Source organism: Tolypothrix sp. FACHB-123 (assembly GCF_014697075.1).
Classification (GTDB): domain Bacteria; phylum Cyanobacteriota; class Cyanobacteriia; order Cyanobacteriales; family Nostocaceae; genus Aulosira.
This window is the reverse complement of the sequence record NZ_JACJRE010000007.1, coordinates 1-115,343: the sequence shown is the minus strand read 5'-3', so window position 1 is coordinate 115,343 and position 115,343 is coordinate 1. Positions and strand designations below refer to the sequence as shown.

100 protein-coding genes, 1 tRNA gene and 2 pseudogenes (1 of these 103 running past the window's edge) are annotated in these 115,343 nt (G+C 41.0%); 60 read left to right on the top strand and 43 right to left on the bottom strand.

All coding sequences use genetic code 11. The annotated features are described in order from the left end of the window. Positions 1-472: the 5' portion of a bidirectional hydrogenase complex protein HoxE gene (hoxE, locus tag H6G41_RS07265; protein WP_190744988.1), read on the bottom strand. Its footprint begins 77 nt before the window's first position; the window shows 472 of its 549 coding nt (coding positions 1-472); its start codon is at positions 470-472; its stop codon lies beyond the left edge, outside the window. 411 nt (positions 473-883) lie between these two features. On the opposite strand from hoxE, the gene H6G41_RS07260 reads away from it, so the two are divergent. From H6G41_RS07260 to H6G41_RS07245, 4 genes are all read left to right on the top strand, one after another. Continuing rightward, positions 884-1,060 (top strand): hypothetical protein, encoded by a 177-nt coding sequence (locus H6G41_RS07260; protein WP_190744986.1) that lies wholly within the window; start codon positions 884-886, stop codon positions 1,058-1,060. Between the two features lie 55 nt (positions 1,061-1,115). Further along, complete coding sequence (locus H6G41_RS07255; RefSeq protein ID WP_190744984.1) at positions 1,116-1,292, top strand: hypothetical protein; 177 nt, start codon at positions 1,116-1,118, stop codon at positions 1,290-1,292. Positions 1,293-1,497: 205 nt separating this feature from the next. Continuing rightward, a complete protein-coding gene (locus H6G41_RS07250; RefSeq protein WP_190744982.1) occupies positions 1,498-1,905 on the top strand; it encodes a beta-lactamase hydrolase domain-containing protein in 408 nt (135 codons plus the stop codon). 366 nt (positions 1,906-2,271) lie between these two features. Then, a complete protein-coding gene (locus tag H6G41_RS07245) occupies positions 2,272-5,175 on the top strand; it encodes a cation-transporting P-type ATPase (RefSeq protein WP_190744980.1) in 2,904 nt (967 codons plus the stop codon). A gap of 188 nt (positions 5,176-5,363) precedes the next feature. Here H6G41_RS07245 and H6G41_RS07240 read toward each other — a convergent pair whose 3' ends face one another. Then, a complete protein-coding gene (locus H6G41_RS07240; RefSeq protein WP_190744978.1) occupies positions 5,364-5,879 on the bottom strand; it encodes a hypothetical protein in 516 nt (171 codons plus the stop codon). A gap of 541 nt (positions 5,880-6,420) precedes the next feature. Between H6G41_RS07240 and H6G41_RS07235 the strand changes: the two genes are divergently transcribed. Beyond that, positions 6,421-6,909: a hypothetical protein gene (locus tag H6G41_RS07235; protein WP_190744976.1), complete on the top strand. Its 489-nt coding sequence runs from the start codon at positions 6,421-6,423 to the stop codon at positions 6,907-6,909. Positions 6,910-7,104: 195 nt separating this feature from the next. Here H6G41_RS07235 and H6G41_RS07230 read toward each other — a convergent pair whose 3' ends face one another. Both H6G41_RS07230 and H6G41_RS07225 read right to left on the bottom strand, forming a co-directional pair. Beyond that, on the bottom strand, positions 7,105-8,178 hold the full coding sequence (locus H6G41_RS07230) for an ATP-dependent 6-phosphofructokinase (protein ID WP_190744974.1): 1,074 nt from the start codon (positions 8,176-8,178) through the stop codon (positions 7,105-7,107). Positions 8,179-8,188: 10 nt separating this feature from the next. Beyond that, on the bottom strand, positions 8,189-8,383 hold the full coding sequence (locus H6G41_RS07225) for a DUF2949 domain-containing protein (RefSeq protein WP_190744972.1): 195 nt from the start codon (positions 8,381-8,383) through the stop codon (positions 8,189-8,191). 409 nt (positions 8,384-8,792) lie between these two features. On the opposite strand from H6G41_RS07225, the gene H6G41_RS07220 reads away from it, so the two are divergent. The 12 genes from H6G41_RS07220 to H6G41_RS07165 all read left to right on the top strand — a co-directional run bounded on the left by H6G41_RS07220 (position 8,793) and on the right by H6G41_RS07165 (position 21,710). Next, the gene (locus H6G41_RS07220) at positions 8,793-9,638 is read left to right on the top strand and encodes a DUF6920 family protein (protein ID WP_190744970.1); all 846 of its coding nucleotides are present in this window, start codon (positions 8,793-8,795) and stop codon (positions 9,636-9,638) included. A gap of 688 nt (positions 9,639-10,326) precedes the next feature. After that, a complete protein-coding gene (gene hoxU / locus H6G41_RS07215; RefSeq protein ID WP_190744968.1) occupies positions 10,327-11,043 on the top strand; it encodes a bidirectional hydrogenase complex protein HoxU in 717 nt (238 codons plus the stop codon). Positions 11,044-11,198: 155 nt separating this feature from the next. After that, the gene (locus H6G41_RS07210) at positions 11,199-11,744 is read left to right on the top strand and encodes an oxidoreductase (RefSeq protein WP_190744966.1); all 546 of its coding nucleotides are present in this window, start codon (positions 11,199-11,201) and stop codon (positions 11,742-11,744) included. A gap of 115 nt (positions 11,745-11,859) precedes the next feature. Then, the gene (locus tag H6G41_RS07205) at positions 11,860-13,317 is read left to right on the top strand and encodes a Ni/Fe hydrogenase subunit alpha (RefSeq protein ID WP_190744964.1); all 1,458 of its coding nucleotides are present in this window, start codon (positions 11,860-11,862) and stop codon (positions 13,315-13,317) included. 85 nt (positions 13,318-13,402) lie between these two features. Then, positions 13,403-13,630: a hypothetical protein gene (locus tag H6G41_RS07200; RefSeq protein WP_190744963.1), complete on the top strand. Its 228-nt coding sequence runs from the start codon at positions 13,403-13,405 to the stop codon at positions 13,628-13,630. Then, positions 13,620-14,009 carry a type II toxin-antitoxin system VapC family toxin gene (locus H6G41_RS07195; RefSeq protein ID WP_190744961.1) on the top strand — a complete coding sequence of 130 codons (390 nt, stop codon included), beginning with the start codon at positions 13,620-13,622 and terminating at the stop codon, positions 14,007-14,009. The genes H6G41_RS07200 and H6G41_RS07195 overlap by 11 nt, the downstream gene beginning before the upstream one ends. A 55-nt stretch (positions 14,010-14,064) precedes the next feature. After that, a complete protein-coding gene (locus tag H6G41_RS07190) occupies positions 14,065-14,511 on the top strand; it encodes a hydrogenase maturation protease (protein WP_199316075.1) in 447 nt (148 codons plus the stop codon). 143 nt (positions 14,512-14,654) lie between these two features. Then, positions 14,655-15,527: a DUF4231 domain-containing protein gene (locus tag H6G41_RS07185; RefSeq protein ID WP_190744959.1), complete on the top strand. Its 873-nt coding sequence runs from the start codon at positions 14,655-14,657 to the stop codon at positions 15,525-15,527. Positions 15,528-15,889: 362 nt separating this feature from the next. Then, the gene (locus H6G41_RS07180) at positions 15,890-17,125 is read left to right on the top strand and encodes a calcium-binding protein (RefSeq protein WP_190744956.1); all 1,236 of its coding nucleotides are present in this window, start codon (positions 15,890-15,892) and stop codon (positions 17,123-17,125) included. A gap of 240 nt (positions 17,126-17,365) precedes the next feature. Then, positions 17,366-20,146: a bifunctional acetate--CoA ligase family protein/GNAT family N-acetyltransferase gene (locus H6G41_RS07175; protein ID WP_190744954.1), complete on the top strand. Its 2,781-nt coding sequence runs from the start codon at positions 17,366-17,368 to the stop codon at positions 20,144-20,146. 245 nt (positions 20,147-20,391) lie between these two features. Beyond that, positions 20,392-21,072 carry a Uma2 family endonuclease gene (locus H6G41_RS07170; RefSeq protein WP_190744952.1) on the top strand — a complete coding sequence of 227 codons (681 nt, stop codon included), beginning with the start codon at positions 20,392-20,394 and terminating at the stop codon, positions 21,070-21,072. Between the two features lie 74 nt (positions 21,073-21,146). Beyond that, positions 21,147-21,710, top strand: coding sequence for a Uma2 family endonuclease (locus tag H6G41_RS07165; protein WP_190744950.1), 564 nt, complete (start codon positions 21,147-21,149; stop codon positions 21,708-21,710). 18 nt (positions 21,711-21,728) lie between these two features. Here the strand turns inward: H6G41_RS07165 and mgtE are convergent, their stop codons facing one another. Beyond that, the gene (gene mgtE, locus H6G41_RS07160) at positions 21,729-23,129 is read right to left on the bottom strand and encodes a magnesium transporter (RefSeq protein WP_190744948.1); all 1,401 of its coding nucleotides are present in this window, start codon (positions 23,127-23,129) and stop codon (positions 21,729-21,731) included. Between the two features lie 658 nt (positions 23,130-23,787). On the opposite strand from mgtE, the gene H6G41_RS07155 reads away from it, so the two are divergent. Next, entirely contained in the window at positions 23,788-24,186 is a 399-nt protein-coding gene (locus H6G41_RS07155) for a hypothetical protein (protein WP_190744946.1), read from the top strand. A gap of 28 nt (positions 24,187-24,214) precedes the next feature. On the opposite strand, the pseudogene H6G41_RS36175 reads toward H6G41_RS07155, so the two are convergent. Next, positions 24,215-24,624: pseudogene (locus tag H6G41_RS36175) on the bottom strand (hypothetical protein); the annotation flags it as partial. 274 nt (positions 24,625-24,898) lie between these two features. Here H6G41_RS36175 and psb34 point away from each other — a divergent pair. Continuing rightward, positions 24,899-25,069 carry a photosystem II assembly protein Psb34 gene (psb34, locus tag H6G41_RS07145; RefSeq protein ID WP_190744944.1) on the top strand — a complete coding sequence of 57 codons (171 nt, stop codon included), beginning with the start codon at positions 24,899-24,901 and terminating at the stop codon, positions 25,067-25,069. Positions 25,070-25,131: 62 nt separating this feature from the next. Further along, positions 25,132-25,329 carry an electron transporter gene (locus H6G41_RS07140; RefSeq protein WP_190744942.1) on the top strand — a complete coding sequence of 66 codons (198 nt, stop codon included), beginning with the start codon at positions 25,132-25,134 and terminating at the stop codon, positions 25,327-25,329. 59 nt (positions 25,330-25,388) lie between these two features. On the opposite strand, the gene H6G41_RS07135 is transcribed toward H6G41_RS07140, so the two are convergent. The 4 genes from H6G41_RS07135 to H6G41_RS07120 form a co-directional block, all read right to left on the bottom strand. Beyond that, positions 25,389-26,936 (bottom strand): mercuric reductase, encoded by a 1,548-nt coding sequence (locus H6G41_RS07135; RefSeq protein ID WP_190744940.1) that lies wholly within the window; start codon positions 26,934-26,936, stop codon positions 25,389-25,391. Between the two features lie 66 nt (positions 26,937-27,002). Next, positions 27,003-27,821: a TVP38/TMEM64 family protein gene (locus H6G41_RS07130; RefSeq protein ID WP_242037828.1), complete on the bottom strand. Its 819-nt coding sequence runs from the start codon at positions 27,819-27,821 to the stop codon at positions 27,003-27,005. Further along, complete coding sequence (locus H6G41_RS07125) at positions 27,805-28,545, bottom strand: TVP38/TMEM64 family protein (RefSeq protein ID WP_190744938.1); 741 nt, start codon at positions 28,543-28,545, stop codon at positions 27,805-27,807. The genes H6G41_RS07130 and H6G41_RS07125 overlap by 17 nt, the downstream gene beginning before the upstream one ends. A gap of 189 nt (positions 28,546-28,734) precedes the next feature. Then, positions 28,735-29,445 (bottom strand): TIGR04283 family arsenosugar biosynthesis glycosyltransferase, encoded by a 711-nt coding sequence (locus H6G41_RS07120; protein WP_190744936.1) that lies wholly within the window; start codon positions 29,443-29,445, stop codon positions 28,735-28,737. 376 nt (positions 29,446-29,821) lie between these two features. Between H6G41_RS07120 and H6G41_RS36170 the strand changes: the two are divergent. The 3 genes and pseudogenes from H6G41_RS36170 to H6G41_RS07095 all read left to right on the top strand — a co-directional run. Further along, positions 29,822-29,866, top strand: a pseudogene (locus H6G41_RS36170) (hypothetical protein); the annotation flags it as partial. Between the two features lie 257 nt (positions 29,867-30,123). After that, positions 30,124-30,399 carry a DUF1778 domain-containing protein gene (locus H6G41_RS07100; protein ID WP_190744934.1) on the top strand — a complete coding sequence of 92 codons (276 nt, stop codon included), beginning with the start codon at positions 30,124-30,126 and terminating at the stop codon, positions 30,397-30,399. Between the two features lie 3 nt (positions 30,400-30,402). Next, positions 30,403-30,918, top strand: a complete 516-nt coding sequence (locus tag H6G41_RS07095) for a GNAT family N-acetyltransferase (protein WP_190744932.1) — start codon at positions 30,403-30,405, stop codon at positions 30,916-30,918. 138 nt (positions 30,919-31,056) lie between these two features. Here the strand turns inward: H6G41_RS07095 and H6G41_RS07090 are convergent, their stop codons facing one another. After that, positions 31,057-32,379: a dihydrolipoamide acetyltransferase family protein gene (locus H6G41_RS07090; RefSeq protein ID WP_190744930.1), complete on the bottom strand. Its 1,323-nt coding sequence runs from the start codon at positions 32,377-32,379 to the stop codon at positions 31,057-31,059. 462 nt (positions 32,380-32,841) lie between these two features. Between H6G41_RS07090 and H6G41_RS07085 the strand changes: the two genes are divergently transcribed. Further along, positions 32,842-33,339: a hypothetical protein gene (locus H6G41_RS07085; RefSeq protein WP_306790422.1), complete on the top strand. Its 498-nt coding sequence runs from the start codon at positions 32,842-32,844 to the stop codon at positions 33,337-33,339. A gap of 414 nt (positions 33,340-33,753) precedes the next feature. Here H6G41_RS07085 and H6G41_RS07080 read toward each other — a convergent pair whose 3' ends face one another. From H6G41_RS07080 to H6G41_RS07070, 3 genes are all read right to left on the bottom strand, one after another. After that, a complete protein-coding gene (locus H6G41_RS07080; RefSeq protein ID WP_190744926.1) occupies positions 33,754-34,206 on the bottom strand; it encodes a YlqD family protein in 453 nt (150 codons plus the stop codon). Between the two features lie 43 nt (positions 34,207-34,249). After that, positions 34,250-36,226 (bottom strand): long-chain fatty acid--CoA ligase, encoded by a 1,977-nt coding sequence (locus tag H6G41_RS07075; protein WP_190744923.1) that lies wholly within the window; start codon positions 36,224-36,226, stop codon positions 34,250-34,252. A 236-nt stretch (positions 36,227-36,462) separates the two neighbouring features. Then, positions 36,463-36,639 (bottom strand): hypothetical protein, encoded by a 177-nt coding sequence (locus tag H6G41_RS07070; protein WP_190744921.1) that lies wholly within the window; start codon positions 36,637-36,639, stop codon positions 36,463-36,465. Between the two features lie 638 nt (positions 36,640-37,277). Here H6G41_RS07070 and H6G41_RS07065 point away from each other — a divergent pair. Both H6G41_RS07065 and H6G41_RS07060 read left to right on the top strand, forming a co-directional pair. Then, the gene (locus tag H6G41_RS07065) at positions 37,278-37,466 is read left to right on the top strand and encodes a hypothetical protein (RefSeq protein WP_190744920.1); all 189 of its coding nucleotides are present in this window, start codon (positions 37,278-37,280) and stop codon (positions 37,464-37,466) included. Between the two features lie 231 nt (positions 37,467-37,697). Then, complete coding sequence (locus H6G41_RS07060) at positions 37,698-38,108, top strand: hypothetical protein (RefSeq protein ID WP_190744917.1); 411 nt, start codon at positions 37,698-37,700, stop codon at positions 38,106-38,108. 246 nt (positions 38,109-38,354) lie between these two features. Here H6G41_RS07060 and ftsH3 read toward each other — a convergent pair whose 3' ends face one another. The 6 genes from ftsH3 to H6G41_RS07030 all read right to left on the bottom strand — a co-directional run bounded on the left by ftsH3 (position 38,355) and on the right by H6G41_RS07030 (position 46,445). Then, positions 38,355-40,193: an ATP-dependent zinc metalloprotease FtsH3 gene (gene ftsH3 / locus H6G41_RS07055; protein ID WP_190744915.1), complete on the bottom strand. Its 1,839-nt coding sequence runs from the start codon at positions 40,191-40,193 to the stop codon at positions 38,355-38,357. A gap of 80 nt (positions 40,194-40,273) precedes the next feature. Continuing rightward, on the bottom strand, positions 40,274-41,095 hold the full coding sequence (locus tag H6G41_RS07050) for an aminotransferase class IV (RefSeq protein WP_308796090.1): 822 nt from the start codon (positions 41,093-41,095) through the stop codon (positions 40,274-40,276). Positions 41,096-41,211: 116 nt separating this feature from the next. After that, a complete protein-coding gene (locus tag H6G41_RS07045) occupies positions 41,212-41,997 on the bottom strand; it encodes a hypothetical protein (protein ID WP_190744913.1) in 786 nt (261 codons plus the stop codon). Positions 41,998-42,286: 289 nt separating this feature from the next. Beyond that, positions 42,287-43,507, bottom strand: a complete 1,221-nt coding sequence (locus tag H6G41_RS07040; RefSeq protein WP_190744911.1) for an acetate kinase — start codon at positions 43,505-43,507, stop codon at positions 42,287-42,289. After that, a complete protein-coding gene (locus H6G41_RS07035; RefSeq protein ID WP_190744909.1) occupies positions 43,504-44,187 on the bottom strand; it encodes an N-acetylmannosamine-6-phosphate 2-epimerase in 684 nt (227 codons plus the stop codon). The genes H6G41_RS07040 and H6G41_RS07035 overlap by 4 nt, the downstream gene beginning before the upstream one ends. A 134-nt stretch (positions 44,188-44,321) precedes the next feature. Next, positions 44,322-46,445 (bottom strand): GAF domain-containing sensor histidine kinase, encoded by a 2,124-nt coding sequence (locus H6G41_RS07030; protein WP_190744907.1) that lies wholly within the window; start codon positions 46,443-46,445, stop codon positions 44,322-44,324. Positions 46,446-46,531: 86 nt separating this feature from the next. On the opposite strand from H6G41_RS07030, the gene cobN reads away from it, so the two are divergent. Further along, positions 46,532-50,386: a cobaltochelatase subunit CobN gene (gene cobN, locus H6G41_RS07025; RefSeq protein ID WP_190744905.1), complete on the top strand. Its 3,855-nt coding sequence runs from the start codon at positions 46,532-46,534 to the stop codon at positions 50,384-50,386. A 20-nt stretch (positions 50,387-50,406) separates the two neighbouring features. Further along, the gene (locus tag H6G41_RS07020; RefSeq protein ID WP_190744903.1) at positions 50,407-51,588 is read left to right on the top strand and encodes a peptidoglycan-binding protein; all 1,182 of its coding nucleotides are present in this window, start codon (positions 50,407-50,409) and stop codon (positions 51,586-51,588) included. A gap of 126 nt (positions 51,589-51,714) precedes the next feature. On the opposite strand, the gene H6G41_RS07015 is transcribed toward H6G41_RS07020, so the two are convergent. From H6G41_RS07015 to lipA, 5 genes are all read right to left on the bottom strand, one after another. Further along, positions 51,715-52,170 (bottom strand): Fur family transcriptional regulator, encoded by a 456-nt coding sequence (locus H6G41_RS07015; RefSeq protein WP_086687924.1) that lies wholly within the window; start codon positions 52,168-52,170, stop codon positions 51,715-51,717. A gap of 24 nt (positions 52,171-52,194) precedes the next feature. Then, positions 52,195-52,386 carry a hypothetical protein gene (locus H6G41_RS07010; RefSeq protein WP_190744901.1) on the bottom strand — a complete coding sequence of 64 codons (192 nt, stop codon included), beginning with the start codon at positions 52,384-52,386 and terminating at the stop codon, positions 52,195-52,197. 257 nt (positions 52,387-52,643) lie between these two features. After that, entirely contained in the window at positions 52,644-53,894 is a 1,251-nt protein-coding gene (gene sigC / locus H6G41_RS07005; protein ID WP_190744898.1) for an RNA polymerase sigma factor SigC, read from the bottom strand. 853 nt (positions 53,895-54,747) lie between these two features. Further along, positions 54,748-55,674, bottom strand: a complete 927-nt coding sequence (locus H6G41_RS07000; protein WP_190744896.1) for an NAD(P)H-dependent glycerol-3-phosphate dehydrogenase — start codon at positions 55,672-55,674, stop codon at positions 54,748-54,750. 69 nt (positions 55,675-55,743) lie between these two features. Next, the gene (gene lipA / locus H6G41_RS06995) at positions 55,744-56,622 is read right to left on the bottom strand and encodes a lipoyl synthase (protein WP_190744894.1); all 879 of its coding nucleotides are present in this window, start codon (positions 56,620-56,622) and stop codon (positions 55,744-55,746) included. Between the two features lie 248 nt (positions 56,623-56,870). On the opposite strand from lipA, the gene H6G41_RS06990 reads away from it, so the two are divergent. Both H6G41_RS06990 and H6G41_RS06985 read left to right on the top strand, forming a co-directional pair. After that, a tRNA-Pro gene (locus tag H6G41_RS06990) sits at positions 56,871-56,944 on the top strand. Between the two features lie 897 nt (positions 56,945-57,841). Further along, on the top strand, positions 57,842-60,013 hold the full coding sequence (locus tag H6G41_RS06985; protein WP_190744892.1) for a DEAD/DEAH box helicase: 2,172 nt from the start codon (positions 57,842-57,844) through the stop codon (positions 60,011-60,013). 122 nt (positions 60,014-60,135) lie between these two features. Here the strand turns inward: H6G41_RS06985 and H6G41_RS06980 are convergent, their stop codons facing one another. From H6G41_RS06980 to H6G41_RS06970, 3 genes are all read right to left on the bottom strand, one after another. Further along, the gene (locus H6G41_RS06980) at positions 60,136-60,399 is read right to left on the bottom strand and encodes a hypothetical protein (protein ID WP_190744890.1); all 264 of its coding nucleotides are present in this window, start codon (positions 60,397-60,399) and stop codon (positions 60,136-60,138) included. A gap of 315 nt (positions 60,400-60,714) precedes the next feature. Then, a complete protein-coding gene (locus H6G41_RS06975) occupies positions 60,715-61,755 on the bottom strand; it encodes a WD40 repeat domain-containing protein (RefSeq protein ID WP_190745104.1) in 1,041 nt (346 codons plus the stop codon). A gap of 114 nt (positions 61,756-61,869) precedes the next feature. After that, positions 61,870-62,841, bottom strand: coding sequence for a GTP-binding protein (locus tag H6G41_RS06970; RefSeq protein ID WP_190744888.1), 972 nt, complete (start codon positions 62,839-62,841; stop codon positions 61,870-61,872). Positions 62,842-62,894: 53 nt separating this feature from the next. Here H6G41_RS06970 and H6G41_RS35660 point away from each other — a divergent pair, with 53 nt between their 5' ends. Further along, positions 62,895-63,020, top strand: coding sequence for a hypothetical protein (locus tag H6G41_RS35660; protein ID WP_277878046.1), 126 nt, complete (start codon positions 62,895-62,897; stop codon positions 63,018-63,020). Between the two features lie 551 nt (positions 63,021-63,571). Next, positions 63,572-63,784 (top strand): hypothetical protein, encoded by a 213-nt coding sequence (locus tag H6G41_RS06965; protein WP_190744886.1) that lies wholly within the window; start codon positions 63,572-63,574, stop codon positions 63,782-63,784. A gap of 248 nt (positions 63,785-64,032) precedes the next feature. Here H6G41_RS06965 and H6G41_RS06960 read toward each other — a convergent pair whose 3' ends face one another. The 4 genes from H6G41_RS06960 to H6G41_RS06945 form a co-directional block, all read right to left on the bottom strand. After that, positions 64,033-64,818: a peptidylprolyl isomerase gene (locus H6G41_RS06960; protein ID WP_190744884.1), complete on the bottom strand. Its 786-nt coding sequence runs from the start codon at positions 64,816-64,818 to the stop codon at positions 64,033-64,035. A 124-nt stretch (positions 64,819-64,942) separates the two neighbouring features. Then, complete coding sequence (locus tag H6G41_RS06955) at positions 64,943-66,475, bottom strand: HlyD family efflux transporter periplasmic adaptor subunit (protein WP_190744882.1); 1,533 nt, start codon at positions 66,473-66,475, stop codon at positions 64,943-64,945. Between the two features lie 361 nt (positions 66,476-66,836). Next, positions 66,837-69,851 carry a peptidase domain-containing ABC transporter gene (locus H6G41_RS06950; protein ID WP_190744880.1) on the bottom strand — a complete coding sequence of 1,005 codons (3,015 nt, stop codon included), beginning with the start codon at positions 69,849-69,851 and terminating at the stop codon, positions 66,837-66,839. 21 nt (positions 69,852-69,872) lie between these two features. Continuing rightward, the gene (locus H6G41_RS06945; protein ID WP_190744878.1) at positions 69,873-70,451 is read right to left on the bottom strand and encodes a helix-turn-helix domain-containing protein; all 579 of its coding nucleotides are present in this window, start codon (positions 70,449-70,451) and stop codon (positions 69,873-69,875) included. 761 nt (positions 70,452-71,212) lie between these two features. Between H6G41_RS06945 and H6G41_RS06940 the strand changes: the two genes are divergently transcribed. The 5 genes from H6G41_RS06940 (at position 71,213) to H6G41_RS06920 (ending at position 76,367) form a co-directional block, all read left to right on the top strand. Then, entirely contained in the window at positions 71,213-72,511 is a 1,299-nt protein-coding gene (locus tag H6G41_RS06940) for a homoserine dehydrogenase (protein ID WP_190744876.1), read from the top strand. Between the two features lie 106 nt (positions 72,512-72,617). After that, on the top strand, positions 72,618-73,586 hold the full coding sequence (locus H6G41_RS06935; protein ID WP_190744874.1) for an aldo/keto reductase: 969 nt from the start codon (positions 72,618-72,620) through the stop codon (positions 73,584-73,586). 158 nt (positions 73,587-73,744) lie between these two features. After that, positions 73,745-74,689, top strand: coding sequence for an SMP-30/gluconolactonase/LRE family protein (locus H6G41_RS06930; protein WP_308796064.1), 945 nt, complete (start codon positions 73,745-73,747; stop codon positions 74,687-74,689). A gap of 92 nt (positions 74,690-74,781) precedes the next feature. Then, positions 74,782-75,843, top strand: coding sequence for an S-methyl-5-thioribose-1-phosphate isomerase (gene mtnA, locus H6G41_RS06925; RefSeq protein WP_190744872.1), 1,062 nt, complete (start codon positions 74,782-74,784; stop codon positions 75,841-75,843). A 149-nt stretch (positions 75,844-75,992) separates the two neighbouring features. Beyond that, the gene (locus H6G41_RS06920) at positions 75,993-76,367 is read left to right on the top strand and encodes a hypothetical protein (protein ID WP_190744870.1); all 375 of its coding nucleotides are present in this window, start codon (positions 75,993-75,995) and stop codon (positions 76,365-76,367) included. A gap of 256 nt (positions 76,368-76,623) precedes the next feature. Here the strand turns inward: H6G41_RS06920 and psaK are convergent, their stop codons facing one another. From psaK to H6G41_RS06905, 3 genes are all read right to left on the bottom strand, one after another. After that, positions 76,624-76,890, bottom strand: coding sequence for a photosystem I reaction center subunit PsaK (gene psaK, locus H6G41_RS06915; RefSeq protein ID WP_190542943.1), 267 nt, complete (start codon positions 76,888-76,890; stop codon positions 76,624-76,626). A gap of 207 nt (positions 76,891-77,097) precedes the next feature. Beyond that, positions 77,098-77,673, bottom strand: coding sequence for a TMEM175 family protein (locus tag H6G41_RS06910; protein ID WP_190744868.1), 576 nt, complete (start codon positions 77,671-77,673; stop codon positions 77,098-77,100). Between the two features lie 261 nt (positions 77,674-77,934). Continuing rightward, positions 77,935-79,617: a DUF262 domain-containing protein gene (locus tag H6G41_RS06905; protein WP_190744866.1), complete on the bottom strand. Its 1,683-nt coding sequence runs from the start codon at positions 79,615-79,617 to the stop codon at positions 77,935-77,937. 311 nt (positions 79,618-79,928) lie between these two features. Between H6G41_RS06905 and H6G41_RS06900 the strand changes: the two genes are divergently transcribed. Further along, positions 79,929-80,363 carry a SufE family protein gene (locus tag H6G41_RS06900; protein ID WP_190744864.1) on the top strand — a complete coding sequence of 145 codons (435 nt, stop codon included), beginning with the start codon at positions 79,929-79,931 and terminating at the stop codon, positions 80,361-80,363. A 23-nt stretch (positions 80,364-80,386) separates the two neighbouring features. Further along, positions 80,387-81,289: an alpha/beta fold hydrolase gene (locus H6G41_RS06895; protein ID WP_190744862.1), complete on the top strand. Its 903-nt coding sequence runs from the start codon at positions 80,387-80,389 to the stop codon at positions 81,287-81,289. A 156-nt stretch (positions 81,290-81,445) separates the two neighbouring features. Here the strand turns inward: H6G41_RS06895 and H6G41_RS06890 are convergent, their stop codons facing one another. Then, a complete protein-coding gene (locus H6G41_RS06890) occupies positions 81,446-82,369 on the bottom strand; it encodes a DUF3153 domain-containing protein (protein ID WP_190744860.1) in 924 nt (307 codons plus the stop codon). Positions 82,370-82,452: 83 nt separating this feature from the next. Beyond that, the gene (locus tag H6G41_RS06885; protein ID WP_190744858.1) at positions 82,453-82,974 is read right to left on the bottom strand and encodes a tetratricopeptide repeat protein; all 522 of its coding nucleotides are present in this window, start codon (positions 82,972-82,974) and stop codon (positions 82,453-82,455) included. Positions 82,975-83,284: 310 nt separating this feature from the next. Between H6G41_RS06885 and H6G41_RS06880 the strand changes: the two genes are divergently transcribed. Then, positions 83,285-83,725 carry a hypothetical protein gene (locus tag H6G41_RS06880; protein WP_190744856.1) on the top strand — a complete coding sequence of 147 codons (441 nt, stop codon included), beginning with the start codon at positions 83,285-83,287 and terminating at the stop codon, positions 83,723-83,725. 196 nt (positions 83,726-83,921) lie between these two features. On the opposite strand, the gene recJ is transcribed toward H6G41_RS06880, so the two are convergent. The 3 genes from recJ to H6G41_RS06865 form a co-directional block, all read right to left on the bottom strand. Further along, complete coding sequence (gene recJ, locus H6G41_RS06875; protein WP_190744854.1) at positions 83,922-86,258, bottom strand: single-stranded-DNA-specific exonuclease RecJ; 2,337 nt, start codon at positions 86,256-86,258, stop codon at positions 83,922-83,924. A 134-nt stretch (positions 86,259-86,392) separates the two neighbouring features. Continuing rightward, positions 86,393-87,037 (bottom strand): GNAT family N-acetyltransferase, encoded by a 645-nt coding sequence (locus tag H6G41_RS06870; protein WP_190745101.1) that lies wholly within the window; start codon positions 87,035-87,037, stop codon positions 86,393-86,395. 92 nt (positions 87,038-87,129) lie between these two features. Beyond that, positions 87,130-87,927 (bottom strand): PD-(D/E)XK nuclease family protein, encoded by a 798-nt coding sequence (locus tag H6G41_RS06865; RefSeq protein ID WP_190744852.1) that lies wholly within the window; start codon positions 87,925-87,927, stop codon positions 87,130-87,132. A gap of 235 nt (positions 87,928-88,162) precedes the next feature. Between H6G41_RS06865 and H6G41_RS06860 the strand changes: the two genes are divergently transcribed. The 5 genes from H6G41_RS06860 (at position 88,163) to H6G41_RS06840 (ending at position 97,400) form a co-directional block, all read left to right on the top strand. Next, positions 88,163-89,794 (top strand): hypothetical protein, encoded by a 1,632-nt coding sequence (locus tag H6G41_RS06860; RefSeq protein ID WP_190744849.1) that lies wholly within the window; start codon positions 88,163-88,165, stop codon positions 89,792-89,794. Between the two features lie 372 nt (positions 89,795-90,166). Continuing rightward, a complete protein-coding gene (locus H6G41_RS06855; protein ID WP_242037826.1) occupies positions 90,167-91,822 on the top strand; it encodes a metallophosphoesterase in 1,656 nt (551 codons plus the stop codon). Positions 91,823-92,677: 855 nt separating this feature from the next. Further along, positions 92,678-93,073, top strand: coding sequence for a hypothetical protein (locus H6G41_RS06850; RefSeq protein WP_190744845.1), 396 nt, complete (start codon positions 92,678-92,680; stop codon positions 93,071-93,073). A 284-nt stretch (positions 93,074-93,357) separates the two neighbouring features. After that, positions 93,358-96,555 (top strand): DEAD/DEAH box helicase, encoded by a 3,198-nt coding sequence (locus tag H6G41_RS06845; protein ID WP_190744843.1) that lies wholly within the window; start codon positions 93,358-93,360, stop codon positions 96,553-96,555. A 5-nt stretch (positions 96,556-96,560) separates the two neighbouring features. Further along, positions 96,561-97,400 (top strand): SWIM zinc finger family protein, encoded by an 840-nt coding sequence (locus tag H6G41_RS06840; RefSeq protein ID WP_190744841.1) that lies wholly within the window; start codon positions 96,561-96,563, stop codon positions 97,398-97,400. Positions 97,401-97,601: 201 nt separating this feature from the next. On the opposite strand, the gene H6G41_RS06835 is transcribed toward H6G41_RS06840, so the two are convergent. From H6G41_RS06835 to ftsH, 3 genes are all read right to left on the bottom strand, one after another. Further along, on the bottom strand, positions 97,602-97,958 hold the full coding sequence (locus H6G41_RS06835) for a hypothetical protein (RefSeq protein WP_190744839.1): 357 nt from the start codon (positions 97,956-97,958) through the stop codon (positions 97,602-97,604). 28 nt (positions 97,959-97,986) lie between these two features. Then, positions 97,987-98,334, bottom strand: a complete 348-nt coding sequence (locus H6G41_RS06830; protein WP_190744837.1) for a hypothetical protein — start codon at positions 98,332-98,334, stop codon at positions 97,987-97,989. A 202-nt stretch (positions 98,335-98,536) separates the two neighbouring features. Beyond that, a complete protein-coding gene (gene ftsH, locus H6G41_RS06825; RefSeq protein WP_190744835.1) occupies positions 98,537-100,474 on the bottom strand; it encodes an ATP-dependent zinc metalloprotease FtsH in 1,938 nt (645 codons plus the stop codon). Positions 100,475-100,800: 326 nt separating this feature from the next. On the opposite strand from ftsH, the gene H6G41_RS06820 reads away from it, so the two are divergent. The 15 genes from H6G41_RS06820 (at position 100,801) to H6G41_RS06750 (ending at position 115,107) form a co-directional block, all read left to right on the top strand. Then, positions 100,801-100,992: a hypothetical protein gene (locus H6G41_RS06820; RefSeq protein WP_190744833.1), complete on the top strand. Its 192-nt coding sequence runs from the start codon at positions 100,801-100,803 to the stop codon at positions 100,990-100,992. A 92-nt stretch (positions 100,993-101,084) separates the two neighbouring features. After that, entirely contained in the window at positions 101,085-102,233 is a 1,149-nt protein-coding gene (locus tag H6G41_RS06815) for an AI-2E family transporter (RefSeq protein WP_190744831.1), read from the top strand. A 361-nt stretch (positions 102,234-102,594) separates the two neighbouring features. Then, a complete protein-coding gene (locus tag H6G41_RS06810) occupies positions 102,595-103,353 on the top strand; it encodes an ATP-binding cassette domain-containing protein (RefSeq protein ID WP_190744829.1) in 759 nt (252 codons plus the stop codon). Next, complete coding sequence (locus H6G41_RS06805; RefSeq protein ID WP_190744827.1) at positions 103,350-103,997, top strand: ABC transporter permease; 648 nt, start codon at positions 103,350-103,352, stop codon at positions 103,995-103,997. Before H6G41_RS06810 ends, H6G41_RS06805 begins: the two co-directional genes overlap by 4 nt. 27 nt (positions 103,998-104,024) lie before the next feature. Continuing rightward, positions 104,025-104,924, top strand: coding sequence for a glycine betaine ABC transporter substrate-binding protein (locus H6G41_RS06800; protein WP_190744825.1), 900 nt, complete (start codon positions 104,025-104,027; stop codon positions 104,922-104,924). Positions 104,925-105,401: 477 nt separating this feature from the next. Further along, positions 105,402-106,469, top strand: coding sequence for a tRNA 2-selenouridine(34) synthase MnmH (gene mnmH, locus H6G41_RS06795; RefSeq protein ID WP_190744823.1), 1,068 nt, complete (start codon positions 105,402-105,404; stop codon positions 106,467-106,469). Between the two features lie 234 nt (positions 106,470-106,703). Then, on the top strand, positions 106,704-107,369 hold the full coding sequence (nfi, locus tag H6G41_RS06790; RefSeq protein WP_190744821.1) for a deoxyribonuclease V: 666 nt from the start codon (positions 106,704-106,706) through the stop codon (positions 107,367-107,369). A 141-nt stretch (positions 107,370-107,510) separates the two neighbouring features. Further along, positions 107,511-108,134 (top strand): FHA domain-containing protein, encoded by a 624-nt coding sequence (locus tag H6G41_RS06785; RefSeq protein WP_190744819.1) that lies wholly within the window; start codon positions 107,511-107,513, stop codon positions 108,132-108,134. Positions 108,135-108,241: 107 nt separating this feature from the next. After that, the gene (locus H6G41_RS06780; protein ID WP_190744817.1) at positions 108,242-110,200 is read left to right on the top strand and encodes an FHA domain-containing protein; all 1,959 of its coding nucleotides are present in this window, start codon (positions 108,242-108,244) and stop codon (positions 110,198-110,200) included. A 43-nt stretch (positions 110,201-110,243) separates the two neighbouring features. After that, the gene (locus H6G41_RS06775) at positions 110,244-110,426 is read left to right on the top strand and encodes a hypothetical protein (protein ID WP_190744815.1); all 183 of its coding nucleotides are present in this window, start codon (positions 110,244-110,246) and stop codon (positions 110,424-110,426) included. Continuing rightward, entirely contained in the window at positions 110,416-111,306 is an 891-nt protein-coding gene (locus H6G41_RS06770; protein ID WP_190744813.1) for a CPBP family intramembrane glutamic endopeptidase, read from the top strand. Before H6G41_RS06775 ends, H6G41_RS06770 begins: the two co-directional genes overlap by 11 nt. Before the next feature lie 68 nt (positions 111,307-111,374). Beyond that, positions 111,375-112,085, top strand: a complete 711-nt coding sequence (locus H6G41_RS06765; RefSeq protein ID WP_190744811.1) for a GDSL-type esterase/lipase family protein — start codon at positions 111,375-111,377, stop codon at positions 112,083-112,085. Between the two features lie 94 nt (positions 112,086-112,179). Beyond that, entirely contained in the window at positions 112,180-112,614 is a 435-nt protein-coding gene (locus tag H6G41_RS06760) for a hypothetical protein (protein ID WP_190744809.1), read from the top strand. 328 nt (positions 112,615-112,942) lie between these two features. After that, complete coding sequence (locus H6G41_RS06755; protein ID WP_190744807.1) at positions 112,943-114,667, top strand: AarF/ABC1/UbiB kinase family protein; 1,725 nt, start codon at positions 112,943-112,945, stop codon at positions 114,665-114,667. A 65-nt stretch (positions 114,668-114,732) separates the two neighbouring features. Then, complete coding sequence (locus H6G41_RS06750; RefSeq protein ID WP_190744806.1) at positions 114,733-115,107, top strand: hypothetical protein; 375 nt, start codon at positions 114,733-114,735, stop codon at positions 115,105-115,107. Positions 115,108-115,343: the final 236 nt, after the last annotated feature.

Sequence of the window (115,343 nt, the reverse complement as noted above, 5' to 3'; positions counted from 1 at the left end):
AGACTGCGCCATCAAAAACTACTGCTGGCGCAATTCCACATGCACCTAAACACCTAGCAGTTAACAATGAAACTTGATGATCTGCTGTCGTTTCACCAGCATGAATATTTTCCGCATTTTCTAGTTCTGTCAAAATTGCTTGCGCACCTTTAACGTAACAAGCTGTACCCGTACAAACCACACAGGTATGGACGCCGCTAGGAGCAAGGGAAAATAAATGGTAGAAAGTCGCTACGCCATAAACTCGGCTGGGCGGTAATTTTAAACTATGGGCAACGTAAAATAATACATCGGTTTCTAAAAATCCAAAAAGTTCCTGCGCTTTATGCAGTACCTCAATCAATGCATCTTGCTGATACTGGTAGCGTTTGATAGTTGCATCCAGCATCTTAAAGCGTTTATCGCCGCTATTGTGTATTGCTGAAGGTGCTTTTGTTGGGTTGTGCGTTTGAGCAGCAGATGCTGAATTCATAATATGAGCCTTTATATAAGGATTTCGATATAGCTTCCGCGCACTTTAGTTTATAGGGCATTAATTTGAGGAAGTTGTGAGGATTTGGGTATAGGGCATCCCTTCTCTGCGAGACGCTACGCGTAGCTTGCTTCCCGTAGGGTACGACTTCGCTCAGGGCGAGTGGGCATTGTTTTTGTCCCCCTTCCATTCCCTAACTCTTTTTTTCCCTCACAACTTCCTCAACTTTTTCCCTTAACTTGAAATTACAAACAACATGAGGTGACTACCAAAATCCGTAAGGGATCATACATTGTTGTATTGCTGATGAGGTTGGTGAGCCTGTGCTAGCAGCAAAAATTTCCATTTCGCAGTTAGTAAAAGGTTTGCTGATTGCACAAGATTTAGTTACAGAATGTGCAGGAGCTAGTTATGAAAACCCAACATTATTCTGATTTTCAACCAAATGAAGTCCTCATCAGTTTGGTGCTACTCCTGCTCATGTTGCTGGGAGGAACTATTTGGTGGACTTGGAACAGCACAAAACCTGACTATTTTACACCGCGTACCGTTCCTTTTGAAATAGAGATATATCAGATGTTTGCTTAGGTTTTTAGTAAGTTCATTTTCTGGGAAAATTTTTAACGATTGGGGAGAGAAGTCTATGTCTACCAACAAATTCGGGCAAATTATCCAATCAATTGGTGAATTATTTCAAAAGATAATTCAATTTGTTTATAGCGCGGCTACAAGGGCTTTTAGCCCTAATGATGATGATTATCCAGCATCAGGAGTACAACCTTATGAAGGCGATCCTCCTGCCAAAGGCAAACATTATTAATTTCTTGGTGAATTGAATTAAGAATAGTGTTATGTCTTTAATATTAAGCATCATCAAATTACTCCAAAAATTAGCATAGGTAGCTAGAAACAGGGTGATGCATAGTGTGATTTTACAAGAATAAATTTCTTGATTAATTACAGTTAATAGATTGGGCATAATTTAACTTCTTTAATTCATTATTCACCACAGGGAGGAGGGAGGGATGGATACAATCAAAAAAATTAACGATGAATTGGCGATCGCAGGACAAATTGCCCCTGAAGAGTTAAAAAGCTTAGCCCAACAGGGTTATAAGTCTGTATTGAATCTGCGATCGCCTGACGAACAAGGTTTTCAAGATGGCGAGCAACTTTATACTCAGTTGCTAGGATTACATTACGCAAATCTACCCACAAGAAGCACAGAAATCAATCCGCAAATTGCCATCAAAGTCCTGCAAAAAATTGCCGAAATGCCTAAACCAGCATTAATTCATTGTGATAGTGCCGCCAGAGCGATCGCAATGGTTTTAATGTATATTTCTACTAAGCAAGGTATTGCTTTAGAAGCAGCATTTAAGCAAGCAGAAAATTTTGGGTTAATAGAAGATGTAATGAGTGTGAAATCGTGAAAAATGAAGGCAGAAAGCAGGAGGCAGAGGGCAGAAGTTTAGGAAGTTAACGTCACAATTTTTATGAAAATAAGGCGGAGGCAGAAAGCCAAATACGCTGTTTAAAAAACGATGAGCGTAAAAATTATTGATCGCGATCGCCTTTTTAAATTTAATTAAAAATATAGCCTCAATCCAACTTTTAAGAATCTATTTTTAACCAAAAATCTGCGAAAAATATTTACCCTTCTGCCTTCTGACTTGAAAATGCTTCTTAGATGAGTATCTATATAGGTAGTTCCAGATTGCATTTTCATTCATGGTGATGAAATTTTTTCATTGGGACTGCCCTCTGCCTTCTCTTAAACCCAACACCGAATTAAAATCATGACATCGTTGCATCAACCTATCTGGGCATTACCTGTTGAAGAGGTTTATGAATCACTAGATAGCGCTAGTGATGGTTTATCGGCGGATGAAGCTGAACAAAGATTTGCTCAATTCGGCGCAAATGAGTTACCAGAACCGGCGCATCGTCCCCTATGGCTGCGTTTTGCCGATCAATTAACTCATTTCATGGCTTTGTTGCTTTGGGTTGCGGGGATTTTAGCGTTTATTTCCCGCACGCCGGAACTTGGCTGGGCAATTTGGGCAGTCATCTGGATCAATGCTATCTTTAGCTTTTGGCAAGAGTTTCAAGCTGAACAGGCGCTAGCAGCTTTAAAAAAAGTCTTACCGATGCAGGTGAAAGTCTATCGGGATGGCGAACTCAAGCAAATCCCGGCGCGGGAGTTGGTGCGCGGCGATGTGATGCAATTAGAAGAAGGCGATCGCGTTTCTGCTGATGCTCGGTTGGTATCAGCAGAAAATTTATATTTGGATGTATCAGTAATGACGGGGGAGTCTCTACCCGTGGCGCGCAATCCTCACCCGGTTAGGTTGCGGGAAGCAGTACCCATTCGCGGCGGGAAAACTTTGCTACGTCCGGGGGAACAACCAATGCAAGAAAAGGTGAATCCTTCGGAAATCGCCAATTTAGTTTTAGCTGGTTCCACAGTAGCCACAGGGCGGGCTGTAGCCGTAGTTTATGCCACAGGTGCGCAAACAGAATTTGGACAGGTAGCCCATTTAACCACGGTGGTAAAGCGGGAACCCAGCACCTTGGAAGTCCAGGTAAGCCGGATTGTGCGGATTATTACCGCGATCGCTCTGACTATGGGTGTAACGGTTTTTCTCCTCAGTTATTTGCTGATTGGCATGGATGTAACTGAAAGCTTCATTTTTGCCATCGGTATCATCGTCGCTAACGTACCCGAAGGATTGTTACCTACAGTTACCCTCGCCTTAGCGTTGGGTGTAAAGCGGATGGCGCGGCGGAATGCTTTAGTGCGGCGACTTTCGGCGGTGGAAACTCTCAGCGCCACCACCGTGATTTGCACCGATAAAACGGGGACATTAACTAAAAATGAAATGACGGTGCGCTATCTGTGGCTACCTCAGGATGGTGTAACTGATACCGATCAATCCAATCCCTTAATTGAAGTCACGGGTGCAGGTTACAATCCGACAGTTGGTAAAGTTAATTTACCAGCAGATCGTGCGATCGCCTGGAAAGCAAAAATTTTACTCATCGGTTCTGCGCTGTGTTCTAACGCCCGCCTAGTGCATCTCACAGCCCCTAGTCGTTGGCAAGAAATTGGCGATCCGACGGAAGCAGCTTTGTTAGTAGCAGCCGCCAAAGCTGGACTTAATTTAGAAAATTTACAACAGCAGTTACCGCGCTTGCGAGAGATTCCCTTCGATTCTCGCCGCTTGATGATGACAGTGGTGTTAAATTGGCAAGCTGCGGAATTATGGCAAGATGAATTACCTTATCTCGCTTTTACCAAAGGTGCGCCTTTAGAAGTGTTGAAGCACTGCCATACAATTCTTCACGATGGTACAGTGCAAGAATTAACCCATGACGCTTGGGATGATGTGGTACAGGCGAATGATGATTTGGCTAGACAAGGATTTCGGGTTTTAGGCTTGGCGGCGCGTCGGGGTAGTCAAGATTTGCTGGATTTGAAGGCACAGGATTTAGAGCAAAACTTGATTTTTATTGGTTTAGTCGCCATGTTCGATCCACCCCGTCCGGAGGTAGCAGATGCGATCGCCTGCTGTCATCGTGCAGGGATTAGAGTCACAATGGTGACTGGCGATTACGGATTAACTGCGGAAGCGATCGCCCGTAATATTGGTTTAGTAAGCGATAAAGTGCGCGTTGTTACTGGGGAAGGTATGGGACATCTCTCCGACGCTCAACTGCGGCAAATTGTTAAATACCGCGCTGGCTTAGTATTTGCCCGGATGTCACCAGAACACAAACTGCGACTAGTCCAAGCTTACAAAGATGTTGGCGAAGTAGTAGCCGTCACAGGCGATGGTGTAAACGATGCCCCAGCTCTCCGTGCTGCTAATATTGGGATTGCGATGGGGCTAAATGGTACAGATGTCGCCAGAGAAGCCGCAGACATTGTACTTACCGACGACAACTTTGCTACTATTGTCGCCGCCATTGAGCAAGGGCGGACAATTTACCAAAATATCCGCAAATTCATGACTTATATCTTCGCCTCCAATGTCCCGGAAATAGTACCTTTTCTCGGCATGGTAGCCATCAAAATTCCCCCAGCATTAACGATTTTGCAGATTCTCGCCGTCGATTTAGGTACAGACATGGTACCAGCCTTAGCACTAGGCGCAGAATCTCCCGAACCTGGAGTTATGGAACGCCCACCCCGCCCCAAGCAGGAGTTCTTACTCAATATTCCCCTCTTACTCCGCGCTTACGGCTTTCTCGGTGTCATTGAAGCCATTCTTTCTATGCTGGGATTTTTCCTAGTGTGGCGAGGATATGGTTATTCCCTAGCAGATATTCAGCAAGTCACCCCAGCTATTCTGGCACATACCGCCAATCCAGAAGTAACAAACATTTATCGCCAAGCCACAACCATGACTCTAGCAACAATTGTTGCTTGTCAGGTCGGTAACTTATTTGCCTGTCGCTCCAGTTGGGGGTCAGCATTTCGCCAGTCATGGTCAAATAATCGGCTGCTGTGGTTTGGGATTACCTTTGAATGCATCGCCTTATTCGCCTTCATCGACTTTCCCCCATTCCGTTACATATTTTCTACCGCTTCCTTAGCACCTTGGCATTGGTTAATTGTCCTCGCTTGTCCGCCAATTCTTTTGGGAGCAGAAGAACTCCGCAAAGTCTGGGTGCGTCACGGCGCGAAGCGGCGAATTTAAATTTTTGATTTTTTGAATCGCAATTATACCAATTCTCCAAAATTCAGCAACAGATGTAAATTCGGGAATCCTTGTGATACCAATTTAAATAATGTTTGCGGTATATCAATATATTTTAGAGGGCATGGCATTGCCATGCCCCTACCATCTGGCTTTCTTAATTTTGAATTTTGAATTTTGAATTGTTATTACGCCCCTGTCGGTTCTGTGTAACCTTGAATATTTTCCGGTTCAAACTGACGCAACACGCGAGTAGCTTGGCGCGTTAATTCTGCCGTACCCTTAACTATAATCAAATATTTACCTGCATTCAAACGATTACGATAAGGTAAAGCATCGCCGCTACCTTCAGTTAAACCGACAGTACCACCGACAAAATAAGCTCCTAAAACACCAGCAATAGCGCCTAAAACCCCACCCAGAATGTGATTACCAAAAGCATTAAACGCCGGAAATATTTCAATTTCTGTTAAAAAATTAAACGTATACCCGGCGATAAATCCTAAAGGTATCAGCCAATAAATTAGGCGTTTTGCTCCTTTCTGCGCTTGTTTTTCTGGGTTAATTAATCCATATTCATCAGCACTTTTATAGCCACTACCCAGAATATCAATTTGGTTATTTGGTAAGCCTTCTTTTTCTAAAGCCGAATAAGCTGCTTCTGCTTGCATTCTATCTGGTAAAACTGCCACAACATAATTCATAAATCACCTCAATTTATTGCTGTATGAAAATCGATTGAGGGTTGTAGAAGTAGCATAATCAATCCTACTAATACAAATGATAGGCTTACCCAAAAGAAAACTAGATTCGATCGCATGTTAATTTCCGATTTAATTTACCCTTGGCAATCAAAAATTGCCAAGTCGCTGTTTAGGCAACTTAAAATCACCTTATTTATTGCAGAGTAAACAATATCAGCTATGGAAACCTCTGCCCAAAGGCTCAATATTTGTTACCAAGGTTTATGTTTAACAATAAATCATGGAAAATTAAACCGTAGAGGACACCGAGTACCAGAGAGAAGTCTGAATGACAGCTATCCTTAGCTTAGTTATGAAAATTTTTTTTATTTTTTAATAACCGCCTTCTCTACGAGAGGCTTCCGCCAACGCGCAGCGTCTCGCAGAGAAGACGCCAAGTACGCCAAGGATAAGAGAAAAAAATGAGAGTTTGTAAATTTTATAAATGATTTAGGACTGCTATATAATTAATAAAATTAATTAATTTGGAGTTTAATTAATTGTGTGGTTTTGGGAAGCAGATTCAATTGAATACGAAATATTTAAACAATACGAAAGAGCATTAGTAGCCATTGGCGTTAATTTTGCCTTAGAAGAAGTTCAAGATGCTCTGGAAAATTGTTCTGCTAACTTAGAAAATGCCTTCAGACGCACAATCGAATATGTCCTGTGGTTGCAGGAAAACCAAAGAGAAATCTTTCCCAATGCAATTTTAATTCGCGCCTTACAAGAACAATGGCAACCTATAGCTTGGCGTGATGAATATTTAGAAATCCCTATGCTGCAATCTCCAGGACAAAGGTGGTGGAATGCATCTGCAAAAATGTGGGGGAAAGAGTTACGAAATCGCCTAGTCGCTGATGTCTTTTATGATAACGGACAAGAATTTATTAAATTCACCAACGGCAAAGAATTAGTAGTTGAAACTGCATGGCGTTGGGAATGGGAACGAGTTCTTAAATATGCCAATAGTTCTACCAATTCTCTGTAAACGGGCACTTAATAATGGCTTCTTTCTCTTGGCGTACTTGGCGTACTTGGCGGTTCATCAAATAAATATTAACTGCATCATAGCGAATTAGTATTAATAACTAATTTATATGACTGACGCACAAAACCTCTTAAACTCTGTGTACTCTGCGTCCTCTGCGGTTTATTTTCCCATTATCCTTACATAAGCCCTAATTTATTGCGGTAAATTCCCCACATAAATCCCAAGCGATCGCGCTGTTTCTACGAGATAATTCTTAGGATCTACCAATGACGGACTTTTCGCTAAAACTGCTTCCAAAGGTAAAGCCACAACTTCGCCATTTTGCCAAGCTACCATCTCACCGGATTTCCCGCTAGCAATTAAATCTACCGCCGCTTTGCCAAAAGCACTAGCTACCAACCTATCCAAAGCCGAAGGAATCCCACCTCGTTGAATATGTCCTAACACCGCAGCGCGAATATCAATTGTTTCGTGGCTACAACTGCGCAGTTCGTCAGCAATTAACTGTCCAATTCCGCAGGAAGGTTTACTACAAGCTGCATAATTAACTGAATCATCCGGAATATGGGCACCTTCCGCGACCACTACAATAGCAAATCTACGTCCCCAGCGATCGCGTAATTCTTGTAAATGAGCACAAATATCCTTAATCGTATAGGGAATTTCCGGGATTAAAATCACATCCGCACCGCCAGCAATCCCCGAATGTAGCGCCAAATGTCCCGCAGTACGTCCCATGACTTCCACAATCATCACGCGATCGTGACTAGCCGCCGTAAATGTGAGACGATTCAGAGCATCCACTACCGTATTTACAGCCGTATCAAAACCTACAACTCGTTCCGTCAGCGCCACATCATTATCAATCGTTTTCGGAATCGCAATAAACTGCCAATTTCCGTGATGTTGCAATTGACTGAGAATCGCTAAACTGCCATCACCGCCAATCCCAATCAAAGCATCCAGCTTTAAAGCTTGATACCCCGCCATAATCTCATCCACATGAGCCAGAGTATCACCCTTATTAATACTACCGAGAATAGTTCCGCCCATACTCAACAAAGGATCGATTCCTCGCAAATCTAACCCATGCAAAGTCAAAGGAACCGTAGTTTTTTCCAGCAAACCCTTTGTAGCATAAGAAATTCCCACCACTTCCCAGCCATAAGTCAGCGTTGCATGGCTGACAACAGCACGAATCACCGCATTCAGTCCCGGACAATCACCACCACTGGTAAGAATCCCCACTCGTTTTTGTGTAGTCATAGCAAATTAGCTAAAACACTGCATTTAACCAATCAAAAATTTCATCCAACTGGCTCAAATTTACCAGCCCATATTGCCAAAGAATCATCGGTAACAAACTAGGATTATATTCAGCATGGCGTAACGCCAATTGCACACCATCAGCCGGAATTGCCAAATCTTCGTGCAAAAAACGGAGGAATTTTGCCAGTCTTTTGGTATCCATAGTAGTCACCCTGCCTTGGCTATAAAAAAGATTACGTGAAAAATCTGAGGAACTTGTGAAGACGCGATCGCGAGAATTACAGGCGATCATACCTTAAAGTTACGGAAATGCTCATTTAAAATTTTTTGGTGCTGCTAAATATAGCGTTTCTCCTTTCAATGCGATACACAATAGGTGTACAGCATTGCTCATTGCTTTATCCCGCAATGATCTGAAGTTCCTTGCTAATAGCCAAAGTCATCTAAAAATGACTAAATTTCTTGGCAATATTCTGCGTGATTAAAATCACCTATTAACAACTTTTCAGACATCCTCTTAGTAGCGAACGCACCTTATTTTTGGCATAAAATCCTCACAAGTTCCTCAAATTTAGTGCTTATGATGAAATTGGCTTTATATTGGCGGCAATATGACAATTAACTATGTTTTTCATTTAATTACAATTAATTTGCTGGCGATACTCAGCATTGGTATATTAGCTGCGATCGCTATCCGAATTAAAGCCGATCGCGAAGTTGAGCAAATTTGGCGATCGCTCCCAGATGTTTCTAGAAAAAATCGGTTTACTGCGGATCTAGTTGCAGATTTACCCGCACCTGTACAGCGTTACTTTCTTCATGCGATCGCACCGGGAACTCCATTAGCTTCTGCTGTCAGCTTAAAAATGAGCGGTAGTTTTAGAATGGCACAGGATAAACCTTGGATACCGATGCACGCCCAAGAAATCATTGCTGCGCTGAAAGGATTTGTCTGGAAACCAATTATCGGGAGGGGCTTATTCACATTTGCGGGTGCTGATTACTATGCAAACAAATCCGGGCGAATGCGCTTCTTTCTTTGGGGGTTAATTCCCATCGTCAACGCCCACAATTCAAATATTAATCGTTCTAGTATTGGGCGATTTGTTGCGGAATTAATTTGGTTACCTTCGGCTTTACTACCGCAAAATGGTGTAACCTGGCAAGCAATTGATGACAACACTATCCAAGCTAGTCTGAAAATCGATGGCGAACCTGTAACGCTGACAATGATGATAGATGCTGCGGGTAAACTATTGAAACTATCTTTGCTACGCTGGGGAGAACATACAAAAGATGGTAGCTTCGCTTACATTCCCTTTGGTGGAGAAGTCGAAGGAGAAAAAACATTTGGCGGATGGACAATTCCCTATCAAATGAGCGTCGGCTGGTGGTTTGGCACAAATCGTTACTCAGAGTTTTTCTGTGCCACAATCGAGCAGGCTGAATTTTGCTAAATTAAGTTTTTGACTTGTGAATCAAGTTTACAGTCAAATATCCGATATACCGCCCGCAGGCTGGAAGCCTGGGGCTATCCTTACAAAGCCCACCTGCGTGGGCTGAATTTTTGGAGCCTGCTTTTGCAGGCTTCCCGCAGGGAAGCCGCTCCGCGTCTATGTTCGATTAGCCGCACCCTTTTAGGGGGACGGCGAGATTGCGGAATACACCAGTTTATCCTTGGAAAACCAAGAATTTGGGCAAGCAATTTTTGCTTAATCAGTTTTTACAAGTTGTAAATTAAGTTTCTGACTCGCAAATCAAGTTTCTGACTCGCAAATCAAGTTTCTGATTCGCAAATTAAGTTTCTGACTCGCAAATTAAGTTTCTGACTCGCAAATTAAGTTTCTGACTCGCAAATTAAGTTTCTGACTCGCAAATTAAGTTTCTGAATCGTAAATTAAGTTTCTGAATCGTAAATTAAGTTTTTGAATCGCGTACTAACTTCACAACTCGTAAATCAATTTCATAACTAGCAAATCAATAGTTATAGTTCATAAATCAAGTTTTTAGGCTTTAAATATCTTATTTTGTCAAAATATCAGTAACTTTATCTTTTGTAATCTTCACAAGTTCCTCAAAGTTTTTGTTTATAACTTAAGAGGGTATTCAGAAGCTAAAGACGAGTTCAGATTAAGGTTGCAAGCCATGTCTGTCAAAACTCTCATAATTAATGACCAACTCATTAGCGCTAGGGAAGAGGAAACTATTCTGGAAGCCGCAACAGAGGCGGGTATTAACATACCTACCTTGTGTCATTTAAACGGAGTATCAGATGTTGGTGCTTGTCGTCTTTGCTTAGTAGAAATTGCTGGCACTAATAAACTTCTACCTGCTTGTGTGACTAAAGTAGCGGAAGGGATGGAAATAAGAACCGATAGCGATCGCTTGCAAAAATATCGGCGGACAATTGTGGAAATGCTATTTGCTGAGGGCAATCACGTTTGTTCTGTTTGCGTAGCTAATGACAATTGTGAATTGCAAGACTTAGCAATCGAAATGGGTATGGATCATGTACGTCTAAGTTACCATTTCCCCCACCGCAAAGTCGATGTTTCTCACGAGCGCTTTGGTGTAGATCATAACCGTTGTGTTCTCTGTACCCGTTGCATCCGTGTGTGTGACGAGATTGAAGGCGCGCATACTTGGGATATGGCGGGGAGAGGAACAAAATCCTATGTGATTACTGACTTAAATCAACCTTGGGGAACCTCAAATACTTGCACATCTTGCGGTAAATGCGTTAATGCATGTCCCACAGGTGCGCTTTTCTACCAAGGTTCAACCGTCGGTGAAATGAAACACGATCGCGAAAAACTCGATTTTCTCGTCACAGCACGAGAGAAAAAGCAATGGAATTTTTAGATAGTTGACTGTTGACTGTTGACTGTTGACTGTTGATTGTTGACTGTTGATTGTTGTACGGGCGGGTTCACAGATATCCTCACTGATTTATGAAGATCTCCCATAAACCCGCCCCTACTGACTGTTGACTGTTGACTGACAAATGAGGAATTATTATGTCTCGGTTGAAATTAGCAACGGTGTGGCTGGGCGGATGTTCTGGCTGTCACATGTCTTTTCTCGATTTAGATGAATGGTTGATTGATTTAGCACAAGAAGTAGATATAGTTTACAGTCCCTTAGCGGATATTAAAGAATATCCCCAAGGGGTAGATGTGGTATTAGTGGAAGGTGCGATCGCTAATGAAGAACATTTAGCAATGGTGCGCATGGTAAGAGAGCGATCGCGAATTTTGGTTTCCTTTGGTGACTGTGCTGTCACGGGTAATGTGACTGCTTTACGCAATCCTTTAGGTAATGCAGAATCTGTACTTCAGCGTTGTTATATTGAAGCCGCCGATATCTACGGACAAATTCCCCAAGCACCGGGAATTGTACCGCCATTATTAGATAAAGTCCAGCCAGTGCATCAAGTCGTACCTGTTGATATTTATTTACTTGGTTGTCCACCTTCAGCAATACGAATTCGCGCTGTATTAGAACCCATATTACAAGGAAAAAAACCCCAATTAGAAGGACGTGAATTTATTAAGTTTGGGTAATGGGGCATTGGGCATTGGGCATTGGGCATTGGGCATTGGTATTTCTCCTATGCTTTCCTGGCTTTTTATCCCAACTGTCCGCTTAGTTTTTAAATACAATATTCACTAAATAAATATGGCAGAAAAAATTATTATTGACCCGGTGACGCGGATTGAAGGACATGCCAAAATCTCTATTTATTTAGATGATAATGGGCAAGTTAGTGATGCGCGGTTTCATGTGACTGAATTTCGCGGATTTGAAAAGTTTTGTGAAGGTCGTCCTTTTTGGGAAATGCCAGGAATTACAGCGCGAGTATGTGGTATTTGTCCAGTTAGTCACCTTTTAGCTTCAGCCAAAGCAGGCGATCGCCTTTTATCTGTTAACATCCCTCAAGCCGCAGAAAAACTGCGTCGTCTGATGAATTTAGGGCAAATTGTTCAATCTCACGCCCTCAGTTTCTTCCACCTCAGCGCCCCAGATTTCCTCTTAGGAATGGATAGCGATCCACAAAAACGTAATATCTTTGGATTAATTGCCGCTGAACCAGAATTAGCCCGTGGTGGAATCCGCTTGCGTCAATTTGGACAAGAAATTATTGAAATATTAGGTGGTAAAAAAATTCATCCAGCTTGGGCGGTTCCTGGTGGTGTGCGGGAACCTTTATCTGAAGCAGGACGCACCCACATTCAACAGCGAATTCCGGAAGCGCGAAATACAACCATTAATGCAATAGGTTTGTTTAAAAAAATACTACAAGACTATCAAAAAGAAGCACAAACTTTCGGCAACTTTCCCAGTTTATTTATGGGGTTAGTCACACCAGAAGGTTTATGGGAAAATTACGACGGACATCTGCGATTTGTAGACAGTGCAGGTAATATTATTGCCGATAAACTTGACGCCAATGACTATCATAAATTTATTGGCGAAGCAGTGCAAGCAGATTCCTATTTAAAATCTCCTTACTATCGTCCTTTTGGTTATCCCGATCAAGATGGTCATTGTAGTTTAGATAGTGGTATATATCGTGTAGGCCCCCTAGCCCGTCTCAATGTTTGTAGCCATATTGGTACACCCCTAGCCGATGCCGAATTGCGAGAATTTAGAGATAGAGGAAAAGGCACAGTTACCTCATCGTTTTTCTATCATTACGCTAGATTAATTGAAATTTTGGCATCAATTGAACGCATTGAAATTTTGCTAGACGATCCCGATATCCTGTCAACTAGATTGCGTGCTAATGCAGGAATTAACCAACTAGAATCTGTTGGCGTCAGCGAAGCACCAAGAGGCACATTATTTCATTTTTATCAAATTGATGAAGATGGATTAATTAAGAAAGTTAATTTAATTATTGCTACAGGTCAAAATAATTTAGCGATGAATCGCACCGTCGCGCAAATTGCTAGACATTTTATTCACGGTTCAGAAATTCCTGAAGGCATGTTAAACCGTGTTGAAGCTGGAATTCGGGCTTTCGATCCTTGTTTAAGTTGTTCGACTCATGCAGTGGGACAAATGCCATTACATATTGAATTAGTAGCAGCTAATGGTACAGTTGTGGATGAAGTTTGGCGTCAGGAAAATTAAGCAAGTATATAGTGGGATAATGTAAAAGTATTGGGGTGAAAATTTCGCTGAAGCAACAGTGTAAGATGAGAGAAAGGAGAGTAGTATGAGTATCCCTATTATTGATGAAGTGGTTGAGCAATTAAAGGTAATGCCCCAGCATTTGCAATGGCAAGTGCTTGAATTTGTCAGAACATTAGCAAAAACTGAAATCAGAGGTACACCAGGAGAGCAATTACTAGGTTTTGCAGGTGCAATTCCTCCTGAAGATTTGCAGTTGATGCAAGAAGCGATTGAGCAAGATTGTGAACGGATAGATATCAATGAGTGGTAGGTATTTACTCGATACTAATATCATCATTGCTCTATTCGCAGATGAAGCCGTAGTCAAAAATTATCTTGCTCAAGCCAACGAAGTTTTTATTCCCAGTATTGTCATTGGTGAGTTGTGCTATGGTGCAAGGAAATCAGGGCGAGTAGAAGCAAATTTAGCTAAAGTTGATGAATTAGTTTCTAGCAGCACTGTACTTGGGTGCGATACCGAAACTGCTCGACAATATGGTGAAGTCAAAAATAAGTTGAGACTCAAAGGTCGTCCGTTACCAGAAAATGATATCTGGATTGCAGCAATTGCATTACAAAATGACCTAATTTTGGTGACGCGCGATGCCCATTTTCAAGAAATAGAAAGCTTGCAAGTAGTAGCATGGTAATTATCATCGCCAAGGTTTTGGTATAGCGGATTAACCGAAGTCGCTGGTAAAAATAATGAGCAATATTGTAGCTATTGGTTATGGTAACGACTTACGCAGCGATGATGGTATCGGCCAGTGTATAGCTAATCAATTAGCTCATCAATTACAGTTATCAAATGTCAAATCTTTAGCTGTACATCAACTTACCCCCGAACTAGCAGAAATATTAGCCAGTGCAGATTTAGCGATTTTTATCGATGCTTGTTTAGCTAGTGAAAGTTCCCAAGTGGAAGTGCGATCGCTTTCTCCTGACTCTTGCGGTAATATTAGCGGACATGTAGCCGATCCGCGATCGCTTTTAGCCTTAACTCAAGTTCTTTACGGTAATTGTCCCACCGCTTGGTGGGTGATTGTCCCTGGCGAAAATTTTAACCTAGGCGATCGCTTATCACCAACTGCAAAACAAGGAATTGCGATCGCCCTAGAAAAAATCGCTCAAATTATCAGCTTTCAGGCATAGTAACTTTTAAGACATTAAAATTAAAAACAATAAAAATCTTGGACAATTAAATAATCCATTGCATATACTGAGGTTATTTGAGTTAGTAAGTATCCTATCTTACTTGTGTGGTGTCCTCTAGTAATTAATTAAGTACCAAGCCAATGACATCTTCAGATATTGCAAATATCAACAATAGAGTAGCCTATTCTAATCCAGAAACTACTGCGTCCTCAACAAGTCCCAAGAACTTGTATCCCTTCAAAGTCATTGAATATTTCTTGTTAACTTGCTGTATTGGCGCGAGTGTAGTATTTCTCACTTTTCCTGGTGGTAGTCAACAAGCTGTAATTCTGGGCGTAGTAGCTTTGACTATTGCCATTTTTCTCTACCTGATCAATAAGGAAGTCATAGTAACTTCTAAACAAGCTGCCAAACAGTCTGATATCAGTAAAAAAGCTGAAATTTATACCTATCTATTGGCAAACAACAGTTCATGGTATAAAAATAACATCGCGCCAGCGAGAGAAAAAGCTTTGCAATATTGCCAAGATTTAATTGATGATTACAAACGGACGCGCAATCTCGCCAGAAATCTGTATTACTTTTTGCAAATCTCTACCGTAATTTTATCGGGCGTCACACCAATCTTAGTTTTGGTAGACAAATTAGAAACCGGACAAGCATGGTTAAAATGGCTACCAGTAATTTGTCCTGCGATCGCTTCTATCGTTGCCAGTATTGTGACATCTTTTCCTTTCCAAAAAAATTGGGTAGCAGCGAACGCAGCTGTTGAATTATTAGAAGCTGAACAGGAAAAATTTATTTTAGGAATTACTCCGCTTTATCGGACTAGTAATTCCACTGATGAAACAGAACAGTTGCAAACAGCTAACCAAGTCATCGAAAATTTTGTTGTGCAAGTGAATAACATTCACCTCCAGCAGGTACAGCAAGCCAGCGAACAATCTTCAGAGAAAAAAGAAGCTTCACCATCGAGTGAACAAAAGAAAGAAGTTGCTGAAGAGGAAAAGTAAACTAAAACCTATACCAAATTTATGAACAAAAATAGCCCCAGTTCATCGTAGAAACTGGGGTTAGTTTTTTGTAGTCCTTTCCACCTTACATACAATCAATATTTCTGAAACCCTTACTGAAGGCTAATTACTAGCTAAAAATTCCATCTAGCAGTTTGAGGCATTATTAAAGCTAATTTAGCTTTGGTCTTCACAAAATCCTCAAATTTTTCCTGTAAATTCTCAAATATGCCTGTTGAGTGGGTTCCAATCGGACTTGACTCAGAGAAATCTGTCTTTAATTAGGCAAATCAATAAAAATCATTTTTTGAATTGGTATATGTGCTGTAAGCGGGAAAATAGTCACTGCTTGGGAGTTTTTTATGGACAGCATAAATATAATTTCACCAAACCAAAAGATAGAAGGATATTCTCAAGCCCAATTGGGAGATATCTGGTGGCAAACTGTTTATGAACTGCCTGCTGATCAACATTTTGGGCGATTTGATGATAATAAAGATCTACGTGGAAAACGGGGGTCAGTTGAAAAGTCTCAAATTGCTCAACCCGATCAATCGCCTGCTTTCTTCATTGGCGGAGCCTTTGGTGATTTAATTACAGGCGTAGGAGGCATTTCTCAGATCAACCGAACAATCATACTGCCCAACAAAGGAAACACAACAGTTTTCTTCCCCATTCTTAATGCCACCGCTAACAATCTAACTAATGATATATCTACGATCAATCCAGAAGATCCTTTTTCCAATGGCAACCGTACAGTTGAACAATTAAAAGAGCAGGCTGCATTTTTTTCCAATCCCATAGCTCAGGGAGGGCTAGTATCCGATCTCTTTGCTATGGTTGACAGAAAGAAGATTAATAATCCCTTTGCGTACCGACAAGCTTCAGAAAATCCTTTTAGCTACACTCCTCCAAAAAATAATATTCTTGAGGAGGACTTGGGCTATACCGAAAATACTTATTTAGCTAACCCTGAATATGATCCTAATTTTCCTACCCTTAAAGAGCTAGGTGGCTTCGGGAAAGTCGAAATCAGTCCGGAGGTTGCTAATGGTTATTGGTTGGCGGTTAAAGTTGCTGGCGGAGATCATACTTTGAATTTTGGAGGAACTTTCACTGTAGGTGGAGAGCCATTTTTTTCATTGGATATCACCTACAATATCCTCAATCAGGTATTAGGAACTCGTAAAAATGACCACCTCCAAGGAACTCAAGGCAATGACTATATTGATGGTGGTAAGGGCAAAGATTACTTATTTGGCTTGAATGGTGAAGACCTCTTAGTTGCTGGTGATGGTAATGATGTAATTAATGGAGGTCGCGGAAATGATGAACTATGGGGTGATGCAGGCAAAGATTTATTCATCTTCAAACCTGGTTACGGAGCAGATAACATCTTTGATTTTGAGCATGGTGAGAAAATCGATATTTCTGCATTTAAAATTCAAGATTTATCGAAAATAGGAAAGACTGATATCACGCTGGAAAGTAAATTGGATACTACTCAGATCGATTTGGGGGGAGGTAATCAACTGATTTTAGTTGGAATTGCTGCTCAAGAAGTCGCCATTTCCCGAAATACCATTACTCTCATTTAGATAAGTTCTTCAATATAGCGGATTTCAATTCGCTGAGATCAAAATAAGGGTAGGGGCGCACTGTCCCTACCTATATATTTTATTTACGGAAAGTACTCTGTATAATTGGGTTTGAAGTTTGACAAAAATTACAATAAATTTCTTAACTATCCTCACAACTTCCTCAAGAATCTTTTCTAACCTCATATTGTCTCCAGAGAGTCCAAAGAGACGCTATCCAAATTAACGAGGTTTAGCGAAATGCAAAGCCCCAATATATTCAAAACAGATCCCACCTTCGACATTCTCCGTACCGAGCGCCAGCCCCTCAGTTCCATTTTTGCGCCGGCAACGGTGGCTGTAATTGGTGCTAGTGACTCGCCTGGAAGTGTAGGACGTACCTTGCTGTGGAATTTAATTAGTAATCCTTTTGGCGGTACGGTATTTCCTGTAAACCCAAAACATCACAGTGTGATGGGTATTAAGAGCTACGCCAATATTGCAGAAGTACCGGACGCAGTAGATTTGGCAATCATTGCCACACCCGCCCCGACAGTACCGAAAATTGTCCGCGAATGCGTCGCGGCGGGGGTGAAAAGTGCTGTAATCGTGTCTGCTGGATTTAAAGAAATCGGTGCCCCTGGTATTGAATTAGAGCAGCAAATCTTACATGAAGCCCGCTTAGGTAAACTCAGGATTATCGGCCCCAATTGCTTGGGCGTGATGAATCCCCATACAGGACTAAACGCCACCTTCGCCAGTACAATGGCGCGTCCTGGGAATGTCGGCTTTATTAGCCAAAGTGGTGCCCTTTGCACCTCAATTCTCGACTGGAGTTTGCGGGAAAATGTCGGCTTTAGCGCCTTTATGTCCATCGGCTCAATGTTAGATGTTGGTTGGGGCGATTTAATTTACTATCTTGGTGACGATCCCCATACCAAAAGTATTGTTATTTACATGGAATCCATCGGGGATGCGCGGTCATTTCTCTCAGCTGCCCGTGAGGTAGTCTTAACCAAGCCGATTATTGTCATCAAAGCCGGTCGCACTGAAGCCGCCGCTAAAGCTTCAGCTTCCCATACTGGCGCATTAACTGGTAGCGATGAAGTTCTCGATGCTGCCTTTAGGCGTAGTGGGGTACTGAGAGTCAGCAGAATTTCCGAACTATTTCACATGGCGGAAGTATTGGCAAAACAGCCCCGCCCCAAAGGCCCGCGTCTGACGATGATTACCAACGCTGGCGGCCCTGGCGTCCTCGCTACAGATTTTCTGATTACTACCGGAGGAGAACTGGCAGAACTAGCACCAGAGACAATTACCTCCCTCAATCAAACCTTGCCATCTTTTTGGAGCCATAACAACCCTATTGATATTTTGGGAGACGCCGATCCAGAACGCTACAGCAAAACCTTAGAGATTGTCGCCAAAGATCCAAATAGTGATGGTATCTTGCTGATTCTCACTCCTCAGGCAATGACCGATCCTACCCAAACTGCCGAACAGTTGAAATCTGCAATTGAAAAAGCACAGGTTCCTGCAAGCAAACCAATTCTAGCAACTTGGATGGGCGGTGCTGAGGTGATGGCAGGGGAAGCAATTCTCAATCGTGCGGGTATTCCTACCTTTTCCTACCCCGATTCTGCGACCCGTATATTCACTTATATGTGGCAGTCTAGCTATAACCTGCGCGGCATTTACGAAACTCCCGTATTACCAGCAGAAGAAGACGGTATCCCTAACCGGAATCTTGTAGATAAGATTATTATCACAGCCCATCAAGCCGGGCGAACTATTCTTACAGAGACCGAATCCAAGCAAATCCTGGCAGCTTACGGTATTCCCACTCTACAAGCTTGCATCGCCGCTACAGAAGACGAAGCTGTCGGTTGTGCAGATTCCCTGGGTTATCCCGTAGTCCTCAAATTATTATCGAAGACGATCACCCACAAAACCGATGTGGGTGGTGTGCAGTTAAATCTTATGGATGCGGATGCTGTACGCTGGGCGTATCGCAATATTAAAACTGCTGTTGCCGAAAAAGTAGGTTTAGAACACTTTTTAGGCGTAACAGTGCAGCCAATGATTAACCTTAATAGTGGCTACGAATTAATTATTGGTAGTAGCTTAGATCCGCAATTTGGGCCAGTATTGCTGTTTGGCGCAGGGGGACAATTAGTAGAAGTATTTAGAGATCGAGCGATCGCACTTCCTCCCCTCAATAGTACTCTGGCACGCCGGATGATGGAACAAACGCAAATTTACAAAGCCCTCAAAGGCGTAAGAGGACGCGCACCTGTAGATTTAGCAGCTTTAGAGCAGTTATTAGTGCGATTTTCCCAATTAATCGTAGAACAGCCCTGGATTAAAGAAGTTGACATCAATCCCTTATGGGCGCGATTTGAAGGTAGGGATCAAGCAGAAGACAAATCTTCCTCATTACTAGCCCTAGATGCGCGGATCGTTCTTCATCCACCGGAACTGACAGAAGAACAATTACCCAAACTAGCGATTCGCCCCTATCCCACACAATACATCACACCTTGGATAATCAAAGATGCTACACCAATTACCATCCGCCCCATCCGTCCCGAAGATGAGCCGTTAATTGTACAGTTCCATAAAACACTCTCAGAGCAAAGCGTCTATTTTCGCTACTTCCATCTGATGAAACTGAGTCAACGAATCGCCCACGAACGTATGTTGCGGCTGTGCTTCATTGACTACGATCGCGAAATGGCGTTAGTAGCCGATCGCAAAAACCCCGTAACAGGCGATCGGGAAATTCTCGCTGTGGGACGCTTGAGTCAGTTACATGGTGTCAAAGAAGCGGAATTTGCTCTTTTAGTCAGCGATCCATATCAACGTATGGGGTTAGGTACAAAAATCTTAAGTCAACTGTTGTACGTTGCTCGGAATGAACATATCAAGCGCATCACTGCTGACATTCACCCAGAAAATGTTGCCATGCAACGAGTTTGTGAAAAAGTTGGCTTTCGTCTCTATCGCAGTGCTGATTTAGTGCAAGCCGTAATTGATTTGTAATATCAAATCACGCAATTTTCCGACAATATTTTTTTGTAGGGTATAGCAATGCTATGCCCTTATTCATAATCTTTGTATTTATTATTAAATAGAAATTTTATGCGATAAAATTCTGATACCAATTTGAAAAAAGAATGCGACAGATTGTAGGGGTATGGCAATGCCATGCCCTCTAGAATATAATCACCACCAAGACGAGAGAAAGCTAAAATAAACCCATTAACCTATGATGCTGTCTAAACTTTATGGGGATTACGCAAGAATTAGATTCTACTGAAAGCATCTCCCAAGAGGTGATATTTCCCCCTGGCGATTTATATAGTGACGAGCCTCCCTTGGAAACAGAACTACATCTACGACAAATAATCCTACTTCTCAGCTGTCTAGAATGGCTGTGGCGAGACAGAAATGATTTTTACGCTGCTGGTAACTTGACTATTTACTACAGCCCCCATCAAAGCAAGTCAGAAAAATTTCGCGGCCCTGATTTTTTTGTAGTCTTGGGAACGGAACGCAAAACTCGTAAAAGTTGGGTGCTTTGGGAAGAAGATGGTAAATATCCCAATGTAATTGTGGAAATTCTTTCAGACTCAACTGCTAATACTGATAAAGGATTGAAAAAAGAACTTTATCAAAATACTTTCCGCACGCTGGATTATTTTTGGTTTGATCCATATACATTAGAATTTGCTGGATTTCATTTAGTAGATGGTGTATATCAACCTCTACAAGCAAATGAACTAGGACATTTGTGGAGTCATCAGTTAGGTTTATATCTGGGAATTGAACAGGGATTCTTGCGATTTTTTACAGCAGAAGGTCAATTAGTGCCGTCACCAGAAGAAGCAGCAGAACAGGCCAATCAAAAAGCTGCACGTTTGGCTGCAAAATTGCGGGAGTTAAATATTGACCCTGATTCAATTTAATGAATTACTAATTCAAGGAATTCAATATTTAAGATAAAGATAAAATACTGCTTTTTTTACCACCTGAATTGGCAATGGTTCAAACTCCTAGTAAACCCTTAACTCTGGAAGAATTTCTCCAGTTACCAGAAACGAAACCCGCCAGTGAATTCATCAATGGTGAGATTATCCAAAAGCCTATGCCTCAAGGAAAACATAGCACAGTTCAGGGAGATTTAGTTTCATCTGTGAACATGGTGCTAAAACCAAATCGGATCGCGCGTGCGTATCCCGAATTACGCTGCACTTTTGGCGATCGCTCTCTTGTCCCGGATGTTGCAGTTTTTACTTGGGAACGCATACCGCGTGACGAGAACGGTAAAGTAGCGAATGCGTTCTTGATAGCGCCTGATTGGACAATTGAAATCCTTTCCCCTGAGCAAAGCCAAACTAAAGTCGTCCGTAATATCCTCCATTGTCTGGCACATGGTACACAGATGGGTTGGTTGATTGATCCAGAAGAGGAACTCGTGTTTGTCTATTTTGCCGATCGCACTCTCGCTATCTTTGAACAACAAAGCGATCGCATTCCTGTTCCATCCTTTGCTGAGTCTTTTCACCTTACCATTGCTCAACTCTTCAGTTGCCTAAGTGAATAGCCTAATATTCATAACTACTCATAACTTTAAAATCACTCGCGCCAAATTAAAGTAAATCAACACCCCAAGGACATCAACGGCTGTAGTAATAAATGGCGCTGACATCAAGGCTGGATCTAAGCGCAGTAGGCGGAATAAAAACGGTAGCGCTGAACCGGAAATTGAAGCTAAGACAGAAATTGCTACTAAACTAGTGCCAACAGCGATCGCAACTTCTAATTTCCCTTGCAGAAAGTAAGCCCAGACTGTAGCAATGCTACCTAACATGATTCCTAATAATGTACCAGCGATCGCTTCTCTGCCAATTACCTGCAATGGCCCTAACAATCTAATCTCTTCGGTGTTCATCCCACGGATCACTACTGTGGAAGATTGCGCCCCAACATTACCACCAGTACCAGTCAATAAGGGAATAAAAGCTGTCAGTGTAACGACTTTGGCTAATATATCTTCCTGAGATTTAATAATTGTTCCCGTTACTGTATTGGTAATTAATAACACAAGTAACCACACAACCCGTTTACGCGCAACATCCATTAAATTCATCTGAAAATAATTATCGCCGCCTGATTGCACCCCACCACCTACGGCGTAGATATCTTCTGTAGTTTCCTGTTGTAGAATATCGATCACATCATCAACCGTAATAATACCGACGAGACGCTGTTCTCGATCTACCACAGGTACGGCTAAAAAATCATATCTTTGGATTAATCTGGCAACTTCTTCTTGATCCGTGTCGGTGTAGACAAACACCACATCACGGGTCATAATCTCACCAATTAATTCTTCGGGTTGAGATGTTACCAATTCCCGCAAAGACACAATCCCTGTTAATCTTCTGGCTGTGTCAGTGACGTAAAGATAATAAATGATTTCACTAGCCTTAGCTAGGCGGCGTATGCGCTCTAGGGCCTGATATACCGTAAAATTTTCTTTCAGGGAAATTAATTCTGGGGTCATAATTCGCCCAGCCATATCAGCCTCATAACCCAAAAGTTGGGCTGTAGCAGTGCGTTCTGCTGGACTGAGTTGTTCGAGAAGGCGATTGACGATTTTGGCGGGGAGTTCGTCAAATAGTCTGGCGCGATCGTCTGGAGACATTTTATCGACAATATCCCGGACTTCTTGGCTTCTGAGTTCTTCAATTAGCCGTTCTTGAATAGAATAATCGAGATATTCATAAACTGCGATCGCCTCATCCTTAGACAGCAAGCGAAACGCTAAAGCGTGCATTGCTTCCGGTAAGCCTTCAATCGCCTCCGCAATGTCTGGCGGTTGTACAGGTACTAAAATCGCTTTTGCGCCGGGTAAATCTCCCTGTTCTAACAGCATTTGTAGCTGAATTCGTACTAAATCTCGCAGTTCTCTGCGCGACATATCTGGGAGATTAGAGGATAAATTATTTATTTCTGTCACAAATTACACTTTCCTCAAGCAGTTTCAACAAGGTTGCTACACAATATAATTGCATTAACTTTATCTGGATAAAATTTTTACTAAAAAAATATCCAATCTTTTATATTTCCCCAATAACTCAGATAATTGCGATAAAAGCTCTCTGGAATAAGAAGATGCATTTTTTTAATAAAATTATTTAATTTTTTGCTAAAAATTTATTTGTAATCTTGATAAATAGTTTATGCATACAAATGCAATTATTTGCATTGCTCGTTGTTATGTGTAGTGGATAAAGTTTTGTACAATACGCTTCTAGTAATATTTAGTAGCTTATAAATGCTAAAAATCATTTCCGAAATTGACATTTTTAATAACTTGTGATTGCTCTATCATAAATATTGCCAGCAGGCGGAAAAGCTCTTCCTGTTAGGATTTGGGTTGTCTTCCCGTAATTAATTACACAGTAAGCAATGACAAATTATTCATTATTTTTTGGTTTTTATAGTAAGTATAATCATAAAAATTAACAAAAAAAGTACATGGAGTTTAGTTATTTTATCGGAACATTTTTTCTATGAGCATGTCGATTTAGATATGACATTCACACAATGTCCGGTTTCTCAAAATTAATTCAGAGAAGCCAAAACAGGCAGACAATTTTAGTAAGTTTAAGAATATGACTAACAGAAAGCATTGTGAAGATTACAAGCAAATCGGCAGTTACATTCCACTTGAGTTAGCTCTAGAGTTCAAAAGCATGTGTGCCAGTTTGAATATATTTCAAAGCGATGCTTTAGAGCAAATGACTCAAGATTGGATAAATAAAAAAGCTAGTTCTTGTCACTCTAACACCTCTGTAACAGCTAAACCAGAAACAATTTCCGATTTAATTCGCGCCAACCGAGCAAAACTCAGATATTGTGGGTTGAAAAATCTGCAAGCTCTTGCTAGAGGGGAGGCTTTACCGACAGCAGGCGACTTTGCTATCATCACATCAGCCTTAAACCTGCCAGAAGAAGAACGAAAAGAAATCTGGCAGAAAAATATGCAAAATTTCCAGAGATTCCGAAATTAAATTTAACTTTCAAGTTTAGTTTTCAGTTTTAAGAGAATTTAGTTAAAAACCTCAAAACTCTTTTAGTGTTATCTGTAAGAAGTTTACGCGGATAAGCATCAGCTGCTTTTTTATTAGCTTCAGCCTGAGTTGAATAAGAATGAATCATACCGTTGAACTTAGGGAACTCAAAAAAATAAATTATTCCGTTCAAGTCGTTGACGGTTGACAGTTGACTGTTAACCGTCAACTGTCAACCGTCAACAGTGAACAATAGTAATGGAATATTTTTTTACTTGGAAGTCCCTTATTCAAACATAGCTTACCGACAATAGCCGTAGTTACTTCTGAAATCATCTCCCCAGCATCACAAGCAACAATAATTGCACCGAGAATTTCATCAACGCCTTGTTTTTGGAGGATTTTCAGCAATCCTGATGCTTCACCATCAGCGATCGCTCAATTTACAATCCTCAAAATAATATTAACCTGCGATCGCCTGATCCTTAGACAAATCAGGGAAAGGCTAAAACCTGCATTGCTTCTGGTAACCCTTCAATCGCCTCAGCAATATCCGCAGGTTGTACCAGTACCTCTTGATGAATTTGTCGCCTTTACATTTATTCATAAGTAAACCTGATAGCATATCTTAGTTTTTCTTTGTCAAGTCTTCTTGCCAAATCGTAACAATTCCGTTACATTATTTTACATAAGTTAACGAGAGCAAAAAACTATGTACACCACCATTAACGAAGACGGCGTATTGAACAACTATGCAACTGAACCCCAAATCTACTATGCAGAATATCCTTCCACTGAAGAGCAACGCCGCTATAGCTTTCAGGCTGGAGTCGCCACTTTATTACTCAGCGCCTTAGTTTTACTTGCTTTCGGTGTTAGCTAATAGCTATTGCAGATATATCCACAGAATTTACCAACAACTTTGATAATTAGGAGACAAAAGAAATGTTTGCACCATTAGTAGTATTGGTACGTGAATTGATGGGTAAGGCTAAATTTAATCAGCTACGTGGTAAAGCTATTGGTATCCACGCACAAACTATCACTAATTTTTGCAATCGGTTTGGAATTGAATCTAAGCAAAGACAGAACCTAATTCGTTTAGCCAAAGATAACGGTAAAAAATTAGGGTTACTTGCTTAAATTTTCAGAATTTTCTTTTGTTTAGTTTACGCCTAGAGTAGGCAACAACCTAGTCACGATTAAGATAATTTAGTTAAAAATCCCAACAATCGTTTGGTATTCTCTGTGAGAAGTGTGCGCCGATAAGCATCAGCTGCTTTTTTAATAGCTTCAGCCTGAGTTGGATAGGGATGAATTACGCCGCTTAATTTATTCAAACCTAACTTACCGACAATAGCTGTAGTCACTTCCGAAATCATTTCCCCAGCATGACGAGCGACAATAGTTGCACCGATAATTTCATCGGAGCCTTTTCTGTGAAGGATTTTCAGGAATCCAGATTCTTCACCATCCGCGATCGCTCGATCTACACTACTAAAAGGTATTTTTATCGTCTCAAAATCAATACCTTTGGACTTAGCTTCCTCCTGTGATATTCCCACATGAGCAATTTCTGGATCAGTATAAGTTACCCAAGGCATAATTAAATTGCTGAGTTTAGAACGTCCTAAACCGAACGGAGAAAACAGCGTATTTTTAATCACAATCCTGGCTGCTGCGTCAGCTGCGTGAGTAAATTTCCAATTCATGCAGATATCACCAGCCGCATAAATTTTCGGATTTGTGGTTTGCAGATAATCGTTAACTTTTACGCCTTGGCGTTGATCGTATTCTACATTAACAGCTTCTAAATTTAAACCTTCCACATTCGGAGCGCGTCCCGCACCGACTAAAATTTCATCTACCGTTACAGAATCTCGATGTCCATTAGCAGAAAAGTAAAGTCGCTTACCTTCGGTGACAGTTACTACTTCCTCTAATTTGGCATTTAATACTAAACGAATTCCTTCTTTGATTAAAACCTTTTGCAAAATTTCCGCAGCTTCTGCATCTTCTTTATTTAAGATATGAGAACTGCGATGAAAAAGCACAACTTCACAACCCAAGCGGCGGAAAGCCTGAGCTAATTCGCAACCAATCGGCCCACCACCAATCACAGCTAACCGTTCCGGTTTTTGGATGAGGGAAAAAACCGATTCATTTGTGAGATAACCAGCCTTTTCTATTCCAGGAATTTCTGGTTTTGCAGCTCTTGCACCAGTAGCAATTACAGCTTTTTTAAACCTCAGAATTTGTCCGTCAACTTCTACAGTATTCTTACTTGTAAATCGCCCACTACCTAAAAAAACATCAACGCCTAATTTTTGAAATCGCGCCGCCGAATCATGGGGACTAATACCTGCTCTAATGCGGCGCATTCTCGCCATTACCGCAGAAAAATCAACATCAATATTTTTGGGAATATTAATTCCTAATTCCTTACCATCCCACAGTTCACCGATTACACGAGCCGAACGGATAATAGTTTTAGAAGGAACGCAACCCACATTTAAGCAATCTCCACCCATGAGATGCTTTTCAATTAACGCCACCTTTAAACCTAAACCCAATCCAGCAGCACCCGCAGCTACAACTAAACCCGCAGTTCCCGCACCAATTACTACCAAATCATAAATTTTCGCTGGTTCTGGATTCACCCAATCTTGTGGATGAACATGAGATACCAAAGTTTGGTTATACTCATCCATTGGGCGAACAGTTACTCTCTCAACTTCTAAATTAGACATTAATTTTTCCCCTCTGCGTCTCTGTTATCTGTGCATGATATTTTTTATATTTACTAAATCCTAATTTTAATTATTACTAACCTCCTCATCCAAAGCCTTCCTAGCTATGCGAGTAATATAAATAGTTACAGCTACAGTTGCAATAAAACCAATAATCCGAATCGCCCATTGTATAGTAGGATTAGTAGGTTGAGATTCAGTCCCAATTCTTGCCAAACTACCAGCTAAAGAACCGATATAAACATACATAATAGTTCCCGGAATCATTCCCACAGAACCAATAAAATAATCCCTTAAAGAAACCCCTGTAATCCCAAAAGCATAGTTTAATAAATTAAAGGGAAATATGGGCGAAAGTCTGGTTAACAGCACAATTTTCAGCCCAGCTTTACCAACAGCATGATCAATAGCCGCAAATTTTTTATTATCTGAGATTTTCCGCGAAACCCAACCTCTAGCTAAATAACGTCCTACGAGAAAAGCCGCAGTTGCGCCTAAAGTAGCACCAATAAATACATAAATCGAACCCCAAACTACACCAAAAACCACACCAGCACCTAGGGTTAAAATTGAGCCTGGTAAGAAAGCAATGGTAGCAATAATGTAAAGTGTAATAAAAGCGATCGCTCCTAGTGAACCCAGGCTATCAATCCATTGCAAAGCATCTCGTAAAATTGTTTGGGGATTAAAGGTAGTGGTTGTAGATTGTTGTGCTAAAGCTTGGTCTGTAGAGCATAAGAAGAGTATAGTTATAGCTAGCAATGTTAATAAATTAATTTTTTTTAATGAACCGCCAAGTACGCCAAGTACGCCAAGGATAAGAGAATTTTTTTGATTAGAGGTAGATGGTTTGCAAGCCTGATTAATTTTATTCATTTGCATCATGGTTATTTGTTGCTGTGGCTACACTTTCTTTGAGGGCTTTTTGCGCAATTTTGGTAATATATATAGTTACGGCTACTGTAGCAATAGCACCCATGGCTTGGATTATCCATTCTCCGATTTGCGCTTGGGGATTACTAGGCTGATGAGGTGTTCTCAACATGGCAAGATTAGTAGCTAAAGAGCCAAGATAAACATACATTACTGTACCGGGAATAATACCGATAGAACCTAAAATATAATCTTTAAGGGAAACTTGCGTCACCCCAAAAGCATAATTTAATAAGTTGAAGGGGAAGATAGGTGAAAGCCTAGTTAGGAGGACAATTTTCCATCCTTCTTTGGCGACAGCTAAATCGATGGCTTTAAATTTAGGATGCTTTTCTAGTTGTTTTGCTACCCAATCTCGTGAGAGATAACGCCCAATTAAAAATGCTACAGTTGCGCCAATAATTGCAGCAATTATTACGTAGACAGAACCCCAAAACACGCCAAATAGACAACCGCCTTTCAAGGTTAAAACAGAACCAGGGATAAATAACAAAGTTGCTAAATTATAAATAGCGATAAATGCTATCGGGCCAAAGTAACCAAGGCTATTAACCCAAATAATACTGGTGTGTAAAATATCTTGAATGTTGAGATATTTACTAGCAATTATTACCGTAGCAATTAAACAACTTAACAATAAAAGTTTGATTGTGGTATAGAATTTGCGGTTAGTCATTGGTTATTTGTCATTAGTCATTGGTCAGTAGGGGCGGGTTTATTTGGATCTTTGTTAATAAATGAGGATATCGGTGAACCCGCCCCTACAGTTTTCATTAGTCATTAGTCATACTCTAATATCTAATTTTTAGCTTCTTGAACCTCTTTTTATCTTCAACTAAAATATTCTCATTCCCTGAGAATCAGCTTAATTTTTCCTAAATTTTTCTTGGCGATACCAGCTACGAATTCGTTCTGGTGATATTCCCAATAAATAAGCGATGATGACTATTTGATTAATTAAGGTAGTTTTAAAAATTCCCTTGCGCAACCAGCGACGTGCAGATGTTATAACTGATGCTTTAATAAACGTAATTTTACCAATACATCGTAAGCGACGTATGAGTTCAAAGTCTTCCATAATTGGCAATTCTGGAAAGCAGCCAATTTTGTTAAATATATCTTTAGTTATAAATATTGCTTGGTCGCCATAAGGCATTTGCCAAAACTGCGATCGCACTTTTACCCCCAATTCCACCAACCTCAAACCCCAACCCGATGCATCAATCCGCAAGTTAAACGCACCCGCTACGGTTCCCGGTTGTTGTAGTGCAGTGCGAATCAAAGCATCAAAGCCAGCAGGTAAGCGGGTATCTGCATGGAGAAACAGCAAAATATCACCGCTAGCAGCTACAGCGCCGGCATTCATTTGCACGGCTCGCCCAGGAGATGACAAGATAACTTTGACGCCTAATGACTGAGCTATGGCTACAGTGTCATCTTGAGAGCCACCATCAACTACAATAATTTCTATATTGGTACTGGGTTGGGTAGAAGCGATCGCATCTTGAATATTTCCCGCTTCATTGAAAGTCGGAATAACTATCGAAATTTTTGCAGAATTAAGATTCTGATTCATGATTGCTTCATTCCGCTTCGCTACATTTACAATGACTTTTTATCATTAAGCGATCGCACCACACAAAAACGAACCTTGAAGCGGCTATTCTCAACTCAATAGTGGCTTTCCTTAACTCAATAGCGGCTTTCCTTAACTCAATAGCGGCTTTCCTCAACTCAATAGCGGCTTTCCTCAACTCAATAGTGGCTTTCCTCAACTCAATAGTGGCTTTCCTTAACTCAATAGTGGCTTTCCTCAACTCAATAGCGGCTTTCCTCAACTCAATAGTGGCTTTCCTCAACTCAATAGTGGCTATTCTCAACTCAATAGTGGCTTTCCTTAACTCAATAGCGGCTTTCCTTAACTCAATAGCGGCTTTCCTCAACTCAATAGTGGCTTTCCTCAACTCAATAGCGGTTATTCTCAACTTTGCATCTAATCTGAAAAAGTAAGTTTGTTGCACAAGAGAGAGTAGTGATGAAGAGCGATCGCAAAATCAAAGATTTGACTGCTACTTGCTAATATTTGTGCAAAGCTAGGCAAATGTCTTGATATAGTCAATTATTTTGGTATCAAGAGGGCTTTTCTTTTGCTAGAATAGATTAAAGCTTAATTAGTGCGGGATGCAAAAGCTTACATAAAAACCTTCAAATACTTAGCAAAAAATTTGTTTATAATAACTAGAAAAAATAAATTATGCAAAGTATCAAATTACGCTCCCGTGTCGATGCCGATGGGATATTGAGGTTGGAAGTCCCTATAGAACTGGCGAATCTTGAACTTGACCTAGTTGTAGTCTACCAGCCTGTAGAGTCAGTCACAAACGACACCGAAAAACAAGAGGATATTCAAGAGATTAAACTCAGCCTCAAAGATAGTATGGCTTTTGTTGAATCCCTGCTCAATCCCCCAGAACCTAGCTCTAAGATGCGGATGGCTGCTCAAGAATACAAACGGAGTATGGGGTTGTAGCTAGTGGCTGCTCCGACCTTTGGCTACGCTATTGAAACGTTGAATACCCAACATGATCGCTCAGGATTTAACTGTGGCATAGAATCCCTTGACCGCTATCTACTTCAACAAGCTGGGCAAGATCTGCGTCGTCGCGTTGCGGCTCCTTTTATCCTACAAGATTTGGATAATCAACGTATTGCTGGCTACTACACTCTCTGCGCCACCGCCATCAATTTACAGGATTTACCGCCTCAACAGGTTAAGAAACTGCCTAGATATCCTGTTATCCCAGCTACGTTGCTAGGAAGGCTGGCCATTGATGAACGCTACCAAGGTCAAGGATTGGGAAGTTTCTTGCTGTTCGATGCCTTTGGGCGTAGTCTCAGAAGTGAGGTTGCCTCTTATGCAGTGTTGGTTGATGCGATTGATGAGAAGGCGAGTGCTTTTTACCAACACCATCAGTTTCTTCCTTTCCCCGACCAACAGCGACGACTTTACCTACCAATGGCAACCATTGCTTCTATGTTTGAAGAGTAAGGCAAAGATACTCTGAGGAGAACATGCTTTAATCGTAAATGAGATGTTCCGCAATAATTTCACCTTAAAAAATAAAAAGACTTGAAGTTGATTTAACTCCAAGCCTGGAAATAACATTGTTTTATTAAGAAATCATTCTTACATGGTCAAAGATTGCGGATTGGTTTCAATTAACTTAGCTAAATCTTGCAAGAATGCAGCCGCATGAGCGCCGTAAATAATTCGGTGATCGGCGGTAATATTTACCTGCATTTGTTGACGCACGCCAAATAATCCATCGGGGGTGGCGACGATTTGCGGACGAGATGCGCCGACTGCTAAAATTGCACCTTGTCCAGGTGGTAAAATCGCGTCAAATGTATCTACACCAAACATTCCCAAGTTTGACACGGTAAAGGTGCCGCTGTTGTATTCATCTGGTTGTAGTTGTTTTGCTCTCGCACGCTCTACTAAGGACTTCCAAGTGCGCGATAGGGAATAAATATCTACTAAATCTGCATTCTTTAACACAGGTGTAATCAATCCGCCATCATCCATTGCTACAGCAACAGAAATGTTGATGTCAGAATGATAAACAATTCCTTGTTCTGAATAGCTAGCATTGATTAATGGATGTTTTTGCAGCGTTACGGCTACGGCTTTTGCCAATAGCGCTGTCATTGTCACGCCTTTGGATTTAATCTGCTTATAAAGCTTGTCTAGCCCATCGGTGGTAATTGTATAACCTACACGGAATACAGGTACAGATAAGGTAGCTACCATGTTCCGAACAACTGCATTTTGGAAGGTAGTTAAAGGTACTACCTGTCCCGGAACAGCACTGGCGACAGCGGGGACGGGTGCAGGTGCGGGTGCAGGTGCGGGTGCAGCTGTTGGCGTTGGTGGTGCTACTGGGGCGGTTGGGGATACAGATGGTGTTGGTGCTACGGGTGCGCTAGCGACGGGCTTACCTGGATTTGCAGCAATTTCCACATCCTCAGCAATAATCCGACCGTAGGGGCCACTACCTTTGAGCGTCTTCAAATCTACTTTTAGCTCTTTTGCCAATTTACGGGCGCGGGGTGAAACCACTAACCGCCCTTCCTTATGGTTGGAGCCATTTTGAGACGTTGGGATTGCAGCAGCCCCAACAGTTGCAGCTACAGGTTCGGGAGCAGCAGTAGGCGCAGCAGCTGCGCTACCAGAATTCGCCGCAGCCTTGGCGGCTTCGATTTCGGCTTCTGTTTCCACGACGTAAGCGATCGCATTTCCCACAGCCGCAGATTCACCAGCTTGCACTAAGATATGAGCCAGATATCCTTCATAAAAGGATTCCACATCCATATCTGCCTTATCTGACTCGACAACCACCACTGTTTCGCCTTTTTCCACTTTATCGCCTGGCGACTTCACCCAAGATACAATCTTGCCTTCGGTCATGGTGGAACTCAGCGCCGGCATAAATACTTCGTAAATGCTCATAGGGTGGTTTGGTGAATCAATGAATTTATGGACTTTAACAGCTTTTACCAGATCGAATTGTATCTTGGTGTGAGAGTTTTGGGATAGGGGATAGAGCTAGGGACTAGGGGTTAGGGGCTAGGGGCTAGGGGTGAGGGAAGGAAGCAACTGACTAATGACCATGTGGAACCAAAACCCCAGATGAATGTCTAATATAGATAGCAATTAAATTGCGATCGCTGAGTATTTACAATCAACAGCCACAGCAAGTATTTTATCAATCAAATGAGCTTGTTATCTCAGTTTACTTTTCCCATAATTACTCAATTGAAAATCAAGGCTGCTTATAACCAGAAGGTAGAAGCTCAGCGATTCACCTTCCATCTAAAATCTAAGGTTGATAATTTACTTGTTTGAAATTGAAATTCTTGTTTAATTTTTATGTCACTAAAATGGAAATTGTTTTTGATTGTGATAATAAGTATGTTCGCTACTGCTGGCGCGGGAGTTTATTTCTCTCAACATCAGCCTGTGGCGCACAGCTTAGAAACTAACGATGGGAAAGCGCAGGAAATAGCTGCAACTCAAATTTCCCACGATCCGGTCAATTATCCAGAGCGTACCCAATATAAAACCATACCCCTTACCAGTCTCAATACCAATCTTCAAGGTAGCGATCCGGCTACGTTAGCATTAAATATTTTTGAAGAAACTGTCACAGAAGTTGGGACACGGAAAGTTGAGGTAGCTTATCCCCAACACAATCAAGCTTTAGTCACGATCACCCAAGTTCAACCGAGCAATAATCCAGTTAGTGAAGTGAAATATCGCGTGGAAATGAATACCTTTGGGCGATCGCTTTTAGTGAGTTCGCCACCTGTATGGGAAATCGTTTGGGCTGGCTCGAAAGTGCAGTGTCAACCAGGAAACCGCCCTCAAAAAAATTTAATCCTCAGCTGTCAACCCGCAACAGGGGAGTAAAAAGCTGGGGATTCTTTTTAACGATAGCAATCTTATTTTATTGGCAAATACAAGGGACTGTTGACTGTTGACTGTTGACTGTTGACTGCCAAAATAGCGTTACTAAAGTTTGCTAATTAGAAAAATCCACGCCACATGCATTTTTATGAATTATTGCAAGTGGCATGGAATTTGACGCATGAATGCTAAAAAAAGTCAGTAGATGCTGGGAAATAAGTCATTAGTTAGTTGTGATGATTAATAGCTAGGAAAACATACACCACAAATGACCAATGACTATAGCAATCCTATTTCAGTTGTGAAAAATATCGGTTTTGGCTGTTGACTGTTAACTATCAACGGTTAACAGTCAACAACCCTACATGTAATATTTCACAAATCATTGAGGATTGCTATATTGACAAATAACTATTGTTAGATATCGCCACGAATTTCTTCGACAATCCCATCCCGAAGCACAATTTCGACTTGGGTTTTGCTGATCAGGTTATCGCCTGGTTCTATGCGGAAAAAACCTTCCATTTGAAATTGGTTAACTTCTTGATCTAACTCCAAGTACTGTACTTGCTGGAGGTTTTGCAGGAATTGATTTTTTTGCTCTAGGAGTTCGCTTTTCTTTTGATTGACTTGGAGTTGGATATTATCAATCTGTTGGAGAGTTTGCGGCCCAGGAGGTTGCAAACTCTGCTTTTGAATAGCGGTGATTGCTCTTTGTCCTTCAATGTCTAGTTGTTGCAATTGCTGATCGGTTTGATTGATTTGCGCTTGCAATTGCTGTTGTACTTCCTCTTTCCATAGAGGAGTCACAATCACTTTGACATTAACGATGCGTTTCAAAAGCATTTGTTGAGGTTTGGAGACATCCATACAGTTTCACGTTCACTCTATATTAATTGTTTCAGTGGAATTATTAGGCAAACAGGGCGTTAATAAGATCGCGATAGCGTTCTGCGACAACATGACGCCGGATTTTGAGTGTTTGAGTCATTAAGCCATTTTCAATGGAAAACGGCTCAGGAATGAGCTTAAAGGGGCCAATGCGGTCATCGACTCGATAGCCGGGACGATTTTGCACTTCCCGATTCAATTCCTTGCGATATAATTCCTGGATTATTTTACTCTCCAGGTCTATTTTTTGACTGGGTGAGGCGGTAATATTATCACTTTTGCTGCTCAAGTCGAGGTTTTGGCTTTCCGCCCATTTTTCTAAAGCTTCTATATTCGGTACAATTAACGCACCTAGACTGCGTTGGTCTTGACCGACAAGCATAATTTGATCGATATAGGGCGATCGCAAACAAGCATCTTCTATCGGCTGTGGCTCGATATTTTCCCCGTTAGTTAAAACAATCGTATCTTTTGCTCTGCCTGTCAGCACTAAGTCATTTTCCGGCGTTAACCAACCCAAATCGCCGCTATCAAACCAACCTTCAGCATCGATGGCTTTTGCTGTCGCTTCGGGATTTTGGTAATAGCCTTGCATAATTTGCGGCCCCCGCAACAGTACCAGTCCGCGTTCTCCAATTGGTAAAGGTTTGCGAGTTTCTAGATCGACAATTTTAACTTCCGTAGCAGGTAGTGCAGGGCCAGATGAACCACGTACATTATGCCAAGGACGACGCACATTAGTTACTGGAGATGTTTCTGTTAAGCCGTAGCCTTGCAAAATTTGGATACCAATGATTTCAAAAAAATTATCTATGTGTTTGGGAAGTGCGCCACCACCGCTAATTACACACTTAATTCTGCTTCCGGTTGCTTCCCGGACTTTAGCATACACTAGTTTTTCGCCTAGGGCGTGGATGGGGTATAAACCAACAGCGATAATCTTTGCTACTAATCGCTCAATTGCAGAAGCTTTGAGATGCTCTAAACTTAACCCGTCAGCAATCCGCTTGGCTCTAATATAGCGATCGCTATTAGTTAATAAAAAGTTAATTAAACGTTGCTTTTTGGCTGGTTGTTCGCGGAACTGCTTTTGCACGCCTTCATAAATTGATTCCCACAGGCGAGGTACAGCCACCATATACTGGGGTTTAAAATCTTTTAAATCCTTTTTTACCGAACGCAGGTTAGTGTAAACCTGGGTACAACCTTGAGAAAGTAAGTAATATTCGGCTGTTCTTTCGTAGCTATGCCAAGTTGGGAGGATACTTAAGGCCATTTCACCCGCTTTTGGTTGTAGCACTGTCCCAAAAGTATTGATTTGGTGTAATAAATTCCCATGACTGAGCATCACACCTTTGGGTTTGCCTGTAGTACCTGAAGTATAAATCAGCGTTGCTAGAGTATCGTAGTTTTGTTCAACTGGTTCTAGAGAACGGTTGCTAGCAGTTTCTAGTAGTTGGGAGAAATTGAGTACTTTAAAGCTTTCTTGGGTTGGTGGGGTTTCGTCGGTGAGCAAGATTACCAGTTGAATTGGTAAATCGTTGAGTCTATCTTGCAATCTCTTCAGCGTCTTTAAGTCCTCAACTACTACCACTGTGCTGCCACTATTGGCGATAATAAACAGCAATTCTTCTTTTTCGGCTTGGGCGCTACGTACCGCATCCACTCCCCCAGCCGTCATGATTCCTTGATCGGCGATAAACCATCTGGGACTATTATCAGCAATTAAAGAAATGCGATCGCCTGCTTTTACTCCTAAAGCTTGTAAACCAGCCGCAAATTGTTGAATCTTCTCTGCCAATTGCGTGTAATTCATTACTACTTCTGGTTTGCTATGGGGATCGTGTAGAGCCACCGTATTCCCAAAAACCTTAGCTGCTACTGGCCAAATTTCGGGAATTGAATTCAAATTTGTATAATCGACCAACCGCTTCAATGATAAGCGTTCTCGCTCACTAATATTGGCTAAATAAATCGATGCAGATTTGGTTTTGGACATAACACATCACCTAAATACTAAATGAACTGTTTTTGAGAGAATTTTACTATTCTTCAACAATAAATCTCTTTAATATACACAATGCTTTCGGGGATAGCATTTTCGGAAACCACACGATGGATTTACAAAAATTTATGATAAAATTAATTTATATAGTCTTAAAGCAATGGATGTGATTGTATTTAAATGCGATTGCAGATATTGTCCTGACAGCTAAACAATAGCGACCACCTATTTTACAGGGGGTGATTACCTGTGGTTTTAAAACACGCTGCATTACTGACACTCATCAATACTGTTGCTTGTTTGGGGTTTCCCAAGATGCTCTCAATTGTACTTTCATCTAAAGGTAAACCGACTGAACCTTCAACCCATGAATCCAGTTCGCAAACAACTAGAGTAGCAATAACCACCTTTCCTTATTGTACAGCTCACACCATAACAGGCAGTCCATTCTGTAAATTCCGTCCTCATTTTTGCGATCGCTGTACTCCCAATTAATAAGTATTTAGCAGTATTAATACTGCTGGGATAGGTTGATAGGTGTTCTGGGATATTGTTCAGAATACGCAGGTGCATTAATACCACTTTGAGCCAAAATGAAAAATGTTATTTAAATTAAATTAGTCTTAAAAATCTTAGCACTGGTTTATTTATTCAGAAATAATTGAAATTTTCCAGCATTCATTTTTATTTGTATTCATCCAGATGTAAGCATTTATATTGAGTTTTATAGATGATTATTATTGGAAACTTCAATATTAATTTAGGTAGACAAAAATCAGAAAAAATGTTTTAAGCTATCCGCAGCAGACAACCTTACTGCTGTCGCTTTCTTCTTGGTTATGTGAGAAGTTTATAATTTATAAAACTAGGAGATAGCCTTAAATCAAGTGATTTTAATATATTTACAAAAGTTAATATTAAATGTATTGGTATAGCTTATATATATGAGAAGAAAATCAAATTTTCCAATGTAGTCAAAAGTACCGAATTTGATTAACAATAAGAAATAGACTCACAAATTGTTAATTTACGAGGGGGGTAATCTATGAGTTTCATAGATTGTATTTTATTAACACTCATCAACGCTGTTGCCTGCCTTGCATTTCCCAAGCTGCTATCGATGATTTTGGCAGCCAATACTAAAAAAAGTGCGCCAGCCCCAGTTACCGTTACATCAACCGAGTCTAGCACTGAGGTTCGCAGTTTTTCTGAGTTAAGTGAATTGCGCCTGTAAAAATATCAGCATTCAGGCTGAGCATTATTCCTCATCTAGCGATCTAGGTTATAAATTGCGATTTGTGCGATCGCTAGGAGGAAAAATAAGCTTATTCAAAATTCAGATGTTTGTAGTCAGCACTGAAGTGCTTGAACATCCAGAAATAAATTCCCGACTTAATAAAGTATTCTATCAAATTTGAAAAAATTCCCCAAAGTTGTGTTGATAGGGGCTATATTTAGTAGTTTTTTGATTGTAATTGAAACTGCTAATAGCTGTATTACTAAATCTTCTGTAACTTCCAATTTGCCAACATCAACTGCAAATTTAATAACATCAAAAATAGAAACTTTTCGCGGAAAATTAATTTATAAAGAAATTCCTCCTGTAATGTCGGTGCAAGCTTATTTAGGAGAAGAGTTTTTTCTGATAACAAATTCGCAACCTGTAAGTCGCTTAGTTCTTCGTCCGACGGAAAAAGTTTCTCGTGAGAAATTACAATCTTTGCATGAGCAAGCAGTGGAAATCACCGCAGTTTATCATGCGGGAACTCGTCCAGTATCGAATGAAGTTACTTGTCCTTTAGATGCTGATAGACAATGTATGCTTCAAGGTGCTGGTTATCAAGTTTTATCGATTAAAGTTTTATCTCAGTTGTAATTTAGTAAGTTGGCGTTTTGGTAGGGGTGGGGTTTCCCCGCCCTTGTATGGGTTTGAATGTTACTTTAGATTGCAGTTTAATATTAGTAATTAATTTTGAACCGCAGAGGCGCAGAGGGCACAGAGAAATTAGAGTTTGGAAACTATATTGAAAGGGGTGGTTATAGTAAATTGTAAAAAATCAGGGTAACTCTGGTATTTCCAGCATTACCCCGATTTTAAATATTAAATTTTCGCCAAAACTGCTTATGCAAAAGCAGCAGTTTTCACATCGTTATTTGCAAGAATTTCTTGCAATTCATCAGCATCTACTGTTTCTTTATCAACCAGCATTTGCGCGATTTGATCGAGGATGTGGTGGTTGTTAACTAACACTTCTTTGGCGCGAGTGTAAGCTACATCTACCAGTTTGCGAACTTCTTCGTCAATTGCGGCAGCAGTTTCTTCGGAGAAATCACGCTCTGACATGATGTCGCGACCGAGGAACATGTTACCTTGTTGGCGACCAAGGGCGACGGGGCCGAGTTTGTCGCTCATCCCGAAGCGTGTCACCATTTGACGCGCTACTCTGGCTACTTGTTGCAGGTCATTGGAAGCACCGGTGGTAACTTCTTCTTCGCCAAAGATTAATTCTTCTGCAATCCGACCGCCTAAAGCTACGGCCATTTGATTTTCTAGATAAGCGCGGCTGTATAAGCCAGTATCCATCCGGTCTTCGCTTGGGGTAAACCAAGTTAAACCACCAGCACGACCGCGAGGAATAATGCTAATCTTTTGTACTGGGTCATAGTCTGGCATTAAAGCACCAACTAAGGCGTGACCGGCTTCGTGATATGCAACCAAGGTTTTGCGCTTTTCGCTCATTACTCGGTCTTTCTTCTCTGGGCCAGCTAATACGCGGTCGATGGCGTCGTTGATTTCATCCATCGAGATTTCGGTTAAATTACGCCGTGCGGCTAAGATTGCGGCTTCGTTTAACAGGTTAGATAAATCTGCACCGGTGAAACCAGGGGTACGACGAGCAATTCTATCTAAGTCTACGTCTTTGGCTAAGGTCTTACCACGAGCGTGAACTTTGAGGATTTCGCTACGTCCAGCATAATCGGGACGGTCTACAACTACTTGACGGTCAAAGCGACCGGGACGCAATAAAGCTGCGTCTAGTACGTCGGGACGGTTGGTAGCAGCAATAATGATGATACCGGTGTTACCTTCAAAACCATCCATTTCGGTGAGTAGCTGGTTGAGGGTTTGTTCGCGTTCGTCGTTACCACCGCCTAAACCTGCACCCCGTTGACGACCAACTGCGTCAATTTCATCGATGAAGACGATACAGGGAGCGTTAGATTTAGCTTGCTCGAACAAGTCACGGACGCGGGACGCACCGACACCTACGAACATTTCCACGAACTCAGAGCCGGAGATGGAGAAGAAGGGTACACCAGCTTCACCAGCCACAGCACGAGCTAGGAGGGTTTTACCTGTTCCGGGAGGGCCTACTAGCAATACACCTTTAGGAATTTTGGCACCAACTGCGGTAAAGCGATCGGCGTTTTTAAGAAAGTCTACAACTTCATTTAATTCCAGTTTGGCTTGGTCAATCCCAGCGACATCACCAAATGTGACTTGGGTTTGGGGTTCCATTTGCACTCTGGCTTTGGATTTACCAAAGTTCATTGCTTGGCTACCGGGGCCGCTTTGGGCACGGCGTAGCAGGAAGAATAAGCCAACTAGAAGCAATACTGGGAAAAATAAGCTACTGAGTGCCTTAAACCAAAATCCTTCGTCGGTTTGCGGCAATACAGAAATATCAACGCCTTTTGCAGTAAGAGTATTAATTAAGTCAGGGTCATTAACTAGGGTGACGACTTTTTTGTTACCGTCTCTGGATGTAACCAATGCAGTAGAACGGTCTGCGCTTAAACTGACTTTATCTATTCTGCCTTTTTCAACTTCTTGAATAAACTGGCTGTAGCGTAATGGCTCTCTGCTTTGTGGTTGTTTGTCAAAGAATGCTGTGCCTAAGGCAATTACAACTATAAACAGCAGCGCATACAGCCCTGCATTTCTCCATCTTTTATTCACTGAGGTAAATCCTCCTAATATTTTTGGTGCGATCGCGTAACGTCTCTAACAGAGAGGGCATTTTTAAGAATTATGTTAACTTATCTTAACGTATACCAAAATGGTGACGTTGTCATGCTAAAAAAACTCCGGAGAATTTGCAAACTTTGATGGTGTGGATCATATTCTAACGATCCTTGAGGCTGTTGAACGGTATGGATCGGGATGATTTCCATGACGCTGTTGCTATAGGCGATCGCTTCAAATCCGGAAACTAAATCCATTGTCCAAGGTTCCTCTTTCACATCTTGTTGCTGGTATTGCAGCCATTTAATTAGCTGCGCTCTCATAATTCCTGGTAAAATTCCCACTGCTAAAGGCGGTGTCCACCAACAACCGTCTCGCCATCCCCACAGGTTACCTGTGCTGGTTTCTAGCCAATTTCCCGCCTCATCGACTAAAATCGCTTCTTGAGCGGCTAATTGCTGGCTGTTAGTTTTGGCTAACCATGCACTCAAGTAGTTACCTGTTTTATGAGCAGGAAGACTACGAGCTAGTTCTATACTAGCAACAGCGCATACTACCCCATCGGTTTGCTTTGCTGTTAAATCTGCTGGTAACAATCTCCCTATAATCCACTCCCTACCATCGGGGAACAGGGTAATTCTGAGACTGGGAAAATCTTTAAGTAATATTTCTGCACCTTGACGTATCCTGTGCCAATCTGGTTCTGGCCAATTAAAAGTTTTAATGGAGAACAACAAGCGATCGCAGTGTAACCGCCAGTGAGTCAAGTTGCTATCGAGGGAGTTCTCATAAACCCGCATGGTTGTAAAAATTGTTGCCCCATACAGTAATCCCGGATCGTTAATGTTTAATTCTAGGGATTGGGACTCGATTAATTTACCGTTGTACCAATAAATTACGCTCACCTCCATCACGGAGTATGGGAAGTTATGGAGGATGTTGACCGTTGACTGTTGACTGTTGACTGTTGACTGTTAATTTTTAACAACTGACAACTGACCATTGACCAATTCTAATCTTTTGACGGCATAATAATTTTGTTACCTTGTGGAGTAGCAATTACCTTACCGCCTAAAGCTTCAATTTCTTTAATTGCTCTTTTACGAGTTTTTTCGTCTACATCGTTATTTAATACCATTATCCATGTATTTATTCTAGCAAGTTTACTATCAGGATTACGGCTTAAGAATTTAGCGGTTCTTCGCGAAATATTAGCTATAAATTTACTTTCTTCATCTGTCAACTGACTCGCCCAATCAGCACTTTTCCTAAAAGAATTGGCAGCATTTTGCGAATCACCTAAAAATAATAATTCATCTATGCCTTTATAACGCCATACATAATAAGACTTTTCGGGAACTTTAGGAGCTAAATATTTTAAACCCTTCTCCATCAATTCTATAGAGCGTTCTGGCAATCCTGCATACATAGAAGTACTTGTAGATAAACCTAAATAAGCAGCTAAAAATTTAGGATCTTGTGCAAGAATTACCTCAAAATATTCTGGGCTAAAACTGTAGCCAGTTTTCTCACGAGCTTCGTCGTCACCAAAGTATTCTAAAAAATTGATATATACCCAGTTGGCAATTAAGTTACCATAGCCAAAATTAGGAGTTTGTTTCAGAAAATTAAGTTGGATGCTTTCTGATTTCAGTTCTGCTTCTATAGTTTCTACAGAAGCAGTTTCTTGAGTAGTTAATAGTTTTTGTAGTTGAGGATATTGCATTAAGCCAACTCCTAACATACACAAACAAACTGTTAAAGATTTAGTAATGGTATGACGGTATGATGCTAACATGATGCTTTATTGACCTTTGTTGCTGCAACTTATTGTTGTGTATTGATAATTACAGCACAGCAAAAATAAACAGCCAAGGGAGGATTTGCTGATCACAGAAGGCAAAAGGCAGTCTTGATGAAAAAATTTTCATTACCATGCATGAAAGAAGGACAAGGAGGACAAGGAATTTTAGATTTTAGATTTTAGATTTTGGATTCTAATCTAAATCTAAAATCCAAAATCCAAAATCCAAAATTGAATTGCCCAATGTCCTATGCCCCATGCCCATTTTAAAGCTAGTCTTGAATTACGAATTATGCAAAATTTGCCAACATTGTTGCGCGATCGCCCAATCTTCTTGAGTATGGATGACTAATACTCGTACTTTTGATTCTGGGGTAGCAATATCAATATCTACAGGGTCGTTTTGATTTTTTTCTGGGTCGATTTTTACACCTAAAAATCCCAAAGCGTCGGATACAGCTTGACGAATTCCGGGGGACTTTTCACCGACACCGGCGGTGAAGACTAAAACATCTAATCCCCCTAAACCAGGTAACATGGAACCAATGCCAGAACACAAGCGATGTACGTAAATATCCCAAGCGAGTTGGGCGCGGTAGTTACCTTGAGCGATCGCAGTTATAACTTCCCGTAAATCGCTGGATACCCCAGAAATACCACGTAAACCAGAAGCTTTATTTAAAACATAATCTAAGCTTTCGGCAGAGCAATTAGATTGTCGTAGCAGGTGAATGAGTATCCCCGGATCGATGGAACCGGAACGACTACCCATCATCAGCCCATCTAAGGGTGTGAAGCCCATTGTGGTGTCAATACTACGACCATCTTTAATTGCAGCTAAAGAACAGCCGTTACCTAAATGACAATTGATTAATCGCAGGGATGCTAAATCTTTACCCAAGATGTCAGCCGCCCTTTGAGCGCAGTATTGGTGGCTAATACCATGAAACCCATAGCGACGAATACCTTGTTCTACCCACTCATAGGGGCCGGGATAGATAGCTGCGGCATCAGGTATTGTGGCATGAAATCCGGTATCAAATACTGCCACTTGTTTAACTGCGCCTAAGTTTTTTTCTATGGCTTCTATGCCTTCCACGGCGGCGGGATTGTGGGCTGGGGCTAGGGTAGCTAATTGAGCGATCGCATTTTTCACATCTTCCGTAATTAATGTACTATTACGGTAATCTTGCCCCCCATGTACTACACGATGACCAACAACATCAATTTCTGAAAGTTGACCAATTACCTTAGTTGCACCACGAGTCAGAGAATAAAGCATGTAGGCAACATGGGCCTGGCGAGAATCTGCATAAATTGATTCTTGCAACGTTTCGCCCGTAGCAGTTTTTACCTGAATTTCTGCGACTCCTCGGTCTTGTGTCCAGTTAACTTTGCCTTCCCAGAGTGGTTGAGGTGCTTCCTTGGGTAAAGTTTCATCAGTAATGTCATATAGACAACTTTTTTGACTACTAGATCCGGCATTTAGTACAAGTATTTTCATAATTCTTCCAAATTCAGCGCTGATTGATAGGCTCTGACTTGAATATCAATCCCAGTAATAGCAGTGCCAACAACAACAGCATCAGCCCCTAAATCTAAGGCTTGACGAGCCATTTGGGGTGAAGCGATACCACCTTCACAAATCACGGGAATATTTAGCTGTTCTACCATCTGGCTCAGGAGTTCCCAACCAGGAGGCGTCAAATGTTTGGTTGTAGCTGTGTAACCAAAAAGAGTAGTTCCCACAATATCTGCTCCAGCATCTGCTGCTGCTTTTGCCGCCTCAATTGTATCGACATCTGCCATAACTGGCTTATTTAATTCCTGATGAATTCGGGAAATTATTGCCGCTAGTTGTTCGCCACCAGGGCGGCTTCTGATTGTGGCATCAATAGCAATAATATCAGCGCCAGCTTCTGCCACAGCTACAGCATGGTGAAACTGTGGCGTAATATACACATCATAGCCAGCGATAACTTGCTTCCATAGCCCAATAATCGGTGCTTGCACAGCTGCACGCACAACGCTAATGTGACTTGGTGTATCTATGCGTACACCGACAGCGCCATTATTTACAGCAGCTTGTGCCATTGCCGCAATAACTAACGGTTGATGCAATGGGGAATCAACAGGGGCTTGACAGGAAACGATTAATCCTTTTGGGCATTGGGCATTGGGCATTGGGCAATTCAATTTTGGATTTTGGATTTTGGATTTTAAATTTAGATTAGAATCCAAAATCTAAAATCTAAAATCTAAAATTCCTTGTCCTCCTTGTCCCCCTGCTCCCTGTCCCCTGCCTCCTTCCGTCATCCTCAAGGCTTCAAAACCTTAATCGGCTGTGCGGGTATCCACACGGTAAAAATTGAACCGATGCCTACGGTGGATTCTACTTCGATTCGCCCGCGATGCAGTTCTACAAGTTGTTTGGTTAAAGCTAAACCTAATCCTGTGCCTTCATAGCGGCGACGATAGGGGGTATCGAGTTGCTGAAATTTTTCAAATAGTAGTGGCAATTGTTCTTCAGGAATGCCTATACCTGTATCTTCTACTTGAAAAATAGCGGTATCTTCTTCTACCCAAAGCCGCAGGGTGACGTTGCCACCTTTAGGGGTAAATTTAATGGCATTCGTCAATAAATTGCAGATAATTTGCTCGATTCTGGTAGGATCGGCGGTGAAGCGATCGCGTCTGGGATCGATTTGTAAATCTAGCGTTAAATGCAGCTGTTCAATTGCAGCTTTCTCTTCCAACCCCTTGAGGGTAGTTTCTGCAATATCTTTTAAGGAAAATTCTGTAATATTTAAAACTGTTTTCCCTGCCTCAATTTGTGATAAATCGAGGATGTCATTGATCATTTCTAATAAATGTTCGCCACTGTCATGGATGGTTTGTAAATAATCCCGTTGACGTTGGCTCAATTCGCCTATCGGCCAGCGTAACAGCGTTGAGGACATACCAATTACATAAGTTAAAGGCGTGAGTAATTCATGGCTAATAGTGGCGAGAAATTCATTTCTGAGACGACTAGCGGCTTCGGCGGCGAGTAAAGCATCTCTTAGGGCGACGGTACGCTCAACTACGCGCTGTTCTAAAGTATGTTTTTCTTGAGTCAGCGATCGCATTAATTCTGATTGATGAATAGCGATCGCTAATTGTTCAGCAATGGAAGTTAATAACTTTGTTTCACTTTCCGTCCATTCCCTGGGACTATAACATTGATGAGCAATCAGCAACCCCCAAAGTTTTTCTTCAAACATAATTGGGGCAGCTAACTTAGCTCTTACCTTAACTTCCCTTAAAAAAGTTAATAAACACTCTTCTAAAGCATAAGTTTTTTCTACATCATCCACCGCCAAAGTAAAGCCTTGACGATACTTCTCCCAACAACGGGAATTGCGCAAAAAGCACATTTCTTCCCTATAATTCAACACTGAGGGAATTGCATCTGTGGCTCTGACTTCATAAACAATACAACCCCCATGCGCTTGGTAATATTGTGATGAGGGTTGGGGGCTGACTGAGTTTGGGGGTGAGTATTGCCCATTTAGTGAATTTGGTGGATCTGCGCATTCAGTAACAAACTTTGTGCCCACATTCGCGCCATTTAAGGCAGTATTATCAAATGGATTTTGTAAACTTGTACTTCGCGAATCGTCAAATTTATAAATTACTAATCTGTCTAATTCCAGAAATTCCCGCACTTGGGTAACAGCTGTTGCCATGATCACTGATAAATCCAAGCTGCGGCGAATTTGGTTAGTCACCTGATTTAACAGCCGTTCTTGGGAAATCTGTTTTTTTAGAGCATCTTCTACAGGCTGACAGATTAAAAGACTTGAATAATCGGGAGTCGTTGCTACCTCTACCACCTGATTTATTTGTGGCACGAGAGATTCTAACAGCAACAGGCTAAATTGACTCTGGAGCGTACTATTATTAATAGGCGGAATTTGACTGTAGCGTTCCAGATTTTGGTAAGTATGGGAATCTGCTGCAAATAAATCTCGCAATTTCGTCAAAAAAGCTGCGATCGCCTCGGAATTAAATGTCAAGCTAGTAGTTAATTCTGCTGCGTCCTGATGATTGTAGCCGCTTCTAGAGTTCCATGTAGAAGCCATCTGCTCAGATTTTTCAGAGTTGGGTAAACCCTCAGTAGGATTTTCCCCCATTGTCGAAATTAATCTTGAGGAGTTAATCGCTTTGTCTGTCTGAACGTCATACCCCACCAAAAGCGCACTAAACTGCTCAGAAACGAGTAATGTAAACCGTTGTTCCTGCCAATCAGCAGGTACGCGCACCCTAGCTAACACAGCTTCTGTCACCAACAAAGCTGCGCTTTCCATTGCTTGAGCCATCTGCTGTAACAATTCCCCAAGCTGGTTAAATGTATCTGAGGGTAAGGTTTGGGAGAAGCTCAAATCAGGAGAACTAGGCATGTTGAAGGGTTTAGTGAGGGGCTGGCGGCTGGGCTAAAAGGTTTTCTTGTATTGTAATCAACAGTTAAAGACGGTAATAGAGAATTATGCATCGTATAAGTGCCACACCCGGAGGTTGGAATCAGTCAGAAGACTTGATTTTTATAGAACAAACTCCAGCTCCCTTTGTATTTATTACGGCTGCTGATACCGACATTCAAACTCTGGCAGCTGCGGTTCCTAAACTACCTGCAACATTCCCTGCTTTAAGAGTCGCCAACTTATTGCAGTTACAGCAACAAATTAGTATAGACACTTACGGTGAGCAAGTTTTGGAACTTACCCAGGTGATAATTTTACGCCTATTAGGAGGACGTGCCTATTGGGCTTACGGCTTAGAAGTAGTACAAGAAATTGTTCAACGTAATAATATCACCCTCATTGTAATGCCAGGAGACGATGCTTTTGATCCCCTGTTAATTTCTCAGTCTAACGTGCCTTTAGATATTGTTAACCAAGTATGGCAATACTTTAACCAAGGTGGTGTAGATAATTTTGTCAATGCTCTCAAGTTTATTGCTGATAATTGTTTATCAACTTCATTTCATCCTTCCGCACCACAGTTAGTCCCCCGTATTGGGTTGTATGAATGGACGAGGGGACAAAGGGAAGGGGGACAAGGGAGACAAGGAGAGAATAGCAATACCCAATGCTCAATGCCCAATGCCCCATGCCCAATACCCAATGCCCAATGCCCCATGCCCAAAGTCGGCATTCTCTTCTATCGCGCGCATTATTTGGCAGGAAATACCAAAGTAATTGATGCTTTATGTGAAGCATTAGTACAGAAAAATTTACAACCTGTACCAGTTTTTGTATCTTCATTGCGCGAACGGGATATTCAAGTTGAGTTAAGCGAGTTTTTCCAGCCCAAAGACTCACAACAAATTGCCCTACTACTAAATACCACTAGTTTCTCTCTAGCGCGCTTGGAGACAGAAACTCCCCAGATTGAATTATGGGAGAAATTAGATGTACCAGTGTTACAAGTTATTCTCAGTGGCGGATCGATTGAGCAGTGGAAATCACAGTTATCAGGACTTTCTCCCCGCGATATTGCCATGAATGTGGCGCTACCGGAAGTAGATGGGCGGATAATTAGCCGTGCTGTCTCTTTTAAAACTATACAAACGCGAAATCAAGATTTAGAAACAGATGTGGTAGTTTATGAACCAGTAAGCGATCGCATTGAATTTGTCTGTCAACTCGCCGCTAATTGGGTACGTCTCCGTTGCAAACCACCCCAAGAACGCCGCATTGCTCTAATTATCGCCAATTACCCCAACCGTGACGGACGCCTTGCTAATGGTGTCGGCTTAGATACTCCGGCTAGTTGTATCGAAATTCTCCAAGCCTTGCAGTTAGCTGGCTATCATGTTGAAAATTTACCTGCTGATAGCGATGAATTAATTCAAAGTCTCACCTCTGGCGTCACCAACGATCCAGAAGGTAAAGATTGGCGTCCAATTGCTCAAAGTCTTGGTACAGAAGAGTATCAAAATTATTTTGCTACATTACCAGAGCCAATACAACAAGGCATTTCTCAACGCTGGGGGGAAGGGGGACAACTTGTACAGACAAGGGTTATCGCGTCTCTGCCCCATGCCCAATTCCCAATTCCCGGCATCCAACTTGGTAACATCTTTGTAGGCATTCAGCCAGCACGAGGTTACGATCTCGATCCGAGTTTGAGTTATCATGCACCAGATTTGGAACCTACCCACGCTTATCTAGCTTTTTATTATTGGGTACGGGAATCTTTTGCGGCGGATGCTGTGGTGCATGTGGGAAAACATGGCAATCTTGAATGGCTTCCCGGTAAAAGTCTCGCTTTATCCAGTAATTGCTATCCAGAAGTTGCTTTAGGCGCAATGCCTCATTTATACCCGTTTATTGTTAACGATCCGGGGGAAGGTTCCCAAGCAAAACGGCGATCGCAAGCGGTGATTATTGACCATTTAACACCACCAATGACCCGTGCAGAACTTTATGGTTCGCTGCAAAAATTAGAGAATTTAATTGATGAATATTACGAAGCGGAAAGTTTAGATCCGGTGCGATTACCCATGATTCGCGATCGCATCCGCGAACTGATGCTTGAAGAAAATTTACATCAAGATTTAGGAATTAACAATGAGCAAGATATCTTAAATTTAGAAAATTTAATTTTAAACACCATCAATGGTTATCTGTGCGAACTCAAAGAAGCGCAAATTCGCGACGGATTGCACATTTTTGGGCAATGTCCCCAAGGGCGACAGTTACGCGATTTAATAGTAGCGATCGCGCGCATTCCTAATCGTTATTCCATTGGTATCACTCGCGCCTTAGCTCAAGATTGGGGTTTAGATTTCGATCCTCTGACAGCAGATTTGTCAATGGTCAATAGTCAATGGTCAATAGTCAATGGCAAAAAATGTTACACTCTTGGCGATGTTGTAGAAGTTTTAGAAGAACAAGCTGCTTTTTTAGTCGAACAACTCATAAATAATCCCTCAATACCCACCACTAATAACTCAGAACTCAACAACGTTCTCAACTGGATATCCGTCAAACTCTTCCCAGCTTTGCAACAAACACAGCAAGAAATTAGCAACTTGCTACGGGGACTCGATGGTAAATATGTGCAAAGCGCTGCATCTGGCGCACCTACACGCGGACGCCCGGAAGTCTTACCCACAGGTAAAAACTTTTACTCAGTCGATATTCGTGCCTTACCCACCGAAATAGCCTGGGATATAGGCAGGAGAGCCGCCGAAACTCTAATTGAGCGTTACACCCAAGATAATGGGGAGTATCCCAAAACACTAGCTTTATCTGTATGGGGTACTTCTACCATGCGCACAGGAGGCGATGATATTGCCGAAGCTTTAGCATTATTAGGCGTACAACCTGTCTGGGATGGCGCAGCTAGGCGCGTAGTCGATTTTGAAATTTTACCACTGTCAGTTTTAGGCAGACCGCGTGTAGATGTCACCTTAAGAATTTCGGGATTTTTCCGAGATGCTTTTCCGAATTTGATTGATTTATTTGACTCAGCCGTACAAGCAGTAGTCGCATTAAATGAAGCACCAGAGGAAAACCCCCTCGCTCATCAAGTTCGCCAAGATACTGATTTTTGGACAGAGCAAGGTTTAACTTCAGAGGAAGCATTTTTGCGATCGCGTTATCGAATTTTTGGTTCTAAACCAGGTGCTTACGGTGCAGGATTACAAGGCTTAATTGAATCGCAAAATTGGACAGATGACAACGATTTAGCACGCGCTTATATTAACTGGAGTTCTTACGCTTATTCGGTCGGTGAACGTAGTCAAACCGCAGATCCCATTGCTGCGCCGGAAGCCTTCAAGCAACGCTTAATGCAAACACAAGTTGTCTTACACAACCAAGATAACCGCGAACATGACTTGCTCGATTCTGATGATTATTACCAATTTCAGGGGGGTTTAACAGCCGCAGTGCGATCGCTTCAAGGAAAGAATCCCCAAACTTATTTTGGCGATAATTCGATTACGGCTCAACCACGAGTCCGCCTGCTCAAAGAAGAAATTGCTAGAGTATATCGCTCTCGTGTAATTAATCCCAAATGGATTGACGGTATGATGCGTCATGGCTATAAAGGAGCCTTTGAAATGGCGGCGACAATGGATTTTTTGTTTGCCTATGATGCCACAACTCAATGTGTGGAAGACTATATGTATCAGGGCATATTACAAGCGTATTTACTCGATCCGATTGTGTCAGAGTTTATTTACAAAAAAAATCCTTGGGCATTGCGTGATATTGCTGAGAGATTATTAGAATCATATCAGCGCGGTTTATGGCAGGATGTAAATATACAAACATTAGAAACTTTGCGCAACCTTGTACATCAAGCTGAAGCAGCGATAGAAGAAAAATAAGTGGTGTAGGAACTTATAATATGGACAACCTAGCGTATTTCCATTCAGCTTTTGCTTACGAAGACAGCGAACCCAGCGAATTGGTTTCCCTGAGCGCCCTGTTGAACACAGCAGCAACACTAGACTGGAAACGACTGTCTGGTAAGGCTTGGAGGTATATGTTACCTCTAGCCTTAAGTTTATCTATTCTCAGTGCTGTTAGTAGCGTTATGGCACTTGAACGAGGCGATCAAGGCCCTTCTGTCAGGAATCTCCAACAACAGTTGAAAACAGTAGGCTTTTATCAAGCTCCCATAACTCAAATTTACGACTTCCCAACAGAAGATGCTGTGCGGCGGTTTCAAAAAGCAGCAGGTTTACCAGTAAATGGTGTTGTGGGAACCAGCACGCTGCAAAAATTACAAACCTGGCGTCCTCGTGCTGTAAATGCAACAACTACACAGCCAAGAAGAAATACTAACCAAGCGCCTAAGCCGACTGTGGTTAGAACACAAACTACCAAGCCCGCTACTAGAAGTACAACAGCAAAGAGAACTGCTATAGCTACAGCATCAACTAGTAAGCGTAGCAATGCAAATTACCTGTCTCGAGGTGATGAAGGTGAAAGTGTAAGAGTTCTGCAAGAACGGTTGCGTGTTGCGGGATTTTACTACGGTAACGCCACAGGGTTATTTGGCCCCATTACCGAAGAAGCAGTCAAGCGATTCCAACAAGCTTATAACTTAGATGCTGATGGGATTGTCGGCCCCGCAACCCTGAGAAGACTACCACCAGTAGGTGTGGGTGGTGTTAATGATACTCCCAAAGCTGTGGTCGAGCGCGATAATCTGCGTATGGGCGATCGCGGCGAAGCAGTTCGAGTTCTGCAAGCACATTTGATTAAAGCAGGATACTTACAGGGAGAACCCAATGGCTATTACGGCCCTAATACCGCAGATGCTGTGCGCCGATTTCAAGCGGCTAATTATTTAGCCGCCAGTGGCGTGGCCGGCCCGACTACCAGAGCTAAGTTACATAACTCAGTGACTAATACTTCTAAGAGTGAGTTTAGTGTTTTAGAAATTCAACGGCGACTACAAGAAAAAGGTTTTTACAAAGGTGAACTCAACGGTGTAATGGCTGAAGATACCAAAAAAGCCATTAAGCAAGCTCAAGAATTTTACGGGATCAGTCTCAAGGATGTTAGGAGCGGACGCTTTTAGCATCCGCACAAACATTGATGCAAATATCCCCAACTATTTGCTACCTCCGATAACAGTGAACAATCAACTGCTCAAAAGCCATCTTGTGTTAGTTTGAGACGAATCGTTTGTTATCTCACCTCAGTTTTACAAAGGCATTAGTGCTCTTTGGCACTTGGGACAGACAGCATGGATAGTTAGCTGACAATCAAGAAGATGGAAACCTTCTTTTTGAGCAGTTTTCGCACCAATTTTGAGAATAGAGTCATTTTTAAACTCAATGGTACTGTTACATCTGACACAGATGAGGTGATGGTGGTGATGGGGGTAAGGTTGATTAAGTTCGTAATGCTTATGACCTTCTCCCAGTTCTAATTCCCGCAAAATCCCCATTCTGGCCATCAACTTTAAAGTCCGGTAAATAGTTGACAGACTTATTCCTTCACCGTCAGTCTCTAGCCGATGGTAAAGATCTTCGGCACTGAGGTGTTCGCCTTGCGGAAGCTCTTGAAAAATGTGTAGAATTGTTTCTCGTTGGGGAGTTAAACGCCAACCGCGATCGTTTAACTCTGCTTTGAGTGAAGTAGATGTGTAAACAGTCATACTAATTTTTCTCAACAAAGCCTATTAGTTGAGAATATAGCAAATATTTTGAGGAATTTGCAACAACTGTTGCTTATTGCGAATAATTATTAAAGCCTGAAGAATAATCATAAAATTCGGAAAAATCTGGAATATATAGATGATCCCCGCTAGCAAAGCATCTTGACGGTAGAGCCTGCACAATTCTCGTCTACCTAAGTGAAAATAATTTGCCATAAACTAACTAAAGTGAGATTTTGGCAACGGGGATCTAGCAACTCGATGACTGATGAGTTCGTAGTGAGTTAGCAAATTCTTGGGGTTTCCACGCCACTGGCTTTGGGCTAGAAAACCTGTCCAACACAGCGGCTCTTTGTTAGTCACAAAGCCGCATTGACCAGAAAATCAGCATAAAGCGTGGTTAACAATCCAGGAACAGGACTAAAGTCCTGACTACGAACCTAATTGTTCATCAGCATTAATGACATAGACTACTAGCTAAGAGACTCCAAGTAGTCGCGGATCAAATTACGTCGTTTGGGTTGGCGCAGTTTTTGTAAAGCCTTAGATTCAATTTGCCGTACTCGTTCGCGAGATAAATCTAAAGCGCGACCAATTTCCGCTAAAGAGTAAGGATGACCATCTGCCAAACCAAACCGCATGAGAATGACATCACGTTCGCGGCTAGTCAAATCGGACAACAGATGTTGCAAGTCTCTTTGTAAAGATTCTCGCATTAACAATTCTTCAGGAGTAACACTATCAGTTTCGAGTAATTCGCCTAATTCTGTGTCTTTATCTTTACCAACTTTAGTTTCCAAAGAAACGGAGCGAGGAACCCGTAACAAAACTTCTCTGACTTGAGTTGGGGTCATTTCTAACTCCACTGCCAAGTCTTCTAATGTGGGAGTACGACCTTTTTCTTGGGCAATTTTGCGTTGGGCTTTTTTGATTTTGTTCAGTTTTTCAGTAATATGAACAGGAAGGCGAATTGTTCGGCTAGAAGTAGCGATCGCTCTGGTAATACCTTGACGAATCCACCAGTAAGCATAGGTACTAAAGCGATAACCCTTAGTTGGGTCAAATTTCTCGACAGCTCGCTCTAAGCCTAATGTGCCTTCTTGGACTAGATCCAACAATTCCAAGCCGCGATTTTGATACTTCTTAGCAACAGACACAACCAAGCGCAGATTGGCTTTGATCATGTGTTCTTTAGACTGGAGTCCTTGGGATTGAATTTGCTCCAGTTCTTCCACAGTCATTTTGGCAATTTCTGCCCAACGACGCTTACCTTCTGACAAAATTGGCTTCAAATCAGAAACATTCACACCTGCTGTATTAGCCCATCTTTCCAAAGAAGGGCGATGTCCTAATTCTGATGCTAAACGTTCCTGAACTTCAATTAAGCGCAAATAAGGCTCAATTACTGCATCTCCTTGCTTAGCAGCATTAGCAAGCACTATCCGCATCCGCAAGTAGCGCTGGACTTTTTGCGCTTCTGAAACTTCTTCGTCTCGGCCTAACAACCGAACCCGACCAATTTCCTGAAGATATAAGCGTACTAAATCTGTACTTCTACGGTTGGTGTTAGCAGCGAAATGAGCGGTATCGACAGAAGCCAATTCTAAATCCTGCAAATCATCTACAGCTAACTCATTGTCGTCAACCGTGAGTTCTCGATCCAAGATTTGCTGGGATTTTGGGGTGTTGTAGGGGGCATCTGCGTAAAAAGATGTTGCTGGCATAGATCGTCTCAATGGCTCCAGGTAACAATAGATTACGGTCAGCTAAAAATTACGGTCAGCTAATTAACTGTTGCTATTGTTCCCGTGATTCAGGGTGAACTAACACGGTTGAGGGTGACATTACGGTTTTTTTTAAAAAAATCTTAAAAAAAACTGGAATGGTAATTTTTTAAACATGACTACGGAAATAGTCGGCTGCTGTAGCTCTTTCATTGAACCAATAGCTATTCACTTCTACAGCTAACCTTTAAGCTTTGAAACAGCTGTTCAACATTTCAATTTTGATGGGACTTGACTGTTACAAATGTAACGTGGTATAAACATATTTCAGTAAAAATCATGTTCATGATCGGTATAGTCATATCTACACGGGGATAGAAGTGCTATCCTGACAATTTGCTAATTTTTCTCTAGGGAATATTTGGTAAGTGGGGAAAGTAATTGTCTTGGTCAGTGCGCTAGTAGTAACGCTGAAGTGCTAATACCAAGGTATGACGTTGCATATTCTCGCTATTGGTCTTAGATGCTGAATTTTCCAAGAGATTAAGGATTTGCAACTAGGGATAAAGTACTGGGAAATAGCGCTAAATTGGCACTAGCACCCAAATGTACACATCCTCGAAAATACAAATATTGGTTGTCAGTTGTTAGTTGTTAGTTGTCAGTTGTCAGTTGTGAAGACGACAATAGCTTGACCGAGTAGGAGTTATATCTCGACTTCGCAGTTAATTGCAGTCAACACTTCGACAAACTCAGTGATCGCAGTCAACAGTCAGTAGGGGCGGGTTTATGGGAGATCTTCATGAATCAGTGAGGATATTTGTGAACCCGCCCGTACAACCGTCAACAGTTTTTAGTGATACTCGGGCTTCATGTCTCGCAGCATCAATTCATCAAGAGCTTGTTGGGGTGTGAGTTCACCTTGAAGTAAACGGTAAACTTGCTCGGTAATGGGAACAGGAATATTTTGCTGTCTAGCTCTTTGGATCAATACGAGACAAGTATTGACACCTTCAGCAGTTCCTTGTAGGTGAGTAAGAATTTCTGTTAATGTTTTGCCAACTGCTAACTGATAACCAACTTGATAATTGCGGCTTAAAGAACTATTACAGGTGGCTAGTAAATCTCCTAAACCGGATAAACCATAGAATGTTTCTGGCTTTGCACCCCAGAATGTACCGATGCGTACCATTTCTGTAAGTCCACGGGTAACTAAGCCTGCTTTAGCATTGGTTCCTAGTTGTAAACCGTCGCAGACACCAGCTGCGATCGCAATTACATTTTTCAGTGTTCCCCCTAATTCCACTCCCACAGGATCGGGATTGGTATATACGCGAAAACGATTAGAAGAAAACACCAGCTGCACAGTTTCCGCCGCCGTAGCAATAGTACTAGCTACAACTGTTGCAGCAGGTAATTCCATTTCAATTTCTTTCGATAAATTCGGCCCCGAAAGGACAACTACTGGATGATGAGGGAAAGCTGTTTGCCAAATTTGCGACGGCGTACAGGTTGTTTCTGGCTCTAAACCTTTCGTCGCCGTCACAAAAATTGCATCGGGAGAAATGGGGAAAGACTGGACTTGCATCACCACTTCTCTGACACCTTTCATGGAGATCGCAGATAAGATGATATCAGCATCTTGTAGCACTGCTGCTAAACTTAGGGTTCCCCACCGCGACCATAGACGCACCTGATGACCATTCGCCGCAGCCAAATTTGCTAGTGCTTGACCCCAAGCACCTGCGCCTAAAATTGCTACGGTTTTGTCAATAGTCATTGGTTAGTCAGTTGTCAGTTGTCAGTTGTCAAGGCTCAATGGTTAATCTGTCTCCCTTGCTCATTTTCTTTATCCGCGACTCCGGGGGTAAAGTTCCATGAGTTGGCGCACTTGTTCTGCGTGATAGGAACTTCTGGTTAAGGGGGAAGAAACTACTTGCAGAAATCCCAGTTCTTCGCCGTAGGCTTGCCAAGCAGCAAATTGTTCTGGGGTGATAAAGTTATCAACTTTCAAGTGTTTTTGGCTAGGTTGGAGGTATTGCCCAATGGTCAAGATATCACAATCTACAGCACGTAAGTCTTGCATAACTTGACGAACTTCGGCATCAGTTTCACCGAGTCCCACCATGATCCCAGATTTAGTGTAGATCCAAGGCGCTATTTGCCGCGATCGCTTGAGTAATTCCATTGTGCGATCGTAGTTACCTTGGGGACGCACGCGGCGATATAAACGGGGGATGGTTTCTGTGTTGTGGTTTAATACCTCCGGTGCAGCTTGGACAATGATCTCCAACGCATTCCAATTGCCGCACAAATCAGGAATTAACACCTCAATTGTCGTATGCGGTGAGACAGCACGAACTGCGGCGATACAATCCACAAACTGAGACGCACCACCATCTGGTAAATCATCGCGGTTTACAGAGGTAATCACCACATGATTTAGTTTCAGACGACGAACAGCTTCTGCCAATCGTTCCGGTTCTGTGGGGTCTAAAGGCTTGGGCTTTTTCTCAAAATCTATATCGCAGTAGGGACAGGCACGGGTACAAGCTGGCCCCATAATCAAAAACGTAGCGGTTCCAGCTTGAAAACATTCACCAATATTCGGACAGGACGCTTCCTCACAAACCGTATTGAGCGCTAAATCCCGCAAAATTTCTTTAACGTTACCGACGCGCTCCCACTGAGGCGCTTTCACCCGCAACCAGTCTGGTTTTACAGCCACAATCCGTTTTCACTACTATATATATACAGAGTTATGTTAGCAAGGTTGGGCGAGTTTGGATTTTGATTTTTGAACAAATCCAGTATGAGTATATGGCGGTGACGAATTGCCTAGGTCTCAGGAGCTAGGAATTAAGGTGAATTGGCAATCCTGATGGCAGGCGATCGCATTTTCTCAACTCAAGTTAGCTTGACTATACATTTATAACTATTAATGATATTATAACTTAAATGATGGGCTTATTATGCCGGGATGTAGCGCAGCTTGGTAGCGCACTTCGTTCGGGACGAAGGGGCCGCTGGTTCGAATCCAGTCATCCCGATTTGTACTGTCGATTAACTAATTATCTGTCGTCGTTAACAAATTATTGTCGTTATTAACGATTTAATTGTCGCTTTAACGAATTCTTGTCGTCGATTTACTCTAGACATCCGTTAACAAATTAATGTCGGCGAGAGGTTGAGTTGACTCAACCACATCTCTAATATACTCACAAGTGTTGGGATATTCCCGAACAAAGTGCGCCTTTCAAGCCTCTCAAAAAAATTGAATGCTTCAAATATTCTTCTTAATCCACTCCTAGCGAGAATGGTTGTTGAAACATCAAGCAAAACGTCAGTTAATGTCTTGCTATCTTTCAACCCACCCCTAGCGGGAATGATTGTTGAAACCCATTCAAACAGACAACAACAACTTTGAATTCAACTTTCAACCCACCCTTAGCGGGAATCGTTGTTGAAACCTTCCTCAAAGGGGAATCTGGTTCGCGATGGCATATCTTTCAACCCACCCCTAGTGTCAGTTAACTAATTATTTTTCGTCATTTTTCTAGCCAGGTTTCAAACTCTGGGTGCTTTCCTACCTGTACCAATAATTGGACAACTTACAGAAATTAGCCGCGTAATTGATGCCGACTTCAACTGTTGGAGTTGAAATATCATACCGTTCGTGATGCTGTGGCAGAACTAGGAAGCGTTGCAACTATCAGTCAAGTATTTATCGGGTTTCAGCGGTATTTGTATTCACAGGACAAAACAGCTTAATTGGGCAGATCATTATAATTAAGCACCTCAGTTAGGTAATTAACTCAAAGCTACATAAATATAGCTAAAAACAGCGATCGCTTCTTACCATCTCTATGGTGAGGTAAATGAATGCTGTGAATGCGATCGCTCTAAAACCCCCAATATCCTGAAATTACGCCACTTCTACAAAATTTATGACGAATGATATCTTCTACCGCCTTGCACCTTTTATCCAAGAATATATTTATCATCATAACTGGACTGAATTACGCCCAGCACAAATAGCCGCTTGTCAAGTTATCTTTGATACTGATGCTCATTTACTAGTGGCTGCGGCGACAGCTGCGGGAAAAACGGAAGCTGCATTTTTACCTGTGGTGACTCGATTGTATGAAAATCCTACTAATACTATAGGTGCGCTATATATCGGCCCCATCAAAGCTTTAATTAACGATCAATTTGAACGCCTTAATGGGTTACTCAAAGCCGCAGATATTCCAGTATGGCATTGGCACGGTGATGTATCTCAAAATCAGAAAAATAAGTTATTAAAAAACCCCAAAGGCGTTTTGCAAATTACGCCAGAATCTTTAGAAAGTTTATTAGTAAATAAACATCATGACTTAATCCGCTTATTTGGTGAATTACGCTTTGTTGTCATTGATGAAATTCACGCTTTCATGGGGTCAGAACGCGGATGTCAAATCATTTGTCAATTGCAGCGGTTAGCAAACATCACCCAAACCCAACCCCGGCGCATTGGTTTATCAGCTACCCTTGGTGATTATTCAATGGCGGAAGATTGGTTACGTTCGGGAACGGATAAGTCAGTAATTACGCCAAAAATTGAGTCGGGAAAACGCCAAGTTAAATTAGCTGTGGAACATTTTTATCTCAACGATGAAGTTGATGAAATTGAGGTCACACAATATGATAGATATTTATTTAATCTCAGCAAATCGCGCAAATGTTTGATATTTGGTAATAACCGCACGCAAACGGAATCTGTAATTGCGTCTTTAAGAAGAATTGCTGCTGAACAATCATTACCAGATATTTATCATGTACATCATGGTAGTATTTCAGCAAGTCTGCGCCAAGTAGCGGAAAACGCAATGCGCGAACCGAATAATCCAGCAGTGACAGCAGCTACTTTAACTCTAGAATTAGGTATAGATATTGGTCATTTAGAAAGGGTAATTCAGTTAGAATCACCGCTTTCTGTAGCGAGTTTTTTACAAAGATTAGGACGGACGGGGAGAAGAGGGGAAGCGGCTGATATGCGCTTTGTCTGTGCGGAAACTCAACCTGGATTAGACGCACCTTTAGCAGAACAAATTCCTTGGCAATTATTGCAATCTATTGCGATTATTCAACTTTATGTAGAAGAACGTTGGATTGAACCGATTAAGCCTGTGAAATATCCTTTTAGTTTGCTATATCAGCAGACAATGAGTATTTTAGCAGCAACGGGAGAACTTTCACCTGCGGCTTTAGCAAAACAAGTTTTTAGTCTTCCACCATTTGCAGCAATTTCTCAGGAAGATTTTAGATTATTGCTGAGATATTTAATTGATATTGACCATATTCAAAAAACCGAAACTGGTAAATTAATTATTGGCTTGACTGGGGAACGTATCGTAGGAAAGTTTCAATTTTATGCTGTCTTTGCTGATAGCCAAGAATATGTAGTTAAGCAAGGTGCAACAGAAATTGGAAGTATTGTCAAACCGCCAATTGTGGGGAATTTATTCGCCTTAGCTGGAAGAACATGGGAAGTGACAGAAATTGACTTTAAGAAAAGGGCGATTTCTGTGAAGCAAGTAGAGGGTAAGGCGAGTATTTATTGGCGTGGTGGTGGGGGAATCATTCACACGAAAGTTTTGCAAAAGATGCGGCAAGTTTTACTAGAAGATTTAGAATATAGCTATTTACAGCCTAAAGCTTTGCAATGTTTGCGCAAAGTGCGTCAGTTAACTAGAGATGCTGGGTTAGATAAACAAAATATAGTTGTTTTAGGTAAAGGTAAATGTTGTATTTTCCCTTGGATGGGAACTTTAGCTTTCCGGACTTTGGAAAGATGGCTCAATTCTTGCTGTCGAGAGTCTTTAGAAATTAAAAGTATTGGTGGTAGCAGTCCTTATTATTTAACAGTTAAATTGGGTAAGGATAAAGTTGATTACTTGGGTAAGGAAATTGCGGCTTTGGCTGAAGAAAGAATTATTCCTGAGTATTTGGTAAGTGAATCTGAAGCGCCAGAATTACACAAATATGATGAATATATTCCTCACCCACTATTACGCAAAGCTTTTGTCAGTGATTATTTAGATATAGAGGAATTAAAACAGCAAGTGGTGCAATGGTGAAATAATTATTGTAGTCAGGACTTTACCCACATTTTTCACAACCTGTAGGGGCGGGTTTATAGATAGATTCAATCATTCACAACTATCTCGCTTAACCCGCCCCTACGACCTCTGGATGACAATTAAAAGGGTAATTGACCTTGAAGTAAATGAAATTTAGATTTAACGCAAGTAGCGCAACTACAACCCAGTTGATCCATGATGGGATTTGATTCAGATGTTAATTTTGGGGCGATTAATTCATGATTTGGTTGTGCGGATGCTACCATAACAATTTCTGTATCTGGTGCAGAGTTTATACTGACTGCATATGCGGGATTGGTGATGAATAGCACAGATGCGACAAAAGCAGGACAAGCAAGTAAAATCAATTTGAGTATTTTCATAGTTCACAAATAAAGACTGCTAGCGATACAGCATAGCCAATAAATTGACTACGTTCAACCGCGATTACTGAGATTAATGACTGGTAAATTTCTCAATAAGTGCCCAGTATCACTGATTATTGTACAGTAAAGGGCGGGGAGACCCCGCCCCTACGAATGCATCTGTTTATCTCTGCGTTCTCTGTGCTTCTGTGGTTAAATCAAAGCGGCTTTGTTGGGTTTCGCTATCGTTCTACCCAACCTACACCTAAATTGGTAAAACTTTTGAAAAATAAGGGTTTGAGATTTTTATTTGGCGAGAGTGATTAAAAAGGGTTAATCTGGTGATACTTTTGACCAAATTAGTAATTCTCCTTGTTCGCCACCTGCGGCAATATACTGACCTCGTGGGTGCCAAGCGAGACAGGAAAATCCTGCTGATGCACCTGTAAGAATTTGGCTGACTTCTTGGGCGTTGTGCCACAAACACAGCCAGCCGTCAGCAGCAGCAGAAGCTAGTAAAAAGCTTTGGGGTGCAAAAGCGATCGCATTTATTACTTCTACATGATTAGTTAAAACTCTAGCTTCCCAGCCTAAGGAATCATCTTCTAGCTTTTCCCAAACTACAATACCTTCAACGCTGGATGATGCTAAAATCGGTGCGCCTAAGGGAGTGGTAGCTTCTGACCATGCTAATTGACGAATTTTACCAGGGAACCCGCGCATCACCCAAGGGTCGGGGTTTCCCCATTCCAAAACGGTGACGCTACGATCCATGTTCCCAGAACCGAGAAATCTGCCATCGGGAGACCATGCCATAGCTACACTGACTGTCGGCATGGATAATATATATGGTTCATCATCCCAGTCTTGGGTGTGCCAAATCTTCACTCCTTGATAACCGCTAATGGCTAAGTATTGCCCATCCCTACGCCAGTCAATACCCAAAACTGAGGAGTTATCAAAGTTTAAGGTGACAACAATATCATTAGTATCTGCATCCCACACTTGGACATAACGCCCCAAACTAAAAGCTAGTTGATTACTAGTATGATTCCAAGCTAGTTTATCAACCCATGCTGGGGCATTATCTAAAGTGGCAATTAATTCGTCGCCTTGCCAAATTTTTACCTGTCCATCTTGTCCTGCGATCGCTAAAAATTTACCATCAGGTGAAAAAGCTAAGCAATCTACAGATTTCCCATAACCAGCCTGTAAGTTTACTAAATTATCTTCATTCCAGAGTATGACTTCCCCGGCTGCTGAAGTTGCAGCTAGGGTATTACCATCAGTTGACCAAGCGATCGCAGTTACATAATCTGAAAGTAACCCGGAAGAAAATTCTGTAAATTCTTGGGCTTTGGTGGTGGAGTTCATGGAACAGGGGGACGGTTGACTGTTGACTGTTGACTGTTGTACGGGCGGGTTCACAAATATCCTCACTGATTCATGAAGATCTCCCATAAACCCGCCCCTACTGACTGTTGACGATCAAACTAAACAAGCTTGAAAGTCTTGTTTTAGTTTAGCTTCATCGAGATTGCGCCCGATGAATACTAGTTCGTTTTTGCGAGTTTCGGTAGGTTTCCAAGGGCGATCGGGTCTACCATCAAATATCATATGCACTCCTTGGAAGACAAAGCGATGATCTTCGCCGGCAATATTTAAAATGCCTTTCATGCGGAAGATATCAGTACCTTGAGTCCGGAGTAATTCTGTCATCCAAGCGTTTAATTTTTGCCCGTCAAGTTCGCCTGGTTCTACTAAAGCTACAGAATAAACGGTTTCATCATGTTCATGAGCGTCTTCACCTAGGAAATTGGGATCGATTTCTAAGGCGCGATCCAAATTAAAGGCTTGTACCCCTAATAAGGCATCCATATCTAACTCTGAATTGCGGGTACGGTAGACTTTTGCTAACGCATTCATTCCGCGAATCCGCTTTTCTAGTTCTTCTAGAACTTCTGGGGTAACTAAATCAGTTTTATTTAATAAAATAACATCGGCAAAGGCTATCTGTTCTTGGGCTTCATCAGCTTCCCAATGTTGCCAAATATGCTTGGCATCAACTACGGTGACAACTGCATCTAAAGATAGCTGGCTTTGCATATCTTCATCCACAAAGAATGTCTGAATTACTGGGGCGGGGTCGGCTAGACCAGTAGTTTCAATGACTAAATGGTCAAATTTATCACGCCGCTTCATCAAATTGCCGATGATGCGAATCAAGTCACCTCTGACTGTACAACAGATACAGCCATTATTCATTTCAAAAATTTCTTCATCTGCATCGATAACCAATTGATTGTCAATGCCTACTTCCCCAAACTCATTGACGATGACGGCTACTTTCTTACCGTGTTCGTAAGTTAGGATGTGATTGAGTAAGGTGGTTTTACCTGCACCAAGATAGCCGGTGAGAACGGTTACAGGGACAGAATTGGATGTTTCAGCAGAGATCATAATCTCAAAGCATCTGTAGTGATAATCATTATCTGCTTATAATAGCGCTTGTTGTGAAAAATCGTGGATTTGGGCATTGGGCATGGGGCATTGGGCAAATGAGTTTGCATTTATCACAAATGGACTTGCGTTTGTTACAAATGGACTTGCGTTTGTTACAAATGCGATCGCCTTTATAGTAGGGTGGGCATTGCCCACCATACGTATCCTTACAGCAGATTGCAAGTTGGTGAGGTACACATTACCGTTCATTGTAGGGGCACTGGCACTGCCATGCCCCGAAGCGCGTACCTCATTTGCTGTAACTTCAAAAGCTTACCTCACAAGCGTTTTACCCTTCCCCTAACCTTGCCCCTTACCAAGGGGCAGCTTATATCTTGCATCACTACCTTATTGCAAAAACCACAGCCTGAAAAGCTGATTAATTCGTAAGGTGGGCAATGCGCACCCTACTGAGAAAGAATTTTGAATTATTAATATTTCTGGACAAAACTTCTGTAATTATGTCTTCAGCAGATTTAGCTTGCCAAATCATACATTAATTATCATCAAGACAGACATTTAATTATTGAATATTTTTACCTCATTTATCAAGAGACAAAACTCCTTTAATTATGTCTTATCTCCTTTTTGAATCTATTGATTTTACTTTAGATATCGCCGAAGATAGATTCAAGAGTTAAGCAAACACAGCTTAATTTCTCAAAAACACTTATACCGGGTAAAAATCATGTCTAGAATCACAATTTCCGACTTAGCTATTGACTCTAATTCTTTCATCAATGAAGTAGATGAAACTGAAGCTGCATTTGTTAATGGTGGTTATAATCCTCTTTTAGTAGGTGCTTTTATTGAAGGTTATGGTCTGTTAGTAGAAAAAATCGTTAAAGTATTAGCAAAAACATATCTAAAAGCTCTGAAGCTCCTATTAAAAGCAAAATAATTACTATTGAATGAATTACCAATTATTGCTTATTTATAACAAGATAACATCTCAAGTAATTGAGCAATAAACTTGGTGATTTTTCAAAAAAATACCAACAATTTCTCTAAACGCAAACAGCATTTTGTGTTTAGAGAAATTATTTTTTATCAATTATGTATGTCTTAAGACTAGATCCCCGACTTCTTAAAGAAGTCGGGGATCTAAACTAAACATGTATTTAATTTTGGATTTTGAATTTTGAATTGTTAAGATGCTATCCTCAGCAATTCTTGAACTGGTTGAGAATAGGAATCTGATTCAAAGTGGGGAATAATTTCTAGTTGTGAAATTTGTTGTTTCAACCAATCTGCAAATAACTCACTGATAATCTTTATTCGCAACTGTTGATCTAATTTTGGCTGGATGATTTCTTCTACCCAAATTAAATGTACTTTTTGCGCAATTACAACCGGTTTAAGTAACTCAGGTGGATTAGCGACAAATACAGCAGCTGCAATATCTGGTTTAAATTCGTGACGATTTTTCATTCCCCGATAACCACCAGTGCGACGGAGTTCTGGATTTTGAATATGTTGACGAGTTACATCCTGAAAAGTAATTTCGCCTTCTGTGACTGCATAAAATAATTCCCAAGCTAAATCTTCATCTTCTAAAACAACTTCATAGGTAACTGCTGCAAGATAATTTAGTTGATTTTCATAAAAGTATGGTTCAACTTTTTCAGCAAATAAATGTGCTGCTAATTTGAGAGATAGCAAATTCATTTCTGCGATTTGTTCAAAATCTTCTAAATCTAAATGATGTTTTTGTAGCCATTTCCAAGTGTCTTCGGCTTTGATCAATCTGTTAGCTGCTCTTAAAGCATCAGCCGCTTGTTGGAGTTCTTCGTTTTCTACTTTGATACCTGCTTCTTTGGCTGTATTTAAGATAATTCTGCGGGTGGCGATCGCTTCTAATAAACTCGGCACTTGACAAGAAAATTTTACTTGTTCAATTATTTCTTTTTGCGACACATTTAAGGTTTTAAACATTTGCTTACTCCGGCTTAATTTAAATTAATTTTGTGAACTATAGAATTCATACTTGATTTTTGAAATACAAGTAGAGTTTCGGTGGGCAATGCCCACCCTACATATACTCTGCCATCTGCCTTATTTAAAGTTCTAACCCGCCTTTTTGCAGCTTTTTAAACGGATCTAAAATGAAATCAATTAAGCGGCGTTGACGGACAATTACCTCTGCTGTTGCTGTCTGTCCAGGTGTTAGAGGAATAGATTTATTTGCAGATTTAATCTCAGTTTGATTGAGAGATATTTCCATTTCAAAAACTTCTACTTTACCTTGAGGAGTTTCGATAACTTTTGAATCTGGCGATATCCGCATCACTTTACCTGCAACTACTCCATAATCTTGGAATGGGTAAGCATCAAATTTGATTTTTACTGGCATTCCTACCTTTAAGAAACCACTTTGTTGACTAGGCATATTAGCCTTGAGAATAAAGGGTATCTCTTTAGGAGCAATTTGGGCGATTGTTTGACCGGTTTGGACAACTACTCCCGGCTTTTTGATGGGTAAATTAAAAATTACACCATCAATAGGCGATTTGATTAAGCGTTGTGCTAATTGTATTCTAATAGCAGTAATTTGGCTTCTAGTTTGAGCCATTTCTGATTTTAAACTGGTAATTTGGGTTTGCAAATCTTTCAGTTGTTCCTGATTTTTTAGCAAAGCTAGTTTACCTGCTTGAATTATACTTTTATAACTATTTTGTTGTTCTTGTAATCTCAACTGTGCTTGTTTAATATCGGCTTGGGCTTGACGCATTATTCCCTGATAACGGTTTCTTTCTTCTTGCAGGCGTAATTGTGCTTGTTTAACATCTGATTCACTTTGCTCATATATTCTTTCGCTTTCATCGGCAATTTTTTCTAATTCCACAACTTTAATTTGAGGAACAGCCCCCTCTTCTCCTAAGGGGCGATAACGTTGAATTTCGGTTAAATCTGTACGCCAACGGTTGATAGCTAATTTATAGGAAGTCTCAGTAGAAACCTGGTTTTGTTCAGCCTGAGATACTAATGCGAGTTTCTCTAACTTTTGTAAATTATAAGTACTCTGTTTCGCATCTAAAAATTCTTGTGCTTGATTAACTTGAGCAAGTTTTTCTAATTCTTGGGATTTATTTTGTTGTTCTTGTACGCCAATTGCTAGTTGTAATTGGTTTTTCAAGAGTTCTAATTGTGCTACTCGATTAATTAGTCCGTCTAGTTTTGCTGTTCCCTGCTGTAAGTCAGTTTTGAGGACATTAGAATCTAGTTCTACTAATAACTGTCCGGCTTTGACTTGTTCGCCTTCTTTGACTTTTACAGCAATAATATTTCCACTAGCTTGACTATCTAATCTTTGAGTTTCACCTAATGGTTCAATTCTCCCTCTAGCGCTTCCTGTTTCATCAATTTTTGACAGCATTGCCCAAGGTAAAACAATAGCGCTAAAAACTACTAGAAAATATAGTAAACTTCTTGTCCAGCGTTTTGGTAAAGCATCTAGTAATTCTTCTGTACCATAATGCCAATCTGGAGAATTAGTACTTACAGCATGATTTTCGGCGATGGTATTCGTTGTTGATTGCTCTAGTGTTTTTTCGGTGATTACTGATGATGAATTATTAGCAGTATTAGGCATATATAAACTCTAGCCTTGTCAATATTTTCAGTTTAAATTCATTGTCATTTTGATGTTTTTTTAGCAGGAAATACCCACTATCTGGACTTACGCAAAAATTATCAAAAACTTTAATTTATTGAACCGCCAAGACGCCAAGAGTTCGTAGAGTGTGCGTAAGTCCGAAAAAATAAACCGCAGAGTACACAGAGTAACAGAGTACACAGAGTAATAAGAGTTTGAGAGGTTTTTGTGTAAGCCATATCTTATAATTGTTGGGTTTCACTTCGTACCCTTCGGGAAGCAAGCTACAACCCAACCTACAAATGACAAATGACAACCCTAACCAATTATATTTAATTACGCCAATCTACTTAATATTTCAACTTGCTTGGGCGAGTTGTTGTTGATTTAGGTAGTAGTAATGACCTTTTTTCGCAATCAATTCTTCATGAGTACCGCTTTCTATTAATAAGCCGCGATCTAATACTAAAATTAAGTCGGCATTGCGAATTGTTGAGAGGCGATGGGCAATAATTAAGCTGGTACGTCCTTGGAGAATTGTATTTAAATTATTCTGAATAATCCTTTCTGATTCTGCGTCTAGATGACTGGTAGCTTCATCAAAAATCAGTATGGAAGGATTACCTAATAAAGCCCGCGCAATTGCTAGACGTTGGCGTTGTCCACCAGATAGCATTCCACCCCCTTCACCTATTTGGGTTTCGTAACCCATTGGTAATTGTTGAATAAATTCATCAGCACCGGCTAAACGCGCTGCTTCTCTAATTTCTTCTAAGGAAGATTCGGGGAAAGCGATGCTGATATTTTCGCGAATTGTACCACCAAATAAGAAGGTTTCTTGATCGACAACGCCAATTTGAGAACGCAGCGATCGCAATGCTAAACTGGTGACATCATAACCATCAATCAAAATCTTCCCGTCTGTGGGTGTATATAAACCTAAAATTAATTTTGCTAGGGTGGTTTTCCCCGAACCACTACGCCCAACTAAGGCTACAGTTTGTCCAGAGAAAATTTCTAAGCTGAGGTTTTCGAGGACATTAATATCGCTATCTGGATGATAACGGAAGGTAACATTTTCAAAGCGAATATGACCGCGAATTTGCTCTAAATATTGTCGGGGTTGATTTTGTAAATCTTCTTCTGGTGCTGCTGATAATACATCATTAATCCGTTCTGTGGAAATAATTACTTCCTGTAATTGATTCCAAAGTATAGTCAGGCGTTGAAAAGGACTAATGATATTACCCAACAACATATTAAAAGCAACTAATTGTCCAATTGTCAGTTGATTTTGAATTACTAACCAGGCTCCAAACCATAGTAAACCTGTAGTTGCTACAGTTTCAATTGTTGAACTAAAAAATTCCATTTTGTTGCCGATAACTTGACCCCGAAATAATTTTTTAGTTAAGTTATTGAGTAATTCTTCCCAATGCCAACGCACGCTTTGTTCAATCGCCATTGACCGGATAGAACGAATACCTGTAAGGGATTGAATTAAATAACTATTCTCCTTGGCTAAAGCATTAAAAACTTCCCGGCTAATGCGGCGAAAGAATGGTGTAGCCACGACTGCTAAAATTAAAAATGGCGGCACAATTGCTAATGCTAGGATAGTCATTTGCCAGCTATACCAAAACATTAAGCCGACATAAATAAATACTGTCAATAAATCGAGGATAATTGACAATGCTTCACCAGTGAGAAAGCGCTGAATTTTCTGATTTTCTTGAACGCGAGAAATAATATCCCCGACATAACGCGATTCAAAAAAAGCTAGGGGGAGGCGGAAGGTATGTTTTATAAAACCTACCATTAGTGCTACGCCAATCCGGTTGGCTGTGTGGTCTAATAAGTATTGTCGTAATGTGTTGAGGGCGACGCGAAATAAACCAAAAATTAATAAACCACAGCCGACAGCATTTAAGGTGAGAGTACTACCTTGAACAATGACTCTATCTAAAAGTAACTGGGTAAATAGCGGTGTAATTAATCCAAATATTTGAATTAATAAGGAAGCGATAAAGACTTCTAATAATACTTGCCAATGTGGTTTAACTAACTCGAATAATTGCCAAAATGGGGTATTAGCTTCTTCGCTTTCTTTTAATAGGGGGGTAGGTTGTAATATTAAAGCGTAACCAGTCCACCCAGCTTGAAATTGATGATGGGTGAGGGTACGTTGTCCGATCGCCGGATCGCCAACAATTACCTGTTTTTTGCTAATCTCATAGACGACGATATAATGATTGCCTTCCCAATGAGCGATCGCAGGTAGGGGTTGTTGTGCTAATTTATCTAAGCTGGCTTTGACTGGACGGCTAGCAAAACCAATACTTTCACTAGCAGTAGCTAAACCCCGCAGGGAAACGCCGATGCGATTGACGTTAGCTAAATCTCGCAGTCGATTGATACTAAAGCTTTTACCCCAATAACGCCCAATCATGACTAAACAAGCTACACCACAATCAGTGGCGCTTTGTTGTTCAAAAAAAGGATAGCGCTTAGTTAGCTGTAACCATAAATGCTTAGCTTTGACTTGCGGTGAGGGAAAATAAACCCGTGATTGTGGCTTTTTTGGCGTTGCGATCGCCGGAAAAGGTATTACATTAGGAATTGGCGATTGGCGATCGTCTTTATCTGGCACAGAATTGCTAAATTCTGCCAATTGCGGCCAAAATTGGCTTGCTGTTTGCCAATCAGCAGTCCGCAATTGATAGATAATTGTCGGTTGGATTGCTTGCCAATTACCCTGTTTTGGCGCAGGATAAATTTTACCGGGTATTAAACAATTACCATCACCATGTCGTAATTTACCTTGATGTAGCAAAACTAACTTAGTCTCAGAATTGAGATATATCTGAGAAAAGTCTTGGATAGCTACTCTTTCAAACAAAGCCAAGGCTTGATGAATCCCTTCTACGGTTGCCTGTGGTTGTTGCTGACGATACAACATCAGCAAATCCCAACGTTCTGCACGTACTAAAAGGCGATCGCAGATTTTGGGGTATCGAGCCATCAAAGTCTGCAATACATCTTGGTTAAGGTAACACAGTTGTAAATTAGTCGAAGCTCTCGCTGCATAATAGCTAAATTCTGCATCGGGAAACAAGGTCATTTCACCAAATGATGACCCGGCTGTTAGGGTAGAGATTAAATTACCAGAACTATCGAGCAATCTGATTTTACCTGTAATTACTAAATAAATTCCCGCAGGCGCAGCTGTTGATTGCCAAAATAGTTTTGCTACTGCTGGTTCAATAATTTCAATATTTCTCCAGCAATTCTCCAATTCCCTAGCAGTCAGCTTCTCATTCAAGATAGCAGTCAAAAATTGACTTAGTTGTTCTTGGGAAAAATTTGATAACATTACCTCTTTTTGCTCCCAATTTTAATAATTAATGGAAATTAGCTGAAATTGCTCATAAATATGAGGCTCATCGGTAGATTGCAAGTCAGATATGCGCACAATATTGGCTTTTTTATCGGGGAGATTTGCTTTTTTATCTAAGCGGCGTTTTTGTGTAGATAAACCCATTTCCTTGAGTAATCTATTAATATGTCGATTACTAATTTCAACCCCAAATTCTGTCGCTAAATGTTTGCTTAACCATTGAGATGTCCAATTACTAAAAGCATAGCCATACTTCCGAGGACTATGACTAATTAATTCTTTTAATCGTTCTCTATATTGTTGACTGACAATTTTTGGTCTACCTATGGGGCGTTGTTCCCATTCTTCAATTAAACCAGCTTTGGCAATTGCAATCCAATAACGTGCCATTTCCTGAGAACAACCTAAAATTTGACAAATTTCAGTTTGTGATTTTCCCATATCTGCTAGCAACATAATTTCTAGTCGTCGGCGATATTCGGGTTGTAAATTCTCTGGGAGTTTTTTCAATAAATTTTGGTATTGCTCGGTTGTGAATAACTGATTTTCAAAATTGTGTAGAGAATTTCGGATCATAAAATTTAAGCACCAAAGCAGATATATATGCTGTAAGCTGGCAATAGCAATTTGCCATGAAGATATAGCTGTTGACTGCTAACTGCACTGCACTGAGCCTGTCGAAGTGTTAACTGTTAACTGTAAAAAATAGCAATGGAATATTTTTTACTTGGAAGTTCCTTATTGGTGTAAAAATAGCAACATCAACAGCTAATATTCACTGTTATATTTGCTAGTTGTAGATGCTAGCGATCGCAAATATTTGAATAGCAAAGTTTGATAAATAGCTGTCAACTAGATCCTGGCAGCGACTAGCTATAAATCTGTGTATTCACGCACTGTTTTGTTTTAGTCGCTAACGCTTAAGAATGTCAAGGCTGAATAAATTAAAAAATTAATTTTTCCAGACAATTTATATAAACTTAATGATTTATTGTGAATTTTTCCCGAAAAACGAATAATTATTGTTACATCTATCTCTAGGCATAAATTGCTAAAAAGAAGATGTTATGTATGAATTTTTACATAAGATTAAAAAAATCTCAAAGTAAGGTAATATATGATATTTAGCTACCTGATGACAGCGATCGCAGTTTCTGCGGCGGGCAATAAGAAGTTAAATAGATTTAAACTGCCTGTCCTAGCTCTGCGGGACACAACACCCTGAAATCTTTTTGCAATTTCGGCGTCTGATTGGTTGGTGCAGTTTGTGCCCTCATAGTTGTGAGAAACTATTATTCAGCACTGAGGATCTAAAATTAAATTTTGGTACAAAAGTTGTGGGTGTTAAGTTAGGAATACTGGGATTAGGTACTGTAGGGGCGGGTACTGTACAGTTGTTACAAGATACAACTGGAAGACATCCGTTGTTGAAAGAATTAGAAATATATCGGGTAGGAGTGCGATCGCTTGATAAACCAAGGGCGGTTGAATTACCAGCAGGTATAATTACTACGGATTTAGAATCAATTGTTAACGATCCGGCTGTAGATATAGTAGTTGAGGTCATGGGTGGATTGGAACCAGCGCGATCGCTGATTCTTCAAGCCCTGAAAAATGGTAAGCATGTAGTCACTGCGAATAAAGCTGCGATCGCGCGTTTTGGTAATGAAATCTTCACAACTGCTAATGAAGCTGGCGTTTATGTCATGCTAGAAGCCGCAGTTGGGGGTGGTATTCCGGTAATTCAACCCCTAAAGCAGTCTTTAAGTGTCAACCGCATCCACACAGTTACGGGTATTGTTAACGGTACAACTAACTATATTCTCACCCGGATGCAACAAGAAGGTAGCAATTTTGAGGATGTGTTAGCTGATGCTCAAAGATTGGGCTATGCTGAAGCCGATCCCACTGCTGATGTCGATGGTTTCGACGCTGGCGATAAAATTGCGATTTTGGCTTCCTTAGCCTTTGGGGGACGGATTCACCTCCAAGATGTTTATTGTGAAGGAATTCGCCAAGTTAGTAAAACAGATATAGCCTATGCTGAGAAATTGGGCTTTGTGATTAAATTATTAGCGATCGCGAAAGTTCACGGACAGGATACCTCCAAGCTCTCAGTAAGAGTTCATCCTACTCTCTTACCCAAAGCCCACCCCTTAGCTAGCATCAACGGCGTGTATAACGCCATACTTGTAGAAGGCGAACCCATTGGCCAAGTCATGTTTTTTGGCCCTGGTGCGGGTGCGGGTGCAACGGCGAGTGCGGTATCATCTGATATTTTAAATTTAACCGCCACACTCAAAACTCAAACAGCCAGCGAAACAAAACCCAATCCCTTGTTAGCTTGCAGACATCAAGACTATTGTCAAATAGCACCCATATCCGAACTAGTTACTCGTTTTTATACCCGCTTCCTCACCAAGGATCAATCAGGAGTAATTGGTAAACTAGGTACTTGCTTTGGTAATTATGGCGTCAGCTTAGAATCAGTAGTCCAAACTGGTTTTCAAGGCGACTTAGCAGAGATTGTTGTCGTTACCCATGATGTTAAAGAAGGTGATTTTCGCCAAGCTTTAACAGAAATTCGTAACTTGGAAGCAATTAATAGCATACCTAGCTTGCTGCGCGTACTTTAAATACTTCCCACCCTTCAAGGGTGGGGATTCTGGGGTTAAACAGCGATTGCAGGCTTTGTCCGACTTACATCACCTAACCCAATAGGTAAATAATTATTGATCAAGTATGTTAGAAAAAAGAACAAGGCGTAATTTTTTACTTACCAGTGTGGCTGTAGCTAGCACTGTTGTAGGAGCGCATACCGTGCAAAAGCAAATTTCTAATGCTGCTCAATCACCAACAACAATGCCAGAAAGAATATTAGGACGTACAGGCGTCAAAGTTCCTATCTTTGGCTTGGGAGGTGCGGGTACACAAACACCACTCGATAAAAAAGACAGAGAAGCTGAAGCTTTAGCAATTATTGAAAAAGCAGTTGAACTCGGTATTCGTTATTTTGACACCGCTGCTAGGTACGGGCCGAATGAAACTTATTTGGGAAAAGTGCTGCCATCCTACCGCCAAAACATATTTTTAGCTAGTAAAACCTATGAAAAAGATAGAGATGGCGTATGGCGACAATTAGAACGTTCTCTTAAACGCCTCAAGACAGATTATTTAGACTTATGGCAGTTGCATAGCGTTGCTTTACCCGAACATCTTGAAAAAATGTTTGCCACAAATGGTGCGATTAAAGCTTTAGAAGAAGCTCAAGAACAAAAACTTGTCCGGTTTGTTGGTCTTACAGGACACCACGAACCAGATGTAATAGTTGAGGCTATGAATCGCTACTCTTTTCATACTGCACTGATTCCGGTAAATGCAGTAGACAAACATCATCCGCGACCTTACTTTCCTATGGTGCTACCATTAGCACAGCAAAAAAATGTAGGTGTCATCGCCATGAAAGTACCAGCTTACGGTAAGTTATTCCAAGCAAATGCTTTGAGCGGAATGCCCCAAGCAATGGGTTATGCTCTATCCCAGCCTGGTGTATCTTGTTGCGTGATTTCCGTAGATAATGTGCAGCAATTGGAAGAAAATATTAAGGTAGCTCGTGCTTTTGAGCAACTGAGCAATCAACAACTAGCAGCTATTGAACAACGCACAGCCCATATTTGGCAAGACAGCACCTTCTACCGTGCTTGGACTTAATACAGGTGCAGCAATTAGTTATGCAAATCCATAGATAATTTAACTTAGCCGAATATAAAATATAAAAATTCCACCCACTCTTGGGTTGGGGTGTTAAACCATATCCTTTCAAAAACTGACAAGCGAAGCGAAATACATTTCCGGCGAGGATATTTATTGTGCAGAAATATTCCTTACCAATAGTTGCTTGGGGTTTCTTAGTTGGTATTTTGACTTTACAACAGAGCAACGCCAACAGCCCAAGCGGTCTACAAACTATCATGAGCAATAACGCCCAATTGGAAAGGTTATCCAGTGGCTTTAGGTTTACAGAAGGGCCAGTTTGGGATCGACGCGGGTTTTTACTTTTTAGTGATATCCCGGCAAATACAATATATAAATGGACTCCTGAGGGTAAAATTTATATATTCCGTCATCCAGCTGGTAATGCTAACGGTAATACAATAGATCGCCAGGGAAACTTAATTACTGCTGAACATGACCGTCGTTTAATACGTACTCAAGATGACGGTACGATCATTTCTTTAGCCGAACGTTACCAAGGCAAGCGATTAAATAGTCCTAACGACGTTGTAGTTAAGTCAGATGGTAGCATTTACTTCACTGACCCTCCCTATGGCATCAACAAGGAAAAGGAAGAACTGGGATTTTATGGAATTTATCGGCTGTCATCAGATGGAAATCTCACGTTGCTTACCAAGGAGATGATACGCCCTAACGGATTAGCTTTCTCTCCAGATGAGAAAAAACTCTATGTCAGCGATTCTGAAAAAAAGCATATCCAGGTATTCCAGGTTAACTCAGATGGGACATTGAGTAATGGACAAATTTTTGCAGAGTTAGTTAGTCCAAAAGCGAAAAGCGTACCAGACGGTATAAAAGTAGACGTAAAAGGCAATGTTTATATTGCTGCTTCCGAAGGGGTGATAATTTTTTCACCATCAGGAAAGCTGTTAGGTAAAATTTTCGTACCAGAGGCGGTAACTAATTTGGCTTGGGGAGATCAAGACTATAAAACGCTGTACATCACAGCAAGTAAAAGTCTATACCGTATTCAACTCAATATAGCAGGTATACAACCAGGTGAATCAGCTTTGCCTTAATTCACAAAAATAAAAGTTTTGCAGAATTCACCTCAGGGGTTTTTCGCCTAGCCTTTATAATTGATGCCTAATTGCAATCATTCCCAATTTCTATGACCCCTGCTTCCAACCAAGTTTATCCGATTATTTGGCACAACGATTCAGTATCGCTGATCGACCAAACTCGCTTACCTAATGAGTATACTGTTGTGGAAATTCACCGCAGTGAAGATATGGCTTTGGCAATCACAACGATGATTGTCAGAGGTGCGCCAGCAATTGGTGTCGCCGCAGCCTACGGTGTTTATCTTGGTGCGCGAGAGATTGAAACTGACAACCGCAATGAGTTTTTACAACGTTTAGAACAAGTCGCTCAATTGTTGCGTTCTACTCGTCCTACGGCGGTAAACTTATTTTGGGCAATTAATCGAATGATGAGAACAGCCTATGAAAGCGTGGGAACAGTCGCAGAACTCAAACAAACGCTGTTAGAAACTGCCCAAACTATCCACGCTGAAGATTTACAAACTTGTCAGGCGATTGGCGACAATGGTTTAGCAGTTCTACCCAAAACTCCCGAAAAGTTAACAATTCTAACTCATTGTAACGCTGGTGCATTAGCTACAGCTGGTTATGGTACTGCTTTAGGGGTGGTGCGTTCTGCTTGGCGAGAAGGAAGATTAGCGCGGGTGTTTGCTGATGAAACTCGTCCCCGGTTACAAGGTGCAAAACTCACGGCTTGGGAATGTGTGCAAGAAGGTATTCCCGTGACAGTTATCACTGATAATATGGCAGCCCATTGCATGAAACAAGGTTTAATTCATGCTGTAGTTGTGGGTGCAGATAGAATTGCGGCTAATGGCGATACTGCTAATAAAATAGGTACTTATAGTGTGGCGATCGCAGCTAAAGCACATAATATTCCTTTTTTTGTCGCTGCGCCTCTATCTACCGTTGATTTTGCCTTAAGCGATGGTAGCCAAATCCCCATTGAAGAACGTAATCCGCAAGAAATTTATCAAGTAGGCGATACCAGACTCACACCTTCCGGCGTGGAATTTTATAATCCCGCTTTTGATGTGACTCCAGCAGAATTAATTACAGCCATCATTACAGAACATGGCGCATTTGCTCCTGGTGAATTAGCAAAATCTCAGCCTAAGCAAGTAGTGTAAAATACTAGCTCAAATATCTGTACAATTTTGGTCATCTCATGTGAATAATTTCAAGCCATTTCATGAGAATTTGTCTAAGATGGACTGATCGATTGCTGATTGATGTGAAAACATCAGTCGCATCTTTTTTGACCAAAATTGGAGAATAAATGAACAAAAGATTTGTCTTATCCTTGCTTTCTTCCCCCGCACTGTTTGCATCTATGCTATCTATGGTCATGATGACCAAGCCAGCACATGCTAATCAAACAGTTATTCCAGCGGGTACTCATCTATCTTGTGTACGTTCCCCGCACTCAGCAGAGACTAAACAGGTATGCATACAGGTTGATAATACTGTTTCTCCAGCTAAACCAGAGATGATAGTAGCGCAAGTACCGCAAGTCCAATCGCCAGATCAACCTGCGGAATTAGAATTTACTGAAGCAGAAAGTGATGAAGCAATCAAGTTATTTGGTTGTGATTGTCCGGTGTGTATCAACGCTATACGTCAGTTACACGGTTTGGCTCCTCTACCTGTTTAGTGAATGTTGACTGTTGACTGCGCCGCACTGAGCCTGTCGAAGTGTTGACTGTTGACTGAAAGAAAGATTTTTGGTGAGAGTTTAGTTAGTAAGTCAAACTACATTTTGGTGTTTTTGGTAATACAATTTCTGGTTAAAAAAAGTTAATTAAGACAATTGTTGGTAACTTGGTATCGAACGCAAAAAAGCCAGAGAAATGAATCTCTAGCTTAATTTAATGGTTATAGACAAAAGAGTAGTGAAATCAGCTAACAACCTAGATTCTGCCGAGGTTATGCAGCCCTAAAATAATACCCGCGCCTAAAATATGACCAAAAGCAGTGGTAGCAAGTAATGCAGGTGCGCCGAAGCCACCAAATAAGTTAGGTGAGGGCAAAGCAGGGCCGACGCTGGGATACTTGATGGTAGATTTGCCAAAGGCGATCGCAATAATATTCGCGATAATCATGATAATTCCAACGGTTGGACTCCATTGTAGAGTTGTGGGCACAGTGGAAGCAGCTAATAAGGTTGAAGTAAGCAACTGTTTCGCTCCTAAAACTTGTTGATCGTTAGGAATATGATCTGAATATTTGCCAACCAATTTCAAGAAATCACACTACTTTTGCAGCAATATTTAACGATTATTCTAAATACTTAACTTTTACAGTTGTACTGCTGCGGTGCTTTTGTGTATATCCCCCCGTTCCAGCAGCCTTGAGAAATTCTTAGCCAGAGTACCTGCTATACTCTAGGACATCAAAGTTTTTTCAATCCGGCGATCGGGGATGAGCCACATAATCGCCATGAGAACGTAGAATGTAAAGGCTATCCAGGAGTTGACAAAAGACAGGGGAATGGCGAGCGCATAAAATACCAGTGATATTTTGCCTTTAATATCTCGACCGATGGCGATCGCTAAAGTAGAATCCTTACCGTGATGACTGATTAAAGCTACTGTGAGAATGTAATAAGCGATCGCGCAAAACAACAATACCGTACCATACAAAGCAATTGGCCAAGCCGCAAAATGGTTTTCACCCATCCAGCCAGTCACAAAGGGAATGAGCGACAACCAAAACAGCAAATGCAGATTAGCCCAAAGAATACGTCCATTCACATGTCTGACAGCTTGCCATAAATGATGGTGATTATTCCAGTAAATGCCAATATAAATAAAACTCAGCACATAACTCAAAAATACCGGAATCAACGGACGCAACGCTGCTAAATCAGCACCATGCGGTACCTTGAGTTCCAGTACCATAATCGTGATGATAATCGCCAACACACCATCACTGAACGCTTCTAATCTCCCCTTCCCCATCGGTTACGCGCTCCTTTTGTGCCTAATTTTAAGTCTGTTGTCTGTACTTTACCTTGTATTGAAAATACAGGCTAGGGAAAAGAGATTTTCCGCAAGGTGTGGGATTTTACTGTGAGAGGCTGTCTAGTAAGCGCTGTGGAGAAGTTTGTCTAATTGTTGAATTTGACAATTTCAGTCTCAAATAATTTATGGCTGTTGTTATATAACAAATTTTACTTATTTGTGTAGATATCACATAAAAAGATAGACACAGATTTTAAATCAACGAGGCCATACCTGAACTGCTATCTCACTCAAGTGATGCCCGCGTCGCTGAATTTCAGCAACGTTCCATGCAATTATATTTCTGAAGTATTGATTAAGAGCAAAGCTACTTTTCTCACTTAGATAAGTTAACTTTTCTGTAAATGGCTTGTTTGAAAGCTCAGGATTGTAAGCTGTTAGAGTCAAATTACCTAAAGTGTGTAACCATTTTTCATGTTGTTCGTTAGCATTTGCACCTAGCATTGCCCGCCATTCATCAGTCAGGGTTTGAGGCATTATATGCTCTATAGTTAGATTCTCTGTTTTTACCTGTTCTTTAGATAAATTCTCAGCAAGGCTTTCAAGGATAAGCTTAACTCTATCGTGACGCCTATCTGTGTATAGCCGTTCCTCTATAATGCTGCGTTTTAACGAATCATCATCAGGCCAAATTTGAGTTTTTTGTAGATTCAGTAAAGTTTGGCGTAACGTAATAACCAAATTATCAGACCAATTTTCTTTTATTTCACGATATAAATTATTGAATACTTTATCTAGTACATTGGATGGCATACCACACAACAAACGGCGCACAAAATATGATTCAATGTATTTCAATGCTTGTTCAAATTCTGTTATTGAAATAGCCTTATTTGTGTAATCATGATAAAGATTAAGAAGTAAAGGGTAGCAAGTTGTAAATTCTAGTCTTTTGAATCTCACAAACCATTTTTTTAATCTTAATTCTTGTTCAGTATGGGGAAAGTGGATTTTTCGATAGTAGTCAGCAAATTCAATAACTTGTTTAAGTTCTTGTAATGCATTAATTCCTTTGTTGTCAAAGCTTTGTTTGAAAACTTGATAGATCTGACTTTGTTGTAGAGATACTCCATCTTTACGCAGATATTGCCAAAAAGCCAAAGTTAACTCATGAAGATACTTATTCTTTGTAACTGCTTTAAAAGCTTCTTGCAAAGGTAGCCACAAATTAGCATAAATTTCATCATGTTTTTCTTTAGGTATTTGTAAAAAGAAGTAGTTACGAATGAGATCCGCTTGTGTAAGTGGTGCTCCCTTATAGTTTAAACTTTCAAAAATAAGATAAGGATTGTCATCATCATTTAAAGTGATACTAACTAAAGTCAAGCGTTCTAAAATAACATTTTTTAATTTAAAAAGACTTAAGGGCGTATCTATATCTCCTGGCTCACCCTTTTCTAGCCTCTTGAGAAAAAATACATAAGCTTCAGAAATTCTTTCGCGCTTTTCAGGTTCTTTTTCCTGGACGATTCGCTGATAAAAATTACGATCAGCCTGAGTTGGCAAGACTTTATATAAGTCATCACCTTTCTTGAATTTATTAATTAAGAAAAGTTCGTGTAACTCTTCAGCTAATTCAGAATCTTGTTTTTTCAATACATCTCTCAATGCTATAAGTAACAGAGTCAGAGTAGTTAAACGCTGTTGCCCATCAATGAGAAGATAAGGTGAAATTCCATCAGGTGTTCCTGGTTCTGCAAGGGTGACAATAGGCCCCAAAAAATGGTAGCTTTCTGTCTCATCACTATATAAACTCATCAAATCATCCCAAAGAGTTTCCCAATTGCTTTTTTCCCAAGAGTATGGCCTTTGAAACAAAGGTACCTTGAACTGTTTACTACCCTCTAAAAGGTTGCGGAAACTTGTTTCAGATGCTTTCATGCTGTCTATACCTATACAAATAAAGTATGATGAGTAGCTTATATTACATTATTTTATAACACTAGATTGGGCTTTTGCTTTAAATTTCGATATAGACAGCACTATTGCTTAAGTACACATCCGTCATTAATCACACGTAAACTCTAAAATAAAATAACAGCTTTGATTGACGGTTTGCAGCCATGACTATTTTTCAATCCCTATTCTCAAATGAATGGGTACACCAGTGTGGGGAAATGCTCATGATAAACGCGATCGCACTCTAGATAAATTACACTCAAGGGAAGACCGATTTATTTGCCAGTCCTGTTATGTCTTCTTCTACAGACTCTTTACCACCTGCTTTAGCAAAAATTGTTCAGCGCTTTCAACGTGCTTCCGATCCGAAGCGGCGCTATGAACAATTGATTTGGTACGCGCAAAAACTCCCAGAATTCCCAGAAGCTGACAAGATACCCGAAAATAAAGTCCCTGGTTGCGTTTCTCAGGTGTATGTCACCGCAACCTTGGATGATGGAAAGGTGAAATTTCAAGGCGATTCCGATTCTCAGTTAACTAAGGGATTAGTAGCGCTGTTAATTGAAGGTTTAAATGGTTCATCGCCTACAGAAATTGTCCACCTCGCACCAGATTTTATCCAAGCCACTGGTTTAAATGTTAGTCTGACACCTTCCCGCGCTAACGGTTTTTATAACATTTTTAAAACTATGCAGAAAAAAGCGTTGGAATGTAAATTAGAACAGTAGTATTGAGTGCCGAGTAAAAACTCATGTCTACCAATTTATTATCAACTGATATCGCTGTTGGCTTTGGTGGAGTAGTTAAAGAATTTGTCTGGAATTGGGAAAATCAACCATTAAAGGTAGTATACGAAACCCTTGGTCATGGTTCTCCCTTATTGCTACTCCCTGCTTTTAGCAGTGTGTCTACCCGTGAAGAAATGGGTGAACTGGCGAGGTTACTAGCGCCGCATTTTCAAGTCGTCGCTGTAGATTGGCCTGGTTTTGGCGAATCTTCGCGACTGAGTTTAGATTACCGTCCTGAGATATATCAGCAATTTTTAGCAGATTTTGTTAATTCGGTGTTTAATACAGCAATTAACGTCATAGCAGCCGGTCATGCGTCTAGTTACGTTTTGCAACTAGCTGTTAAACAACCTGCTAGTTTCAGCAAAATTGTGTTAACGGCTCCCACTTGGCGGGGGCCTTTACCGACAATGGGCGCAAGTTCGCAAATTGCGGGTATGGTGAGAGGATTAGTGCGATCGCCTATTTTGGGTCAAGTTCTCTACAAACTCAATACCCTACCATCTTTCTTAAATTGGATGTACCGTCGCCATGTGTTTGTCGATGCGGCTAGGTTAACAGACGGTTTCATGGAAAAAAAATGGCAAACTACCCAAAAACCAGGAGCGCGATTTGCTTCTGCGGCTTTTGTCACTGGTAATATTGATGCGGTACACAGTCAATCTGATTTTCTGACATTAGTGAAATCCCTATCTGTACCACTAATGATTGTCATTGCAGAATCGAGTCCGCCGAAATCCAAAGCCGAAATGGAAGCGATTGCTGCTTTACCTGGAGTGCGTAGCGTTGTTCTTCCCGGTTCCTTGGGACTCCATGAGGAATACCCAGCAGAAGTTCTCGAAGCTGTCTCACCTTTTTTAACTTAAATTTTGGTTGTTGTCGACCGTTGATTGACAGTCAAAAGCCGCACATCAATATATTCTAGAGGGCATGGCACTGCCATGCCCCTACTACCAAATTATTTTTTAAACTGGTATCAACCGTCAACCGTCAAGCGTCAACCGTCAAGCGTCAACCGTCAACTATTCTGTAACTGTAGCTTTTGCTGCTAATTGCAGTCGGGGATCTGGCATAAATGTATATCTGAGATATAAGCCACCCCAAACAAACAAGGCTATAAGCAACGCACCAATACCAATAGGGCTAGGAAGCCAGAAAAGTACTTCTATGTGGTTTAATTCGCCGGTTTTTAGCTTCCAGACGAGTTGATTGTTGATTTTTTCTGGCTCAATGGCGTTTTCCGCGATCGCTAAATTTTTCGCTCCGAAGGGAGTTGTTAAGCTAAAATCCAAATCGAGAATTGAACCCGTGTTTGATAACACGTTACCATTGCTGGCAATTAACGAGAGCGATCGCAAATCCAAATCATAAATTAAGCGATTCCTCACTAATAGTAAAAAGTTGTTTTGTTCTATCAGCAAATTCGATTCGATTTTCGGTAATTCTGAATTCGCTTCATTTTCTACAGGTTCAGATTTTTGATTAACGTGGGAATTAAAAAAATCGTTGAATTTCTCTTGTAATTCCTGCCCGTTATTAAAGGGAATTGAAACAATAATTTCTTCTTGAGAAATCCTGCTGCTTTTTCCTTCTAATTTCCGCGCCCGACGTTCTATGCTATTTAACCATTCATATACATAGTCGCCACTAAAACTAGTCAGTCTTTCCCCTAGTTTAATATGCTGCACAAATTCGCCATGATTGGAGTGGTTAAAATTTACGCCTACGTCATACTTTACGCAACCAGTTAACAGCAAAGAAGTTAACAAAACAAACCATAAAATAGGTTTGGGAATTTTGCCATTGCGACTGTTGCGTGGCGTAGGAAAGTTACGGTTATTCGACTTGTAGTAAGTAGTTTTTGTAAATAATTCTTGCTTTTGCCATACAAAACTTAATGGTCTAATTAACCGCGCAAAAATCTTTCCTAAATACAACCAATTCATGACTATAAATCTCCGAAAAGAGCGAATATTTAATCAATCTTTACTTGTAACCCTTGGTAGGGTTGATGTAAAGAAAGTTTTTCTTAAAAACTCAACCAAACCAAGTAAGAAAGGATGAATCCGATCACAATTAATCCTAACCAGATAAAGCGATTATCCTTTGTATTGACCTGGCTGAGATCGACAAATTCCGGTTCTGGAGATTTTTTAGTATTAGAGGTTGGGCGAGATTTGATAGTTACACGAGTTTGGGCGTCATTATCTGGTAATTTGCCCAAGTCAGGAATTTCCGTCATCCACTCACTCGGTCTTTTCAGCTTTGGTGCTTTTAAGATATAAAGTAAATGCCGCGCTTGTTTGTTAGTTTCTGAGTAGGGATGACGCTTGAGTTTTTCGCAAAGTGCGATCGCATCTTCACCTCTCCCAGACGCTTCATAAGCTGTTACTAGCCAAATATTCACCTCACCCCCAAGCTTAGTATTGCGAGACACAAGGGCGCTAGCTTTCTCTAGATTCTCTACAGCTTCTCGATATTGCCCGTTTTCAAAAGCAACTCTTCCAACTTGGTAGTGAGATTTAGCAATTTCTAAACTTTCAGTATTCACGTTCTACACACAAATCATGACTGCCTTAATTTATTGTGCCAATGCAAGCAGTTTTTGGGAAATTAGGTATGGGGCATTGGGCATTGGGCATTGGGTATAAAAAACTCTGCCCATGAGGGGATGGAATTTGTGAGCGTGGGAAATATAAAAGATTACGGGGCAAATATTTCTATGCAGCCACAAGAGGATAAAGTTTGCCTTCAATTTCAAGAATTATGTAAAAAATACTGGCAAGGGAATTTTTTCTAGTAAGTGTAGTTAAAAGTCTAGTTAAAAATTCTTGGTTATCAATTTTTCGGAGTATAAAAATATGGATAGCAGCAAGCGTTGGCAAAAGACCTGGTTAGGCGCAGGTGCAACTCTAGCATTGTTGGGCGCTACAATTGCCCCAGCTTCTGCCCAATCAGTGATTATTATTTATGGCGATACACAACCAGGGGTAGGGTCGTATAATTACGGTAGAAATATTGCTAATCCTATACCTATAAATCGGGTAAATAAGCACCCTGGTAACAGAGGTAATTATTATCGCCGTCGCGGTGACGATAACTATCGTAGAACTACCATTTATTCCTATCCTCCTTACCCACAAACCATCATCAATCCTAGTGTCACTTATCCAAATTTAGTGCATCCGATGTTTCGTAACCAGCCGCTGAGAAATCCTGTATTCGATCAGCGTCCTGATTATCAACCAAATTATCGACCATTTAGAGGGCGATCGCGCTCCATTTTGTTATACCCGCGTTAAATTTGTCAAATCTGCTTTTTCCTCTGCGCCTCTGCGTTCTCTGCGGTTAAAAAGGAATTTATTAAACCACAGAGACGCAGAGAACACAGAGATTAGAGATCAAGAAAACCTAGACACACTCTACTAATCTTAACTATCTTGGCGTCCTTGGCGTCTTGGCGGTTCAATCAATTAAATCTTATATCTATTACCAGTACTACTGACTATTAACCATCGTCACAATGGTAGATAGGGGTACTTCCGCAAAATACGCTCGTTGAAATTGTTCCTCGCGCACAGCTGCTAAAAATTTAGCAATAGCCGCATCAGGCTGTGTAGTTGGAGTTCCCCCATTCGCCGTATTTTTCACCTCTTGACTGATGTGTAAATAACGGTCTTGACGCTGTACTGTAAACCCTAAATATTTTAAAGCTTTGAGTCCCAATAATAAAGTTTGATCGCCAATACCCAGTTTTTCTAAAAGTTGCACGCGCGTAACTAGTTGATTAGTGCGACTGAGATATTTAGCAATTCCCACCAAAGTCAGCCAAATTTTGTTAGGTGATTGTTGATTGGGTTTACTCCAGGCGATCGCTAATTGTTGATTATTATAGAGAGATCGCTTCCACCAAGCGCGTAAATCATCCCAGCTTGTCGGACATTCTGCCACAACTACGGCTGGTTGTTGATTACCCAGTTCTGATTTTTCTTGATTGCGCCAGTCTAATATTAAATCTGAGTTGTGAGTAGTAAATACAGAATCAACACTCGGACGCACAGCAATTAACCGAATTTCATAGCGTTTCTTAAAGGTGTTATAGTCCAACTCGGCTATACAATCACACCTACCTATGGGTAATTCGTCTTTGTAATGTCCCCACCAAATCCCCGGAAAGGCGTTTCTCGTGGAATCATCCCGGATATCAAACTCGGTTTTGATGTATTGTACTTTTTTTCCTTGCGCATCCTGTTGATTGCGATGCCAAGCATTTTCAAACCAGCAATTTTTAATTAATAGCTTGGGGACAGGGTTACCCATTCCGCAAGGTTCTAATATTTTCAATTCCAAAAATAAATCTTTGCCTAAATCTGCAACGGTGACGGTGATATCTGCTTGAATTGTCGCCGCGAGAGTTTTACCACCTAATGATTGGCGTAACCTTTGGTTAATCGCTTCGGAAAATAACGGAATATTTTCCACTACCATACTCAACCCAGCCGCAAAGGGATGTCCGCCAAACCGATGTAATAAATGTGCTTGGTCTTTGACTAGTTGGTACAAATCTACAGAATTGATGGAACGGGCGGAACCACGGGCGAGAGGCTGGGCGCTAGTTTCTGTTTCATCTTCTGGGGGGACTTCTGTACTTAATAGAATGGTGGGTTTACCTGTTTCCTGGGCTACTTGTCCTGCTACTAAACCGAGTACGCCGACAGGCCATTGGGCATCTGCTAAAACGATCGCACTTGTGGTAGATAAATCTAATTGATTCAGCTTTTGGGCGACTTGATTTTGCACATCTTTTTGTAAAGACTTACGGCGGGCGTTGGCTAATTCTGTGTCTTCTGCGAGTTCGCTACATCGTTTGATATCGCGGCTTGTGAGTAATTCCACGCAAAATCTCGCATCGCCTTGTATCCGACTCACAGCATTAATGCGCGGCCCCAAACCAAAGGAAATATCTGTAGGGCGATCGCCACTTTTCTGACACAATTCTAATAATCTACCCACACCCGGCCTGCGTCTAGCTGTGGGCGGCTGTTTAAAATCTTCTTGTAAACGTTGAATTCCCAATTGGGCTAAATAGCGACAATCACCGCTTAACTGCACTAAGTCAGCAATTAACCCCACCGCTACTAAATCTAATAAATCTTCTAAAGGCTGTTGTGGGACATCAGGCAAAGTTTGATAAAGTGCTTCTACCAGCTTGTAAGCTACCGCCACCCCAGAAAGATTATATAAAGGATGTTCCTGAGGTAAATTGCGGGGATTAATAATGGCGATAACTGGCGGGCGTTCTGCTGGTAAAGTGTGATGATCGGTAACGATGACATCAATACCTAGCTTTCGCGCATAAATAATTTCATCAATATTCGTACTGCCTGTATCACAGGTGACAATTAAGGTACAACCTTGTTTTTCTAAATTATCAATACCCGGATTATTTAGTCCGTGGGATTCCTTGAGGCGATTGGGAATGTAGTAACTTAACTGGGAATTTTGCGTAAAAAATTGCCCCAAACCATCCCAAAACACAGAAGTAGAGGTAATTCCATCAGCATCAAAATCACCCCAAATTGCCACTTTTTCACCAGCATTCCGGGCTAATTTCAACCGAGAAACAGCCAAATGCATTTCTTCCCCAAATTCAAAGGGGCTAGCTGGTTGATAAGCTTTATGGTTAACAAACCCTTCTAATTGCGATGTATCTTTTATACCCCGTTGCCATAATAATTGGGCTGCATACATTCCACTTGATGCCGGAGTATACTTTTTCACAGCTTGGATAAACCACTCTGGCGGTTGTTCAGTTGCGGCTAAAGTCCACTGCATGATTAAAATTCAGAAATTTTTTTGACTGTTGACTGTTGACTGTTGACTGTTGACTGCAACGTAATCAACTTGTCAAAGTATTCAAAATTCAAAATTAATATATTTCCAATGCCCCATGCCCAATGCCCCATGCCCTATTCATCATTAATAATTAAATCTATCTGCGGTTCATTAACTAGGGGATTGAGGACTACTTCATTGGAAAATCCTTCAGGTTTGCGGCTACGAATTGCAGCTGGACGCGATCGCCTGTAACCTGCTCTTTCTGCTTTTTGATGTTCATAATCTATCAGTCTGCCATAATGTGGGTGCTTACTGAGATTCATCGACAAGAAAATATGCTGACGGATATTACCAAAGCCTTTGCGGTTAAAAAACTTAACGGCTGGCGTGTTAGTCGGATCTGTATCTACCAACATAAACCGCGCGCCATCTTCAATCATCCGGGCGACAACTTTATCAACTAACTTATCTGCAACTCCCTTGCGTTGAAACTGGGGATTCACTCCCAGCCAGAGAATATATCCATAAGTCCAAGAAGCTTTGGTAATAATAGTTCCTAAAATAAATCCAGCTAATTCACCATCAATTTCCGCCACCAAACAATATTCGGGATCTGTATTGTAAAGTCCAATAACTTCCCATTCATCCCAAGTTCTATATAAATAAGGATATAACTCGCTGGTAAATAATTCTTCACCTAAATGGTAAACATCAGCTATATCATCAATTCCTAATTCACGCACATAAACAGCGTCTTGATCGTCAATGTTGGTCATAATAGTCAATGGTCAGTTGTCAGTTGTCAGTTGTTAGAGAGAACAGTCAACCGTCAACAGTTAACCGTCAACAGTTAACCGTCAACATCCTCTCACAATACTACTTCTTTAATACTGGCAAGGTTGGGCAATACATCGCTTTCGGGTTCGCTGGCTGGAGTGCGATCGCATCTGGTGGCAAATTGGCAATAGGTACAGGCTTTATTCCCTACTGGAAGTTGGGGAAATAATTCTTTTTGTTGGTAACGTTCTAGCCAATAAGTTAAATCGTTTAATAATTCGTTCAGATCGTTGGCTGTTTTTTGGTGTTGAGTGGAATTGTAATTAAATTTAATATTTTGCGGTTTACCTTCGGATTGCACAAACCAATAAGTCATGGAAATATTTTCTGGCAAGTATTCGCTAGTTTCTGCCAAAACATAAAGATAAAGGCGTGTTTGCCAGTTATTTTCTAACTTACTTTTATGGGGTGGTTTGGGGTAAGTTTTCCAGTCGAGAATTTGCGCTGTTTGCTGATCGGCAATTAATAAATCATAAACAACCGTTAGCAGATAATTGTGTACTTGCAGCGTCCGATAATGTTCGCTTTCGCGCAAGGTTTGGCTATCAGTCGCAGGTGCTAAAATTTCCGGTGCAGCATCAGCAAAGGCTGACATCCAACTTTGGAGTTGGCTATCTGCTTGTAAAAAACTCTGAATTGGTAAACCCATTTCTCGCTGCTGCATCAACAGGTGGAAGCGGCTACCTAAAGTTTGCCGTTCTTCATGTTGGGGATCTGTGGGAGAATTGAGGTTTTCTAAATAGGTATGTTGAAATTGACGGGGACAACGTTCTAGTAAATTGAGTTGTCCTTGGGATATACGTAATAATTGCGTGGGAGTTGACACCATTATTCTATTTTAGAAGCTGATATTGCCGTTGGGATTTGAGAAGCGATCGCATTTACCCCATAGTTCCGCAGGGGTGTGGTTTTAATTTTTACCTTGCTTCTCCCCTAGAAAGCAACCAAAATTGCTGAATACTAAATAAAAATTACAATTAATCGCCTCAGGGCACTGTCAGCAGTTTAATAAACTGTGTGTTAAATAAGTTCAGACATAACCTGACAGTTCATTGACAATATTTATGCATCTATTCAAAATTGCCGGAAAACGTATCAGCAAGAAGTATTTTTATCCTCTACTATCCTTAGTGTTAGCCTGCATCTTGCTATTTACCTCTTTTGGAGTCGGTCAAGCGCAGGAAGAAGAGAGTTCTCCACAGTCAACCGCTGCACCCACTACTACTGTTCTTCAGCAACCTAGCAGTGATGCTCTAACTGTAGCTGATGTAGCTTCGATTCGCAGCGTCAGTCCTAAAGAATTGTATGTCAGCATTCCCCAGTCACTTGTACCAGAAAGTTTTCGCGGTTATTCCCAAGACAAGCTGAATTTGGTCATTACAGGTAACAATTTTCCTAAAACAGACAGTTCTTCGCAAAAGAGAATCACCGTCAGAATTGGTAACCCTCCTGATTTTGCGGCTACTAATAATGTTAGAGTCACTGAAGATGGGCAAGCAGTTTTTGCTACTTTTAGCAACGCTCAATTGAGGAATTTACCCAGAGGAACCCATCCTGTCAGAGTAGAAGTAGCAGGAAACGCCACTAGCATTGACCCACAAATTACCGAAGATCAACTTCAGGTCAATATCAGCCGTCCTATCAGTAATTTGACTACATTAATTGTCTTTGGTTTAACTACTCTAACGACTTTGTTGTTAATAGGAATTATTTACCTGCTAGCTAAAGAGTCAAAAAGATCCAACGCACCCACAAAATCTCTCAAAAGCGGTATTCAGAAAGAACTCAATGCTTTAGAATGGCTATTACTAGAGCGACAAACAAACACTTTTAGTTTGGCTCGAACTCAGTTTCTTTGGTGGCTGACTATCATTGTTTTTGGCTATTTATTTCTCTTCATCGGTCGGGGAATTATTCAAAATATTTGGGAGTTTATTCCTTTATCGGGATTCGCTTATACTTTTTTGATTAGTTTGGTCACATTAGTCACAGCGCAAGCAACCTCTAATATCCGTGGTACTAAAGGATCTGGAGATGTGAATCCTTCTTGGTCAGATTTAGTAGTACATGGTGGTGTAGTCGCCTTAGAACGGGTACAGCAGGTAGTTTGGAACCTAATTATTGGGATTGCGTTTATTGTCATTTTGTTAGTTACTTATACTACTGCATCGTCCTTACCATCCATCCCCCAAGAAATTTTAGTATTGATGGGAATTAGTGCGGGTGGCTACATTAGCGGTAAAGCAGTTCGCAAAGCAGGCCCTAATATTACCCAAGTAGTATTGTGGGATGAGCCGCAAGATTTATTTCACAACCCTCAAGCCAATCCTTACTTAACTATATCTGGCGAACACCTTTCTCAAGCGGGAAGTGCGATCGTGCAGATTGTCTATTTAGATGAGTCCAATAATGAAAAACCGGAAACGCGGATTGAGGTAAAACAAGAGAATCTATGTACCATAGAACCCGATCCTGATTATCCCGGAGAGTTTTGCAGAAAACTGCAAATTAATTTTAGTGGGATGAATGCGCTTCCCGATCAACAGTGGTATGAGTGGCTCCAAGTTTTTGGTGATAATTTTACAGCGCAAAAAGTCAAAATTACCATAATTAATGCTGATGGACAAAGGTCTGTTTGGGATGGTACTAATCCTGTACCTGAAAGGAAAATGACTCCCGCACAGTCACCATATTAGCTTGACTCGATCTATTTTTTATTTTTGGCGATCGCTGTTGACGGTTGACTGTTGACTGTTGACAACTGTACGGGCGGGTTCACAAATATTTTCACCGATCAACGATAATTCTCAATAAACCCGCCCCTACTGACTGTTGTACTAGGCTTATACCATTTCACAAAAAATATGATGTGGATGTAGGTTGGGTTGAGGAACGAAACCCAACACTCCAAAGTCCTGTGTTTTTTGGGTTTCACGACCTTCTACCCAACCTACGCATCTATGCTCAAAAATCTGAGATCCGGTAAAAAAATACTAGGCTTAGTCCTGTTATTTATACTGACTATATCCTTTACCCTTATAAACGTGCGTTCATTTGGGGAAACAATTATGACATCAGCACCGCAATTGCTGACAGATCCATTTTTGCAGCTACCAACAGAAAACTCAGTGCGTGTGGTTTGGTTTACAGAGTTTGCAGGTAGTCAACATACAGTTAATTACGGGGAAAACTTAGCTGAGACTGCAAGGGCAAGTACAATTAAACTCAGTCGCACTAGAGAAGATCAGCAATCGCGTGTAGGTAATCAAACTGCAAATGGTCAAGTTTATCAGCAAACTGTTAACCGTGATATTTGGCGACATGAAGCTGAGGTAACCCTGAGCGTAGTCGAAGGATTAACTCCAGCACGGGTAAATTATCGCGTCACCAGCGTGCGGGAAGATGGGGAAAGTGTCAGCAGCGATGTGTTTACCCTTGCGCCTAACCCTAAACCAGGGACACCATTGAAGATTTTACTTACCTCAGATCATCAACTCAAGCCGATGACAGCCGCAAATCTGCAAAAGGTAGTAGAAACAGTAGGACGAGTAGATGGGGTATGGTTTGCTGGCGATTTAATTAATATTAGCGATCGCGCTTCTGAATGGTTTGATGATAATCGGGGTGGTGCGTTCTTTCCCGCTTTACAAGGACGCGCTAACTATACAATGAACCACGACGGTGTGAAGACAACCTACACTGGCGGACAAATTATTCAACATGCACCTATCTTTCCTTGTATTGGCAATCATGAAGTCATGGGAAGATTCCAAAGAATGGCAAGCTTAGATGATGAATTTAATGATACCATTCCCCGTGCAGTTGCTCAAAGATTATATAGCGGCAAATCTCTGAAAAATAATTCTTTTAATACCGATACTTACGAAGAAATTTTCACTTTGCCCACCAATAAAACAGGGGGAAAGCAATATTATGCTGTTAGCTTTGGTGATGTGCGTTTAGTCGTTTTGTACATTACAAATATGTGGCGCACTCCTAAATTAGATTCACCCTATCGCGGTAGATATCAGGAAGCCGTAGCAGATTTAAATCATCCCGAAAAATGGGGTTATGGACAGTTAATTTATGAAGCAATCGCTAAAGGTAGTCAGCAATATAATTGGCTAGCGGCAGAACTGAATAGCGATGAATTCAAACAAGCAAAATATAAAGTAGTGATGTTTCATCATCCGCCCCATACCTTAGGTGATAACATCGTTCCTGCTTACACAGATCCAGTGCAGATAATTACACGAGATGATTTTGGTAATATTAAATCAGTCCGTTACGAATATCCTAAAAACGATGACTATATTACGCGCGATGTTATCCCTTTATTAGAAGCTGCTAACGTACAATTTGTTTTATACGGTCATTCTCACTTATGGAATCGCTTCGTTAGTCCTAGGGGAATGCACTTTTTAGAAACATCAAATGTAGGCAACACTTATGGCGCAGCTTGGGGTGAGAGAAAGCGAGAAGTACCAACGGGATATCAAGAAAAATATGTGGAATTAGGCGATCCTAATGGTTTAGAACCCATAGTACCAACAATTGCCCCATTGTTAGGTGAAGATGGAAAACCGATGCCATATATTGCCAGTAATAACATCACAGTGTTTAGTATTTTTGATACGGGAACAGGTACGGTTAGCAGCTACCGTTTTGATACTCGCAAACCGGATTCTGAAGTGATTAAGTTTGATGAGTTTCAGTTGAAATAATACTAATTCGTAATTCGTAATTATGAAGTTATACGGTTCAGTTAGCATTAAAACCATGATTTAAGGTAGGTTGGGTTGAGGAACGTAGACGCGGAGCGGCTTCCCGCAGGGTAACCCAACATTATCGCGGCTTTGTTGGGTTTCGCTATCGCTCTACCCAACCTTGTATCTTAGAAGAAGTGGTAGACCGTATTGACATTTAAGTAATCTGTATGGTGTGTTATGCCGTAGGCTAACGCACGTTGAATTGTTGATGGTGTTTCGGTGCGTTGCGCTGCGCGACAACACACCCTACATTTAAATTTTTTAACAATTTAGTTATCAACGTTACAACATTAAGAACAAAACCTTGACCATTAAGAACAAAACCTCGACCATTAAGAACAAAACCTTGACTATTAAGAACAAAACCTCGACCATTAAGAACAAAACCTCGACTATTAAGAACAAAACCTCGACCATTAAGAACAAAACCTTGACCATTAAGAATTAAAATTCAAGCGATCGCTCTTAACTCTCCAAAATAATGTGCAACCCGTATATCTCACAAGCAGTAGGGGCGGGTTCACAGAGATGCTCCAATAATGCATAAATATCTCGCTTAACCCGCCCCTACGACATCTAGACACACAGAAAGCTTAAGTTAAAAGTATTCGTAAATTGGGTTTCGCTCCACAACCTAACCTACACATTTTTATTTTTAGCTAAAACCTAAGCAATATTGCTGAGCATTAAATTCCGAGAAATCACGGACATAAATAAAAATTTTGTTAAAAAAATGGCTATTTTTGCTGAACTAGAATCTAGCTCAATTAAGGCAAAATAGCGATATAAAAGTCTTAAAAGAGTAAATAAATGACTCGCAAGAAACGTACATCCCGGATTCTACAAAAAGCTGAGTTTAGAGTCGCCGGACTAAAAGCTATTGATCCAAACATAGCATTTGATGATAATTACAACTTACAAAATCTGACACAATTAATACAACAGTTTCACACTATGCTTAAAGAATATAATGATTCTATGGCTGTAATTGAATCTTCTAGAACCAAGCTTGACGAAATGGAAAAAATTATCGGTAATATTTCCGATAAAATGCTGGCTGGGGTTGGTTTCAAGTATGGCAAAGACAGCAATGAATATGAACTTGCTGGTGGTGTTAAACAAAGCGAACGTGTCCGTAAAAGTAGATTAACCCGCTTAAAAAATAGCGCCGAGAAAACATCAGATAATAATGTAGTAACAGCCTAGCACCGCAAGGCGGAAGTCAAAAGTCAAAAGTCAAAAGTCAAAAGTCAAAAGGATTGTATTGCGGGCTTTTCCGACATTGGGAATGGTATGTTTATTTGTAGGGGCATTGGCACTGCCATGCCCCGAAGCGCGTACCTCCTTTACCTGAAATATGCTGTATTACGTAGAGTAGGCAATGCCCACCTAAAGCTAGTGACATTTTTTCAGAAATAAAAATTTAATACCGTACTTTGATAGAGTAATTTTAACCAGCTAAAATTACGACAATCCAGAGCATCAAAAAAATGAAAGTTCTTCATGGCACCTGGATACCAAATGCGGCATCAGAATTTATTCAATCTGGGTCTTTTTATTTGTGGATAGAAACCCCAATAGCCAAAAAAAGCCGCGCTAATCAGCAAAATATTCATCCCGGACATCTCCAGAAAGCTGAATTACTCGCGTTTTTAACCCAGGCTTTAGGCTTGAAAGAATCAGCAAATCAATTAAGTCAACGCCTCTCATCTAAATATTTTGCTCTGCCTACAGCCAATAATCAACCTTTACCCTCACCAGAATTAATTAAGTATCTGGAAGTGGAAATACCGGAAGAATATGAAGGTTTTCAATATTGGCAGGTGGATTGTTATGAAACTGTAATATATAACAAAACAGAAAAAGTCAATAATGTTATCAAACTTCTCAATGATATACATTTCTTAGCGCTACACAATGGCGATGAAGTGCAACTCGGTTCGGATTTGTTGTTTTGGTATCACTACACCCAAAGTTTTAAGCAAGTCATTCTCAAAGACCAATATATCCCATCATTAAAATATCGCCAGTTAGAAGCGGCAAAAACAAATAAAAAAACTAAATCAACTGCAAAAACATTTGAAATTTACGCCACTTGGGAAATTATCTCTGTGGCTTACGAAGAAAATATCCAAAAGTATATTGATTATATGCCACTGATTTGTGTGGCAGGTGCAGATACATCAAGCGATAAAATTGAATATTTTGAGCGAGAAACATTACTACGTCACTTTTCTGAGTCCATCCTGACAAATATAGTCAGCCATACCCAATCTACAGCCGCTTTTGATAAACAAATTGCTGATTCTCTAGTTGCTTATTGCTTTTATCCCCAGCGTCATAACCCATTAACTAGTAAGACGGCTCTAGAAGAATATCAGCAATGGCTAACATGGAAAACTAAAATTACTCGCACCCAAGCTGATGCTGTTTTTTATCTCTGTTTTCAATTGCATTCTCCAACTGCGGATGCAATCGATAATTGGCAAATGCAATTTTTAGTATCCAGTAAACAAGACCCTTCCTTAAAGCTGGATTTGTTCGATTATTGGAATATGAATAAAACGGCTAAAGCGGGGGTACACAAACAATTTGGCAAAGATTTTGAAACCCATTTGCTATTAAATTTAGGTTATGCAGCGCGGATGTATCCTAAATTATGGCAGGGATTAGAAACTGAACAGCCTACAGGAATGCAATTAGCTTTAGAAGAGGCGTTTGCTTTTCTCCAAGAAAGTGCTTGGGTATTAGAAGACGCAGGTTTTAAAGTAATTGTACCTGCTTGGTATACTCCCGCAGGTCGTCGGCGTGCGAAAATTCGCCTCAAAGCTTCAGGTAAAAAATTAGCACCAACTAAGGGTGAAAATAAAAGTTATTTTGGTTTAAATTCCCTGGTAGAGTACGAATATGAATTGGCAATTGGCGAGCAAGTTGTCACACCCCAAGAATGGGAACAATTAATTAATGCTAAGGCTCCTTTAGTGCATTTTCGCGGTCAATGGATGGAATTAGACCGAGATAAAATGCAGCAATTGTTGGAATTTTGGCAATCTCACGGCGACGAAAAGCCAGAGATGAACTTGCTGGAATTTCTCCAACGTAATGCGGAAGCTGGGGAAGAATGGGAAATTGAACATGATGATGTGTTATCAGAAATGATGGCGAAGCTGCAAGATAAAACTCAGCTAGAACCAATTTCTGAGGAGTTAAATCTGCAAGGAAATTTACGCGAGTATCAAAAGCGTGGTGTTTCTTGGTTGGAATATTTAGAGAGATTGGGATTAAATGGCTGTCTCGCAGACGATATGGGTTTAGGTAAATCCGTCCAGGTGATAGCGAGGTTGGTACAGGAGAAACAGGCTTCGACTTCGCTCAGCTTTCGGGGGGAAGGGGGTGATTTAGCGCCGACGTTATTGATTGCGCCTACTTCGGTTGTGGGAAATTGGCAGAAGGAAATTGCTAAGTTTGCACCACATTTAAAAAGTATGGTGCATCATGGGAGCGATCGCACTCAAAACCCCGCAGATTTTAAAGCCGCTTGTCTTCAGCACGATGTTGTGATTACTTCCTTTACCTTAGCGCGTAAGGATGAGAAGCTACTCAACAGTGTAGAATGGCATCGTCTGGTTTTAGATGAAGCGCAAAATATCAAAAATCCCAAAGCAGCGCAAACTAAAGCAATTCTTAAACTATCCGCCAAACATCGCCTAGCTTTAACCGGAACCCCTGTAGAAAACCGTTTACTAGATTTATGGTCAATTTTTAATTTTCTCAATCCTGGTTACTTGGGTAAAGAAGCGCAGTTTCGCAAATCCTTTGAGATTCCCATTCAAAAAGATAACAATCGCGTCAAATCTGTTACTTTAAAGAAATTAGTCGAACCCTTAATTTTACGTCGGGTAAAAACTGACCAATCCATCATCAACGATTTACCCGATAAAGTTGAACAAATCCTCTACACCAACTTAACCAAAGAACAAGCATCACTTTACGAAGTGGTGGTAAAAGATGTTGAGGAGCAATTACAAAAGGCTGAAGGAATCCAACGCAAAGGCTTGATACTTTCTACCTTGATGAAATTGAAACAGATTTGCAACCATCCAGCCCAATTCTTACAGGATAACAGCGAATTTTCCCCAGAGCGATCGCACAAACTCAGCCGATTAGCAGAAATGGTAGAAGAAGCCATTTCCGAAGGCGAAAGTTTATTGATATTTAGCCAGTTTACCGAAGTTTGCGAAAATCTAGAAAAACATCTCAAACACAACTTACACTGCAATACTTACTATTTACATGGTGGGACAAACCGCAAACGTCGGGAACAAATGATTAGCGAATTTCAAGAACCCGACACCGAACCATCTGTATTTATTCTTTCCCTCAAAGCTGGCGGTGTGGGGATTACCTTAACTAAAGCCAATCATGTTTTTCACTTTGATAGATGGTGGAACCCCGCCGTTGAGAACCAAGCCACAGATAGAGCTTTTCGGATTGGTCAAAAAAAGAACGTCTTCGTGCATAAATTTGTTGCCATTGGCACATTAGAAGAGAAAATTAACCAAATGATTGAAGACAAGAAAAAACTCTCGGCTGCTGTGGTTGGTAGCGATGAATCTTGGTTAACAGAATTAGATAACGAAGCTTTTAAGCAACTTATCGCCTTAAATAAGAGCGCAATTTTGGAGTAAATCTCATGTCTAAATTTAGCAGAACTTGGTGGGGCGATCGCTTTATTCAAGCCTTAGAACAATTTACCGATGAAGGAAGATTGCAACGCGGACGTTCTTATGCGCGTGGTGGTAAAGTTTTAAACTTTGAAGTTGAGAAAAATCAAATTACTGCCCATGTTCAGGGTTCAATTAATCCCTACTTTGGTGTTTATACGGTTCCACTTTATAATATATCAATTGAAATTACGCCCATTGCCAAAAATCGCTGGAATGAGGTAATTCAAAAGCTTTCCTCAAAAGCGAGTATTGTTTCCCGTTTACTACTAAACGAAGTTCCAGAAAATGTAGAAAATACTTTTGCTGATTTGGGATTACATTTATTACCCCACAGCAGCAAAGATTTTAAAACCAGATGTTCTTGTCCCGATTATGCTAATCCCTGCAAGCATATCGCCGGAGTTTATTATTTAGTTGCTTCTCAGTTAGATAATAATCCCTTTCTCTTATTTGAATTACGGGGGTTATCAAAAACAGAACTGCAAGCAAAGTTAGCTGAATCTAATTTAGGTAAAGCGTTATCGGAAGAATTGAATACGAAGGAGATTCCTTTAGAATTATCCACTTCGTTGTATACAAAATTAGAAAAGCAAGCTATTACACAACAGCCAAGCGTCAGGGAATTTTGGTTAGGAACGAAGCGATTACCCCAAACTATTGAAGTAGGTAGTCAAAGCGGAGTGTCAGCAATTTTGGTAAAGAAGCAGGGAGATTTTCCGGCTTTTTGGCGTAAGGATAATTCGTTTATTGAAACGATGGAAGAGTTATATCAGAGAGTGAAGACGAAAAATCAGAATATTATGTGAGTTAAGGAAGAATTCACGATTCACGCTTATTCCACAATATCGCCGTCACCCTAGAAGGGTGTGGCTAATATAACAAAGCCTGCCTTCGCAGGCTTCGTAGCGTGAGCCAGCAAGCGACACATCAATATATTCTAGAGGGCATGGCAGTGCCAGTGCCCCTACTATTTTGGATTACTGTTATTTTATCGAGTTGCGATCGCCTTACCTTTGACTCAAGGATAATTCTTGTCTAATTGATTCAGTAATCGCATCAACTAAAACCAAACGTTGGCTAATTGGTAATTGCACAACAGATTGCTTTAAATCCTGTGTAGATACATCGCTCAAATCTGCTTTTACAATATTTTGATTATTTTGATTATTTTGATTTTGCGATAACAATTGCTGGAGATGATTTTCTAAATCTACACGAAGTGTCTCTAAAAACATACAATCATTACCAATATCCGATAAATCATCATCATCTATACTTTCATCATTGAGCCGTGATTCATATAACTTTATTAAGTTTTCAAGAGCTTCAATAATAAATTGAATATCTTTAAAAGATAGTTGCATTTTATTAACCAAAGTTGATATTTGACTTTTAACTTATTTTATAGAACTTTTCTCCAAGCTGCCTGAGTGCAGTTTTATAAGTTTCAAGCGGCATAATATCTTGAGGTTGCCATAACCAGTGATTACCGCGATCGTTAACTAATTTCAGTTCAGCAGCAATATCTATATTTTGGTCTAATTTCCACCAATTTCTTCCTCGTCCTATACTAGCGAATGTGGAAATACCTCCGGGTGATGTGCCGTCTGGCAAAGTGGTCATAACAAAAATGATACCGTTCTCCTCAAATGTTGCAATATCTTTATTTAGTCTGACATTATCCATTCTGGGAGAATTAGCATTGCCTTGACGGTATAAAGAAATAGGCGTTTTAGGCATTTAAACAGTAATGCATTATTTATTCTTGATTGGTAAAAAAATATATATGACTTCTGGATAACTGCAATGTGATTTTATGTTTATTTAACAGATTATTGCGCTGCTGGATGTTGGTAAAGTGCGATCGCCTAATCCTTCTAGCTATAAAAAAAGCGATCGCCCCCAAAAAGAGCGATCGCTTTTTTAATTTAATCTCAAAGCTTTACACTAAAAGTGTCTGCAACAAAGGTCTATCTTCCGATATCTTCCCTGTCCGCAACCATTCGTTGAGTTCTTCCGGTGCGACAGCTTGCTGGAGACGTTCCCGCAAAGATACACCTTCTAAAACCTCTTGTTGCAACAGTTCTTGTGCAGTATCTTCTAGCAATGTCCGGTTATGTTGCAGAATACTTAAAGCGATGTGGTGAGCATTATCTACACTTTGCTTCACTTCTCTGTCAATTTCCTCTGCAACTTGGGGACTAATTGCCCGGCGAGGATTTCCATAACCTTCGATAAATTGCTGTTGAATCTTCTCAAATGCTACAGGGCCGAGTTTATCGCTCATCCCATAGATGGTAATTGCTCGTTCTGCTAAATCTGTCGCTTTTTGGATATCGTCAGACGCGCCAGTAGACACCTTACCAAACACAACTTCCTCAGCCGAACGTCCGCCTAATAAAGTGGCAATTCTACCGCGAATTTCGTCTTCTATCATCAAAAAGCGGTCTTCTTCTGGCATTTGGATTGTATAACCCAAAGCACCAACACCACGAGGCACAACGGAGATTTTTTCTACTTTACCAGCCCCAGGCATTAATGCACCGACGATCGCGTGACCAACTTCGTGATAAGCTACGGTCTTTTTCTCGGTTTCATTTAACACGCGAGAGCGTTTTTCTAAACCAGCCACTAAGCGCTCAATCGCTTCGTTGAAATCTGCCATCACTACGGCTTGGCGATTTTGACGGGCTGCTAGCAGTGCGGCTTCATTTACCAAGTTAGCCAAGTCTGCACCTGCAAACCCTGGTGTACGGATAGCGATAGTAGCTAAATCAACATCATCAGCTAATTTAACGTTTCTGGCATGAACGTTCAGAATCGCTTCTCGACCAATTTTATCAGGGCGATCCACTACAATTTGGCGGTCAAAGCGTCCGGGACGACGTAATGCTGGGTCGAGGACTTCGGGACGGTTAGTAGCGGCGATAATAATGACACCTGTATTGGCATCAAAACCATCCATTTCTGTGAGTAATTGGTTGAGGGTTTGTTCCCGTTCATCGTTACCGCCAACAAAGCCGCCAGCACCAGCACGAGATTTACCCAGGGCGTCTAATTCATCAATAAAGACGATACAGGGTGCTTGTTTTTTCGCTTGCTCAAATAAATCGCGAACCCGGGCCGCACCGACACCAACGAATAATTCGATAAATTCCGAACCAGAGATGCTGAAGAAAGGAACGCCAGCCTCACCTGCGATCGCTTTGGCTAATAATGTCTTACCTGTTCCCGGAGGCCCTACCAACAATGCACCTTTAGGAATTTTCGCCCCTAAGCGGGTGTATTTGTCGGCATTTTTCAAGAAATCAACAATTTCTTCCAATTCAACCTTGGCTTCATCGACACCAGCCACATCCGTAAATTTTACACCTGTGCTGCCATCAGAAGAAATCCGCGCCTTACTCTTGCCTACAGTTAACGCAGCAGGCCCGCCGCCTTGACGATTCATCAAAAACGCCCAAATACCAAAGAAAATTAACGGTGGTGCTACCCAGCTAATTAAAGTACCCAGCCAACCATTTTGATCTGGCGGTGGTGCAGCAAACTCAACTTTATTCTCGCGGAGAATCTTTGGTAAATCCAGGTCTAGAGCTACTGGTGTAGTAGTTAATACCTGTTCTGCTGGTTGACCATCGGGGGTTTGGGTTTTGATAACATATTGAATGCGATCGCCACCAACTATTGCCCGTTCAACTTTACCAGCTTGCACTTGGCTAATAAAGTCACTATAAGGAACCTGGGGCAATTTCGGCCCAAAGAAACTGGGCACAATTAAGTTAAGCAGCAATAAAAAAGTTACTAATATCAAGAAGCTGCCACCAAACTGCCGCCATCTCGAAGGCTTCATTTGATTTTTATTATTAGTTTCAACAGGCATTTTGATGTACCCTCAAATAAATTTTTTTGTAAGCGGCGGGACGAGGAGGGGAAGGGGTTAGGGGCTAGGGGTTAGGGGCTAGGGGCTAGGGACTAGGGAAGGGGGAAAAGGAATTTTAGATTTTAGATTTTAGATTTTAGATTCAAACCCAATCCAAAATTGCAAATCCAAAATCCAAAATTGAATTGCCCAATGCCCAATGCCCAATGCCCAACAACGTAACCTTAATTGCAAAGTTTTGTTGCAGATAGGTCTATTCTAGAAACTAGATGGCGTAAACCCAATTGGGGTATACCCGACAGAAAAATGCGTATTGCCGAACTTGTATGGAAAATAAGCTGGGATTGGTGTTAAAAGTATTTGTACTCTCGACTGTGCTGTCGTTTTTGATTAAATATGCAGCACCGAGTTTGCGGGTTCCGGGGACAGATGCAGTGGCTTTATTGATGGTTTTGTCCCCGACTGTGATTATGGCGATCGCATTATTCTGGCGATTCCAGACACAAAGGCAAAATTAAACCTTCGTCCTATAGACCGCAGTTGGTAAAATCAGCTAACCTAGCTGCATTGTCAGGAATAATGTAGCTAGCCAACTGTCGGGAGTCAGCCTGTGAACTTAGGTCAATGGATTGGCTTAATCGCCATAGTTCTTTCCTTATATATCTTGTGGCAAATCAAAGAAGTTTTATTACTGATGTTTGCCGCAGTTGTATTAGCTACTAGTTTAAATCGCCTAGCGCGATGCTTCCAAAGTTGGGGAATGAAGCGAGGCTTCGCCGTTATACTTTCGGTGGTGATATTTTTTGCCTTGATTGTTGGCTTTTTCCGGGTGATTGTCCCGCCGTTTGTGACTCAGTTTCACGAACTCACTTATCGAGTTCCCCAAGGTTTAGAACGCTTTAATGGTTGGTTTAACGAACTGAAAACCCAGGTTCCCGATCAGCTTATACCTTATATTCCCGATTTAGATAGTCTGATTCAACAAGCACAGCCATTTATTAATAAGTTAGTCGGAAATTCTTTTGCCTTTGTCTCTGGTTCCTTAGAAGCCCTGCTGAAAATGCTTTTGGTGCTGGTTTTAACAGGGATGTTATTAGCCAATCCTGATGCTTATCGCCGTGTATTTATCCGCCTTTTCCCTTCATTTTATCGGCGGCGAGTAGATGGAATTTTGGATCAGTGTGGAACTTCCCTGGAAGGATGGGTAGTCGGCGCTTTAATTGCGATGGCTGTAGTTGGACTGATGAGTTTCATCGGCTTATCAGCTTTAGGTGTCAAGGCTGCATTAGCTTTGGGTGTGTTAGCCGGATTTTTAAACTTAATACCCAACCTCGGCCCAACATTAAGTGTAGTTCCCGCAATGGCGATCGCACTTTTAGACGCACCTTGGAAAGCTGTTGCTGTCTTGATTCTTTACTTTGTCATTCAACAGGCTGAAAGTAATTTCATTACACCAGTTGTCATGGCGCATCAAGTTTCCTTACTACCCGCCGTGACTTTAATTTCCCAATTATTTTTTGTCACTTTCTTTGGTTTTTTAGGATTATTTTTAGCCCTACCCCTGACAGTCGTTGCCAAAATTTGGTTGCAAGAAGTTTTAATTAAAGATGTTTTAGATCAATGGGGAGCGAGTCATCAACAAGAAGCGGAATTAGTCATAGTGTCCCACTCGTCCACATTAGACGATCCTGGGGATGGAGAAAATCCGGATACTCAGCCAGAAAAGCCAGTTAATGATGTGGTACAGCGAGAGGATTAATAGTTTTGAAAAATATCGGTTTTGACGGTTGACGGTTGACGGTTGACTGTTGGTTGTTGGCTGTCAAAAACCTTGCTTGTAATATTTCACAAATCATTAAATCATTTAGGATTGCTATATTTTTATCAAACTCAAAAACCCAGCTATCTTGGCTGGGTTTTTAAGTTGGGGTATGTCCCCGTACCTTTAGTTATATAGTTACTTATAATTTGCTTGTCTGATAATAGTTACAACTTATCCCTAGGCGATTTCGGAAAACTTACCGAAAAAATTCTACTTTTTTTAAAACACCGTCAACCATCAACCATCAACCATCAACAGCCCAAATTAGTAGTTATGCAGTTTAAACGCGCATTAGCTTATGATACAAACAAATCCCATCGCCGTTGAATTTCGTGATGTTACCTTTAGTCGCGATCGCCGTCCTTTAGTCTCTCATCTCAATTTTACGATTTCCCCAGGAGAAGCGCTGGTATTGCTAGGACGTAGTGGTAGCGGTAAAACTACGACGATGAAATTAATTAATCGCCTGTTGACACCTACTGAAGGAGAAGTATTATTTGATGGCGTACCGACTACCCAATGGGATGAAATTAAGCTGCGGCGAAAAATTGGCTATGTGATTCAAGAAACTGGTTTATTTCCCCACTTCACAGTCGAACGAAATGTTGGCTTAGTTCCAGCCTTGGAAGGTTGGAAAGCAAAACAAATTAAAACGCGAGTATATGAATTGTTACATTTGGTAGGTTTAGAACCAGAACAATTTGCGGCGCGTTATCCCCATGAACTTTCGGGAGGACAAAGACAAAGGGTAGGTGTAGCTAGGGCTTTAGCAGCCGATCCGCCTGTATTATTAATGGATGAACCTTTTGGCGCACTCGATCCGATTACCCGCTTAGAAATTCAACAGGAGTTCCGGCGCTTACAACAGGAATTAGGCAAAACTGTTGTCTTTGTTACCCACGATATTCAAGAAGCTTTTGTTTTGGCATCGAGAATTGGTTTAATGTATGGGGGAGAATTGGTAGTATTAGGAACAAAGGATGAATTTATGCGATCGCATCATCCCGAAAGCCTGGCTTTTCTGCAATGTCTGCGTTCCCTGCAAGACAATTTATGAAAGACTTTTTTCTGATCAAGTATGCCCCAGAAATTATTCAGCATACCCTAGAACATTTATTTATGGTGGGTATTGCCATTGGTATTGCTGTTTTAATCGGCATTCCTCTAGGGATTTTAATTACCCGCCAGACTCAACTGCGCCAACCAATTTTAGGCATTGCAAATGTATTACAAACTATTCCCAGTTTGGCATTATTTGGTTTACTAATTCCCGTCCCCATTATTGGCGGTATTGGTGTAGTCCCAGCCATTGTGGCACTAACTTTATATTCCTTATTACCGATAATTCGTAATACTTATACTGGCATTACTAACGTTGATCCAGCAATTCGAGAAGCTGGGCGAGGGATGGGAATGACAGATAAACAATTGTTATTTCAAGTCGAAATTCCCTTGGCAATGGGAGTAATTTTAGCTGGGGTACGAGTAGCCACTGTCATTGCCATTGGGATTGCAACTATTGCTGCTGCAATTGGCGCTGGCGGGTTAGGTGTATTTATTTTTCGAGGAATTGCCGTAGTCAATAATCAGTTGATTTTAGCCGGGGCAATTCCGGCGGCAGTTATAGCTTTAATTGCTGACTTATTAATTGGGGGAATTGAAGGTAAATTAAACAAAGGCAGGGTTCAAAAGACAAATTAAAGACGTTAGAAATCCCCGAAGATTACTATGAAAAAATTCGTGGTTTACTGCCTATTAACATTGGCTTTAGTAATGGCGATCGCTAGTTGTCGCCCCAATGCAAATACCAGTAGTACTGGTGATATTATTGTGGCTTCTAAAGATTTTACCGAACAAGATATTTTAGGCGAACTTTTAGCACAACAAATCGAAGCTACAACTAATTTAAAAGTATCGCGTCGTCCTCGGTTGGGTGGTTCTTTTGTTTGTCACAGTGCGATTAAATCTGGCAGGATAGATGCTTATATTGAATATACAGGAACAGCTTTTACAGGCATATTAAAGCAGAAGGCAGTTAAAAATCCCAAAATAGTCTATGAAAAATTAAAACAAGCCTACGCCCAAAAATTCAACTTGGAAGTTATGCCAAGTTTGGGTTTTGAAAATACTTTTGCCATTATTATCCGGGGCGAAGACGCCAAACGCTACAATATTCAAACTCTCTCGCAAGCTACTCAATATACACCCCAATGGCGTGGTGGTTTTGGCTATGAATTTTTGGAACGGGAAGATGGCTTTCCCGGATTAGCGAAAACCTACGGCTTACAGTTTGCTAAACCACCCCAAATCATGGATTTAGGTTTAATTTATCGCGCTTTAATTCAAAAACAAGTAGATATGGTAGCAGGTAACTCTACCGATGGGCAGATAGCGCGTCTGGGTTTAGTAGTTCTTGAGGATGATAAACAATATTTTCCTCCTTATGAACCGACACCGATTGTGCGACAAGAAATTTTAGCAAAATACCCGCAATTAAAAACAGCGATCGCTCAATTAGCTGGACGAATTACCGCAGATGAAATGCGTCAATTAAACTATTTAGTAGAAGGTGAATTACGCGATATTAAAGAAGTTGTACAGGAGTTTCGCAAATCAAAAAATTTATAAAGCAACTCCAGATAGGGTCGCTTATTGTTGACTGTTGACGGTTCACAGTTAACAGTCAACAGTCAACGATTTAAACAGAATAATTTATTTTTGGAAATTACCTTAGTGATTTAAGTTTTTTCTCATTTTTCAGGCATAATTTAAAATTGCTATATTAAACTTAATGCAACATTAAGCTATATTTAATATAGGATTCCTATTTGATTATGAAAAGATTGTGTAGGCTGAGCATGACCCACATTACACTGAAACTTTAAAATAAGGTTATTCTAAAATCTAAAATGATTCACACATAAAATTGCAGCAATCATCTTCTATCCTGAAATTTACTAGTCTAACTTTTAGAGTCAGATTTTGATCCCCAGTTTGCTGAGTAAGGCAATGTTTACATAGATTTATTTAAATTAACCAAAATATAAAAAAGCCCCATTAAACTTATACGAGTGTCAAAATTGAGAAAGCGAGAAATTAAAGTTTATGTTACCTTCAGTTACATATACTCAGCAACCTTGGGCTGAACATTACAGTGAAATTATTGATGTGCGATCGCCTAGTGAATATCTAGAAGATCACATCCCTGGTGCCATTAATCTACCAGTCTTGAATGATGCCGAACGTGTGGAAGTAGGCACAATTTATCAACAAGTTTGCTCATTTACGGCACGCAAAATTGGTGCTGCTTTAGTAACGAGAAATATTTACCAACATCTCAGCCAACACTTTGCAGCTAAAGACCCAGAATACCATCCTTTAATTTACTGCGGACGGGGTGGACAGCGTTCAATTAGCATGGCTTCTGTGCTGACACAAATTGGTTGGGAAGTAACTGTTCTCGATGGCGGATATAAGACTTATCGTCATTATGTGCGCCAACAACTAGAACATCTCCCAGAAAAATTTAATTATCAGATATTGTGTGGTTTAACTGGTAGCGGCAAAACTTACATTTTAAGCAAGCTAGAAAAGCTTGGCGCTCAAGTTTTAGACTTAGAAAGTTTAGCAAATCATCGTGGTTCGTTGTTAGGCGGAGAGTGGCATAATAAACGTTCATGCCAACCCTCACAAAAATATTTTGAAACTCAGCTATTACAAGTTCTGCAAAAATTCGATCCGCATCAGCCAGTATGGATAGAATCAGAGAGTAACAAAATTGGACAAATTTATTTGCCTCAATCTTTGTGGCAAAAGATGAGACAGGCTAGTTGTGTAGAAATTCAACTACCCATAGCTGCTAGAGTCAATTTTCTCTTACAGGAATACAGTCACTTGATATCTAGTCCAGAAATTTTAAAACAAAAACTGGAAAAACTGAAATCTCACTGTAGTTGGGAAAAATTAATTCACTGGTATCAGTTGATTGATGCAGGTGCTTGGGAAGCTTTAGTCCAAGATTTGTTAAATTCTTATTACGATCCCATCTATCACCGCTCACTTCAGAGCTATTTTAACCAAGCTGAAAGAGTTTTACATATTTCAGATTTATCTGATAGGAGTATTTCTAATTTGTTAGATTCTTTACTGCCGAATTATGCATCTGTGACATGAAAGCGTGTTAAGAGAGGTTATGAAGGCTGTAGTGGATATTTGTAATTAGCTAAGTTAGTCATTAGTCATTGGTCATGTAAATAATCATGACTAGACAAGAAACATTTATTTTAGCTAAACAATTAGCTACTATAGCCTAGAAAAAATCCTGAAAAAATTTTTGCTGTAGTTAAAAAAATATTAAAAATATTAATTGATTAATTCTTAAAATTTAATTTACTTAAAAGCTTAAACATGAAGATTTATCAAGAACATGCTTGGCCGCAAACGGTAGAAGAAGCGATCGCCATCCAAGAAAACTTACGCGATCGCATAATCACAGAAGATCAGCTCCCAGAAACTGTGCAATACGTTGCAGGTGTAGACATGGGCTTTGAAGCCGATGGCACAATAAGCCGTGCAGCCGTCGCCGTGCTAAGTTTCCCCAGCTTGCAAGTAGTTGAAACAACCATAGCTTACCGTCCTACGACCTTTCCTTATATTCCCGGGTTTCTCTCATTTCGGGAAATTCCAGCCGTACTGGATGCTTTAGCAAAAGTTAAAACCATGCCAGACCTAATTCTCTGTGATGGTCAAGGAATTGCCCATCCCCGCAGACTAGGTATAGCTAGCCATTTAGGATTACTCATAGATATACCCACAATTGGTGCAGCCAAATCCTTACTCATTGGCAAGTATGAAGAAGTACCAGAAACAAAAGGTAGCTGGCAACCCCTAATACACAAAGGTGAAACGATTGGGGCAGTTTTACGCACGCGCACAGGCGTCAAACCTTTGTATATTTCTAGCGGTCATCGAGTGAGTTTACCGACAGCAATTGACTACGTATTGCGTTGCACCACAAAATATAGACTGCCAGAAACCACACGCATTGCAGATAAATTAGCATCAGACAGATAAAGCGACGATGACATCAACGATCACCTATGTTGTGTTATTTGAAGTTTTTTCTAAATACTTGCTTGCTCCTGCCTAATCGTGTTAGGAATCGCACAGGGAGGAGTTGAAGTAACTCAATAAAAGTTACTAAGTTAGAACTAAATGAACGCACTCACTTTACAGTGGCACGATGCAGGTCAAGATAGAACTCAAAATATTTACGAACAACAACCTAGCAAAAATCCCGGAACTGTCCGCATCGGTAGAGATCCACTCCGGTGCGACATTGTTGTTAGTAACCCTACCGTATCCGGTCTGCATGTAGAAATCTTTTTTAACTCGCAGCAGCAAAACTTTTACATCCGCAACCTGCGATCGCAAAATCCGCCTTTAGTAGATAGACAACAACTAGTCCAAGGCGAACTGCCTTTAAGAGAAGGTAGCACAATTCAATTGGGACAAATGCTAGTCAAAGTTATTGCTGTTGCCATTAACAATATTCCCGCCACAATTTTGACCCCACCAGCAGCCCCACCAATTCCACCCATCGGCACTACCCAGCCCACCAAAAACCTACTCAACCAACAACCAATCAACCCGCAGCTACCAATACAACCCAGATATCACCAACACCCGCCAGTATCTCCTACCCCACAAGGAGTTTATGGCTTAGAGTGTCCTAAATGTCATAAAGTCTCCCCCCCAGAAAATCTGCAAGTCGGTTGTCCTTGGTGTGGTACATCCTTAGCCGCCGCCGTTAGCGTACTAGTCGCACCCAATCATTGAAGGACTGTTGACTGTTGACTGTTAACTGTTGACGATTGATTGTGGTCACTTAGCTTGTCGAAGTGTTGCCCAATGCCCAATGCCCAATGACCAATGCCCAATGACCAATGACTAACGTACAAATTCTATTAAGTTGGGACGATCCAGCTACAGGGGAACGGCGAGAACCGAGGTTGACTGTACCTATCGCTTTTGGTAGAGAATTTGCTCGTTTACCTAGCGAAATTAAAGGGGTGCGTGTCTCGCGGATATTGCTCAATAGCGAGCAAGTTTCTCGCTACCATGCGCTAATTGATTGGGAACAAAATCAACTGGTTATTACCGATCAAGGCAGTGTTAATGGTGTATTTGTCAACGGACAACGCCAAACACGCAGCGTTATAGCTAACGGTGATACGGTACAAATAGGCCCCTACCAGATCGGGGTGACTTTCAGCGTCAATGCACCGCCACCAGTTACTAGTCCCCCCTCAACTATTCAATTTAATCCCAATACCAATCTTCCAGATCCAAGTTTACCGCCTGCGCCTGTGATCACACCAATGGGTAGCAATTTTCCGCCGCCAGCATTTGGGGCACAGCAGGTGGTTGTCCAAGCACTTCATGCTACAGGCTTACCTGTAGAAGAATGTGATTATCTCGCAGTAGGTGCCGGATTAGGTAGCTTTATCTGGGCAGATTTACTGCGTATTAGCGGGGTTAGTGCTGACAAAATTGTCGCCTTGGGCTTAGAAGCTGAACCTTACGCGCGTTACAAGCGCCTGTGTTTAAATTCTCAAATTCCCTTGTATGAAAGATTACGTTCTAATTCAGACTCCTGCCCTGATAATATTTGGGGCTGGCCTAGCTATGCCTTAAGGGAAGCTTGGCATGACTTTGGTCAAGGTAAGCTCAACTCAGCTTTGAGATATTTATGGCAGGTGTTTGGCGAACCAACATTTGCAGAAACCTATACACCTCGTGCAGGTAATGTCTTTGATTCTATAGATCGGGAAGCTAGACGCATTAATTGGCAACAAATTTATCGTTATGGGCGGGTGCGGGCAATTCGCAAAACTGAAGATGGTAGGTATTGTGTAGCCTATTCTCGCGGCCCGGGAAATTATGCTTTTTTTATTACACGTTATTTGCACTTAGCAACAGGCTATCCAGCAATTCAGTTTTTACCAGATTTACAAGCTTATAGAGAAAAATATCAAGATTTTAAGGCTGTTGTGAATGCCTATGAAGAACACGATCATGTTTATCAGCAGCTAGAACAACAGGGTGGAATTGTGTTACTGCGAGGGCGGGGAATTGTCGCTTCGCGGATTGTGCAGCGAATTTATGAGGCACGCAAGAAAAATCGCAATATTACAGTTTTGCATTTAATGCGATCGCCTAAACCCAAAGGCAACACATTCCAAAAAGCTACCCGCTTAGTCAAAAATCATTATGAATTTCAACCTTTTAACTGGCCAAAAGCCTGTTGGAGCGGGGAATTGCGGGTCATGCTAGAAAAAGCTACTCCTGACGAACGCAAAAGCCTACTCGCAGACTGGGGCGGTACCACCACCGCCGATCGCTATGATTGGCAACAAATTACTGCCCAAGGTATCAGTGAAGGTTGGTATCAAATTACCTTTGGCGAAGTCCTAGGTGTGGAAAAAGGTAGCCAAAACCGCACTATTACCCATATCCGGGAAAAGGGTTTGGGAGAAATGAAACTAGAGGCTGACTTTATTGTTGATGCCACTGGTTTAGATGCCAAAGTCCAAACTAATCCCCTCTTAGATGACCTAGTAAAACACTATAATTTGCCCCTTAATCACCTGGGTCGCTTGGTTGTTGCTAACAACTTCGAGTTAGTAGAAATGCGTAATACCAAAGGTCAAATGTATGCTGCCGGAGCAATTACCCTGGGCGGCCCCTATGCCGCAGTTGATAGCTTCTTAGGCTTACAGTACGCCGCAGTCGTCGCCGTTGATGGCCTCGCTACCGCCCGCGCCCCAGGATTGAAACGGTTGAACGCCATCAGTTCTTTTAGCCAGTGGTTGAAGTGGGTGTTTAATCAGTCTCCTGCTTAGGTAACTGAAAAAAGGCAGAGGGCAAAGAGCACAAGAAGTGTCAATGAAGCAAGTTGCACAGCCTAGAATCAAAGATGGGCAAGAGAGACAAAGAAGCAGAGGAAGCAGAAGTGCAGAGGAAGAAAATTACAGCAAGACTCTCCCTTTGCTCACTATTAGCCCAATTTTCAATGCCCAATTTTCAATGCCCAATGCCCAATGCCCACAATTAATTTATGACACCTGAAAATTCTAGTAATCCATTTCTCAAGCTGAAGGTACGCAATTTATGTTTGCGGGCTTTACTATTAACGATTGGTCTTGGTATTGTCCTGGGGCTAGTGCAAGGGTTGTTGAAAGTAAAATTTAACAGCCAAGTAATGACACTCGTTCTCTATATATTAATTTTTGGATTTCTTTGCCTGTGGGAAATTGCAGACTTCAATCGCTTTGGGATTCGGTTGCAATATGTAGTTGGGCGAGTACCAAAAAAGCATAAATGGCTACCGATGGCAGGATTAGTCTTATTGATTATTCTGTTTTCTCTCAGTGCCTACTTAGTATCATTTTATTTATTATCCTTGGCTGCACCTTCCTTTGTCGAAAATGTCATGCGCCAGCTGGCAAACAGTCCATCTCCTCGCAATACTGAATCACCTTTTTATAATCTATTAGCAGCAATCGTATACATAGTAATTGCGCCAATTACTGAAGAATTTCTCTTTCGAGGAATTATTTTGCAGCGCTGGGCTAGCAAATGGGGTATTACTACTGCCTTGATAATCTCTGGGGTGATGTTCGGCATGTTACATGCAAACGTGCTGGGATTGTCCCTATTTGGCATCATCATGGGAGTTTTATATATCAAAACCCGCACCCTAATTGTACCGATCGCCTGCCATGCGTTTAACAATTCCCTAGCAGTAGGCATGGGATTGTTAGCCAGCGGTTCAAAAACTACTACTTCAATGACAAACCAAATCGAACAATTACGTTCTATTTGGTGGTTTGGTGTGGTATTAATGCTGATTTCTCTACCTTTGCTAGCCCGCTTTCTCTATCGCAATTGGCCTCGCCAAAATACATTAATTCCCTACTTTATTAACTCGTTTCAACATGGAGAGTAGAAATATACTCTGTAATGGTGTAGAAATGTATAGAATCTTGTAAAGATATAAAATAAAGTCTTTTTAAGATGCAAACATTCGCGCGACCTTCCTCAATGCAGCTGTCTATAGCACCAAATCATTGCCAGCCTTTGAAGATTATCGCACTGGGGGATAGCTTAGTATATGGATTTGGCGATCCAGATAAAGGCGGCTGGGTCGAACAACTACGGCGACAATGGATGTTACCGGATAGTAGCGGTCATGTGCTTTATAATCTGGGAGTCAGAGGCGATCGCACTCAACAAGTTGCCCAAAGGCTAGAAGTAGAATTTCGCCACCGCGGTGAACTGCGCAATCGCGTCCCCGACTTAATTATTTTGTCCGTAGGCGTAAATGATTCAGCGCGCTTATCTCGTCCTGATGGTCGGAATTACACAGATTTTGCCCTCTTTGAATCACAAATTGCCGAATTACTAGAACAAGCACAACAACTTTGTCCTGTAGTATTTGTAGGTATGGTTCCAGTTGATGAAGCCAAAATGCCATTTCTCGATTGCTTCTATTACAATCATGCCGATCAATATCGCTACAAAGAAGCCACGAGAATTGCTTGCAATCAACGTCGCATTCCCTATCTCGACATTTTCGACCAATGGATGGAACGTGGCGAACTTTGGCGGCGCAAACGCATCAGCGATGATGGACTCCATCCCAACACCTTCGGTTATCAAGCTTTGTTAGAGGATGTAATTAATTGGCAAGCACTAGCCAAGTATCATTCTCCCGTAACGATTTAAAAAAACTTCTATTTTTCAGAAAAGCTCCACAATCTTGTGGAGTTTTTTCATAGGAGTATTATTAAGCTAATTAAACTCTCTACTCAATACTTTTATGACACCTACTTTATTCGGTCGTTGGCAAACTCGATTATTACTACTAGCAACTGTAGGCATATTTGTCTCCTTACCTTTTGCAATTGGTTTAATTGGTAATGCACCAGGCATAATTTATTTCTGGATACTCGCCTATGTCGCCATCTTTGGCTTATGTTGGGATGTACTTTATAACTATTTACAAAAATTCCGTTGGGATCGAGACTGGCCAGCGGCTTACCAACTATTTGCTGGAATTTGGGAATTTATCTTTGTCTTCTGTGGCGTCAAAATACTTGGCTTCCTACCCATCCCTATCCCCAAAGAAGAACTAGAACCAACAGTCTTTTTCATCCATTACAGCATTGTTTGGCTAGCAGTTTTCATCTCCTCCCAAAGCCTCATGCGCCTTATCTTTCCCCGCTGGCGCTTCCGAGGTGGCGAATGGCTATAGGTTATTGTTGGCTGTTGGCTGTTGACTGTTGACTGTTGACCAATGCCCCATGCCCCATCCCCAATGTCCAAATGTATTCTATATCACACAAGTACCCAAAATCCTTACAGGGCAGGAATATTTGTACTTTTATAAAGTATAATTAAGAAAAAGATAACAAAAAATCAGCAGTAAAGCAGGCTAAGTATTGCCATAAAAACTTCCCAGAAATGGGCAAAGCTTTATTGTGTTTTATAACAACTAATCGGTATCTTTTACTTGCAATTAGCAAGTACTTTTAGAAACCAAAAAAAGTGTAAATTTCCCAGTTGAAGAGGCAAATAAAAGCGTGGGTCAGTATCAATCTGCTCAGCTAAGGCGCTATGATCCAGAAGCGATCGCCCGTTATTATCGTTACCGTCCCTGGCTCGTGTGGGGGCGTTTACTGAGAATTATCTGGTCTTTTTCTGGATTTATTATTAGTTTGAAGTGGGATGAATGGCAAAATCAAGTAGAGCAGAACAAGAGGAAACGCGCCACTCAATTACGTGAACTGCTCACTCGCCTAGGCCCCACCTTCATTAAAGTAGGTCAAGCCCTATCTACTAGACCTGACTTGATACGTAAAGACTTCCTCGAAGAATTGGTTAAACTGCAAGACCAATTACCAGCTTTTGATAATGGATTGGCCTATCAGATTATCGAAACTGAACTCGATCGCTCAATTAGCGAAGTCTTTAGCGAACTGTCACCTAAACCCGTAGCAGCAGCTAGCTTAGGTCAAGTTTATCGCGGTCGCTTAATGAGTGGCGAAGAAGTCGCCGTCAAAGTGCAACGCCCCAACTTGCGACCAACTTTAACCAAAGACTTGTACCTGATGCGTTGGGCTGCGACTTGGCTAGCGCCTTGGCTACCACTAAATCTCGGTCACGACCTCACCTTAATTGTGGACGAGTTTGGCACTAAGTTATTTGAGGAAATTGATTACATTAACGAAGGTCGTAACGCGGAAAAATTTGCCCATAACTTCCGTGATGACAAGAGTGTCAAAGTCCCCAGTATTTATTGGCGTTATACCAATAGCCGTGTTTTAACCCTGGAATGGATTAACGGCTTCAAATTGACAGATACGAAAAGTATCCGCGCTGCTGGTTTAGATCCAGAGGACATCATCAAAATTGGTGTGACCTCAGGTTTACAACAGCTATTAGAACATGGTTTTTTCCATGCTGACCCCCACCCAGGTAACTTGTTTGCTATGCCTGATGGTAGGATGGCTTACATTGACTTTGGGATGATGGATCAGCTAGAGGAAACCACCAAAGAAACCCTTGTAGATGCCTTAGTGCATCTAGTAAATAAAGATTACACCGACTTAGCCGCAGACTTTGTGAAGTTGGGTTTTCTCACCCCAAATACGAATATTTGCCCGATTGTGCCAGCATTAGAATCAGTGTTAGGTAATGCGATCGGTAAAAACGTTAAGGATTTTAACTTCAAAACCATTACCGATGAGTTCTCGGAATTGATGTATGAATATCCTTTCCGAGTCCCGGCGAAGTTTGCTTTGATTATTCGTTCCCTAGTTACCCAAGAAGGAATTGCACTTAGCCTCAACCCCAATTTTAAAATTGTTGAGGTGGGTTATCCCTATATTGCCAGACGCTTGCTGACAGGTGAATCTCCCCAATTACGGCGACGGCTACTAAACGTGCTATTTAAAGATGGTAGATTCCAATGGCAGCGTTTAGAAAATTTAATTGCGATCGCGCGTAACGATGACAACTTTGATGTCTTACCTACAGCCCAGATGGGGTTGCAATTTATTTTGTCTGAAGAAGGTAAATTCCTGCGTCAGCAATTAGTACTAGCCCTCACAGAAGACGATCGTCTACATACAGAAGAAGTTCAACGTCTGTGGAACCTAGTTAAAGATGACTTACAGCCGAATCGTTTATTTGATGTGGCGATCGGCTTTTTAACAGAGTTATCAAGAGAAGGCGCGGCCGCGATTCTCCCAAAAGCCACATCCTTTATGACTTTTGGAAGCAATCCCGCACAAAGCCAAAACTAACAAGTCGAAACTAACAAGTAAAAACGTCCAATTACTTTTACAATTCTCTGCAATTAGGAGTTTTCATGTACTATTACCCTCTGCATCCGCCCTATTTCTTACTACTTGTTGGTTTATTGATTGCAGTAACTTCTGGCATAGCTTTATCTGGTACTTTAAAAGTAATTGCTCAGAAATGGCCAAGAGAGCGAGCAAAAAATGTGAAGCCAAAATCTTCATTAAAAGAACTCTTGGTACCATTTCTTGGTATCACCGGCGGTATTTGTTTATTTCTCACTTCCGGTTTACAGATATTTGGTTTTCCCACTTTCCTGGCTTTAGGAATTGGCTTGCCAATTAGTTTACTAACTTGTTTGCTAGTGTGGTTGCAATTGGGTAGTATGCTGGAGTTTGTCGAACGCCAAGGAATGCAATCCCTGGATTTAGATTCCTTATCCTAGGAACTAGAAAATTTATTCACCGAATCATCAATATTTCAATATTAGGGATGGGATCTACCCATCCTTAACTATTTTTGGAAACTATATATGGTTTTTAAAAGCTAAAATTGTGTGATTGCGGTGACCAATTTATACCCCAAACTCCGCACTTCAAATTGAAGTATAAGGAGATTACAAGCAAGAGAAAAGCGCAAAGATAAAAATGATTAAGAAATAGAATAAAAATGGATATCTTT

Excerpts from the sequence above, each read along its gene's own strand:
- H6G41_RS07090 (WP_190744930.1), bottom strand. The coding sequence starts at position 32,379 with ATGAGCATTTACGAAGTATTTATGCCGGCGCTGAGTTCCACCATGACC.
- H6G41_RS06750 (WP_190744806.1), top strand. The coding sequence starts at position 114,733 with ATGTACTATTACCCTCTGCATCCGCCCTATTTCTTACTACTTGTTGGT.
- H6G41_RS07180 (WP_190744956.1), top strand. The coding sequence starts at position 15,890 with ATGGACAGCATAAATATAATTTCACCAAACCAAAAGATAGAAGGATAT.
- H6G41_RS07185 (WP_190744959.1), top strand. The coding sequence starts at position 14,655 with ATGACATCTTCAGATATTGCAAATATCAACAATAGAGTAGCCTATTCT.
- psb34 (WP_190744944.1), top strand. The coding sequence starts at position 24,899 with ATGTACACCACCATTAACGAAGACGGCGTATTGAACAACTATGCAACT.
- H6G41_RS07065 (WP_190744920.1), top strand. The coding sequence starts at position 37,278 with ATGAGTTTCATAGATTGTATTTTATTAACACTCATCAACGCTGTTGCC.
- H6G41_RS06805 (WP_190744827.1), top strand. The coding sequence starts at position 103,350 with ATGAAAGACTTTTTTCTGATCAAGTATGCCCCAGAAATTATTCAGCAT.
- sigC (WP_190744898.1), bottom strand. The coding sequence starts at position 53,894 with ATGCCAGCAACATCTTTTTACGCAGATGCCCCCTACAACACCCCAAAA.
- H6G41_RS06860 (WP_190744849.1), top strand. The coding sequence starts at position 88,163 with ATGCATCTATTCAAAATTGCCGGAAAACGTATCAGCAAGAAGTATTTT.
- H6G41_RS06975 (WP_190745104.1), bottom strand. The coding sequence starts at position 61,755 with ATGAACTCCACCACCAAAGCCCAAGAATTTACAGAATTTTCTTCCGGG.
- H6G41_RS06890 (WP_190744860.1), bottom strand. The coding sequence starts at position 82,369 with ATGAATTGGTTGTATTTAGGAAAGATTTTTGCGCGGTTAATTAGACCA.
- H6G41_RS06870 (WP_190745101.1), bottom strand. The coding sequence starts at position 87,037 with ATGACCAACATTGACGATCAAGACGCTGTTTATGTGCGTGAATTAGGA.
- H6G41_RS07220 (WP_190744970.1), top strand. The coding sequence starts at position 8,793 with ATGACAATTAACTATGTTTTTCATTTAATTACAATTAATTTGCTGGCG.
- H6G41_RS07130 (WP_242037828.1), bottom strand. The coding sequence starts at position 27,821 with ATGATGCAAATGAATAAAATTAATCAGGCTTGCAAACCATCTACCTCT.
- hoxU (WP_190744968.1), top strand. The coding sequence starts at position 10,327 with ATGTCTGTCAAAACTCTCATAATTAATGACCAACTCATTAGCGCTAGG.
- H6G41_RS07085 (WP_306790422.1), top strand. The coding sequence starts at position 32,842 with ATGTTCGCTACTGCTGGCGCGGGAGTTTATTTCTCTCAACATCAGCCT.
- H6G41_RS06920 (WP_190744870.1), top strand. The coding sequence starts at position 75,993 with ATGAACAAAAGATTTGTCTTATCCTTGCTTTCTTCCCCCGCACTGTTT.
- H6G41_RS06775 (WP_190744815.1), top strand. The coding sequence starts at position 110,244 with ATGAAGCAAGTTGCACAGCCTAGAATCAAAGATGGGCAAGAGAGACAA.
- H6G41_RS07175 (WP_190744954.1), top strand. The coding sequence starts at position 17,366 with ATGCAAAGCCCCAATATATTCAAAACAGATCCCACCTTCGACATTCTC.
- H6G41_RS06935 (WP_190744874.1), top strand. The coding sequence starts at position 72,618 with ATGTTAGAAAAAAGAACAAGGCGTAATTTTTTACTTACCAGTGTGGCT.
- H6G41_RS07080 (WP_190744926.1), bottom strand. The coding sequence starts at position 34,206 with ATGGATGTCTCCAAACCTCAACAAATGCTTTTGAAACGCATCGTTAAT.
- H6G41_RS07040 (WP_190744911.1), bottom strand. The coding sequence starts at position 43,507 with ATGAAAATACTTGTACTAAATGCCGGATCTAGTAGTCAAAAAAGTTGT.
- H6G41_RS06845 (WP_190744843.1), top strand. The coding sequence starts at position 93,358 with ATGAAAGTTCTTCATGGCACCTGGATACCAAATGCGGCATCAGAATTT.
- H6G41_RS07045 (WP_190744913.1), bottom strand. The coding sequence starts at position 41,997 with ATGTTAGCATCATACCGTCATACCATTACTAAATCTTTAACAGTTTGT.
- H6G41_RS07205 (WP_190744964.1), top strand. The coding sequence starts at position 11,860 with ATGGCAGAAAAAATTATTATTGACCCGGTGACGCGGATTGAAGGACAT.
- H6G41_RS07250 (WP_190744982.1), top strand. The coding sequence starts at position 1,498 with ATGGATACAATCAAAAAAATTAACGATGAATTGGCGATCGCAGGACAA.
- cobN (WP_190744905.1), top strand. The coding sequence starts at position 46,532 with ATGCATCGTATAAGTGCCACACCCGGAGGTTGGAATCAGTCAGAAGAC.
- H6G41_RS06820 (WP_190744833.1), top strand. The coding sequence starts at position 100,801 with ATGGAAAATAAGCTGGGATTGGTGTTAAAAGTATTTGTACTCTCGACT.
- H6G41_RS06865 (WP_190744852.1), bottom strand. The coding sequence starts at position 87,927 with ATGGTGTCAACTCCCACGCAATTATTACGTATATCCCAAGGACAACTC.
- H6G41_RS07010 (WP_190744901.1), bottom strand. The coding sequence starts at position 52,386 with ATGGCAAATTATTTTCACTTAGGTAGACGAGAATTGTGCAGGCTCTAC.
- H6G41_RS06910 (WP_190744868.1), bottom strand. The coding sequence starts at position 77,673 with ATGGGGAAGGGGAGATTAGAAGCGTTCAGTGATGGTGTGTTGGCGATT.
- H6G41_RS07255 (WP_190744984.1), top strand. The coding sequence starts at position 1,116 with ATGTCTACCAACAAATTCGGGCAAATTATCCAATCAATTGGTGAATTA.
- H6G41_RS07100 (WP_190744934.1), top strand. The coding sequence starts at position 30,124 with ATGCAAAGTATCAAATTACGCTCCCGTGTCGATGCCGATGGGATATTG.
- H6G41_RS07125 (WP_190744938.1), bottom strand. The coding sequence starts at position 28,545 with ATGACTAACCGCAAATTCTATACCACAATCAAACTTTTATTGTTAAGT.
- H6G41_RS07225 (WP_190744972.1), bottom strand. The coding sequence starts at position 8,383 with ATGGATACCAAAAGACTGGCAAAATTCCTCCGTTTTTTGCACGAAGAT.
- nfi (WP_190744821.1), top strand. The coding sequence starts at position 106,704 with ATGAAGATTTATCAAGAACATGCTTGGCCGCAAACGGTAGAAGAAGCG.
- H6G41_RS06835 (WP_190744839.1), bottom strand. The coding sequence starts at position 97,958 with ATGCAACTATCTTTTAAAGATATTCAATTTATTATTGAAGCTCTTGAA.
- H6G41_RS06965 (WP_190744886.1), top strand. The coding sequence starts at position 63,572 with ATGTCTAGAATCACAATTTCCGACTTAGCTATTGACTCTAATTCTTTC.
- H6G41_RS06840 (WP_190744841.1), top strand. The coding sequence starts at position 96,561 with ATGTCTAAATTTAGCAGAACTTGGTGGGGCGATCGCTTTATTCAAGCC.
- mtnA (WP_190744872.1), top strand. The coding sequence starts at position 74,782 with ATGACCCCTGCTTCCAACCAAGTTTATCCGATTATTTGGCACAACGAT.
- H6G41_RS07015 (WP_086687924.1), bottom strand. The coding sequence starts at position 52,170 with ATGACTGTTTACACATCTACTTCACTCAAAGCAGAGTTAAACGATCGC.
- H6G41_RS07120 (WP_190744936.1), bottom strand. The coding sequence starts at position 29,445 with ATGAATCAGAATCTTAATTCTGCAAAAATTTCGATAGTTATTCCGACT.
- H6G41_RS07260 (WP_190744986.1), top strand. The coding sequence starts at position 884 with ATGAAAACCCAACATTATTCTGATTTTCAACCAAATGAAGTCCTCATC.
- H6G41_RS07030 (WP_190744907.1), bottom strand. The coding sequence starts at position 46,445 with ATGCCTAGTTCTCCTGATTTGAGCTTCTCCCAAACCTTACCCTCAGAT.
- recJ (WP_190744854.1), bottom strand. The coding sequence starts at position 86,258 with ATGCAGTGGACTTTAGCCGCAACTGAACAACCGCCAGAGTGGTTTATC.
- H6G41_RS07000 (WP_190744896.1), bottom strand. The coding sequence starts at position 55,674 with ATGACTATTGACAAAACCGTAGCAATTTTAGGCGCAGGTGCTTGGGGT.
- H6G41_RS06810 (WP_190744829.1), top strand. The coding sequence starts at position 102,595 with ATGATACAAACAAATCCCATCGCCGTTGAATTTCGTGATGTTACCTTT.
- H6G41_RS07170 (WP_190744952.1), top strand. The coding sequence starts at position 20,392 with ATGGGGATTACGCAAGAATTAGATTCTACTGAAAGCATCTCCCAAGAG.
- H6G41_RS06880 (WP_190744856.1), top strand. The coding sequence starts at position 83,285 with ATGGATAGCAGCAAGCGTTGGCAAAAGACCTGGTTAGGCGCAGGTGCA.
- H6G41_RS06950 (WP_190744880.1), bottom strand. The coding sequence starts at position 69,851 with ATGTTATCAAATTTTTCCCAAGAACAACTAAGTCAATTTTTGACTGCT.
- H6G41_RS07135 (WP_190744940.1), bottom strand. The coding sequence starts at position 26,936 with ATGTCTAATTTAGAAGTTGAGAGAGTAACTGTTCGCCCAATGGATGAG.
- H6G41_RS07190 (WP_199316075.1), top strand. The coding sequence starts at position 14,065 with ATGAGCAATATTGTAGCTATTGGTTATGGTAACGACTTACGCAGCGAT.
- mnmH (WP_190744823.1), top strand. The coding sequence starts at position 105,402 with ATGTTACCTTCAGTTACATATACTCAGCAACCTTGGGCTGAACATTAC.
- H6G41_RS07140 (WP_190744942.1), top strand. The coding sequence starts at position 25,132 with ATGTTTGCACCATTAGTAGTATTGGTACGTGAATTGATGGGTAAGGCT.
- H6G41_RS06800 (WP_190744825.1), top strand. The coding sequence starts at position 104,025 with ATGAAAAAATTCGTGGTTTACTGCCTATTAACATTGGCTTTAGTAATG.
- H6G41_RS06955 (WP_190744882.1), bottom strand. The coding sequence starts at position 66,475 with ATGCCTAATACTGCTAATAATTCATCATCAGTAATCACCGAAAAAACA.
- H6G41_RS06855 (WP_242037826.1), top strand. The coding sequence starts at position 90,167 with ATGACATCAGCACCGCAATTGCTGACAGATCCATTTTTGCAGCTACCA.
- H6G41_RS06900 (WP_190744864.1), top strand. The coding sequence starts at position 79,929 with ATGTCTTCTTCTACAGACTCTTTACCACCTGCTTTAGCAAAAATTGTT.
- H6G41_RS07020 (WP_190744903.1), top strand. The coding sequence starts at position 50,407 with ATGGACAACCTAGCGTATTTCCATTCAGCTTTTGCTTACGAAGACAGC.
- H6G41_RS06895 (WP_190744862.1), top strand. The coding sequence starts at position 80,387 with ATGTCTACCAATTTATTATCAACTGATATCGCTGTTGGCTTTGGTGGA.
- H6G41_RS06970 (WP_190744888.1), bottom strand. The coding sequence starts at position 62,841 with ATGATCTCTGCTGAAACATCCAATTCTGTCCCTGTAACCGTTCTCACC.
- H6G41_RS07075 (WP_190744923.1), bottom strand. The coding sequence starts at position 36,226 with ATGTCCAAAACCAAATCTGCATCGATTTATTTAGCCAATATTAGTGAG.
- H6G41_RS06960 (WP_190744884.1), bottom strand. The coding sequence starts at position 64,818 with ATGTTTAAAACCTTAAATGTGTCGCAAAAAGAAATAATTGAACAAGTA.
- H6G41_RS07240 (WP_190744978.1), bottom strand. The coding sequence starts at position 5,879 with ATGAATTATGTTGTGGCAGTTTTACCAGATAGAATGCAAGCAGAAGCA.
- H6G41_RS06765 (WP_190744811.1), top strand. The coding sequence starts at position 111,375 with ATGCAAACATTCGCGCGACCTTCCTCAATGCAGCTGTCTATAGCACCA.
- H6G41_RS07200 (WP_190744963.1), top strand. The coding sequence starts at position 13,403 with ATGAGTATCCCTATTATTGATGAAGTGGTTGAGCAATTAAAGGTAATG.
- H6G41_RS07230 (WP_190744974.1), bottom strand. The coding sequence starts at position 8,178 with ATGACTACACAAAAACGAGTGGGGATTCTTACCAGTGGTGGTGATTGT.
- H6G41_RS07165 (WP_190744950.1), top strand. The coding sequence starts at position 21,147 with ATGGTTCAAACTCCTAGTAAACCCTTAACTCTGGAAGAATTTCTCCAG.
- H6G41_RS06985 (WP_190744892.1), top strand. The coding sequence starts at position 57,842 with ATGACGAATGATATCTTCTACCGCCTTGCACCTTTTATCCAAGAATAT.
- H6G41_RS06980 (WP_190744890.1), bottom strand. The coding sequence starts at position 60,399 with ATGAAAATACTCAAATTGATTTTACTTGCTTGTCCTGCTTTTGTCGCA.
- H6G41_RS06905 (WP_190744866.1), bottom strand. The coding sequence starts at position 79,617 with ATGAAAGCATCTGAAACAAGTTTCCGCAACCTTTTAGAGGGTAGTAAA.
- H6G41_RS06945 (WP_190744878.1), bottom strand. The coding sequence starts at position 70,451 with ATGATCCGAAATTCTCTACACAATTTTGAAAATCAGTTATTCACAACC.
- ftsH (WP_190744835.1), bottom strand. The coding sequence starts at position 100,474 with ATGCCTGTTGAAACTAATAATAAAAATCAAATGAAGCCTTCGAGATGG.
- H6G41_RS06850 (WP_190744845.1), top strand. The coding sequence starts at position 92,678 with ATGACTCGCAAGAAACGTACATCCCGGATTCTACAAAAAGCTGAGTTT.
- H6G41_RS06830 (WP_190744837.1), bottom strand. The coding sequence starts at position 98,334 with ATGCCTAAAACGCCTATTTCTTTATACCGTCAAGGCAATGCTAATTCT.
- H6G41_RS06785 (WP_190744819.1), top strand. The coding sequence starts at position 107,511 with ATGAACGCACTCACTTTACAGTGGCACGATGCAGGTCAAGATAGAACT.
- H6G41_RS07035 (WP_190744909.1), bottom strand. The coding sequence starts at position 44,187 with ATGCCCAATGCCCAATGCCCAAAAGGATTAATCGTTTCCTGTCAAGCC.
- H6G41_RS07195 (WP_190744961.1), top strand. The coding sequence starts at position 13,620 with ATGAGTGGTAGGTATTTACTCGATACTAATATCATCATTGCTCTATTC.
- H6G41_RS06770 (WP_190744813.1), top strand. The coding sequence starts at position 110,416 with ATGACACCTGAAAATTCTAGTAATCCATTTCTCAAGCTGAAGGTACGC.
- H6G41_RS07155 (WP_190744946.1), top strand. The coding sequence starts at position 23,788 with ATGACTAACAGAAAGCATTGTGAAGATTACAAGCAAATCGGCAGTTAC.
- H6G41_RS07210 (WP_190744966.1), top strand. The coding sequence starts at position 11,199 with ATGTCTCGGTTGAAATTAGCAACGGTGTGGCTGGGCGGATGTTCTGGC.
- H6G41_RS06760 (WP_190744809.1), top strand. The coding sequence starts at position 112,180 with ATGACACCTACTTTATTCGGTCGTTGGCAAACTCGATTATTACTACTA.
- H6G41_RS07245 (WP_190744980.1), top strand. The coding sequence starts at position 2,272 with ATGACATCGTTGCATCAACCTATCTGGGCATTACCTGTTGAAGAGGTT.
- H6G41_RS06780 (WP_190744817.1), top strand. The coding sequence starts at position 108,242 with ATGACTAACGTACAAATTCTATTAAGTTGGGACGATCCAGCTACAGGG.